This is a genomic window from Cyanobacterium sp., from assembly GCF_054166785.1.
Genome location: NZ_JBSZCP010000057.1, coordinates 1 through 97,467, shown reverse-complemented (window position 1 = coordinate 97,467; position 97,467 = coordinate 1). Strand labels below are relative to the sequence as shown.

98 protein-coding genes, 3 tRNA genes and 1 pseudogene are annotated in these 97,467 nt (G+C 37.3%); 45 read left to right on the top strand and 57 right to left on the bottom strand.

The features are described 5' to 3' along the window. Positions 1-442: 442 nt before the first annotated feature. The 3 genes from ACXITR_RS11935 to ACXITR_RS11925 all read left to right on the top strand — a co-directional run bounded on the left by ACXITR_RS11935 (position 443) and on the right by ACXITR_RS11925 (position 2,494). Positions 443-979, top strand: a complete 537-nt coding sequence (locus ACXITR_RS11935; RefSeq protein WP_457997441.1) for a late competence development ComFB family protein — start codon at positions 443-445, stop codon at positions 977-979. Positions 980-1,085: 106 nt separating this feature from the next. Next, complete coding sequence (locus ACXITR_RS11930) at positions 1,086-1,715, top strand: MotA/TolQ/ExbB proton channel family protein (RefSeq protein WP_457997440.1); 630 nt, start codon at positions 1,086-1,088, stop codon at positions 1,713-1,715. Between the two features lie 122 nt (positions 1,716-1,837). Then, entirely contained in the window at positions 1,838-2,494 is a 657-nt protein-coding gene (locus ACXITR_RS11925; RefSeq protein ID WP_457997439.1) for an ExbD/TolR family protein, read from the top strand. A gap of 56 nt (positions 2,495-2,550) precedes the next feature. Here the strand turns inward: ACXITR_RS11925 and ACXITR_RS11920 are convergent, their stop codons facing one another. Together ACXITR_RS11920 and ACXITR_RS11915 are read right to left on the bottom strand one after the other, a co-directional pair. Beyond that, on the bottom strand, positions 2,551-2,775 hold the full coding sequence (locus ACXITR_RS11920) for a hypothetical protein (protein ID WP_457997438.1): 225 nt from the start codon (positions 2,773-2,775) through the stop codon (positions 2,551-2,553). A 161-nt stretch (positions 2,776-2,936) separates the two neighbouring features. Continuing rightward, positions 2,937-4,415: a SulP family inorganic anion transporter gene (locus tag ACXITR_RS11915; protein WP_457997437.1), complete on the bottom strand. Its 1,479-nt coding sequence runs from the start codon at positions 4,413-4,415 to the stop codon at positions 2,937-2,939. Between the two features lie 167 nt (positions 4,416-4,582). Between ACXITR_RS11915 and hemC the strand changes: the two genes are divergently transcribed. From hemC to metH, 4 genes are all read left to right on the top strand, one after another. Then, positions 4,583-5,545 carry a hydroxymethylbilane synthase gene (gene hemC / locus ACXITR_RS11910; protein WP_457997436.1) on the top strand — a complete coding sequence of 321 codons (963 nt, stop codon included), beginning with the start codon at positions 4,583-4,585 and terminating at the stop codon, positions 5,543-5,545. Between the two features lie 169 nt (positions 5,546-5,714). Then, the gene (locus ACXITR_RS11905; protein ID WP_457997435.1) at positions 5,715-6,071 is read left to right on the top strand and encodes a type II toxin-antitoxin system Phd/YefM family antitoxin; all 357 of its coding nucleotides are present in this window, start codon (positions 5,715-5,717) and stop codon (positions 6,069-6,071) included. Further along, complete coding sequence (locus ACXITR_RS11900; protein WP_457997434.1) at positions 6,068-6,331, top strand: Txe/YoeB family addiction module toxin; 264 nt, start codon at positions 6,068-6,070, stop codon at positions 6,329-6,331. Before ACXITR_RS11905 ends, ACXITR_RS11900 begins: the two co-directional genes overlap by 4 nt. A 91-nt stretch (positions 6,332-6,422) precedes the next feature. Beyond that, the gene (gene metH / locus ACXITR_RS11895) at positions 6,423-9,974 is read left to right on the top strand and encodes a methionine synthase (RefSeq protein ID WP_457997433.1); all 3,552 of its coding nucleotides are present in this window, start codon (positions 6,423-6,425) and stop codon (positions 9,972-9,974) included. Between the two features lie 84 nt (positions 9,975-10,058). Here metH and ACXITR_RS11890 read toward each other — a convergent pair whose 3' ends face one another. Both ACXITR_RS11890 and ACXITR_RS11885 read right to left on the bottom strand, forming a co-directional pair. Then, on the bottom strand, positions 10,059-11,672 hold the full coding sequence (locus ACXITR_RS11890; RefSeq protein ID WP_457997432.1) for a B12-binding domain-containing radical SAM protein: 1,614 nt from the start codon (positions 11,670-11,672) through the stop codon (positions 10,059-10,061). A gap of 156 nt (positions 11,673-11,828) precedes the next feature. Further along, positions 11,829-12,494 (bottom strand): DUF2834 domain-containing protein, encoded by a 666-nt coding sequence (locus ACXITR_RS11885; RefSeq protein ID WP_457997431.1) that lies wholly within the window; start codon positions 12,492-12,494, stop codon positions 11,829-11,831. Positions 12,495-12,680: 186 nt separating this feature from the next. Here ACXITR_RS11885 and ACXITR_RS11880 point away from each other — a divergent pair, with 186 nt between their 5' ends. Next, the gene (locus ACXITR_RS11880; RefSeq protein WP_457997430.1) at positions 12,681-13,274 is read left to right on the top strand and encodes a DUF4340 domain-containing protein; all 594 of its coding nucleotides are present in this window, start codon (positions 12,681-12,683) and stop codon (positions 13,272-13,274) included. Positions 13,275-13,297: 23 nt separating this feature from the next. Further along, positions 13,298-14,758, top strand: coding sequence for a sodium/glutamate symporter (locus ACXITR_RS11875; RefSeq protein ID WP_457997429.1), 1,461 nt, complete (start codon positions 13,298-13,300; stop codon positions 14,756-14,758). Positions 14,759-14,852: 94 nt separating this feature from the next. Here ACXITR_RS11875 and ACXITR_RS11870 read toward each other — a convergent pair whose 3' ends face one another. Further along, on the bottom strand, positions 14,853-15,566 hold the full coding sequence (locus ACXITR_RS11870) for a cytochrome b/b6 domain-containing protein (RefSeq protein ID WP_457997428.1): 714 nt from the start codon (positions 15,564-15,566) through the stop codon (positions 14,853-14,855). 290 nt (positions 15,567-15,856) lie between these two features. Between ACXITR_RS11870 and ACXITR_RS11865 the strand changes: the two genes are divergently transcribed. Next, on the top strand, positions 15,857-17,353 hold the full coding sequence (locus ACXITR_RS11865; RefSeq protein ID WP_457997427.1) for an AAA family ATPase: 1,497 nt from the start codon (positions 15,857-15,859) through the stop codon (positions 17,351-17,353). A gap of 20 nt (positions 17,354-17,373) precedes the next feature. Here the strand turns inward: ACXITR_RS11865 and ACXITR_RS11860 are convergent. From ACXITR_RS11860 to ACXITR_RS11840, 5 genes and pseudogenes are all read right to left on the bottom strand, one after another. Further along, positions 17,374-17,811, bottom strand: a pseudogene (locus ACXITR_RS11860) (M23 family metallopeptidase); the annotation flags it as partial. A gap of 1,186 nt (positions 17,812-18,997) precedes the next feature. After that, the gene (locus ACXITR_RS11855) at positions 18,998-19,459 is read right to left on the bottom strand and encodes a tRNA (cytidine(34)-2'-O)-methyltransferase (protein WP_457997426.1); all 462 of its coding nucleotides are present in this window, start codon (positions 19,457-19,459) and stop codon (positions 18,998-19,000) included. 24 nt (positions 19,460-19,483) lie between these two features. Continuing rightward, a complete protein-coding gene (locus ACXITR_RS11850) occupies positions 19,484-19,732 on the bottom strand; it encodes a 2Fe-2S iron-sulfur cluster-binding protein (protein WP_457997425.1) in 249 nt (82 codons plus the stop codon). Position 19,733: 1 nt separating this feature from the next. Further along, positions 19,734-20,741, bottom strand: coding sequence for a hypothetical protein (locus ACXITR_RS11845; RefSeq protein ID WP_457997424.1), 1,008 nt, complete (start codon positions 20,739-20,741; stop codon positions 19,734-19,736). 31 nt (positions 20,742-20,772) lie between these two features. After that, positions 20,773-21,024 (bottom strand): hypothetical protein, encoded by a 252-nt coding sequence (locus ACXITR_RS11840; RefSeq protein WP_457997423.1) that lies wholly within the window; start codon positions 21,022-21,024, stop codon positions 20,773-20,775. 244 nt (positions 21,025-21,268) lie between these two features. Between ACXITR_RS11840 and ACXITR_RS11835 the strand changes: the two genes are divergently transcribed. Further along, positions 21,269-21,341, top strand: a tRNA-Ile gene (locus ACXITR_RS11835). Between the two features lie 8 nt (positions 21,342-21,349). On the opposite strand, the gene ACXITR_RS11830 is transcribed toward ACXITR_RS11835, so the two are convergent. Continuing rightward, positions 21,350-21,787: a hypothetical protein gene (locus ACXITR_RS11830; RefSeq protein WP_457997422.1), complete on the bottom strand. Its 438-nt coding sequence runs from the start codon at positions 21,785-21,787 to the stop codon at positions 21,350-21,352. 70 nt (positions 21,788-21,857) lie between these two features. Between ACXITR_RS11830 and pyrE the strand changes: the two genes are divergently transcribed. The 9 genes from pyrE (at position 21,858) to ACXITR_RS11785 (ending at position 33,489) form a co-directional block, all read left to right on the top strand. Continuing rightward, on the top strand, positions 21,858-22,427 hold the full coding sequence (gene pyrE / locus ACXITR_RS11825) for an orotate phosphoribosyltransferase (RefSeq protein WP_457997421.1): 570 nt from the start codon (positions 21,858-21,860) through the stop codon (positions 22,425-22,427). Positions 22,428-22,704: 277 nt separating this feature from the next. Further along, positions 22,705-23,118, top strand: coding sequence for an adenosylmethionine decarboxylase (gene speD / locus ACXITR_RS11820; RefSeq protein WP_457997420.1), 414 nt, complete (start codon positions 22,705-22,707; stop codon positions 23,116-23,118). Between the two features lie 368 nt (positions 23,119-23,486). Beyond that, the gene (locus ACXITR_RS11815; protein WP_457997419.1) at positions 23,487-25,589 is read left to right on the top strand and encodes an AAA family ATPase; all 2,103 of its coding nucleotides are present in this window, start codon (positions 23,487-23,489) and stop codon (positions 25,587-25,589) included. Positions 25,590-25,696: 107 nt separating this feature from the next. Then, positions 25,697-26,002: a hypothetical protein gene (locus ACXITR_RS11810; protein WP_457997418.1), complete on the top strand. Its 306-nt coding sequence runs from the start codon at positions 25,697-25,699 to the stop codon at positions 26,000-26,002. Between the two features lie 192 nt (positions 26,003-26,194). Further along, a complete protein-coding gene (locus ACXITR_RS11805; RefSeq protein WP_457997417.1) occupies positions 26,195-27,229 on the top strand; it encodes a DUF2357 domain-containing protein in 1,035 nt (344 codons plus the stop codon). Between the two features lie 118 nt (positions 27,230-27,347). Further along, the gene (locus ACXITR_RS11800) at positions 27,348-28,733 is read left to right on the top strand and encodes a DEAD/DEAH box helicase family protein (protein ID WP_457997416.1); all 1,386 of its coding nucleotides are present in this window, start codon (positions 27,348-27,350) and stop codon (positions 28,731-28,733) included. Positions 28,734-28,770: 37 nt separating this feature from the next. After that, complete coding sequence (locus ACXITR_RS11795) at positions 28,771-30,435, top strand: phospholipase D family protein (protein ID WP_457997415.1); 1,665 nt, start codon at positions 28,771-28,773, stop codon at positions 30,433-30,435. A gap of 102 nt (positions 30,436-30,537) precedes the next feature. After that, positions 30,538-32,958, top strand: coding sequence for a hypothetical protein (locus tag ACXITR_RS11790; protein WP_457997414.1), 2,421 nt, complete (start codon positions 30,538-30,540; stop codon positions 32,956-32,958). Positions 32,959-33,270: 312 nt separating this feature from the next. After that, positions 33,271-33,489 (top strand): DUF4327 family protein, encoded by a 219-nt coding sequence (locus tag ACXITR_RS11785; protein WP_457997413.1) that lies wholly within the window; start codon positions 33,271-33,273, stop codon positions 33,487-33,489. Positions 33,490-33,496: 7 nt separating this feature from the next. Here ACXITR_RS11785 and ACXITR_RS11780 read toward each other — a convergent pair whose 3' ends face one another. The 3 genes from ACXITR_RS11780 to hrcA form a co-directional block, all read right to left on the bottom strand. Then, a complete protein-coding gene (locus ACXITR_RS11780; RefSeq protein WP_457997412.1) occupies positions 33,497-34,639 on the bottom strand; it encodes an anhydro-N-acetylmuramic acid kinase in 1,143 nt (380 codons plus the stop codon). A gap of 73 nt (positions 34,640-34,712) precedes the next feature. Further along, a tRNA-Asn gene (locus ACXITR_RS11775) sits at positions 34,713-34,784 on the bottom strand. Positions 34,785-34,888: 104 nt separating this feature from the next. Next, positions 34,889-35,986 carry a heat-inducible transcriptional repressor HrcA gene (gene hrcA, locus ACXITR_RS11770; RefSeq protein WP_457997411.1) on the bottom strand — a complete coding sequence of 366 codons (1,098 nt, stop codon included), beginning with the start codon at positions 35,984-35,986 and terminating at the stop codon, positions 34,889-34,891. A gap of 183 nt (positions 35,987-36,169) precedes the next feature. Between hrcA and ndhL the strand changes: the two genes are divergently transcribed. From ndhL to trpA, 3 genes are all read left to right on the top strand, one after another. After that, positions 36,170-36,421, top strand: a complete 252-nt coding sequence (gene ndhL / locus ACXITR_RS11765; RefSeq protein WP_457997410.1) for an NAD(P)H-quinone oxidoreductase subunit L — start codon at positions 36,170-36,172, stop codon at positions 36,419-36,421. An 18-nt stretch (positions 36,422-36,439) separates the two neighbouring features. After that, the gene (locus tag ACXITR_RS11760; protein ID WP_457997409.1) at positions 36,440-36,730 is read left to right on the top strand and encodes a DUF3007 family protein; all 291 of its coding nucleotides are present in this window, start codon (positions 36,440-36,442) and stop codon (positions 36,728-36,730) included. Positions 36,731-36,798: 68 nt separating this feature from the next. After that, positions 36,799-37,593 (top strand): tryptophan synthase subunit alpha, encoded by a 795-nt coding sequence (trpA, locus tag ACXITR_RS11755; RefSeq protein ID WP_457997408.1) that lies wholly within the window; start codon positions 36,799-36,801, stop codon positions 37,591-37,593. Positions 37,594-37,671: 78 nt separating this feature from the next. Here trpA and aat read toward each other — a convergent pair whose 3' ends face one another. Beyond that, entirely contained in the window at positions 37,672-38,244 is a 573-nt protein-coding gene (aat, locus tag ACXITR_RS11750) for a leucyl/phenylalanyl-tRNA--protein transferase (RefSeq protein WP_457997407.1), read from the bottom strand. A gap of 59 nt (positions 38,245-38,303) precedes the next feature. Between aat and ACXITR_RS11745 the strand changes: the two genes are divergently transcribed. Next, positions 38,304-38,636, top strand: coding sequence for a hypothetical protein (locus tag ACXITR_RS11745; RefSeq protein WP_457997406.1), 333 nt, complete (start codon positions 38,304-38,306; stop codon positions 38,634-38,636). Positions 38,637-38,771: 135 nt separating this feature from the next. Here the strand turns inward: ACXITR_RS11745 and ACXITR_RS11740 are convergent, their stop codons facing one another. The 7 genes from ACXITR_RS11740 to ACXITR_RS11710 form a co-directional block, all read right to left on the bottom strand. Beyond that, positions 38,772-38,903: a hypothetical protein gene (locus ACXITR_RS11740; RefSeq protein WP_457997405.1), complete on the bottom strand. Its 132-nt coding sequence runs from the start codon at positions 38,901-38,903 to the stop codon at positions 38,772-38,774. A 78-nt stretch (positions 38,904-38,981) separates the two neighbouring features. Beyond that, complete coding sequence (locus tag ACXITR_RS11735; protein WP_457997444.1) at positions 38,982-40,358, bottom strand: restriction endonuclease subunit S; 1,377 nt, start codon at positions 40,356-40,358, stop codon at positions 38,982-38,984. Next, entirely contained in the window at positions 40,333-40,626 is a 294-nt protein-coding gene (locus ACXITR_RS11730) for a type II toxin-antitoxin system VapC family toxin (protein WP_457997404.1), read from the bottom strand. The genes ACXITR_RS11735 and ACXITR_RS11730 overlap by 26 nt, the downstream gene beginning before the upstream one ends. Further along, positions 40,616-40,870, bottom strand: a complete 255-nt coding sequence (locus ACXITR_RS11725) for a hypothetical protein (protein WP_457997403.1) — start codon at positions 40,868-40,870, stop codon at positions 40,616-40,618. Before ACXITR_RS11725 ends, ACXITR_RS11730 begins: the two co-directional genes overlap by 11 nt. Positions 40,871-41,046: 176 nt before the next feature. Next, positions 41,047-42,477 (bottom strand): type I restriction-modification system subunit M, encoded by a 1,431-nt coding sequence (locus ACXITR_RS11720; protein ID WP_457997402.1) that lies wholly within the window; start codon positions 42,475-42,477, stop codon positions 41,047-41,049. Positions 42,478-42,673: 196 nt separating this feature from the next. Next, a complete protein-coding gene (locus ACXITR_RS11715) occupies positions 42,674-43,039 on the bottom strand; it encodes a four helix bundle protein (RefSeq protein ID WP_457997401.1) in 366 nt (121 codons plus the stop codon). 103 nt (positions 43,040-43,142) lie between these two features. Further along, positions 43,143-46,394: a type I restriction-modification enzyme R subunit C-terminal domain-containing protein gene (locus ACXITR_RS11710; protein WP_457997400.1), complete on the bottom strand. Its 3,252-nt coding sequence runs from the start codon at positions 46,392-46,394 to the stop codon at positions 43,143-43,145. A gap of 209 nt (positions 46,395-46,603) precedes the next feature. On the opposite strand from ACXITR_RS11710, the gene ACXITR_RS11705 reads away from it, so the two are divergent. Continuing rightward, complete coding sequence (locus tag ACXITR_RS11705; RefSeq protein ID WP_457997399.1) at positions 46,604-46,942, top strand: hypothetical protein; 339 nt, start codon at positions 46,604-46,606, stop codon at positions 46,940-46,942. Between the two features lie 292 nt (positions 46,943-47,234). Here the strand turns inward: ACXITR_RS11705 and ACXITR_RS11700 are convergent. From ACXITR_RS11700 to ACXITR_RS11665, 8 genes are all read right to left on the bottom strand, one after another. Beyond that, positions 47,235-47,308 (bottom strand) — tRNA-Pro (locus ACXITR_RS11700). 39 nt (positions 47,309-47,347) lie between these two features. Beyond that, positions 47,348-47,740 (bottom strand): DUF948 domain-containing protein, encoded by a 393-nt coding sequence (locus ACXITR_RS11695; RefSeq protein ID WP_457997398.1) that lies wholly within the window; start codon positions 47,738-47,740, stop codon positions 47,348-47,350. 6 nt (positions 47,741-47,746) lie between these two features. Beyond that, positions 47,747-48,061, bottom strand: a complete 315-nt coding sequence (locus tag ACXITR_RS11690; protein ID WP_457997397.1) for a YtxH domain-containing protein — start codon at positions 48,059-48,061, stop codon at positions 47,747-47,749. Between the two features lie 124 nt (positions 48,062-48,185). Beyond that, positions 48,186-49,265 carry a class II fructose-bisphosphate aldolase gene (gene fba / locus ACXITR_RS11685; protein ID WP_457997396.1) on the bottom strand — a complete coding sequence of 360 codons (1,080 nt, stop codon included), beginning with the start codon at positions 49,263-49,265 and terminating at the stop codon, positions 48,186-48,188. Between the two features lie 157 nt (positions 49,266-49,422). Then, the gene (locus ACXITR_RS11680) at positions 49,423-49,725 is read right to left on the bottom strand and encodes a DUF2499 domain-containing protein (RefSeq protein ID WP_457997443.1); all 303 of its coding nucleotides are present in this window, start codon (positions 49,723-49,725) and stop codon (positions 49,423-49,425) included. A gap of 39 nt (positions 49,726-49,764) precedes the next feature. After that, positions 49,765-50,385, bottom strand: coding sequence for a serine O-acetyltransferase (locus tag ACXITR_RS11675; protein ID WP_457997395.1), 621 nt, complete (start codon positions 50,383-50,385; stop codon positions 49,765-49,767). A 140-nt stretch (positions 50,386-50,525) separates the two neighbouring features. Continuing rightward, complete coding sequence (locus ACXITR_RS11670) at positions 50,526-52,118, bottom strand: glucose-6-phosphate isomerase (RefSeq protein ID WP_457997394.1); 1,593 nt, start codon at positions 52,116-52,118, stop codon at positions 50,526-50,528. A gap of 141 nt (positions 52,119-52,259) precedes the next feature. After that, the gene (locus ACXITR_RS11665) at positions 52,260-52,415 is read right to left on the bottom strand and encodes a PCP reductase family protein (protein WP_457997393.1); all 156 of its coding nucleotides are present in this window, start codon (positions 52,413-52,415) and stop codon (positions 52,260-52,262) included. A 353-nt stretch (positions 52,416-52,768) separates the two neighbouring features. On the opposite strand from ACXITR_RS11665, the gene ACXITR_RS11660 reads away from it, so the two are divergent. Beyond that, entirely contained in the window at positions 52,769-53,647 is an 879-nt protein-coding gene (locus tag ACXITR_RS11660) for a pentapeptide repeat-containing protein (RefSeq protein ID WP_457997392.1), read from the top strand. Between the two features lie 46 nt (positions 53,648-53,693). On the opposite strand, the gene ACXITR_RS11655 is transcribed toward ACXITR_RS11660, so the two are convergent. From ACXITR_RS11655 to ACXITR_RS11635, 5 genes are read right to left on the bottom strand one after another with little or no spacing between them, the layout of a single operon-like run. Beyond that, positions 53,694-54,371: a potassium channel family protein gene (locus ACXITR_RS11655; protein WP_457997391.1), complete on the bottom strand. Its 678-nt coding sequence runs from the start codon at positions 54,369-54,371 to the stop codon at positions 53,694-53,696. A gap of 44 nt (positions 54,372-54,415) precedes the next feature. After that, a complete protein-coding gene (locus ACXITR_RS11650) occupies positions 54,416-55,438 on the bottom strand; it encodes a glycosyltransferase family 2 protein (protein WP_457997390.1) in 1,023 nt (340 codons plus the stop codon). A gap of 38 nt (positions 55,439-55,476) precedes the next feature. After that, on the bottom strand, positions 55,477-56,775 hold the full coding sequence (locus ACXITR_RS11645; protein ID WP_457997389.1) for an O-antigen ligase family protein: 1,299 nt from the start codon (positions 56,773-56,775) through the stop codon (positions 55,477-55,479). Continuing rightward, a complete protein-coding gene (locus tag ACXITR_RS11640; RefSeq protein ID WP_457997388.1) occupies positions 56,772-57,749 on the bottom strand; it encodes a glycosyltransferase family 4 protein in 978 nt (325 codons plus the stop codon). The genes ACXITR_RS11645 and ACXITR_RS11640 overlap by 4 nt, the downstream gene beginning before the upstream one ends. A 24-nt stretch (positions 57,750-57,773) precedes the next feature. Next, a complete protein-coding gene (locus tag ACXITR_RS11635) occupies positions 57,774-58,661 on the bottom strand; it encodes a sulfotransferase family protein (RefSeq protein WP_457997387.1) in 888 nt (295 codons plus the stop codon). A 202-nt stretch (positions 58,662-58,863) separates the two neighbouring features. On the opposite strand from ACXITR_RS11635, the gene ACXITR_RS11630 reads away from it, so the two are divergent. The 4 genes from ACXITR_RS11630 to ACXITR_RS11615 all read left to right on the top strand — a co-directional run bounded on the left by ACXITR_RS11630 (position 58,864) and on the right by ACXITR_RS11615 (position 61,983). Then, positions 58,864-59,916, top strand: a complete 1,053-nt coding sequence (locus tag ACXITR_RS11630; RefSeq protein ID WP_457997386.1) for a glycosyltransferase family 2 protein — start codon at positions 58,864-58,866, stop codon at positions 59,914-59,916. Further along, entirely contained in the window at positions 59,913-60,368 is a 456-nt protein-coding gene (pssD, locus tag ACXITR_RS11625; RefSeq protein WP_457997385.1) for a PssD/Cps14F family polysaccharide biosynthesis glycosyltransferase, read from the top strand. Before ACXITR_RS11630 ends, pssD begins: the two co-directional genes overlap by 4 nt. Further along, entirely contained in the window at positions 60,365-60,844 is a 480-nt protein-coding gene (locus ACXITR_RS11620; protein WP_457997384.1) for a glycosyltransferase, read from the top strand. The genes pssD and ACXITR_RS11620 overlap by 4 nt, the downstream gene beginning before the upstream one ends. Before the next feature lie 155 nt (positions 60,845-60,999). Continuing rightward, the gene (locus ACXITR_RS11615) at positions 61,000-61,983 is read left to right on the top strand and encodes a sugar transferase (RefSeq protein ID WP_457997383.1); all 984 of its coding nucleotides are present in this window, start codon (positions 61,000-61,002) and stop codon (positions 61,981-61,983) included. A 1-nt stretch (position 61,984) separates the two neighbouring features. On the opposite strand, the gene ACXITR_RS11610 is transcribed toward ACXITR_RS11615, so the two are convergent. Then, positions 61,985-62,458: an ATP-binding protein gene (locus ACXITR_RS11610; protein ID WP_457997382.1), complete on the bottom strand. Its 474-nt coding sequence runs from the start codon at positions 62,456-62,458 to the stop codon at positions 61,985-61,987. 293 nt (positions 62,459-62,751) lie between these two features. On the opposite strand from ACXITR_RS11610, the gene ACXITR_RS11605 reads away from it, so the two are divergent. The 3 genes from ACXITR_RS11605 to ACXITR_RS11595 are packed head-to-tail and all read left to right on the top strand — an operon-like array spanning position 62,752 to position 66,557. Then, positions 62,752-63,789, top strand: coding sequence for a polysaccharide biosynthesis/export family protein (locus ACXITR_RS11605; protein WP_457997381.1), 1,038 nt, complete (start codon positions 62,752-62,754; stop codon positions 63,787-63,789). 20 nt (positions 63,790-63,809) lie between these two features. Continuing rightward, the gene (locus ACXITR_RS11600; RefSeq protein ID WP_457997380.1) at positions 63,810-65,228 is read left to right on the top strand and encodes a GumC family protein; all 1,419 of its coding nucleotides are present in this window, start codon (positions 63,810-63,812) and stop codon (positions 65,226-65,228) included. A gap of 18 nt (positions 65,229-65,246) precedes the next feature. Beyond that, positions 65,247-66,557 carry a flippase gene (locus tag ACXITR_RS11595; protein ID WP_457997379.1) on the top strand — a complete coding sequence of 437 codons (1,311 nt, stop codon included), beginning with the start codon at positions 65,247-65,249 and terminating at the stop codon, positions 66,555-66,557. On the opposite strand, the gene ACXITR_RS11590 is transcribed toward ACXITR_RS11595, so the two are convergent. The 3 genes from ACXITR_RS11590 to tig all read right to left on the bottom strand — a co-directional run bounded on the left by ACXITR_RS11590 (position 66,541) and on the right by tig (position 69,061). Next, on the bottom strand, positions 66,541-67,131 hold the full coding sequence (locus ACXITR_RS11590; protein WP_457997378.1) for an alpha-ketoglutarate-dependent dioxygenase AlkB family protein: 591 nt from the start codon (positions 67,129-67,131) through the stop codon (positions 66,541-66,543). The genes ACXITR_RS11595 and ACXITR_RS11590 overlap by 17 nt on opposite strands. Before the next feature lie 45 nt (positions 67,132-67,176). Beyond that, positions 67,177-67,572 (bottom strand): preQ(1) synthase, encoded by a 396-nt coding sequence (gene queF, locus ACXITR_RS11585; protein WP_457997377.1) that lies wholly within the window; start codon positions 67,570-67,572, stop codon positions 67,177-67,179. A 106-nt stretch (positions 67,573-67,678) separates the two neighbouring features. Continuing rightward, complete coding sequence (tig, locus tag ACXITR_RS11580; protein WP_457997376.1) at positions 67,679-69,061, bottom strand: trigger factor; 1,383 nt, start codon at positions 69,059-69,061, stop codon at positions 67,679-67,681. A 246-nt stretch (positions 69,062-69,307) separates the two neighbouring features. Between tig and ACXITR_RS11575 the strand changes: the two genes are divergently transcribed. Beyond that, complete coding sequence (locus ACXITR_RS11575) at positions 69,308-69,877, top strand: DUF3611 family protein (protein WP_457997375.1); 570 nt, start codon at positions 69,308-69,310, stop codon at positions 69,875-69,877. Here ACXITR_RS11575 and ACXITR_RS11570 read toward each other — a convergent pair. Continuing rightward, on the bottom strand, positions 69,874-70,764 hold the full coding sequence (locus ACXITR_RS11570; RefSeq protein ID WP_457997374.1) for an alpha/beta fold hydrolase: 891 nt from the start codon (positions 70,762-70,764) through the stop codon (positions 69,874-69,876). The genes ACXITR_RS11575 and ACXITR_RS11570 overlap by 4 nt on opposite strands. 297 nt (positions 70,765-71,061) lie before the next feature. Between ACXITR_RS11570 and ACXITR_RS11565 the strand changes: the two genes are divergently transcribed. After that, the gene (locus ACXITR_RS11565) at positions 71,062-71,742 is read left to right on the top strand and encodes an ATP-dependent Zn protease (RefSeq protein ID WP_457997373.1); all 681 of its coding nucleotides are present in this window, start codon (positions 71,062-71,064) and stop codon (positions 71,740-71,742) included. Here the strand turns inward: ACXITR_RS11565 and mgsA are convergent, their stop codons facing one another. After that, complete coding sequence (mgsA, locus tag ACXITR_RS11560) at positions 71,743-73,032, bottom strand: methylglyoxal synthase (protein WP_457997372.1); 1,290 nt, start codon at positions 73,030-73,032, stop codon at positions 71,743-71,745. A gap of 214 nt (positions 73,033-73,246) precedes the next feature. After that, positions 73,247-74,287 carry a class 1 fructose-bisphosphatase gene (gene fbp, locus ACXITR_RS11555; RefSeq protein ID WP_457997371.1) on the bottom strand — a complete coding sequence of 347 codons (1,041 nt, stop codon included), beginning with the start codon at positions 74,285-74,287 and terminating at the stop codon, positions 73,247-73,249. 180 nt (positions 74,288-74,467) lie between these two features. Here fbp and ACXITR_RS11550 point away from each other — a divergent pair, with 180 nt between their 5' ends. Further along, on the top strand, positions 74,468-75,199 hold the full coding sequence (locus ACXITR_RS11550) for a WecB/TagA/CpsF family glycosyltransferase (protein ID WP_457997370.1): 732 nt from the start codon (positions 74,468-74,470) through the stop codon (positions 75,197-75,199). A gap of 10 nt (positions 75,200-75,209) precedes the next feature. Here the strand turns inward: ACXITR_RS11550 and ACXITR_RS11545 are convergent, their stop codons facing one another. From ACXITR_RS11545 to ACXITR_RS11530, 4 genes are all read right to left on the bottom strand, one after another. Then, positions 75,210-75,785, bottom strand: a complete 576-nt coding sequence (locus tag ACXITR_RS11545; protein WP_457997369.1) for an L-threonylcarbamoyladenylate synthase — start codon at positions 75,783-75,785, stop codon at positions 75,210-75,212. 313 nt (positions 75,786-76,098) lie between these two features. Then, the gene (glgA, locus tag ACXITR_RS11540; protein ID WP_457997368.1) at positions 76,099-77,523 is read right to left on the bottom strand and encodes a glycogen synthase GlgA; all 1,425 of its coding nucleotides are present in this window, start codon (positions 77,521-77,523) and stop codon (positions 76,099-76,101) included. Positions 77,524-77,764: 241 nt separating this feature from the next. After that, the gene (gene petG, locus ACXITR_RS11535) at positions 77,765-77,881 is read right to left on the bottom strand and encodes a cytochrome b6-f complex subunit V (protein WP_457997367.1); all 117 of its coding nucleotides are present in this window, start codon (positions 77,879-77,881) and stop codon (positions 77,765-77,767) included. A 92-nt stretch (positions 77,882-77,973) separates the two neighbouring features. Beyond that, positions 77,974-78,750 (bottom strand): metallophosphoesterase, encoded by a 777-nt coding sequence (locus tag ACXITR_RS11530; protein ID WP_457997366.1) that lies wholly within the window; start codon positions 78,748-78,750, stop codon positions 77,974-77,976. A gap of 67 nt (positions 78,751-78,817) precedes the next feature. Here ACXITR_RS11530 and ACXITR_RS11525 point away from each other — a divergent pair, with 67 nt between their 5' ends. From ACXITR_RS11525 to pgsA, 3 genes are all read left to right on the top strand, one after another. Beyond that, positions 78,818-80,395: a Na+/H+ antiporter gene (locus tag ACXITR_RS11525; protein WP_457997365.1), complete on the top strand. Its 1,578-nt coding sequence runs from the start codon at positions 78,818-78,820 to the stop codon at positions 80,393-80,395. A 240-nt stretch (positions 80,396-80,635) separates the two neighbouring features. Next, complete coding sequence (locus ACXITR_RS11520; protein WP_457997364.1) at positions 80,636-81,346, top strand: sugar transferase; 711 nt, start codon at positions 80,636-80,638, stop codon at positions 81,344-81,346. Between the two features lie 7 nt (positions 81,347-81,353). Further along, positions 81,354-81,872: a CDP-diacylglycerol--glycerol-3-phosphate 3-phosphatidyltransferase gene (gene pgsA / locus ACXITR_RS11515; protein ID WP_457997363.1), complete on the top strand. Its 519-nt coding sequence runs from the start codon at positions 81,354-81,356 to the stop codon at positions 81,870-81,872. Here the strand turns inward: pgsA and arsB are convergent. Beyond that, positions 81,869-83,029, bottom strand: coding sequence for an ACR3 family arsenite efflux transporter (arsB, locus tag ACXITR_RS11510; RefSeq protein WP_457997362.1), 1,161 nt, complete (start codon positions 83,027-83,029; stop codon positions 81,869-81,871). The genes pgsA and arsB overlap by 4 nt on opposite strands. Positions 83,030-83,222: 193 nt before the next feature. Then, a complete protein-coding gene (locus ACXITR_RS11505; RefSeq protein ID WP_457997361.1) occupies positions 83,223-83,546 on the bottom strand; it encodes an ArsR/SmtB family transcription factor in 324 nt (107 codons plus the stop codon). Positions 83,547-83,954: 408 nt separating this feature from the next. Between ACXITR_RS11505 and ACXITR_RS11500 the strand changes: the two genes are divergently transcribed. Then, entirely contained in the window at positions 83,955-85,985 is a 2,031-nt protein-coding gene (locus ACXITR_RS11500; protein ID WP_457997360.1) for a mechanosensitive ion channel family protein, read from the top strand. 36 nt (positions 85,986-86,021) lie between these two features. On the opposite strand, the gene ACXITR_RS11495 is transcribed toward ACXITR_RS11500, so the two are convergent. From ACXITR_RS11495 to ACXITR_RS11475, 5 genes are all read right to left on the bottom strand, one after another. After that, positions 86,022-87,032 (bottom strand): sulfate/molybdate ABC transporter ATP-binding protein, encoded by a 1,011-nt coding sequence (locus ACXITR_RS11495; RefSeq protein WP_457997359.1) that lies wholly within the window; start codon positions 87,030-87,032, stop codon positions 86,022-86,024. A gap of 128 nt (positions 87,033-87,160) precedes the next feature. Then, entirely contained in the window at positions 87,161-87,973 is an 813-nt protein-coding gene (gene cysW, locus ACXITR_RS11490; protein WP_457997358.1) for a sulfate ABC transporter permease subunit CysW, read from the bottom strand. Continuing rightward, positions 87,960-88,829 carry a sulfate ABC transporter permease subunit CysT gene (gene cysT, locus ACXITR_RS11485; RefSeq protein ID WP_457997357.1) on the bottom strand — a complete coding sequence of 290 codons (870 nt, stop codon included), beginning with the start codon at positions 88,827-88,829 and terminating at the stop codon, positions 87,960-87,962. Before cysT ends, cysW begins: the two co-directional genes overlap by 14 nt. A 30-nt stretch (positions 88,830-88,859) precedes the next feature. Beyond that, positions 88,860-89,177: an NIL domain-containing protein gene (locus tag ACXITR_RS11480; protein WP_457997356.1), complete on the bottom strand. Its 318-nt coding sequence runs from the start codon at positions 89,175-89,177 to the stop codon at positions 88,860-88,862. A 140-nt stretch (positions 89,178-89,317) separates the two neighbouring features. After that, on the bottom strand, positions 89,318-90,367 hold the full coding sequence (locus tag ACXITR_RS11475; RefSeq protein ID WP_457997355.1) for a sulfate ABC transporter substrate-binding protein: 1,050 nt from the start codon (positions 90,365-90,367) through the stop codon (positions 89,318-89,320). Between the two features lie 271 nt (positions 90,368-90,638). Here ACXITR_RS11475 and ACXITR_RS11470 point away from each other — a divergent pair, with 271 nt between their 5' ends. The 4 genes from ACXITR_RS11470 (at position 90,639) to ACXITR_RS11455 (ending at position 93,183) form a co-directional block, all read left to right on the top strand. After that, positions 90,639-91,394 carry a sulfite exporter TauE/SafE family protein gene (locus ACXITR_RS11470; RefSeq protein WP_457997354.1) on the top strand — a complete coding sequence of 252 codons (756 nt, stop codon included), beginning with the start codon at positions 90,639-90,641 and terminating at the stop codon, positions 91,392-91,394. Between the two features lie 93 nt (positions 91,395-91,487). Next, positions 91,488-92,276, top strand: coding sequence for a Crp/Fnr family transcriptional regulator (locus tag ACXITR_RS11465; RefSeq protein WP_457997353.1), 789 nt, complete (start codon positions 91,488-91,490; stop codon positions 92,274-92,276). 156 nt (positions 92,277-92,432) lie between these two features. Further along, positions 92,433-92,741 carry a carbon dioxide-concentrating mechanism protein CcmK gene (locus tag ACXITR_RS11460; RefSeq protein ID WP_457997352.1) on the top strand — a complete coding sequence of 103 codons (309 nt, stop codon included), beginning with the start codon at positions 92,433-92,435 and terminating at the stop codon, positions 92,739-92,741. Positions 92,742-92,826: 85 nt separating this feature from the next. Continuing rightward, the gene (locus tag ACXITR_RS11455; protein WP_457997351.1) at positions 92,827-93,183 is read left to right on the top strand and encodes a carbon dioxide-concentrating mechanism protein CcmK; all 357 of its coding nucleotides are present in this window, start codon (positions 92,827-92,829) and stop codon (positions 93,181-93,183) included. 46 nt (positions 93,184-93,229) lie between these two features. On the opposite strand, the gene ACXITR_RS11450 is transcribed toward ACXITR_RS11455, so the two are convergent. The 3 genes from ACXITR_RS11450 to ACXITR_RS11440 form a co-directional block, all read right to left on the bottom strand. Next, positions 93,230-93,481, bottom strand: a complete 252-nt coding sequence (locus ACXITR_RS11450; RefSeq protein ID WP_457997350.1) for a hypothetical protein — start codon at positions 93,479-93,481, stop codon at positions 93,230-93,232. Positions 93,482-93,560: 79 nt separating this feature from the next. Continuing rightward, complete coding sequence (locus tag ACXITR_RS11445) at positions 93,561-94,532, bottom strand: cysteine synthase A (protein ID WP_457997349.1); 972 nt, start codon at positions 94,530-94,532, stop codon at positions 93,561-93,563. A gap of 226 nt (positions 94,533-94,758) precedes the next feature. Next, the gene (locus tag ACXITR_RS11440) at positions 94,759-95,556 is read right to left on the bottom strand and encodes a creatininase family protein (protein ID WP_457997348.1); all 798 of its coding nucleotides are present in this window, start codon (positions 95,554-95,556) and stop codon (positions 94,759-94,761) included. Between the two features lie 88 nt (positions 95,557-95,644). On the opposite strand from ACXITR_RS11440, the gene ACXITR_RS11435 reads away from it, so the two are divergent. Next, entirely contained in the window at positions 95,645-96,115 is a 471-nt protein-coding gene (locus ACXITR_RS11435; protein WP_457997442.1) for an EVE domain-containing protein, read from the top strand. Positions 96,116-96,213: 98 nt separating this feature from the next. Here ACXITR_RS11435 and hemB read toward each other — a convergent pair whose 3' ends face one another. Next, positions 96,214-97,197: a porphobilinogen synthase gene (gene hemB / locus ACXITR_RS11430; protein ID WP_457997347.1), complete on the bottom strand. Its 984-nt coding sequence runs from the start codon at positions 97,195-97,197 to the stop codon at positions 96,214-96,216. Between the last annotated feature and the right edge of the window lie 270 nt (positions 97,198-97,467).

The following is a 97,467-nucleotide window of genomic DNA, read 5'->3' as shown; positions in this document are numbered from 1 at the left end:
TGTGAACAAACAGGGAGAAATCAAACAGAGGTAGTGAGAGATTTTATAAGGAGAATAAGATTAAAAGAGTAGGCTAATCGCCTTTTGTTTGTTCAAGTCCCCCTAAAAGGGCGAGGCTTTAGACCCATTATTTTTGGTAAATAAAGAGCTAAAAATCCCCAACAAAGACAACATTTTCATGAACTTAATTGGTTATATCGTAATAGTAAAAATTCATTTTGAATTCTAACATTTATTTTTTAAAGTTGTGTTTTACTGGTAATGACTTCGCTTTAGGTCGAGTTCACAGTATAATAGGGGGGTGAAATAAAACAAAAAAACTCCTTGTTGTAACATTACTAACCAGGCTCTCTGAACTTTGTTTGAATATTAGTAAATAAAGTTTTGTGTGTGCTGTACAAAAAAATAACTAATTCCAAGATTAAAATAACTGTCTCAAACCATGACGAAAGAAAAGCAGACCTATAAAAATGTGATGGAAATATTGGTTGATGAGGAAATAGAATATCAATTAGTTCACAACAAAACAATTAATCCAACGGTTAGAGAATATATTAACCCTTTGGAAGTAGCAACTTTCGCTCTCAATCGTCTCCCGAGTTTATACGCTTCTTCGACAGAAGGGATTCAAAAACAAAAAAGAAGAGCAATTATTAAATATAAAAAAGAAATACATCAGGCTGTGACTCAGGGATTTGCTGCCGTTGAACGAGATCCCCTCAGAAAATCAACACCCATAGCTAGTGATAGAGAAGATATTATTTCCGATGCTAGAAGAACTTTAACTAAATTTGATGAGGATGTACCTAAAGAGGAATTGTCTTTGATTGTGGAGTTTATGGAAAATTTTTTGAATAAGATACAGAATAAGGAAATTACCACTGCAGAGATAGTTAAACTTTACTATTTACTAGATTTTTATTGGGAAGAAGACGGTCAGGGATTGATGCAGAGTAAAAGTGTTCGTTGGTATGATTAAAATTTCCCCATTTTTTTCAATTCTGTGTGATCATTGATAATCGATAATAAATCATTAATAATTTAGTGATGTATTTTAAATTGTTAAAAAAGGAACTATATTAACGGTGACACTAGCAGAACTAATAGAAAAGGGTGGATTTTCCATTTGGCCTTTGTTATTCTTATCGATTCTCGCTTTAGGAACTATTGTGGAACGCATTTGGTTTTGGTCTAAGGTCTTAGTGAAGGAGGAACAAATTTTAAATTCGATTATGGATGCAGCAACAACAAATTGGGGCAAAGCTGGAGAGATTGCTTCCCGTTATCGTAATCATCCTTTAGGAAAATATCTCAATACTCCTTTGCAGTTGGACAATCCAGATCCTGAAGTATTTCACCTTGCCCTTGAAACGGGGGCGGATGATGAGCTTTCGCAAATGCGTAAGGGGGATAAAATTTTGGAAGGGGTAATTGCTTTATCTCCTCTTCTGGGTTTATTGGGTACGGTTTTGGGTTTAATTCGCTCTTTGGGTTCTATTTCTTTGAGTGATTTGGGGACTGCTTCGACTACGGGGGTAACTCTTGGTATTGGTGAGTCTTTGATTTCTACGGCGGTGGGTTTGGTGGTGGCTATTATTGCGGTGGTATTTTACCGACTTTTTCAGGCTTTTTGGGCTAATCAGGTCAGAATTTTTCGGAAGGCAGGAAGTGATTTGGAGTTAATTTATCGTCTAAAGTGGAGTTTGGATGAGTAGAGAGTGCTGTCACGGGCAATTAAATTTTGATGGTTTATAATTAGTGGCACATGTATGTGGTGGTGTAATACTGCTATTGGAACTGTTGTATTGAAAGTAAAGTTTTTACTATTTATATATTTATGGCACAAATACCTTTATCAAAGAGGGAAAAGAAGAATTCTTCTCAAAAGTATGCTCCTCGCCCTCTCAAGTTGTGGGGGGATATGAATACTCAGCAGGAGGTTAGAATTGAGATTGTCCCTATGATTGATGTCATTTTTTGTATTTTGACGTTTTTCATTTTGGCGGCGGTGGGTTTTTCTCGGCAACAGGCTATTAATTTGAATTTACCTAGGGCAACGACGGGCACGGCACAGATGCGGGAAATGTTGGTGGTAGCCCTTGATAATCAGGGACAGCTTTATTTGGAAAAGCAACCAGTGAGCCAAGTTCAGCTTTATAGTGCTATCAAAAATTATAATACGATTAATCCTTCAGGGCTAATGGTACTTCATGCTTCCGAGGATGTGCGTTATAGTCAGGTGGTTGAGGTTTTGGATATGTTGAAGGAGGTAGGGGGCGATCGCGTAGCGTTGGCTACTTTGGCGGGTAACTCCCAAATTCCTACGGAAAATCAAACTCCTACTCCGGGGGTGAATCCTTATCTTAATCCTGATAGTAATAATTTACTCCCTGATACTAATAATTTAGTACCTGATAGTGGTAATGGGGGGGGTGATATGCCTTCTTCTCCGATTCCTTTACCCCCTGCTCTTGATTCTCCTCCATCTTTTTAGGGTTCTGGAAATGGTTGATTGGTGGGTTTTTGAACTAAGGGGCGATCGCCAAGAAATCAATTTTGTCGATCACAACTCCATGCCCACCACACCTGCTCACATTCACAGGCATAAAATTCTTGCCATTTGCGTTCGTAGTTGTCCATAATCACGGGAGCATGACGGTTGAGCCATACTTTAGTGGCTTGTCGGGAAGATGCACCGCAACGGGGACAACAAAAACTGAGGGCGTGGGTGGCTTGATAAGTCCATTCTGGGGCGCTACGGGAAAAGGCTTCCATATTGGTTATAAGTTTTTTCTTTGTTTTCTTGATTTTACCGAAAACAAACAATTGACCGTTATCGGATGTTTTTTTAACGAAATGTTGACAAGAATTCCCCATTCTCTTTTAGGGTGGGGATGAATTTTCGACCAATAAAAACGATGAAGCCCTACCTTCAACTACCTAAGGGAGGGTAGTTCACAAGTACCAAGATTTTTGAGTAAGTTGGCACTAGCTTCATTTAAGCCGATTAACTCTACATCAGCACCATTACGACGAAATTTGATCATCACTTTGTCCAAAGCGGCGATCGCCCCTTGATCCCAAAGATGAGCATGGGTTAAATTAATAACTACCTTAGTCACCAAATCATCAAAATCGAACTTACTATAAAATTCTTCGATAGAAACAAAGAAAATTTGACCCGATACATTATAAGTACACAGGGAGTCTTCCTCATCCAATACCTTTTCCACAAATACCAACTCTGCAATTTGATTAGAAAAAAAGATAGTTCTTAAAATAATACCCGTAATCACCCCAAGGGCAAAATTGCTGGTAACTACCGTGACAATCATAGTAGTCAACATCACCACGGTTTCATTAGGGGGAGTACGTTTAATATTCTTAAAAGATGACCAACGAATAGTACCCACAGATACCATAATCATTACCGCCACCAAAGCCCCCATGGGCATTCTTTGCACCCATTGTTGTAATACCAAAATAGCAAATAAAAGAAACACCCCCGCTGAAAAGGTAGAAAGTCGGCCTCTACCTCCCGACTGCACATTAATGACGGACTGCCCAATCATGCCACATCCCGCCATCCCCCCAAAAAAGGAAGTAATAATATTGGCGATGCCTTGCCCCTTAGCTTCTTGGTTTTTATTACTGGGGGTATCGGTTAACTCATCCACCAAAGCAGCGGTGAGGAATGATGCTAGTAAACCCACCAATGCCATGGTTAAGGAGGTAGGTAAAATAATTTGTAGGGTTTCTAAATTGAAAGGAACATCAGGTAAACGGAAAAAGGGTAATGTAGCGGGTAATTCTCCCATGTCTCCTACTGTAGGCACTCCCAAGTTAACATCTAGGTCAAAAACCACGGTAACTATCGTAGCAACCAATAGGGCCACTAAAGGAGAGGGTACAACTTGAGTAAATCGGGGTAAGATGTAAATAATTAGCAATGAGCCAATGGTAATGGCATATACGGCGGAGGGTACGTCGATTAACTGGGGGAGTTGTGCTAAGAAAATGAGGATTCCGAGGGCATTAATGTAACCCATCATCACCGCCCTAGGTACGTACTTCATCTGTTTTCCTAGTTTTAGAATACCAAAGATAAGTTGGACAATTCCTGTGACTAAGGTGGCAGCAAAAAGATATTCGATACCATAATCTTTTACTAAGTTTACCGTTAAAAGGGCGATCGCCCCTGTGGCAGCAGAAATAGAACCAGGACGACCTCCCAAAAATGCGGTGGTTACTGCTATGATGAATGAAGCATATAAACCAACTTTAGGGTCAACCCCTGCTATGATAGAAAAGGCGATCGCCTCTGGAATCAAGGCTAGACCTACCACAGCACCGGCTAAGAGATCTTCTTTAACATTGGAAAACCATTCCCTTTGTAGGTTAAATGTGTTAATCATTTCCTCGTCTCTCTCTATTTTTGACACGGGGAAAGTTTAATCGTATCACAAAACTTTACACAAAAAACAACTATCATCATTAACCTACCGTAACAGTTAGGGGTTTTAGAACCTTTTTTCTGATAACCTAGATCGAGTCGTTAAAAATTTCTATAAAAACTGTTTATATGACCACATCTAATGATAGTGAACGTACTATAGTAATTGGTACTCGTAAAAGTAATTTGGCTTTGGTTCAAACCTACTGGGTAAAGAAAGAATTAGAAACCCATTTTCCTGAGGTGGATTTTGAGGTGGAAAAAATGAGTACCCAAGGGGATAAAATCCTTGATGTTGCCTTGGCAAAAATTGGTGATAAGGGTTTATTTACCAAGGAATTGGAATTGGGCATGATTAATAAAGAGGTTGATTTTGCTGTACATTCTTTAAAAGATTTACCTACCAATTTACCCGATGGCTTGATGTTGGGTTGTGTTACGAAAAGGGTAAACCCCGCTGATGCTTTAGTTGTCAATGAAAAACACAAGGATAAACAGTTAGATACCCTGCCCGAAGGCGCGGTGATTGGTACTTCTTCTTTACGTCGTCTTGCCCAATTACGCCACCACTACCCCCATCTTACTTTTAAGGATGTCCGTGGTAATGTAAATACCCGTTTAGCCAAGTTGGATGCGGGGGAATATGATGCTATTATTTTGGCCGTAGCAGGGTTAGAAAGGTTGGATATGGGCGATCGCATCCATCAGGTTATCCCTAGTGAAATCTCCCTCCATGCCGTGGGGCAAGGGGCTTTAGGTATCGAGTGTCGCACGGGGGATGAAGCTGTTTTAGAAATTATTAAAGCAATTCAAGATCAAGATACCCTTGATTGTACTCTCGCCGAGCGCTCTTTTTTACGGGTGTTAGAGGGGGGTTGTCAAGTGCCTATCGGAGTTAATACTTCCATTGAAGGGAATCAGTTAACCCTTGTGGGTATGGTAGCAAGTTTGGATGGTCAACAGTTACTTAAGGATAGTGTAACGGGCGATCGCACCAATGCTGAAAAAATAGGTCAAGAATTAGCTGAAAAACTAAAAAGTCAGGGTGCAGGGGAAATTTTAGCAGCTATCCTTGCGGAAATAGATCGTTAATTTTTATGTTGTAGGGGCGATTTCGTCTCTACATTCTTTTATGGTAACCTACGGCGAAAGGGCGATCGCTCTATACTAGTATTTGATGATTGTTATATCCATTCTGGATAAATTTATGATTAGGGTTAAGCTATCATTATCATAAATGAATTAACTCAACACTCTTAGAATGAAATACCAACAACTAACGGCAATTATTGAAAAAGAAGGAGATGGTTATGTCTCCCTTTGCCCTGAATTTGATATTGCTAGTCAAGGGGATAATATTGAAGAAGCTAGAAATAATCTTAAAGAAGCACTAGAACTGTTTTTCAAAACCGCATCTTCTCAGGAAATAGAAACAAGACAGCATAATGAAGTGTATATAACTCGTTTGGAGGTTGCCCTAGAAGATTACAATAGCATGGTAGAAACATTATATTTGTTAAGTAATCCAGTCAACGCAGAAAAATTACTACAAGCTGTGAATCGTACCCCAGACTTCGCTACCCCATGGCAACAGGTCAAAAATGAATTAATGGGATGAGAAATATTTTACTGGATATACAAGCCGTGGAAGATTTGAAATGGTGGATTCAACAAGATAAACGAATTGCTTTAAAAACTATGGAATTAATTGAAACATTGCCCGACAATCCTTTTACGGGAAAAGGAAAACCTGAGATGTTACGCCTTAATTTATCAGGTTTTTGGTCAAGACGTATTACTCAAGAACATCGTTTAGTTCAAGAAGTGAAAGACGACTATATCAGAGTGGTGAGTTGTCGTTATCACTATCGAAAATGAATCTACGTCTAATCTAATCATTGCCCTCAAATAAGCTAAAGTAGTTAATATACATAACTTATAGAAGCAATTATAAATAAATAACTACTCCATGAAAAGCCTATTCTTAGAAAGACTCCATAGCAGCGATCGCCCCGTGCTAGTATTTGATGGTGCCATGGGTACAAATCTGCAAGTACAAAACCTCAGCGCCGAAGACTTTGGAGGAGCAGAATATGAAGGATGTAACGAATATCTAGTCCATACCAAACCAGAAGCAGTAGAAACCGTCCATAGAGGATTTCTTGAAGCAGGGGCAGATGTCATCGAAACCGACACCTTTGGGGGTACACCCCTAGTATTAGCAGAATATGACCTCGCCGATCAATCCTATTACCTAAACAAAACCGCCACCGCATTAGCCAAACGAGTTGCCCAAGAATATTCCACCCCTGAAAAACCCCGTTTTGTGGCAGGAAGTATTGGCCCGGGGACAAAACTACCCACCCTCGGACACATCGACTATGATAGCCTTAAGGATGCCTATGTAACCCAAATTCAGGGGTTATACGATGGGGGTGCCGACTTGCTTCTTTTAGAAACCTGTCAAGACGTACTACAAATAAAAGCAGCCCTCAATGCCATCGAAGAAGTATTTAAAGAAAAAGGAGAAAGACTACCCCTGATGGTATCCGTCACCATGGAAACCATGGGTACCATGCTAGTAGGTACAGAAATCAGCGCAGCCCTTGCTATCCTTGAGCCTTATCCTATCGATATTTTAGGGCTAAACTGTGCCACTGGGCCTGATTTGATGAAACCCCACATCAAGTATTTAAGCGAAAATTCCCCCTTTATCGTCTCCTGTGTACCCAATGCAGGTTTACCCGAAAACGTAGGCGGACAAGCGCACTACAAACTTTCTCCCATCGAATTAAAAATGCACCTAATGCACTTTATTGAAGACTTGGGAGTACAAATTATTGGGGGTTGTTGTGGTACTCGTCCTGATCATATCAAAGCCTTGGCAGAAATTGCTAGTACCCTAAAACCTAAAAAGCGCCATTACAATTATGAGCCTTCCGCCGCCTCCATTTATGGTACTCAACCCTACCATCAAGATAACTCATTTTTGATTGTGGGAGAAAGACTTAACGCCAGTGGCTCGAAAAAATGCCGTGATATGCTCAATGCTGAAGATTGGGATGGTTTAGTCTCCCTTGCTAAAAGTCAAGTCAAAGAAGGGGCGCACATCCTCGATGTTAACGTGGATTATGTGGGGCGTGATGGGGAAAAAGATATGCACGAATTGGCTTCCCGTCTGGTTAACAATGTCACCCTTCCCCTCATGTTAGACTCCACGGAATGGCAAAAAATGGAGGCAGGGTTAAAGGTGGCAGGGGGTAAATGTATCCTCAACTCCACTAACTATGAGGATGGAGAGGAAAGATTTTTTAAGGTGTTGGAGTTAGCCAAGCAATACGGGGCTGGGGTAGTAATTGGTACTATCGATGAGGATGGGATGGCGCGCACGGCGGACAAAAAATATGAGATTGCTAAACGTGCTTATAATGATGCCCTTAAATTTGGTATTCCAGCCCATGAAATCTTTTTTGATACCCTTGCTTTGCCTATTTCTACGGGGATTGAGGAGGATAGGGAAAATGGTAAGGCTACCATCGAATCTATCAAGCGCATCCATGCAGATTTTCCCGAATGTCATTTTATGTTGGGGGTTTCTAATATTTCCTTTGGGTTGAATGCGGCGGCGCGTCAGGTTTTAAACTCGGTGTTTCTCCATGAGGCGATGCAGGTAGGGATGGATGGTGCGATCGTTTCTCCTAATAAAATACTACCATTAGCGAAAATAGATAAAGAAGTCTTAGAAATATGCCTAGACCTAATCTATGATAATAGAAAATTTGATGGGGATATTTGTAGCTATGACCCCCTAGGAAAATTAACCACTTTATTTCAGGGGAAAACCACGAAAAGCAACAAGAAAAATGTGGCTGATTTACCCATCGAAGAAAGACTTAAACAACATATTATTGAAGGGGAAAGAATTGGTTTAGAAGATGCTTTAAATATAGCCCTAGAAAAGTACCCTCCTTTAGATATTATCAACATTTATTTATTAGATGGCATGAAGGTTGTGGGGGAATTATTTGGTAGTGGACAAATGCAGTTACCCTTTGTTTTACAGTCTGCCCAAACCATGAAATCGGCGGTAGCTTTCCTTGAACCTTTTATGGATAAAGCGGATACAAATAGTAATGGAAAAGGTACATTTTTAATTGCCACCGTAAAAGGAGATGTTCATGATATTGGTAAAAATTTAGTAGATATTATTCTTTCTAATAATGGTTATAAAGTAGTTAATATTGGGATTAAACAACCCGTAGAAAATATTATTCAAGCCTATAGAGAATGTAATGCTGACTGTATTGCTATGAGTGGTTTGTTGGTAAAATCTACCGCTTTTATGAAAGATAATTTAGAAACATTTAACCAAGAGGGAATTAATGTTCCTGTTATCTTGGGTGGGGCTGCTTTAACTCCAAAATTTGTCTATGAAGACTGTCAAAATGTTTATAACGGTAAAGTTGTTTATGGTAAGGATGCTTTTGCTGATTTACATTTTATGGACAAATTAATGCCTGCTAAAAATAGTAAGCAATGGGATAATTTAGAAGGCTTTTTTGGCACATTTGAGGAGGAAAATAATCTCTTTAAAGGTCGTAATTTTGATGATTCGGGAGAGGTACAAAAAGAAGAGAAAAAAGAGCAGGAGAAGGAAGAAGTTAAGGTAATTGATACTCTCAGAAGTGAGGCTATTGATCCTAATATTGAACGTCCTACTCCTCCTTTTTGGGGTACAAAAATTATGTATCCTGATGAGTTTGATTTTGATGATCTTTTTTGGTATTTAGACTTACAAGCATTGTTCGCAGGGCAGTGGCAATTCCGCAAACCTCAAGGGCAACCAAGGGAGGAATATAATGAGTTTTTAGCTGAACAAGTTTATCCTATTTTGGAGGAATGGAAAGCAAAAATAAAACTAGAAAATCTTTTACATCCTACCCTAATTTATGGTTATTTTCCCTGTCAATCGGAGGGTAATACTTTATATATTTATAACCCTGAAAATCCAGAGGCTAGGGAAGAAATTGCTAAGTTTGAGTTTCCCCGTCAAAAGTCTGCTAAAAGGCTATGCATTGCCGACTTTTTCGCTTCTAAGGATTCGGACATAATCGATGTTTTCCCGATGCAGGCGGTAACGGTGGGTGAGATTGCCACGGAGTACGCCCAAAAACTTTTTGCCAAGGATGAATATACCAACTATCTCTATTACCATGGTATGGCGGTACAAACGGCAGAAGCCATGGCGGAATGGTGTCATGCAAGGATTCGTCGGGAGTTGGGTTTTGGGGATTTAGAGCCTGATAATATTCGGGAGATGTTTAAGCAACGTTATCAGGGTTCACGGTATAGTTTTGGTTATCCTGCTTGTCCTAATATGTTAGATCAATATGTGCAGTTAGATTTATTGGATACTAAGCGTATTGGTATGTATATGGATGAGTCTGAACAAATATACCCCGAACAGTCCACCAGTGCTATTATTTGTTATCATCCAGTGGCTAAGTATTTTAGTGCTTAGGTGGGTGAGATTTTGGTGGGCATTGCCCACCCTACGGGAAACAAATAATAATCTTACTCACTGTGAATTTTGTTTGGCCTAGCACTACTTTAATACCCCGTCGGGTAAAGACATCTGGAGATGTTTAATTAAAGTCTCATCGGGGAGGGCTGTTTTTAGGTGACTCCAGGGTAAAACTTGCTCTAATTCCCAATTATCATGGACATAGTAATCTAAACTAGGTAACTCCCCTTTTAATTCCTTAAATGCCCGTTTATAACTACCCAGAGTATCCCCATAAATACGAGTTAATAATAACAACTTACTTAAGCGCCGATCGCCCCTAGACATTAACCCTTGAATTACAGACCAATTATAACTCTCTGGACGAAAATCGACCCCTGCCTTTGCCAAATTTTTTTGTAAATACTGTAAACGCTTTTTCGACTGTTTATTTACCCCAAACCACTGGAAAGGAGTATGGGCTTTAGGAACAAACGTACTGCAACCGAGGGTAGTTTTTAACCGTGGGGAAGCCTTCTTAACCGCCCTCATCATCTCAACCGTGGCATCCAAATCACTATTATCCTCTTGGGGTAAACCCACCATGCCATAAAACTTAATGGCTTTCAAACCTCCCTTTTCCGCATTAATAGACGCTTGGATAATCTCCTCATTTTCCAACTTTTTATTAATAATTTGGCGAATTTTTGCCGAACCACTTTCAATGGCGATGGTAATAGACTTAGTATCCCTTTTAGTAAGGGTTTGGGCTAATTTTTCCGTCACCGTATTCGTCCGCACCGAGGCAATACTAAGGCGCACATCATCATATTTCGGTTTCATAATATAATTTAGTAACTCCTCAAACTCAGGATGCTGAGTAACCGAAGCCCCTAGTAAGCCCAAGCGATTTGTATATTGTAAACCCCTTTCAATGGCAGGAATTAACGAACCTTCCAAACTGGCGGTACGAAATGGTAAAGTAAGATAACTAGCCAAACAGAAACGACACATTTCAGGGCAACTACGCACCACTTCCACCATGAAAATATTTTCCCATGCCGCTTTTTCGGTGACGACAGTAGAAGCCGATAACACATTGCCTCGATAGGTTTGTTTTTCTACCACCGCAGGAATACGCTCATTAATAGGAGTAATAGATTTTATTTTTCCTGTAATATCTTCATACTCTACATGATACAAATTGGGGCAATAAATCCCGGGAGTTTGGGCTAAATGGATTAGTTTTTCTTCCCTATTACCGTTTCTAATTTCTTGGAAACTATCAATAAAGTTATCTATTAAATTTTCCCCATCTCCTAACAAAATTACATCAAAAAATTCGGCAAAGGGTTCAGGATTAGCGGTTAAAACAGGACCTCCGCCAAATATTAAAGGATGATTTTCAGTTCTATCTTTAGCATAAATAGGAATTTGTAATTTTTCTAATAAATCAAGAATATTAACATAATCTAATTCCCACGAAAAAGAAAATCCAACTATTTCGGGATGACGGGGTAATTTTTCTTCAATATCGGTAAATAAACGGGTTACTTCTACATCTTCACGGGTGGAAAAGTTTGCCCAGATTAATTGATAACCTAGGCTGGTAATTCCTACGGTATATTCATTGGGAAAGGCATAGACAAGGGAGATGGGATTATCATTTTTTGGGATGGGGGTAAAAAGTAGTTTTTCTGAGGAAAATAGATCCATGTTTTTTTAATTGATAATTGATAGTTGAGAATGGATAATGATAGTTAAATGAAGTTAGTTTTTTGTAGAGAAATTTTATGAAAATATAATTTTTTAGAGCAAGGGGTAACAAGTTTCAGGCAAGGGGCTTCAGCCCCTTGTTAAAAAGATAATTATTTATGCTAAGACTTTGGAATTATTAGGAGTTTCATCAATAGATAAAGAAGGGCGTAATATCATATAAATTAAAGTACCAAATAAGGGAATAAAGGCGATCGCCCTTAAAACAGGATTAGTAATATTACGTCTTGTCAAATCATCTTTAATAAGTACAGGAAAAAGTAAACATAAAGCACAAAAATCAAGGCTCATAATATGGATAAATTTACTATTTTGCCATTGATAAACAAAGTCTCCCCAATTACCATCTTTTATTCCTGATAGCACTAAGATGGTAGTGCCAATGATAAGGGCGATCGCAGTTAACCTACTCTCAATAATTTTAATAAATATAGTTTTCTCCCCTGTAAAAGTAGTATTAGATTCCCGTAACGCAAAATAAGGTAATAAAGAGAAAGCCCCGAGGAAAAAACTACCCACTAAAAAAGGAGTCGCCATCAACTTTTGCCCCCTACCATCAACCAAAAGTAAACAAGCATAAATCATCGGTAAAATACCCATCAGATTAAACAAACTGATAATATAAGGATTAATTCCTTCCCAATTTCCCGATGAAAGATTGATGATTAAATCCATAGTCTCAGGATTATCAGGGGGAGCGAATAAAAATCCATAACCAATAAATAAAATCCAAATAGTAAAAAAAATAACCTTATTAACCATAACAAAAAAATAAAATTAACATCAACTTGATTGATAAAATATAAGACTCTGTTTGCCAACTATTTATACAATAAAGACTTTAAACCTTTTGCCCTATTATATTAAAATGGCCATATCATTACTTTACTAAAATAGCTATATCATTACCTAAACCGAAAAATAAATCAAAATTCTGCAAGACAAAATATGAAATTTAATCGCAGTACCATATTACTAAGTATATTTGCTGTTAGCCTTGCCTCCATTATTTATATTGTAGAAATAGCTTCCCAATCTAATGTAACAAATAATCAAAATGAAAATTTAGTGCGTCAGGGTAATAGAATCTTTCCCTTTGACATAGACCAAATTAAAAGTTTAACCATTGACCCTCCCCAGAGCCTAGAAGATAGCCAAACCCTTATTTTTGAAAAAACAGAAGCAGAAATTCAACCATGGCAAATGGTCGAGCCAGAGCAGGGAAAAGCCAACGATGCTTCCATTTCATTTTTACTAAATCTTTTTCCCCAAGCCACCAAAGAGCAAGAAATTCCCATGGGGGAAGTATCCCTATCAGAATATGGTTTAGAATCACCTATCGCTACCATAACCGTAAATCTTGATAATGAAGAGACATATATAATTAACATAGGAGGGAGTAACTTTGACAATAGCCAAGTATATGGTTTGGTAAAATTTCCAGAATCATCCCCCCAATCAGAGGGAATATTTCTCCTGTCCAAAAGTTTCTTATTTTCCGTTGAAAGACCATACGAAGATTGGAAAGAGTTAGACAATTAACCCATATCATATATCCATTAACTATGTTTAACCTCAGAGACGCACTATTTGCCTTCGTTATTCTAGCCATCCTAATTTTAATCGCCAGATTTATAAAACAAAAAGCTCGTTGGATTCAACAACTATATTTACCCGAATCCGTGGTGGCAGGATTTCTAGCCTTACTATTGGGGCAAGAAGTATTAGGGGCAATCATCACCAATATGGGAGGAGAAACTGCCTTGTTTGCTGGAGGTTTATTTAATCAACCCATTCGCACCGTGTGGCAACAATCCCCCGGAGTTTTTATCAATATCGTGTTTGCCTCCCTTTTTCTCGGAGAATCAATACCCAAGCCCAAACAAATTTGGAAAAAAGCAGCACCCCAAGTAATTTTTGGTCAAAGTTTAGCATGGGGGCAATATGTGGTGGGAATTTTGCTTACCCTCCTAATTCTCGTACCCGTTTTTAATATGAATCCCCTGGTGGGCAGTCTGATTGAAATTGCGTTTGAGGGAGGGCATGGCACGGCAGCGGGAATGCAACAAACCTTTGTAGATTTAGATTTTCCCGAAGGGGCAGATTTAGCCCTAGGATTAGCTACCATAGGCATTGTTTCAGGAATTATTACAGGCACGTTACTAGCTAATTGGGGTAGAAGAAAAGGACACATCAAAACTTTTAATAGTCAAGGTCAAAAATTTTCTATCTATGAAGGTTTATCAGCAGAGGAAATAAAAGAAAAGGAGGAAACGGTTAAATTAAAAAGAATCAAATTAAATAAAAATTTACTAATTGATCCCCTTTCTTTAAACTTCGGTTTTGTCGGTTTAGCGATTGGAATTGGTTGGCTAATTTTAGAAGGATTAAAATTGATTGAATCAATGATGAGGGGACAAACAGGTTCAAATATTATGGATTATATTCCCCTTTTTCCTATTGCTTTAATTGGGGGTATTATTGTACAAATTAGTTTAGAAAAGTTCGGTTTAGCCGAATTAATAAATCGTCGTTTAATAAATAATTTAGCTGGGTTAGCCCTTGATATAGTTATAGTTACCGCATTAGCATCTATTTCTTTACAAGTATTGGGAACTAATATTATTCCTTTTATATTATTAAGTGCGGTGGGAATTATTTGGAATCTTTTTGCTTTTGTATTTATCGCCCCTAAAATTATTCCTAGTTATTGGTTTGAGCGTGGTATTTGTGATTTTGGTCAATCTATGGGGGTGACAGCGACGGGAATTTTATTATTAAGAATGGTTGACCCTGAAAATAAATCGGGTGCTTTTGAAAGTTTTGCGTACAAGCAATTATTTTTTGAACCGATTGTGGGAGGAGGGTTATTTACGGCTCTTGCCCCTGTTTTAATTAATGAGTTTGGTTCTTTATCTATTCTTTTATTAACTTCTTCATTATTAGTTATTTGGTTAGGATTAGGTTTTTTCTTTTTTGGAAAAGACTCTAAACAAGCACGTATTGCAGAGAAAATTAATGGATAAGTTTACAGTTAACTAAAATTAATTTTGCTGATTCGTCTCATTGTCATCAAATTTTATGGATTATTCCTGAAATTGATCTTTTATGGGATTTATTCTATTTCAAAAAAGAAAGCATCCAAGCAGTAATTATAGAGAATAAAATGACGATTTCTAATAACTTAAAATGGATAGATAATTTAGTCCATTCTTGAACTACTAAGGTTTTCCACTGACTAGAGTTTTTTGTAATATTTTCTTTCCACAATTTCCAATGATCCTTTTCTCTTATGTGTAGATTTACCATAGATAAAAGTAAAGGATAACCCCCTACTTTTATACTCATTAATAAATGTAGAGCTAAGGTTAAAGTTATTATTAATAGAGAAATTAAATGCAAATAGTACCAGATATGATTTAATTCCCCTTGGGGTAACCATTTTTCATCCATCATTTTTCCTGAAAAAATAGCAAAAACTAAACTAAAAATACTAAGGGTGTTAATAATACGATGAAGGGAATACCACCAAATAGGTTTATTAAATAGTTTTAGTTGACTAGATGTATTTTTTTGGACTAATTTTGTCTGTCCACGATGGATAATATAAATAGTAAACACAGGAAATAGTAATAAACTCCATAAACCAAAAGTTCCATGGATACCCTCAATGGCATTCCAGTCAGGAAGAATGCTTATTTTTCCCCATCTGTCATCGTAGGTGTTGTATGTCCAAAAAGCAGTAAACATCGCCAAGATAGTGAATATGGCTTGGAAATTATGGAATATTCTTAATAATAAAGGTTGATATAGTAATGATTTTTTCTTGTTCATAAAAAAACTATAATTATGTTGAATTTAATTATTAAATCAAGCCTGTTTAACTACTTACTATATTTATTGTATATAATCCATAAAAAATGGACATCTCAACCATGATAAGGTGTTGCTTATTTTTTTTGTATGAAACATCATTAAACTACAGTAAATATATAATACTAGAACTATTATTACCATTGCCCATTGCCGAACTAAACTAAAAATCATACCTTAATTCACCAACGCCCATGATAGATTAAGAAGAGTGCGAAGAATATTTAATCCAATATTGGTCAAAATCTGGAATGAAGGAATTTAACCGAGAATTTTCCCTATTATTAAGAGCTTGTTATCCTCTCATTTATATCTCTAGCAGTGAGGAAGAAAGGGTTGAAAAGGCGATCGCATCTATAACAGAAACCATGGGCAATCGTCATACTTATGTGTGGGATTTTGTAGAAGGTTATCAGGATAACCCTAATAATAGCAATTTTGGTAAACGAAACCCCCTCCAAGCCCTCGAATTTTTGGAAAAACTACCCTCCAATACAGGGGGAGTATTTATTTTGCGAGACTTTCAGAGATTTTTAGAAGATATATCCATATCCCGCAAACTACGTAACCTTGCCAAAAAACTTAAAGCCCAACCAAAAAATATAGTTATCATTGCCGATGAAGTTAACCTCCCAGCGGAATTACGGGAAGTTTTTACGGTGGTTGACTTTCCCCTTCCCCAAGCCACGGAAATTAAAGAAGAAATTGAGCGGTTAATGGTGGGGCAGTCCTTGGATGATGACCTTTTAACGGAATTGGTACGGGCAGCCCAAGGTTTATCCCTAGAACGCATTAGAAGGGTGCTGACAAGGGCGATCGCCCAAAATGGCAAATTAGAATCCGAAGACGTAGAACTCATCTTAGAAGAGAAAAAACAGACCATACGACAAACTCAAATCCTCGACTACTATCCTGCCCAAGAACAAATCTCCGACATCGGTGGCTTAGACAACCTCAAGGAATGGTTACTCAGGAGGGGAGGTTCTTTTTCTGAATCAGCAAGGGCCTATGGACTGCCCTATCCCAGAGGACTTCTATTGGTTGGTATCCAAGGCACAGGGAAATCTCTCACCGCAAAGGCGATCGCCCATCACTGGCATTTACCCCTTCTCAGGCTAGATGTGGGCAGACTTTTTGGGGGTTTAGTAGGGGAATCAGAATCCCGCACCCGTCAGATGATTAACCTAGCCGAAGCCCTTTCTCCCTGTATCCTCTGGATTGACGAAATCGACAAAGGATTTTCCGGGGCAGACGGACGGGGGGACTCAGGCACCACTAGCCGAGTATTTGGAACATTTATCACTTGGTTAGCCGAGAAAAAAAGCCCCGTTTTTGTGGTGGCCACCGCCAACAATATCCAAAACCTTCCCGCAGAAGTATTAAGAAAAGGAAGATTTGACGAAATTTTCTTTGTGGGATTACCTAGCCAAGACGAAAGAGAAGCCATTTTTGCGGTTCATCTCCACCGACTACGTCCCCAAAACCTCGAAAAATTTGACATTAAAAGACTGGCCTACGAAACCCCCGAATTTTCTGGAGCAGAAATAGAACAAACCATCATCGAAGCCATGCACCTAGGCTTTAGTCAAAATCGTGATTTTATTACCGATGACATTCTCATGGCGGCGAGTCAGATTATACCCCTAGCCCGTACTGCCCGAGAACAAATTGAATTTCTCGAACAATGGGCTGCTTCTGGGAAAGCCCGTTTAGCTTCCCGTAACTATCAGTTAAAAATTGACAACTAAGGTATTCTGAATCACTCAGACTATCTTCTAGCCAAGTGATTCATCGGATTAACCGCCTGTCCCCCACGGTGAATTTCAAAATGGAGGTGAGGTCCTGTACTAAATCCTGTACTACCCATGTCGGCGATTAACTGACCTTGTCTCACCCTTTGTCCCACCCGAACATGGTTACGACTGTGGTGGGCATACAGAGTAATAGAGCCATCACCATGTCTAATCCGTACCCAGTTACCATAACCCCCTGAATTCCAACCAGAGGTAATTACCTCTCCATCGGCTGCTGCCACAATGGGAGTACCCACAGGCCCGGCAATGTCTATGCCTCGGTGCATTCTACCCCAACGAGGTCCAAATCCAGAAGTGAAAACGCCCCTAGCTGGCCAAATGTAGCCATTAAAAGGTCTTTGGGCTTCGGGTAAAAACTGATCAGGGGAATTAAGCTGGGAGGGAAGATCGGGAGAGCCAATATCCGCTGGGGGGGGCATATTAGCAGGGTTGAAAAAGTCCACCTGAATGGGAACCGATGCCACCTCTGTGGAGGGAGTTACCTGAGTGGGATCATTATTACCTGATTCTCTACGACTGAAATTAGGGGTTTCCTGACTAGAAATTAGAGTAGGTTGATTGTTGGGAGTAAAACTCTGTACTTGAATGGGTACTACGGCAGTGTCCCTATATTCGGACTCATATTTTTGGATGAACTCCTCTCTGGGATTAGATGCGGTTTGAGAGGGATTTTCCGTAAAGGTGCCTTGGGTGTTAACTTCAAAATTTTGAGAAGGGGTATTCTCATTTAAAGTAAAGTCTGTGGCGGCGGGAATCAAAACGGGTTGATTCTGGGAAACATCTTGTGGTGTAGTCTCCGATGCGGGAATAATTACGGGAATGGGAATTCCTTGGCTCGATTCCTCTCTCACGGTTTCTACGGGGATGGCAATGGCTTCGGGGGAAGATTGAGCGATGGTGGTGATTTCTTGATTTTGACTAAAGTTTAATGAAGGTCTATTTTGCCTGTTGTTGCCCTGATAGGTATTTATGTGTTGGGGGGAGCTAATATCTTCTGCCTTTTGGTCATTACCTAATTCAAACACCGCAGACAATTCTGGCTGTTCATTGGCACTAAGTAGTTGTTTCAATCTACGGTTACTGGCAATGTCGAATTCTTGTCTTTGTAATGATTCAGGATTTTGATTAAATGCTTCTGTGTTTGTTATTTTTTCTCTATCTGGACTCAGGGAAGCTAGTTGCTCTGAATTACTGTTTAAAAGGGTGGGGCTACTAATGGATGACTCATTAATAACTACTGCGGATGCTGATTCTGGTATGGCAATAATTCCTAGGGCGATCGCAAATGCTCCTTTGTAAACATGGTTAGATGTTCGTTGAAAATTCATCGTTTTGTTCCTGTTACTTAATACTAATCAAAATAATAGACAGAAAACTACAAACAGAAATAAAAAAATTACTGTCAAGTCACCATCAAAGTCATTGAATCTTAAAATAATGTTAAAGGTTGTTTTCAATTTATCAGTAAATGTACATTTTGGATCAAAAAGATCAAATAACCATCAAACGAATAGTTAATAATAAAATGGTGATCTAATTAGTTCCGCTTATTTGTGACTCTCTAAAAGAGTTTTTGGTTCATATTTTTTTTCTTAATTGCCTACGGGTTTCAAACAAAACCACCGCAACACTAACGGACAGATTTAAACTGCGCACCGTACCTTCTTCCATGGAAATAAAACTGGTCAAATCACATTGTGCCAAAAGCTCTGGGGGCAATCCTTGGGTTTCACTACCAAATAATAACCAGTCATCCCCTAAATATTCACAATCTAAATAATCCTGTTTTCCCCTGACACTGTAGCCAATTAAACGTCCACCTCTTTTTCTTGCCACGGTCAAAAATTCTTCGATGTCGTTATGGTAAGACAATTTCACATGGGGCCAATAGTCTAACCCCGCTCGTTTCAAGTAGCGATCGCTAATTTCAAACCCTAAAGGCCCTACTAAATGAAGTTCTGTGGCTGTACCCGCACAGGTTCTGGCGATATTTCCCGTATTGGGGGGAATTTGAGGATGAACTAAAACAATCTTAGGCATAAAAAAATAATCTCCATCAAACTTTTACCAAACAGGATCAGAGTATACATTAATTATTAGCTCTTTTTGTCCCGCAGGTACGGCACTGATACAAGCACAAATCACATCTTCTTCCCCTTCTATACCTATTTCTACCTCACAAGCGTGACAAGACCCCATTAAACAACCAGTAGGGATAAATACCCCCGCACGGGATGCTACCTCTAGGATTGGTTCTCCTGCTTGGGCTTCGGCGGTCACATTATCTGGTAAAAATTTAATTTTAATGGTCATTTTACTCTGGTTTTTTCAACTGATTGATAATATTTTTGTATCTAAAGTATAAATCTTCCCCCGGAATTGCTTTTTCAAATTCGGCGGGATGGTCATATTCGGTGAGGGGGTAGTGGCTTCTAATATCTTTGGCGGTTTGATAAAAATTATTCCAGAGGGTTAATAATTCTAGTAATCTTTGGAATTGGACATAAATATCTTGATATTTTTTCTTGAGGGCTATGTACTGAAACATTCTAGCGAAATCCTCATCCCTAGTCTTTTCTGGAGGAATTTCAATAATGTTACTAAGTTTGATAAATTTTTCTCGGTTAGCTTGGATAAATAGGACGATTTCATCAAAATTTTGTAGATTTTTAGTTAACAGATAATCAATCATATCTGAAACTGTTTTTAGTAATGAAAAGTCTTCTAAATTATATTTTTTAAATAGGTATAGTAATTTTAAGGCTAATTCATCTTGACGGGCTATGGTTTCTAAGGTTTGTACATAGGAATTAACGGCAAATTTTCCTTCTTCGGTTTTGATGTCGGGTAAAATTAGTTCTTTTTCTGCGTTTAATTGTTTGATAAATTCTTCAGGTTTGAGTCTTTCTTCTAATTCTCTTAATACAAACTGATAAAGTTTTTGTTGTTTTGTACTACGGTGGGATAATTCAATTTGTTCAATTTTCAGGAAGGTATTTTGAGCTTCCACGGCTACTCGAAAAAGGGATACGTAGTTTCTAAGTCCTTGATATTCTCCGATTTCTTGGGCAAAAAGATTGGTGATATTAAAAAAAGTGACAAATTCTGGCTCAATAAATTTTGGGTTATCTAAGGCTCGACCAATGGGGGTTAAAATTTTCAATTCTGACATCACCTGTTCGTGATGTTCTACTACTTCTTGAGGTATTTTTTCTTGCTCTTGATGGATGATGGATTCTAGTTTTTCGACCATAGTGCGATCGCCCCATAACGGACGATTCCACCAAGGTTTTTCTATTTTTTTATCAGAATCACTATTCATTTATTATCTTTATAAAATAAGAATTAATGGACTATCTTCGAGAATTTTTGTGTCTTTGTTTAATTTCGTTAACTTCCTTTAAAAGTTCTTGTTCATTGATCAAAGAAAACTGTTGTCCAGAACTATTATTACGATCAATATATTGGGTAGTAGGATTTTCTTGGGGAGATGAAATCCCTGCCAAAGATTGATTTCCTAAATAATGGGCGATCGCCCCGGTGGCGACTCCAGCGGAAATACTACCAAAAATAACAACCAAAAAAGTAATTACACCTGCATTCATAATCAATAATTATAACAATATTTAATAACTAAAAAAAAGACGAAAAAAAATCCATCAATAAATAAAAAATGAGAATAAACTATATTAGTTAGCCTTGTTTCATACCTCATTAAATGGTTAACCGTAAAGAAAAATATTCTTCATCAACAAACAACTACAAAAAGATTAACCTAGATTGACACCAAAAAATAACCTTTAAGATTTGACAAAAGGGTACCATAATCTTTTATAATGGTGAAAGTGACCAGGGTTGGCCGAGCGGTTGAGGCAGCGAACTCATAATTCGCCCTAGACAGGTTCAACTCCTGTACCCTGGATTTTACCCCTAAGGGGCTAAGTAATCAGGATTAGTTCTCAAAGAATCCCGAAAAGGGCTATCCATATCCCTTGTGCGTACACGGGGAGAACCTTCTTGGAGTTGTTTAAAATAATCACTCATAATAACATTCAAAAGAAAACCATCCCGAACAATACTATTTTCAGGATAAGAACCTTGGGTACCATGTCTTAAACCTAACATAGAGTCGAGAAAGCCTGTAATGGAAGATTTCTCAAAGAAATCTCCGCTGTGATAGTGGAACACCTCATCGAGCAATTCAGGAAATGTGAGAGTAGCTTCCGATGTAACTACCTCCGTAGTATTGTGACGGCTTTGGGCTATCAAATCAACATCCGAGGCTTTCGCATCAGAGGGGGGATTAATGACGCAGGTAAGGGTAGTTAACGCTGCGATGGTGACAAAACGAGAAATTTTTGGGAACATAATTAATTGTTTGCTAAAATCATGTTTGCTCTAATTGTAACGAAAACTAGAATTAAATATCTTTAACATTATGGAAAATAACAGCTTATCTCTCAAACAACAACTATTAGATATGTTTGTAGAGTATGCCTATCAAGAGGGAGATTTTACCCTATCCTCTGGACAAAAAAGCAATTTTTACTTAAATGGCAAACAAGTTACTCTTAGGGCGCAGGGGGCTTTGACGGTGGGTAAATTAATTTATGAAATGCTCTCTGATAAAGTCCAAGCCGTTGCAGGGCTTACCCTGGGGGCTGATCCCATGGTGAGTGCCGTAAGTGTCGTTTCTGCCTATGAAAATAACCCCATTCCAGCCCTAATTATCCGCAAAGAAGCTAAGGGGCATGGTACTAAGGCTTACATTGAAGGGCCTAGTTTAGCCCAAGGGGCGATGGTTACCGTATTAGAAGATGTTGTCACCACGGGTAAATCTGCCATGGTGGCCGTAGAAAGACTAACCGATGCAGGATACAAAGTTGATAAAATTATATCCCTAGTGGATCGTCAAGCGGGCGGGGCTGAGTTTTATCAATCCCAAGGCTTAGAATTTGAAAGTATTTTCACCATTGCCGACATTCAAGCTAGAAACAAAGAAAAATAGATAAAAATTGTTGACAAATTAAACCTTTTTGTCTATGATTGTATATCACGTGAGATTAATAAATTTTCAAGCACTTCAAAGTTACAATCGTTACCCCTAGAGGAATCTAGTCAGCATTCCCGGTCAGGAAAATTAGAAAAAGGATTTTACCAATTACCAATATTTTCCTAAATATTCTTCTTATAGAAGAGTGGCGGTTAGTGCTGTAGTGCTAAAAAAAAAATTAAATTCTCGCCAATGCAAATTATCAAAGAGAGTATAGAGTGAGTTGACAAGAATGAATAAAGTGGGTACACACTTAGTGGTAGACGCTTGGGAAGCACCGGCAGATCTTTTAAACAGTCCTGAAAGAATCCGTCAAGCATTGTTAGATGCCATTAGTGCTGGTAAGGCGACATTGATTGATATGTGTGTACACCAATTTAGTCCCCATGGTGTAACAGCTACCGTTACCCTAGCGGAATCTCATATTGCTATTCATACATGGCCTGAACATGGTTACTTTGCCGCAGATTTATTTTTCTGTGGTGCTGGGCAACCAAAGGAAGCCATGAAGGTGTTACAAGTAGCCCTAGAAGCCAAAAAAGCCACCATGCGAGAAATCGACAGGGGTTTTGAACAACCAATTCATGAACAATTAACTGATGTTATCAGTGAAAATTTTGTTTCTGATTTACAGGCGGTAGGTTAAACTTTTCTTCGTAACATTGTCTAAAAAATCTCTCCTGATAATGTCAAAAAAAATCACTATCTAGCTAATAAATTTTTATGGCATTGACTTCAGGTAAAAACGAGATCTATTACTATGATGATTAGGCGTAAATTTACTTTTTTTAGTTTGGTTTATGCCTAATCTCTCGTTATATCTTTACTTTTAAACATCAAAGAAAATATTGTAATAATCAACACAATTACAATGATTTTCAGTAATTTTTTTTTGAACACTGTAAAAGCATTTAGTCAGAGGATTATAAACTTTTATATAATTATGTTGATATTAGGAATATTTCATCTATAATTTTAATAAATATTACCTAACATCTCAAGAAAATCAGCGTTATGAAAAAATTGTATCCTTCTATTCCTCAATTACTTCCAGCAATTACGGGTTTTGTGGTAGCAGGTATTATTAACGTTACTGGAGGTAATTTTTTACAAACATTTATGGGTTTGATGACAACTGCAATGGGAGGTTACGCTTCTAACGCCCTAATCAATAGTCGTCGGAGTATTGCCGCCCAAGAAAGAAATATATTGAGAGATGAAAATAATAGATTACACAAAGCACTAAAAATCAAAGCTGAGTTAGATTATTTAGAAGAAAAGCAAATATTATTAACTGGGACAATTGATGATTTACAATTAGAAGAAAAAGATTTAGAAAAAAGAATTGCGAGAATAAAAAAAGAAAACTATAATTTAGACGAGTTAGAAAAAAGAGAAGCACAAAGTAAATCTTTAAAGACAGAAATAAATGAACTTAATGGAGAATTAGCAACTATAAAAAAACAAATAGTACAAAGAGAAACTCAAAAAAATCTCTTGGCTAAAATTTCAGCAGATTATGTTGAGAAACAGACTAAGTTAGATGAGTTAAAAAAACAATTAGAGAGTTTAAATCAAAAAGTAGTGGAGTTAGAGATATTTAGAACTACTTATGATGCATTAAAACATGAGTATGAAATTTTAGAAAATCAACAAAAAAATTTATCTTTGGAAATACCTCGTTTACAAGCTGAGAGAGATAGAATCACTACAGAAATTCAAACCATTGAAACAAAAGCTCAACAAGCTGATTTACTCAGAAGAGAGTTAGAGGAATTAGAATCACAATGTCAAATTAAACGAAATAGCTTAACTAGCTTAAAGCGTCAAATGGAATTTCTAGATACGAACAGAGAAACTCTAGAGAATGAGATTCATCTTAAGGAGTTAGAAGGGGAAAGAAAGAGTAGAATTATTGGGAATTTAGAAGACGAAATCAAAAGATTAAAAGAAGATTTACAAGAAATAAAAAATAGTGTTAAATACGCTTTTGAAGCCTTAAATATTCCTGTAACAATAAAAGCTAATACACCAAAACAATATGATAATGAATTGCTATTTTTAACACAATTTAAAACATATTTGAGTGTAAAAGGGTTAACTTTTTCTGATAGGGTTGTTAATGCTTTTCATACTTCCTTAAAGGTGCAGGATATTTCTGCTTTAGTTATTTTGGCTGGGATTAGTGGTACAGGAAAAAGTGAATTGCCCCAAGCCTATGCAGAGTTTATTGGTGCACCTTTGGTAATGTTACCTGTGCAACCTCGTTGGGATTCTCCTCAAGATTTACAAGGGTTTTTTAATTATATTGAGAAAAAATACAAACCTACTGAGTTAATGCGTTATCTTTATCAGCACCAAAGGCAATCAGATTTGCACAATCGCATGGTTTTAGTGTTGTTAGATGAGATGAATTTGGCTAGGGTAGAGTATTATTTTAGTGACTTTTTATCTAAGTTGGAAACTAGAAGAAATAAAGATACTTTCTTAGAAATTGAGGCTGGTAGTTTAAAGTTATCGGAAGAGCAAAAAAGGGTTAAAATTCCTGAACAATTTTTGTTCGTGGGGACGATGAATGAGGATGAAACGACTCAATCTTTGTCTGACAAAGTATTAGATAGGGCAAATGTATTAACTTTTGGGAAACCCCCCCAGTTGAAGTTAAGAGGAATAAGGCAGAATGTTGAGATTCCGAAAGAGTATTTATCTTGGGAAACTTTTAATAGTTGGTGTCAGCAACCCCAAGAGGGTAGTAGCGTTTTGGAGGATGTAAAACACTATGTTAATCAAGTTAATGCCATTATGGAGGCCTTGGGAAGACCTTTTGCCCATCGGGTTTATCAGGCGATCGCATCTTACGTGATAAACTATCCTAATGCCTTACAGGATGAAAGTATTAGAAAAGAAGCTATAGCTGATCAATTTGGACAAAAATTGTTACCTAAATTAAGGGGGTTGATGGTTGAGGATAGCAATGTTAAACCCCATTTAGATAGGTTAAAAAATTTGGTTGACGAATTGGGGGATGAGTCTCTGAAACAGGCGTTTACAGTCGCTTGTAATGGGCAATACGGACAGTTTCAGTGGAAAGGTATGGTTTATCAAGAAAAAGCATAACCTCAAATTTTACATTTTATAAGCTACAAACAAGGGATTTAAGCCCTTTGCCAGTCTTTACCAAAACCTCTTTTTGCATACTTTAAATAGACTATTTTTGGATCAAAATGTTTTATTATTCCAGCATTGCTGATTATTTCAACAAAAAAAGTAATTCTTTTCACTCCGATTTTCCTGTTACTTTAATAAGCAAACATCGTCCTTTATTACAGTTAGTAGATAATGAAGAATTAAAATATGAATATAGTTTTTTAATTAGAAGAGATAAAAGTTTATTTGAAGTCGGATTTCCCTTGGTAAAAGTAACTGATTTTGACACTAATAAAAGATTAGCTCAATTAATTACTATTGAAACAAACCAAGGAGAATTTATTCATTTTTACCTAGAAGATGAGGTGTTAGATGAGACATAGTTAACGAATGATGAAGATTTAGCAAAAAGGTTAGCAGAACAGTTAGGACATAAGTTTGAGCGAACTACAGCAGAAACTATCAGTATTTTTATTGGTTTATTTGATAGCTTAACAAACCATCATCAAAAGAAAAACATCTCTCCATTAAAGATAGAAAATAGTTTAGAAAAGTTAAGCCAAGAAGATGCTCGTTTGCCCCTAGTTTTAGCCCTTAATAAAAGATATGAATTAAGGCATAAATTAGAATTAATTGCTCCTAAGTTACGTTCTCAGCTTAATCGTGTAGCTGAAATGATGCCGTTAAGTCATATTCAAGAAATGGATGCCTATTGTTTGAGAGATTATATTCGTCGTCCTGGCAAAAGTGCGATCGAAAAAGCAGGGGCAAGACAAGAATTGATGGGCATTCAACGCTATCAAAACTTTAATACTCCAGAAAATCGTTTTTTAAAAGGGTTTTGTGACTTACTACATTTGGAATGCCAAGACTACCGCAGTAGTTACCAAGAAGCTAAATCATTCGGGACAGCAATTGAGCGTTTTCGTCAAGAGCCAAGTGTCAAAGCAATTCCCCGTACAGCAGTATTTACAGGAAAACCAAATTATGTTTTACAACAAAATCCCATTTATCGTAGTTTTTATCAAGCCTACCAAGACTATTTACGAAGACGTACGGATAAAGAAAAATTTTGGGGATTTCGTCAATCTTTATTAGTAGATATTATAAAACTTTTATGGATAGAAGCATTATTAACATTAGAAGGAAGTTATATTGATTGTCAAACAAAAATAAATATTTTAGATATTCCCAAAGAAGGTAAGTTTTTAAACAACAAACAAGAATTAAAAATTTATTGTCTTCTAACTAATTCAGCATTCATTTTTAATATTAAAGAAACTAATGATATACAAAAAGGAGATTTTCAAGTAAATATTAGTATTCAAAAAATAACAGCAAGAGAACCAATAATATCTAACTTACAATGGGCAATTTGGATTTTTTGGTATAAGCCAAAAGCCAGAGTATTAGAGACAATACCAGAAAATTTTTCCGATAGTTTTTCTGTTTATTTCTATTTATATCCTTCCCCAGACAAAACAGAAGAAGAGACAGTTAATAATAATATTAATCTGATACAAATACCTCATCCATTAGAAGATAATTTAGAAACAGCAGTCAAGGTAATTAGAGAAAAAATTTGTTATTGGTTAAAAGAATATCAATAGTAAAGTGAGTATTCCCTACAATGGCTAGAACTTAAAGAGATATAACTATTAAATAATATTTATTATTACGCTCTTTATTATTACAAATAATTAAATATTCTAACAATATTGAAAAATCATGAATTTGCCCCTAGATATAATTGATAAAGTAACAAAAACTCCTGTAAGTTTTATTAATACAAGAATCCCATTAAATTTGCCCTGTTATCAAGAGAATTTTCCTTTTCGGACAAAACAAAAAGAAGCCATTGAGTTAGGATTATCTAACTTCCCTTTAGTGATAATTGCTGGAAATCCTGCTAGTGGAAAAACAGAAATAGCAAAAGCAATATTAAACACTGCTATCAAAAATCAAAACTCAACCCTAATCATTTCTTCTCACCAGAGTAGTTTAAATCAATATCAAAATCTTAGCCTAAAGTCATTACAGATAAATAATAAAAGTGAATATTATCAAACAGTAAAAAACTGGCTAAAGTCAAAAATACAAAATCCAGAAATTAACTTTACTCCTACTTATCTTTTACCAGATACTCTTTTAGATAACCTACAAACTAACACTCAAAAGTTATTAGGATTAGTCGCAGAAGGGAATAAAGAAAAACTAAAGGAAGAAATTAAGAAAATATTTCCTCATGTTTCTGATAACAGACGTATTTTATTGATGACAAAAATTGAGAGATTTTCTAACCTATTAAGTCAAAGAGAATATCTCAAACAAAACTATCAAAATATTGGGGAGAAAGATTTAGAAGAATTAACACAGTTAACCATCCATAGCGTTAATTTTCCCCAAACTTGTTTAGTCAATGATATGGAGTTAGTCTCGGAAAAGACTTTTGACATGGTTATTGTGGAAGATAGTCATTTATTAACTCAAACAATCATTGAAAAGATAACTCACTATAGTCAAAAATTAATCTTACTAGGAGAATTAGATAATGACAATTTTTTCCGAAGACTTTTTAATAATCTATCCCCTGCTTATCGTATAGAAATAAAAGAAAATCATCGCTTAACTATCGACTTAGCTAGAAAAAGTTTTCCTTTGTTTTATAATGATTATCCTTACACTCCCACTTCTAATTCTTATCCGTTGAAAAACTCAACTTCAGAAAGCAGTTTCATTTGGCGTGATATTGTTAATCATCAACAAATGATTTTAATCTTAAAGCAATATCTACTACAAAATCAAGAGTATAAAATATTAACCTTCTCAGAAAAAACATTCATTGTTATTCAACAACAATTAGACTCTAGTTTGAATAGACAGATTACAACATCAATAAATGACTGGCATGGAGAAGAAGCAGAAAACTTATTGATTATCCTTGATAAAAATAATAAAGATAAGCCAACCTTAAGAGAATTGAAATTAGCTTTCACAAGGGCAAAATATTCCCTAACAATTTTGGGAGATAAAACTTATTACGAAAATTCAAGTTTAAGGATTCTATTTGAACAAAATACCATAACCATTAAGCGAGATTTAGCTTTAACCTAAATAAACTTTTCTTTAAATTATTAACAATAAGACAAAAATGGAACTATATTGGAAAATTAAGGGCAAATACCAGAAAATCCCAAAAAAGAAAGATAGCGTTAAACGCACTTCATTAAAAACTATTATTAATGATATTCAAGCTATAGCCACGCAACAAAATATCTCTAATTTATCAACTTTTAATCAGTCTTTTGGCTTAAATTTTCTTCCGCCCAACATAGCTAACTATCTCTTAAAAAATAATTTAGATAAGTCAACTATCATAATCGATGACAAAATTAAATTCTCAAGAAAATCTAAAGATACTTTTCAACCCATACAATATGATTATCAATTTATTCCAGAAGAGTCTCAAGAAATTTCTGTTTTACGTTTAGCCTCTAATGATGAGCAAATTCCTGTTAATTTAATTGATATATGTGAAGGATTTTACCAACTTAAATTATCTGAACATGAAACTAACTCCATTATTAACCATAAGAAGCAAAATGCTTTAAATGAAGTTAATTTATTTTTTTTACAACAGCCTCTGACAATTATCAGTAACTTTCTTACTAATTCTAATTTAAACAGTTATTTTATTCCTCTTTTTAATGACTGCATAGCTTTCTTAAGAATAAAAGATTTACCTATCAATTTGCAGGAAGGTATCCAAATTTTAAAAGATAATCCTTTTTCTTCCTCTGATAATTTATTAGTAACTGCTTATCAACAAAAGTATTTAACACTTTCTCCTACAAATTTTATTTTTTCTTCATTAGATAACAACAATATAACTGGTAATAACCAAGTAATAATTAAAAAAGGAAAACATAGAGAATTACTATATAAATTAATTGATGAAGCTGAAAAGTTTTTATTAATTAGTAGTTATCGCCTTGAAGATGAAAATATTATTGATAGGATTGTAAAAAAATCCTCACAGTTACCTTTCGGAATTTGGATTGTAACGGATTTTAATGATAAGGTGCAAGATTTGGTGGATAGCAATATGGAAGAAGAAAGAGAAGATATTTTAGAATATTCTTCCTCCAATGAAAAGAAACAATCATGTTTACATTTATTAGCTAAAGCAGGAATTGGTTTTCGTAGTGGCAATTTTCATCTCAAAACTTATATTAGTGAAAAAATGGCGTACTTTGGTTCATGTAATTTAACGGGAGGTAGTTTAAGTAGGAATATAGAAGCTGGAATATTATTTTCTCATTCATCAGAATATCAATTTTTAGTGAAGTATTTTAGCTATCTTTGGGACAATAAAAGTGAAGCTCAGTTTTTCCCTACTATTAGAGGATTTGAAATACAAAATTTGATTCCTAAAAATGATACTATTAGTTTAGATAAATATTTTTTAAACCCCAGTCAATACGAAGAAGATTTAACTCGTAGTTTGCAACAGTTTAAGCAAAATCCTCAAGGAAAAATTGTTATCTATACTCGCAATTTTCAACCTAATGGGATACAAACTAACTTATTTAAAAAATTGCCTTGCAACATTTATTATTGTAATTTTAATTGTAGTGATTTACCTGCTAAAAAAATTCCTTATCTTCATAGTAAAGTGACGATTGTTGGCAATCAAGTTGCTTATATTAGTAGTCAAGATTTTGTTTTTGGTCATTATAACTTACATGATTTAACCTACAAAATTACTAAGCGAGAAAAGATAGAGAAAATTAAGCAGCAGTTAAAGGAATTATAAAATTCTAAAGAAGTTATGAAAAAATTTATTCTTTTTCTTAATTTATTTGAATCCAAGAAGCAATTTAACTCATTAAATTATTATTAATTAACGGTAAATATTATGAGCAGATTTTTTAACCTTGAATCCTATATCGAATATAGCCAATACACTCAAGTTTTTGGAGAGGAAGATAATATTTCTAATGATAAGCAAAATTTACTTTTAAACTATAAAGATTTGCTATATAGAAATAAAGACGAAGAGTTTTTAGATTTGCCAGTATTACCTTCTTGTTTATCTTCTCAGTTAATACCTATCAATCAGTCAAAATTGTCTAAGCAACAATTGGGATTTTTCATAGAAGATAATAGTGAAGAAGAAATTTTTATTATTCGTCCCGCTAATGCTTTTGGATTAAGTGCTTTACACGCATCTTATCTATTTTCACCTGTTTTTTATTACTGGAATTTTGCTCAACAAATAAATCAATTTTATAGTTTTGATAAACCTTTAATTATTTATAATTTTGATGATTTTACCCCTCCTCAAATTATTCCTCTAACTTTCGAGTCTCATCCTAAAATTAATTATCCCATTCCTATCATTGATACTCGTAATCTTAATGATTATCAAGCCTTAAAGTTATCTTTTAAATATGAAGAAAAGTGCGATCGCATTTTAACAAAAATAGCAGAAAATATTCTCAAACAACTTAAATTAGATGTTAATCTAAAAAATGAGCTTATTAAATATCTCAAAAAAATTAACATATTTAAGATAATAAATAATCAAAAGAATAACAATATTACATCTTTTCTTCTTCTGATTTATTTAGAAGATAAATTCTATCATCATAATTTAAATACAACAGAAATTACAAATATTATTGACCAAGAGTTTCCAATGCGAGAATTAACTAATATCATTAACAAAAATAATGATAAGTATAATTTCTTGGTAATTAGTAGCTATGAATTACGGTCAATTAATCCATCACTATCGACTAAAGCTATTATTGTTAAACCTGACATTTTTTCATTCTTTAAAGAGATTTGGTTAGATGCAAAAAATAATAATTTCCCCCTTTATGGACAGCATTTAGATAGAATTAGTTTCTATGTCAAAGGAAAAGAAAAGAATCAAGATATAGAAATAAATTTGCCAGAAAAAATTTGTTATCAAGGGCAAAAGGAAGAAAAAATTTATGGAGAATATTTTAGTCAAGTTGATAGCGAATATAAAACAGAATTTCAAATCTCAATTCCCTCTGTTTATTTACCTTTTACCATTAATGGAGAATCTTTGATTGACGAGGAAACATCTCAAGAAAAAATGTTTAAAGTTGAAAATCAATATTACGATGAAAAAAAAGATAATAATTTGTTAATAAAAATATGTTTTATTCTTCAACCTGGTAAACCTCCTAAATTAGAAGTTATTGATCAGTATAATCGTATTTTAAATAATTTTTTAGAAATTCCCCCTGAGTTAGATAATTTAGGTTATATTTCTTCAAATAATATCTATAATATTCGACAAGATTTATCTAATGCAGGTAAGGTAAAATTATTAGGCACTTTTTTACAAATTAAACAACAATTAACACAAATAACAGAAGAATTAACCATAATACAACCTCTTATAGTTACACATAATAGAGGTAAAACAATTATAAATCATGCTCAAAATATAAGAAGATTAAGATTAGAAATCAATAGTAGTTTACCGACAATATTAGACTATATATCAACAAATAATTCCCTATATATTTTTGATCAGGTGCTTAATTTATATAGTGAATTAGAAGAAGTAGTAAAAAAAATACTAGATCAATTAAGTCAAACAAATATCAATTGCATAAATCAACCTGAAAGATCACATATAGTTAATTTATACAATGACATTTTGTTAGTGCTAGGTAAAAGTTATCGGTTAACGCAGAGTATGTCTTTAAACTACTTATTTGAGGAAAATCAATTAACAGCAAGAGCGACTCAAATACAAATCAGAAATTATTATACTGTTAATTTCAAGGAATATATAAGAAATATAGCGAGACTAGGTTGTAATTTATCAAGACAAAAAAAGTATTTTAAATTATTTTTGAATAATTCACCTCAGGAAGATAAATATTTTTATCAAACCGAACCTTATTTGTGGGGATATGCTAGGATTTTACTATGGTATATTAATTTTGATAACTCAAGTAAATGGTTAAATTATCAACATCATTTCTTTAGTATTTCTAACCATTGTTTAAGTCTTGATTTGGGAGATAATAAGAGTAAAGATTATTTGCAGAATGCTTTAATCTCACTAATTTATTTATTAACTTTTAGAGAAATAGATTATGATTTCGTATCCATTAATTCTTCTAGTTACAAATTAGCTAAATTATTGATTAATAAACTTAAAAATTATCAGATAAGAGCTAATTTAGTTCGTATAGAGAATAATAATACTAGCTTAAATGAATTATTTGCTAAATTGTTGGATGGTAAAGGTAGTAATAAATCTATTCCTAGAATAACTATCGATTAGAAGTTGTATTGAAAAAAACTATGATGATTGAAAATTTTTAGCCAAAGACAAAACTAATTTAAGTATTTAATGACTAAGTCAATTATTATCTTCTTTTGACAACCTTAGAAAATATTGTAATAATCGATGCCATTGCAATACTTATTAGTTTCAGAAAATTCTCTAGGGTTGCCAACTGTAATAAAATATGCTAATAATGGAATAGGAAGACTAAAAATTACTCCCTAAGCAAAATATATAGTTTTCCTTGGTTCGATAGATTACTCAACAATCAAATCACTTTTATCGTTTTAGTAAAGTATTAGAAATTTTATGCCCCATAAGCAAGTAATTCATCCCATGGTGAAGTTGCAACAAAAAGTCGTATCATTGGTAAATTCCCAGATTATTAAGCCTGATGATAGTATCGGCAAGATTGCACTTTTATTTGGTGATCAATGGTCATTTTTTAGGTCGGAATTAGTTTCTTACGGCTTTTCGATGCAAGACCCTGTGAGTGATATTCTGGTAGTAGAAACTTGGGATGACTAATTTTTTTTCATGGGCAGGGGTAATGAATCTCTCCGAGGAGGGTTTCTTTTTTCGCCCCTGTAACTACGGGTAAGTTGCCCGCAAAGGAGTTGACACGCCAATAAGCTAAGATGGCAAAGGCGATCGCCTCTTTAAACTCTGTGCTAACGTTAAAGTCATCGGTGGTTAAGAGGTTTACGGTGGGTAAATTTGCCTGTAGTCGCTCTTTTAAGTAACTATTACTACTGCCTCCTCCCCCTAAAATTAAATCGTGGGGTAAGTGGGGTAAAAACTTGTCATAGTTGTAAGCAATGGAAGAAGCGGTTAATTCTGTGAGGGTAGCTAAAAAGTCTGCCTCGGATAACTCCAAGGGTTGGGCATCTTTTAAACATTGCTCTAAATATAAATGTCCAAATAATTCTCTCCCCGTAGATTTAGGAGGTTTTTGGCTAAAGAAATCTTGTTTTAACCATGTTTTAACTAAGGGCATACAGGGTTTTCCTTGCCGACTCCATTCCCCATTAAAATCATAGGTTTTTTGATTATTACTAAATTTTTGTACTGCTAAGTCAATTAAAGCATTCCCCGGGCCTGTATCCCAACCCATAATAGATTGTTGCCACTGGGCTTGGTGGGTGGGGGGAAGATAGGTAACATTGCCGATACCCCCAATGTTTTGTAAACAGCGGTGATGTTTGGGGTGGGAAAAAAGACACAAATCAATTTTTGAAACTAGGGGCGCCCCATGCCCTCCCATGGCAATATCCGCTTGACGGAAGTTACTGACGGTTTTTATTTTGGTGAGGTGGGCAATTAAATCTCCCCTGCCTAGTTGCAGACTATAACCAAGGTGATGATGGTGGGCTGGTTGATGGAATACGGTTTGCCCGTGGGAGCCAATTAGTTCTACCTTGACATTTTCTGGGATAACATTAATGGTAGCATCGGCAAAGCAAGAGGCGATCGCACTGTCTAATGTAGCTAACTCCTCCATGGATATACTAGCGCCCTCACACACCGATAAAATTTGAGAACGCAAATCATCAGGATAAGGAAAAGTTTGTCCTGCCAATAAATGCACATCTAAATCCAAACCATCACCCTTGATTTCCACTACCCCCGCATCAATGCCATCGACGGAAGTACCACTCATTAAACCAACAACAATCATCAAAAAAACCTATAACAACTATTCTCAGGTTATTATAGGCTCTTGGAGTAACTTCTGATATTTTTTTATTAAACTCCCCGAGTAGGATTCGAACCTACGACCAATCGGTTAACAGCCGACCGCTCTACCACTGAGCTATCGAGGATTGCTCTTCACAGTTATTTATTATAACTACTGATTAAAAAAAAAGCAAGGGAAAAATAATTTTTTTTGAAAATGCCTTTAAATCCTTCTCAGCCTCAATTTCCATCAATTATCCATGGATTTGCTAAGATTTTGGGAAATATAATCGGCAGTAGATTCCACCAAGGCGATGGCATCTTCATAGGCAATGCGAGTAGGGCCAATAATACCCACACTACCCACGGGGTAACTCCCCTGATAATAGTTAGAAGATATTAAACTACAGTAGTGCATCGATTGGAGGGGGTTTTCTGAGCCGATGGTTATTTTTACCTTGGAAAAAGATTGTTGTTGCTCATCTAAATTAAATACCACAGGAAAAAGTTGCTCCTGCTCTTCCTCTAACAATTGTAAAAGAATTTGTAAATGTTCGATATGGGCAAACTCTGGTTGACGAATCATCTTGGCAATACCCTGGACCATAATGGGGCTATGGCTAGCGATACGATAATTTTCGGTAATTTTTTCCAGAAGTTGATTAATAAAATGGGCATACTGCTTAAACCCTTGTTCTAATTCACTCCAATCTAAATCATCTATGTCAAAGAGCGATCGCCCCTTAAGTTTATGATTAAGAAAGTTAGATAACATCTGTAACTGTTGGTCAACGACCTCCCCTGTATGGCTATCATGATCTAAATTGAAATCGTGATGATCAAATAACACCGACTCAGTTTGGTAATTATCAATCACCATCACCAACATTATTTTCTGTTCTGCAATTCTAAGTAACTGTAAATGATAGATAATATTGCTAGTGGTTTGAGGTAAAGTAACCAAAGCGATACAACCGCTCAAATCCGATAAAACCTGAGTAATTTTTTTGAAAAGAATCTCATAATTATTTTGTATCGAACCAACCTTATTACTTAAACTCTTTGCCAAGGACTTTTTAAGAGGTTTTTGGGAAGGTAAAAGCCTATCTACATAAATACGATAACCAGAGTCAGAAGGAATACGCCCCGCAGAAGTATAAGGTTGATATAAAAAACCAGCCTTTTCCAACTTGCCCATGACATTACGGACAGTGGCAGAACTTACACTGAAATCATATTCTTGAATTAAAGTTTTTGAGCCAACAGGTTCGGCAGTGGCGATATAATGTTTAACGGTTGCCTGTAATATTCTTTGATGGCGTTCACTAAGGTTAACTTGAACAGTCATCTTGTAAACATTGATTTATGGTGAACAAAACTAATTTTAAGAAAATATTCATATTCTGTTAGTATAGCGTTTCTACTTTCTTTTTAGATCAAGCAATTGTCCATGGTTTGTGTCAGTTTGTTTTATAATGAGGTCAGCCGTGACCTACGGTAAGTAATTTTATTTATTATTTAAAATTTAGTGATGGAAAATCTGTTAAGTATTGAAAATATTGACCTAGAAACTATTATCACGGCGGCTTTATATCTTAGTCTCAGTGGTTTATACTTGTTGATTCTTCCTGCTGGAGTCTATTTTTATTTAAATAAACGTTGGTATGTGGCTAGTTCTTTTGAAAGGGCATTTATGTATTTTTTAGTGTTCTTTTCTTTTCCAGGAATGCTCTTATTTAGTCCTTTCCTCAATTTTCGTCCCCGTCCTCGGGAGTTAAATTAATCACAATTTTTTATTACCATGAGAAGAATTGACGCTATTTTAGTCGCCTTCGGAGTATTTTTGGCTGGGGGCGTGATTTACTTTGTATTCCAAGTATTGGGTTTGGATGCTGCCGATGCTGGTATCTGGAGTCAGGTGGTATTGGTGTTGGGTTTAATTGGTTGGGTATCTACCTATGTTATTCGGGTATTCACCAATGATATGACCTATCATAAGCAGGTGAAGGATTATGATGATGCTTTTTTTGCGAAACAGTTGGAAAAATTATCCCCCGAAGAGGTTGAGAAGTTGATGGGTGATAAGCAATAAATCTCTAAAGGCAACTCAGGTTAATGTATGATTTTAATGCTAAGAAAATTTTTATATTAATAGTTTAAATGAGTTCTGTTTCTCAATGTTTTGCTGACCTCAAACAAAGGGGTGAATGTGCCTTAATTCCTTTTATTACGGCGGGGGATCCTGATTTGGCTACCACGGAAAGGGCGATCGCCCTTTTGGCGGAAAATGGTGCTGATATGATCGAGTTAGGAGTACCTTATTCAGATCCTTTGGCGGATGGCCCTGTGATTCAAGCGGCGGCTACCCGTGCATTACAAAAGGGGGTTAATCTTGATCAGGTTTTAGATTTAGTAAAAAGGGTGGTAACGAAGGTATCTACTCCCATCATTTTATTTACCTATTACAATCCCATTTTTTATCGTGGTGCCGAACAGTTTTTGAGTCAAATTGCTGAGGCTGGGGTTAAGGGTTTGGTGGTACCTGATTTACCCCTTGAGGAGGCGGAAAATTTCTTACAACTAGCGGAGGCTAATGGGGTTGAGGTTACTTTGTTGGTTGCCCCCACAAGCCCCATGGAAAGGATAAAGGCGATCGCCCTTAAATCCCAAGGATTTATCTATCTAGTTAGTGTGACGGGGGTTACGGGTATGAGAAATGAAATCCAAACGAGGGTAAAGGATTTGATTGCCCAGTTGAATAGCGCCACCGATAAGCCCATTGGGGTCGGTTTTGGTATTTCTGAACCGAGTCAAGCCACCCAAATCAGGGAATGGGGTGCTGATGGGGTAATTGTGGGTAGTGCTTTTGTGAAACGATTGGCAAATCAAGACCCTGAAGATGGTTTAAGGGCGATTGGCGAATTTTGTGCCGAGTTAAAACAAGCTATCAAATAACCCCGTAGGGTGGGCATTGCCCACCACACAATAACTTTTTTCCATAAAGAATTTAATCTCCGAAACCGACACCTAATTTTAATCAAATTGACAACTACAATCCAAAGCTCTGTTTAATAACCTAATGTAATCATTATTTTCGATAACATAAGAGCCAAATCGAGCAAGATGGGGATTCTGCATTTGGGCATCAAACAACACAAAATGACGATTTCGTAAATGCTCCACTAATTTCACCATGGCTACCTTAGAAGCATCGGGAATATTAAAAAACATCGATTCCCCAATAAAAGCCCCTTTAATAACGATACCTAAAATACCTCCCGCTAGTTTATCCCCTTGCCAAGTCTCAAAGCTGTAAGCCCATCCCGCTTGATGGAGTTTAAGATATATTTTCATTAGATCATCAGAAATCCAAGTGGTTTCCCGATCCGCACATCCTAAACATACCCCCATAAAATCTTTGTTTATGGCTACAGAAAATTTATTTTGATTTAAAACTCGTCGCAAAGACTTTGGATAGCGAAAACGTTCATCTAAGGGGATTAGGGTGCGCTCGTTGCTAGAATACCAACCCAAGTTATCGTAATCATCAGCCATTAAAAAATTACCATGGGCATATCCTTGAATAATGGAGGCAATATCTATCATAAGGATGGAAAATCTTTATATAATCGTTATTAAGAGAACGCATATAGTAATATTTAATCATGTCTCAACCCATTCCTCCCATTGTTTTACCCCCCCTTGAAAATGTAGAGCTAGAAGCCAATTGGTTACGGCATAATCTTCACCAGTGGTTAAATGAGGAATTTTTGCCCGAAGCTATTAATGAAACTATTGCTTATCGAGCTTCCCAAATTTTTATTCGTCATCGTCTTGAGGGGGAAAATGATTTAGGCTCTTTGGTAATTGCCATTGTTACTGAGATGCAGTCTTTTGATTTTCAGAAAAGTTTTTATAGTGAATTTGCGATCGCCAATGCGGTCAGTGATTTAATTCTCAGAAGTTTAGGTATTGATACTTGTTGCGGAAATAATTAATTTGGGGATGATGTTGAGTAGAGGAGAGGGCTAATGTACAGTGCCATATTATGGTGAATCCCCTTATCATGGCATTGAATGGCAATATAAGTCTAGTTGGAGGTGCGCGCTGCACAGCAGATCCCGAAGGTATCGCTATGATTTAAAGCTATTGTCTAAATGTCCGAGTTGTGGAGCTAGGTTTAAAATTCCTTCTCTCTGGGAGTTTGGTAAGTGCGATCGGTGTGGGCTGGATTTTTCGGCTATGAGAAGATAAGTTAATGTCATGCTGACGATAGAAAGTATCTGGGAGATTCTTCGTTTCACTCAGAATGACAAAAAGGGGGAAAATGAATGACAAGGCGGTTAAGTGGTTTTGCGTTTGCTTGTCTTTTTCCCTTTCTTTGATTTTTCGGTTAAGGCTTTTTCTTCTCTAATCCTCTCTAATAATATCTCTGCTGGTTCATCGTTGGGATCTTGCGGTACTAATTCCCCTCGAAAGGCTTTGGCTAAGATTGATTGAGTTAGTTTATCGGTGTAGGTTTTGGCTTTTAAGTATCTTTGTTCGATTAGGTCACATTTTCTGAATAATGCTTCTACTCTTTTCACGATCTCTTTTTGTTCTTCAAGAGGTGGAATCGTTATTGTATATTTTTTAACATCTCCTACATTCAAATGCGGTGAAGCAGTACCAGTAATTAAATTTCTAACTTGAGAAAGCACTATTTCTGAATTTAAAAGAATTGTCATATATCTATCATCAAACAATTCAGAAGAACAACGAATCAGCATCATTCTTTGACCTAAACATATTTCAGTATCTTTTGGTATCTGACAAGCAATTCCTAGTATTCCACCTTCTCTACTATAAAGTATGTCTCCTTCTTGAGGTTTAAGTCTTGAAATTCTATCAAGATAAGTTTCATAACTAACATATTTAACATCTTCTAAATTTAACTTAAAAGGTAGAAAATTAGTTGTCCTAACGCAGATTAAACCATTATTAGACCATTTAGGGGTACTATGAGGACAATCTACAATATTAACGGCAACAGACTCTAATGTTGTTATTTTCCAAGTATCGACATCATAATCTACTATTTCACTTGATTTAGGGGATGGAGGTTTTCTTCTTCCTTCTGCCTTTGCTTTGGCACATTCTTCCTCATAGCTTTTTATTCTCTCCTCTTGAATACGTTTTAATAACTCCTCAGCAGGTTCAATGTCTGGATGTGATTTTCTCCAATCAGCAGTTAAACGCCCTGAACAAGCGGAAGCTAGGATGGATTGACGGAATCTTTTGAGGATGCTTGGTATTCTGGAAAGGCGATCGCAACTATCATTCACCTTTGCTAACAACTTCTCTAATTTCGCTACTATTCGTTTTTGTTCATTTAAAGGGGCGATCGGAACACTAAATTCCGTTATATTACCTAACCTAATATAATTGGTTGCTGATCCATATTGTTTATCTATCAAGCTATTTTTCCAGTTAGCCAGAAAGTAGAAATATAAATACTTTCCATTGATGAAAAAATTTGTTAAAGCATAAGTTCTCTGATAAAGATCAAATTTACCATTGTAGTAAAGCACTAAACCTACATTTGCTCCATTACCCGGTAACAAAATCGATTCTCCATCAAATATATAATCATCACTCCTTAATGGTTCAGATGCACAAGTAAAAAAATAGTATTTTCCATTGGGATTTCCCTGATTAACGTCTTTTTTCCCTGTTTGAATGTGACATAATTCTTTGATAATCAGAGGATGTTAAATGTTCACAAATAAATACACCTTTTTCCAAAGCCCATAAAAATTCATTTTGTACTTTAATTGCAGGTGCAAGTAACCACATTACCTCAGTGACACAAGCAACGCTAGTAAGTAAATGACTACGACACTCCGAAAAAAAATTGATAACTTGATCATGGTATTGATCATTAAGGTTATAAAAAGCAACTAATATTCCCGTATCTATTAATATTTGTGGATAATATTTATTGCACATATTTTTGTTTAAGTTTATCGGCTATTATTCGTTTACGAATATCACGATCTGACAAATTTTCTTCTCCATTTAATAAATGTTTTGGTATTCCATCAAGACGCTCTAAAATGGTTTCCGATGATGTCAATTGTGACCAATAATTGCGTAATAGACGTTTAATTAATTCATCGCTATTAGTATTTTCTTTACTGATAATATCAACTAAATATTTTTCTGATTCTTGATCCAAATTAATATTTAACATAGTTTTTTACTTTATCTAAGAGTTTTTATATCATTCCGAGTCTTTATGATTGTCATTGTAAGTTAAATAAATAATCTCGGAAAGATGCTTCTTTCCGTCACCATGACATAGGTTTTTCTGTCATTCCGAGTGAAACGAGGAATCTTCGAGAGATGCTTCCTATCGTCAGCATGACATTAACTTATCTTCCCTCTGCCTTCTGCCTTCGCACTTCCGCCCTCAATCAACTCTAAAACCTCCCTAAGACTGTCAACCACTGCCTCTAACTCCGTAATCGCCTCACTAGCCAAAAAATCAGGCTCAGGTAAATCGTCCGCATCCTCCAAACTTTCATCCTTAAGCCAAGTAATATCGAGCTTATAATCCCTAGCCTTAATCTCATCCAGAGAAAAGCATCTAAACCGCCCCTCAATGCCTAAATCCGTCCGTTTTGCCCTACCGTTGGGATCATCTCCATAACATTGCTCAAATTCTTCAAAATATGCCTTAGTTAAGGGGCGTTCCTTTTTCGTTACCGTTGGTACATTTGAACGAGCATCGAATATCCAGACATTCTCGGTGGGTAAACCCTTCTGTAAAAAAATGACATTCGCCTTAACCCCTTGAGAATAGGGCGTAAAAGTACCCCTGGGCAGTCTTAACACCGTATGAATATTACAATCCTCCATCAAAATCTTAAACACCTCCCCAGCCTTATCTTCAAATAAACAGTTATCAGGAAGAACAATCGCAGCTCTACCACCTCGTTTTAAGATGGTGAGGATATGTTGAATAAAATTAAGTTGTTTGTTACTGGTTTCAATAGTAAAATCATCTCGGATTGGTAACTGATTCGCTCCCTTAGTACCAAAAGGGGGGTTAGATAAAATACAGTCGAAGCGGTCGCCACTATCAGGCTCATAGATAGCATCCCCCAGATAGATAGTCGGCTCTAATCCTTGTAAAAAAAGATTCATCAAAGCCAGACGGCGAGGACGAGGTACTAAATCTTGTCCGTAATAGGTTTGATTTTTAATACGTTTAATCTCTTTCCTGTCAAATACTCCCCCCGTTTCATCTAATAACCATTGATAAGCAGAAACCAAGAAACCACCAGTACCACAGGCAGGATCGCAAACCTTGAAGTCTTTGCTCTCTCTAGGATCGGGCTTCATAAGACGGACAATAGACTGAATCAAAACCCTAGGGGTAAAATACTGCCCAGCGCCCTTCTTACCTTCACTTGCCGCTTTTTCTAGCAATCCCTCGAAGGCTTCCGCTTTTACATCCACCCCTAAACTTGTCCATTCAATCTCATCAATAATATTAATTACTTTTTTTAAATTGACAGGATTATTAAAACGAGGCATGGCTTGGTTAAAGATGTCACCCAACAAACCCGACTGTTTTTGTAGGGTACGAAGTAGATTGAGATAATGTTCCGTTAATTCCTCTCCTGACTTGGATTTAAGAGTTTGCCAATCACAATCGGGGGGAACGTCAATGGCTTTTTCATCTGCCATTTTGAGGAATAACAGATAGGTTAACTGTTCGATATAATCACCATAATCAATTCCATCATGTCGCAGGGTATTGCATAAACCCCATAATTTGCTTACTACGTCCATAAATTTCTGGTGTTAAATAATAAATTGTTTGTTTTGATAAGGTAGAGGTACGAAGTACGAGGGCAGAAGGTTGGTGGAAAAGCAGAAGTACGAAGTACGAGGGCAGAAGTTTTTGCGGAAAGTTGGAAGTGCGAAGTACGAGGGCAGAAGTTTTGATGCAAATACGTTAATAATTTAACATCTGCTTTCTGCCTTCTTATCTCCTGCCTTCTTTCGTCTTGATTTTGTTAATCGCAGATACTAATATACTCTGCATTTCTTCAACTTCTTGTAGTGTTTCTCCCATTAATGAACTATCACTTAAATTGACCTGTTTGGCTATTATTAACTGTGTATCAAGTTCTCTTAAAGAACCTAAAGCAATATGTAAAAATTGTATATATTCTGATTTATATTGTCTCCCATAACCTTCAGCGATATTAGAAGCAACGGAAACAGAACTACGCCTTATTTGACTTGTTAAACCATATAATTCAGACTTAGGAAACGTTTGAGTGAGTTGATAACACTTCACGGATAAATTAACCGCCCTTTGCCAAATAAACTGACTCTTATAACTCATTTCACCTTACCTCCTTTTCAATTTGTTTTAACTTTATAATATTTACCCATACTTATACCCTTTTGAACTTCTGCCTTCTGCCTTCGCACTTCTGCCTTTTTCCTCAAGCCGCGATCGCACTGTTTAAATCACGGATAAGATTATTAAAATCAGTACCAAAAACTTTTTTAGCCTTTCCTTTTCCCCCATGCAATTCAAAGACAGGGGCATATTCAAAATCATCTAAATTGATACTTAGATTTTGGATCAGATGCTGTTTTATATAACCTAACCACTGCAATTGTTCATCTGTAAATTGTTTACCATCAGTCACAAAGGCGATCGCCCTTTCCACCCTTTCCTCAGCAGTAAAAACAGGATAAGAATGATCAAACGCAGAACGAATCAAAGAAATTAGATCCGCTAAAGCCTTTTGATGGACTAACTTATAAGCCCTTTGTAAATTTTCCTCTGTAAAGCGATTTTCCTTTAATTTACTTCTCAACTCCTCTAGGGCATTCACTCCCCAATCTTGGGGGCGTTGACGCAGGATTTGTAAGGCTTCAATCTGATCACTATTTTCCTCCACAAAGCGATAAAAACCATCTAAATAACTCTCAGGAGGTTGCCCTTGTATTACGATTTCCGAACTAACGGTATCCTCTACCTCCTCTGCAACTAAAAAAGTAGCCCGACGACGGGGATAGTTTTCCAGAAAGTCGATAAATTCTTGATCCTGTAAAAGGGCGATCGCCTCTTCTGGTTTTTCCTCAAATAAGTCTTGAAAAGTTCTAGCTAAACCTTTATAACTAGCACCAGATAAGTATAAGTCCGATTGTTCCTTCCCTTCGAGGGTAATACTACGATCAATTCTATGTAACCGTCGATTTAATAAATCTAAGTGACGTTCTCGATCAACATCATAAATAATATTACCCACTACCTGAGAAAAAGGCATACTCTGTTGACGGGGAGGCACAAAGCGAAAATCAGTAGAGTCCGCAAAGTATTCCACCAAAGAGCCATTAAAGCAGTCAAACACCTTAAAATGAGTCTTATTGATGTCTTGACATAGTCTTGTCCCCCGTCCCAACATTTGTACCCAGAGAATACGAGATTTTACAAATCGCATAAATACCACAAATTCAATGGCAGGTATATCAATCCCCGTAGTTAACAAATCTACGGTAACGGCGATGGCAGGGTTAGGACGATTACGAAACTCTCTGATTTTTTGTAAAGGGCGATCGACTTTCCCTGTAATTTTCTGGACAAAGTCATCTCCTCGGTTAAATACTTCTTTACAAATAGTCACCACATGATTAGCGTGGGAAGTATGATCCAAATCATTACAGGCAAAGATTAGGATTTTAGGAAAACGCCCTGTTTCCTCTTCATGGTTCAAGGCATATTTACCAATTTCTTGAATAATTTTACGGGTGCGATCGGGTACTGTTATTTTACGTTCTATATCAGTAGCATTAAATTCCCGTTCGTCTTCTAAATGATCATACAATTTTTCTCCTGTTTTGCGATCAATTCTAGCTACCATTTCCCCTTGTCTGAGAAAAGTACCATTAATAGTTACGTCCGAGTTAATATTAACCTGCTCATAGTCCACTAAATAACCATCTGCGATCGCCTGTTCAGTGCTATAACGAAAGACAACATCTCGGAAAAGATTAAGGGTATGAATAGCAGGAGTGGCAGTTAAACCAATCTTAATGGCATCAAAATGATCCAAAACCTTTCGCCAAGAACCATTTTCAGTGGCAGTATAGCCTCGATGACATTCATCAGAGATGATTAAATCAAAGGCATGGATAGGAATAGGTAAAGTTTCTGCCCCATCTTCAAATTCATAATCTCCATTATCATCTGTCATTCCCAGTTTATTGAGGAATCCCTCAGATTCTTCACTATCGTTCAAAATGACACTATCATTCTCATTTGTCATTCCGAGCTTGTCGAGGAATCTCCCAGAGTTTTGAGTATCCCCCACAGTGACATTGTTTTTCTTCCCAAACAAATTACCATCCATCCTTTGAATGGTGGAAACATACACAAAAGTATGAATTTCTGAAGGTTCAGTTAAGTATTTATTAGGTAATACTTTAGAGTTAAACTTATCTTCTTCCCCGTACTCTTCTTGTTTGAATTGTTGACTATATACCTCATATTCTTGATCAAACTTCTTACCATTGGGAGTAGAAAAGGAAGCAAATGCCCTGACTGCTTGTGCAGCTAATGCTCTGCGGTCAACTAAAAATAATACTCGCTTTACCCTTTTAGAAGCCAAAAGGCGATAAATAGAAGAAACAATAGTAAAAGTTTTACCAGTACCCGTTGCCATCGCCACTAATAATTCTCGTTTACCTTGTTCTATGGCGTTTTCAATAGATGCGATCGCCTCTACTTGGTATGACCTTAAATATTCGTTTTGTTCGATAGGGTTATTTCTTAACCAATCATCAGCAATGTTGTCGCTACGATTCAATAACTCCAGTAACCCTGAAGGAGTATGAAAAGAAGATACAGGACGAGTCAAGTTTTGCTCTTTTCTAATATCAAGAAAATAAATCGATTCCCCATTAGTTGAATAGAGAAAGGGAATCCTATACCCTCGCCAGTCACCAACACCATCAAAAGCCCCCCTTGAATAGCGTTTTGCTTGTTCCATGGCCGACAAAGGATCGCTGGATACTTTTTTGGCTTCAATGGCTCCTACTAACAACCCATTTACCACCAAAACATAATCTGCCCTACCTGTTGCTAATGGATATTCTTCCACCCAATAGCCATTTAATTGACTAATTTCTAAATTATCATCATACTTACACCCTTTCCACCCCAATCCTCGTAAAAGATTATCAATGCGTGATTCTCTGGTTTTTTGTTCAGACTCTTCAATTCCTTTACCATTGCTATCTCGTGAATCCTTCTGCATTTTTAACCCCTTTAACTTTTGCTCCAACTCGTCATAAATTTTATCTAGTAATAAAGGAATAAAAGTATGCCCCCACTTGAGACTTTCCTTAATACTTTCAACCTCAAACTCCACAATCTTTATGCTGTCATTTTCTGAGTCGAGAATAATCAAATAGCGACCATCAATTTTCCCATCATCAGAAAAATCCACATTCTTCTCTTGTAAAAAAGTCAATACATTACAAGCCTTTTGATAATCTAAGCCCGTATTGAGAAGTTTGATCATTATGATGACAGCCACAATATCGACCTTTTCATAAAGAACACTTTTTCCCTTCCCCGGAGCATTTAGTACAGGAATAATAACATTTTGTTCACGCCAATACTGTAACTGTCTCAGGCTACATCCTGTTATCTTTGATACCTGCTTACTCGTTAAATACGGCAATGTTTTTTATGGTTGTGCGTTAAGTGAGATTATCATAATCATTTTAAATCATCTTGATCCATCAAGAAACGCTGATATAACACATTGAGCGTTTATAGATTGCATATAAAAACATTCATGTGTTAATATATAAACAGTTCTAAAATAAAAAAAAACTCTGAGGAGAAATATCAAAATCCTTATAACTTCTTGCTAATTCCTTTATCTTTATGACTGTAATCACTATTCATTGCCGACTAATTGCTCCTGAGTCCCATCGTCGCCAAGTTTGGGACTTAATGGCATTGAAAAATACTCCTATGATTAATGAGATTCTGAAACAATTATATGAAAATGAAGAAATAGAAAACTGGCATAAAAAAGGCAACTTACCAAAAGGCTTAGTAAGAAATATCTGTCAAGAATTAAAAAGTCAACTACCTTTCAACAATCAACCCGCTCGTTTCTATCAAAGCCTTATTAGCTTGATTGAGTATATGTACAAATCTTACCTAGCCATCCAAAAAAAACTAAGGTTTCGATTACAGAGAATAAGTATTTCCCTCTAGGTTCTCAGGGGCATTCTCAAAATAATCTACTTCGTAGTCCTCCTCTTTGAACAAAGAATCCAATACGATATAATCATGTAAGGATAGATTGAAAGGCGCACTTCGTTCGGGATGATGTTAAACATCGCAACTAATTATATTAATAGAATGAATATTGATTTCCAGAAGAAAGACGACAATAATTTGTCACTGGCAGTTCAACGACAAGAATTAGTCATCACGACACCTAATGTGGCATCACGACAAGAATCTGTCACCGATGACAAATAATTTGGCACTGTACACTAACATATCGGGATGACAGGATTTGAACCTGCGGCCCCTTCGTCCCGAACGAAGTGCGCTACCAAGCTGCGCCACATCCCGCTAACAATACAATATAATAACATTTTTCGCCATCCTTGGCTAGGAGTCTTGGTCTTCTGGCAGGGATGGATAATTTTTCCATGTTTTTAGTCCTATTTTTAATCCTGTCCACAAACTTCGGCTTTTTACTTGTACATTTTTAGCTTGTTTTTTTGCTTGGGTAAGATTATTATCTATTTGCTTTGTGACGGATGAAACACTTTTTACCCCTTGTTTTACTTCCCCTGCTAATTCTGTGATTTCGTAGTTGGTAGCTTTAAGGGATTCGAGGGTATCGGGAAATTCTTTGTTGATGGTATCTAGCAGTTTTTCAGCACTACGGGCGGTATTACTTAATTGTTGAGCGAGGGGAATAAGGGCAACCAAAACGCCACAGAGGCTAATGGCAACGAGGGCAAAGGATAATCCTAACCAGATGATGGGATTACTCATAGGCATTTATTTTTGTTCTTCTTTTTCTTCTTGATTGGTCTTTTCTTCACTGGCTTCAATGCCAGCGGCGATCGCCACTTTTAACCGAGTAAGAGTATTTTCCCAACCATCAAGGGCCGAGGCTGATAGACGACTACTATTAATTTTGAGGGTAGAAGATAAATCCTCCGCCATTTCAGGCAGGGCTTGGGCGGTTTTTTTCAAGATTTGACGATTTTCCTTCCCACTTCTAGGAGCTAAAAAGATAGAGGCGATCGCACCTATACTTCCCCCTAACAATAAACCACCAATAAAAGCCGTTTTATTTTTCTCTTCGCTCATTATCTAAATTAATCAACTAATCATTAACCTCTCTATTAGTTTAACGGAGATTGTGAAAGGTGAATATAATGCACAAAAAAGGAGCGAAAATAATTCGCCCCTCTTGCCTCAAACCATAGGGAGATTATACAGCTACAGTTTTCTTGGTGGTAGCACTTAACTCACCCTTAGCATACTTAGCAGCAAAATCATCTAAGCTAACTTGCTTGATTTTACTAGCATTACCAGCAGTCCAGAACTGCTCATAACGATCCAAACAAACTTGTTTCATGTACTTCATAGAAGGTTTCAAGAAGTGACGAGGATCGAAGTTAGAAGGATCTTTGGCGGCAGCTTCACGGATAGCCGCAGTAATAGCTAAACGGTTGTCAGTGTCAATATTTACCTTACGAACACCACTCTTAATACCTTTTTGGATTTCCTCTACAGGTACACCATAGGTTTCAGGAATTTTACCACCGTATTCATTGATCATATCTAACCACTCTTGGGGTACAGAAGAAGAACCGTGCATTACTAAGTGGGTATTAGGTAACTTAGCGTGGATTTCTTCGATACGGCTGATGGCAAGGATTTCACCAGTGGGCTTACGGGTAAATTTGTAAGCACCGTGGCTAGTACCGATCGCAACGGCTAAAGCATCTACTTGGGTACGCTCTACGAATTCTACTGCTTCTTCAGGATCGGTTAACAGTTGAGAATGGTCTAATTTTCCTTCAAAACCGTGACCATCTTCCGCTTCACCCATACCAGTTTCGAGAGAACCTAAACAGCCCAATTCTCCTTCCACACTAGCACCCACCGAGTGAGCTACCTTAACAACTTCTGCGGTTACATTTACGTTATACTCGAAAGTTGCGGGGGTTTTAGCATCTTCTTGTAAAGAACCATCCATCATTACACTGGTAAAACCATTACGGATTGCAGAATAACAGGTTGCAGGGCTGTTACCATGGTCTTGGTGCATTGCCACGGGGATATGAGGATAGGTTTCTACTGCCGCTAAAATGAGGTGACGAAGGAAGTTTTCTCCTGCATAGGTACGAGCGCCACGGGAAGCCTGTAAAATAACAGGACTATCAGCTTCATTAGCTGCTTCCATGATAGAAAGAATCTGCTCAAGGTTATTTACGTTAAACGCAGGGATACCATAACCATTTTCTGCTGCATGGTCAAGCAGAAGTCTCATAGGAACTAAAGCCATAAATTGCCTCCGTTAAATTTTTTTTATAGTAATTTAAGATTTTCTATGTTAAGGATCTTAACTCATTATGGTTGGATCTTCAGATATTTTTCAGATTTTTCTCTTATCTTTTGTGTAATGTCTCGGTTATTTCTTTCAGCTTCAAAGGGACTACTTTTTATTCTTCTTTGGTGGCAAAACTCCAAATTTTCCAAGCCCCTAAACAAAGGGTACTGTTACCGATAACGGTAGTTAAGGCCTGAATAGTGACTAACCATTCTAAACTAGGGAGATTATCATAAAAATGCCAAGTACAAGCACACATAGCACTAATCAATGCTGGTAACATTCCCCATGCTAACCAACGCCAACTATCTTCTCCTGTTACTTCTGCGTAACGCCAGATAAACCAAATGGCAACAATCCATTCGATGACGCTAGACACATGGACTATCCAAGTAGGAATTGATAATGCGTGCATAATTTCGGTTTCAAAATAACTACTCATGGCTGATTATTTTTATCTTAGCTCTTGTCTTACTTTTTCCCCATCTCTTTTGATAATGTAAGCGGGTATTCCTACCACCACACAGTTGGGGGGTACATTTTTGGTAACTACGGCATTGGCACCGACTACTACGTTATCACCGATTTCGATATTTCCCAATACTTTTGCGCCTGCGGTAATTCTGACATTGTTACCAATTTTTGGTCTTCCTGTTTTATCTTTATAACCGATGGTTACTTGTTGGTTTATCCAGCAATTTTCGCCGATGTCTGCCATGATGATGGTACTAAATCCATGCTGAATGAATAAGCCGCCGCCAATATTACAGGATTCATCGAGGAAAAAATAACCGCAGGGGCGATAGATTATCTTTAAAAGATACATGACTATCTTGGGGATAAAGTTCCCTTTTGATAGGCGAAAATAGTATAGGTTACGATATTCGGGGGCTTGTTGTAATAGTTTAATCAGTTGAGTGGTTTGGCTATATTTTTCTATGGATAAGCATTCTACCCATTTATTTATGTCTTTATTTATTACTATTTTTTCCGTGGTTAAATAGTAGGGAATTATTAGTGGAGAAAAGATAATAATTTTAAGATATAGCCATATTTTTTTGATGATTTTTTTCATCTATTTAATATTAAAAGTAGTGATGAGCTAATATTATTAGTCCCCCCTAAGCCCTTTAAGAAGGGGGAATTATCCCCTTGGTATTTTTTTCAGAGTCGGGTTTATATTCCTCGATAGAGAGGGATTAAGCTGAGGTAGTCCTATGGGTTATAGTTTACGATTAGCTGACTGGGGAAAGTGCGATCGCCCTTAAAACTTACTCCCCGATTATTAGTCTCTAAATGACGTAAAATTTTATAAATAGCCTCTATTTCTTGGGGATCAATTTTACTGGCAATATCAGTAATTGTTAGGGAATTATTGGCATTTTTTAATACTTCTAAAACTTTCTTTTGTAAATCTAAGATGGAAGCCGCTGCCTTTTTACCTGCCTCAACCCCGGGTTGATGGTAAGCATTAACATTGATAAGATAAGCGTAAATGCTAACAGCCCTTTCATAGAGTGCAATTAAAGCACCGACAATTTTGGGGGTAACTTCATTCACCGTTACCGTAACCGAATCCCTACCATTATCATAGAGGGCTTTTCTTGTACCTTGCAATAAACCAGATAGATAATCCCCGCTAGTGGTATTACTTTCCACCTCGAAAGAATTGTCCTCTCTATCCTTCAAGACTTCAATAAAAGTCGCAAAGAAATTGGCAACCCCTTCCCTCAACTGTTGCACATAGGCGTGTTGATCCGTTGAACCTTTGTTACCATATACCGCAATACCCTGATAAACCTTATTACCATCCAAGTCTTCTTCTTTACCCAAAGACTCCATTACTAACTGTTGTAAGTAGCGACTGAACAGCAATAAACTATCTTTATAGGGTAAAATTACCATGTCTTTTTCCCCTTTACCATTTCCTGCATAGTACCAACTAAGGGCAAGGAGGGCGGCAGGATTTTTCTTGACATCAGAGATACGGGTAGCTATGTCCATTTCCTTGGCACCGTCTAGCATGGCTTGAATATCTATGCCTTCAAGGGCAGCAGGTAATAATCCTACGGCGGATAATTCTGAGGTACGCCCCCCCACCCAGTCAAACATGGCGAAACAGTCTAGCCATTTTTCCTCCTGAACAACTTTGTATAGTTTACTGCTATCATCCATCATGGTAATGGCTACGGCATAGTCAGGGAAATTTAAGCCCTTATTTTCATAGGCTTTTTTGGCTTCTAGCATTCCGTTACGGGTTTCGGGGGTGCCTCCTGATTTACTAATTACTAACACAAGGGTAGTTTTTAGCTTGTCTCCGATTTGGGCTAAGGTGCGATCGATTCCCGCAGGATCTGTGTTATCAATAAAGTGAATCTTTAGAGGGGGGTTAGTATCTGTAAGGGCAGAAGATACAAATTGAGGGCCTAAAGCTGAACCTCCAATACCGATAGATAGTAAATCCGTAAATTTTTCTCCGTCAGGAGTGGTAATCTTGCCTGAGTGAATGTCTGTGGTAAATGCTTTTATTTTTGCTAGACTATCGTTAATTTCTTTTTTGATTTCTTGATTAGGGGCTATATCTGCATTGCGTAACCAATAATGCCCCACCATTCTTTTCTCGTCAGGATTGGCGATCGCACCTTGTTCTAATTTTTGTACCGCATCAAAAGCATCAACAAATTTGGGTTGCAGACTATCATAAAAATTATCATCAAAACCCATGCGACTTATATCAACATAAAGCCCTAAACCTTCGTGATAATAAAGCCAATCTTGATAACGTTGCCACAATTGTAAATTATCCATACATCTTTTATTTAATCTGATTCTGTCCTTATTATGATCGACAATCCCTAAAAAACAACCTCATTTTTATCTAAAGTTGTCTATTCCCCTTCAATATATTTCATTCATAAATAACTGAATCAACCTTCAGAGGAGTAACACCTAATTAAACTTTGCCTTTGCCCGTTGATAAACGTCCACCGTAATAGTCGTCTCACCATTTTCTTGGGCAAACTTCTCAATCTTTTTCCTTGCCGCAGGGCGCACAAAAAAAGGTATCTCCTTCAACTTTGCCTCCGCTTCTGATGTCCATTCCATAAAATTTTACTTGCTTTTCTAATTATTTTCGTAAGGCAATTGTACCCTGAAAAGCAAACAAGGCAATAATCAAAGTTATTACTTTTTTTCCTCTTTACCCTAACAAAATTAAATTATTTGTGAAATAATAGCCTGATTGTATTATCGATGTTACTATTTTTGTAAATTTATTCGGCATATCAATCCATCACATATTACACAAGATTTACATTAATCTTACACTTTTATTGTATTACATAAAAGTTATTTTACAATAAATATTAAGGTTTTTAGGTGAAATGTATTCGCTACTACAAACAATGCTAATAAAAAAGTTTTAATATATGTTGAAGCCTTAAAAAAATATTAAAAAGATGACTAATCCTGCAACTCTTCTTACCTCTAACAGTGTATTTGAATGGAATCAATGGAGAAAAGAAAATCCTGATATTATTCCTAATTTGAGTGGCATTGATTTAACAAAACAAGACTTAAGAAATATTAATCTTAGTTGGGCTATTCTAGTAAATGCTAACTTGACTGGGGTTAATTTGAGTAATGCCAATTGTCGAAATGCTAATTTTCAGGGAGCAAACTTAACAGAAACAATCATTGACAACAGTAATTTTAGTAAGGCTAATATGGTCAATACAAAACTAGCCAAAAGTTACATCAATAAAACAGATTTTAGTGGAGCAGATTTGAGTCAGAGTAATCTTAGTAGGGCAAATTTGATAGAGTGCTATTTAATTAAAGCAAACTTAAAATTAGGAATTTTAACAGAAAGTAATCTAAGTAATTCCTATTTAATTCAGGCTAATTTAATGGATGCAAAGTTAGTCAACAGTAATTTAAATAATGTAGATTTGAGTAATGCGAATGCGATAGGAACAGACTTTATGAAAGCTGATTTAACAGGGGTAACCATTGAAGATTGGGTAGTTGATAGAACCACCAAACTTGATCAAGTTTATTGCAATTATTTTTATTGTGAACTAAGGCAAAAGATAACCAACAACGAGTCTAGTTTAGTTAACTTTGAAACTTTAATTAATAAAATAAATAGGGAAAACATTGTAGAAACAGAAAAAAACATTCCTGATGATAGTGCTACTCCTGCTTTATTGAATAGAAATATACCCTATACTCAGAAAAAAAATGAGCAGGTTAACAGTAAACAACAATATTTAGCTTCATCCATTAAAAGATTGCAGAGTAGATGGACAAACTCTAATAACTCTTTTAGTGCTTAACTATTTTATTTTTTGATCTTGATCTTAATTGATTAGTAATTGATGGCTATTCGCACATGGAAATAAAATCAATTACTTTTCTAACTAAGTCAGGTTTAGTAACAGCAAGAATGGTTGAACCCCTTTCCAGAATAGTATTTCCGTTGGGGATGGTTAAATCTTCGTGGGGATGGGCTTGATAACCGATAATAAGTGTACCAACTGGAAAACGTGGATCTTGAGCTAATTCGGCAAGGCTACGACCAACAATATAACATTGATCAGGTATGGAAAGTTTTATGACCTCTACTTGTCCTTGTTCAAAGTGCATCATAGCATCGACTTGGGGATATTCGATCGCATTTACCATTCTATTAATAGCTAGTTGAGTGGTACTGATAATATGGGTTGCCCCAGCTAAAAGATAAGGCTCATAAAAATCACGATCATTCATTCTAACCACTATTTGGGGTACTCCGTAATGTTTAGAAAGAGTCACCATGGCTAAATTAAGGGCATCTTCTCGCAGGGCGGCAATGACGGAGGTTGCTTTACGAATACCCGCTTCCATGAGGAGAGTAGTATTAACGGCACTACCTTCAAAAGCCATTACCCCAATTTTTTCCCTAGCATATTGACAGGCAAGAGGATCAGCGTCTATAACTGCTACGGTATGATTTATGTCTAATAGGGCTTGGGCTAACTCTAAACCCATCATTCCTGCACCACCGATTAAGATATACATTTTTTCCTCTGTTTCTCGATACTCTCCGCTATGATAACTTAGTGTTATTTGTTTTTCCTTCGTTGGATGGCATTGTTTTGTATATATCCATTTAGTTTGAGTCCCCAAGATTCGAGAAGATTGTACACAGGGGAAGGTAAAAAATAAAGTAAATAACCAGCTATTAAAGTCAAAACCGTAACACGGGTATTGGTAAACAAAATTTTATTATAGGTAGAAAATGCTTGATTAATTAATTGCAGTGCGGTTTTACCATCTTTAAATTTAATGGCTTGACGGGCTAAATAGAGTAGTTGATGAGCTTTGGCCGGTTTTTCGCAGTGGGCAATCAAATCAGGGGCATATAAGCGAGTTTTATTGATTACTTGCTCCCAAGAAGCTAATTGTTTAAAGACGTTAGCTGAAAGCCCTTCTTGATTGACTCGGTAGAGGGTTAAAGTGTCAGAAAAACCTTCTATTTTCCACGAAGTTTGTAATACAATTCTTAGCCAACACTCCAAGTCTTCTGAGCGCCGAAAATCCTCGTCAAAATAAAAATTTTCTTTTTCCCCATGACGATTATCTTGAAAACAAATCTCCTCAAAGACTTCTTTGCGAATGACGGGGGCTGAACCATTGCCGATGGAATTTTCATATAATAAATGTTCTGCGGTAATATTTTCTAATTGGGGCATCTGATATGTACCCAATAATTGATCCTGATTATCAATAAATGCGGAGCGACAAAAACTGACACCGACTTGAGGATGAGTTTTTAAATGTTCAACGTGTTTTAACAATTTATCTGGTTTCCACATATCATCCCCATCTAAAAAAGCTAAATACTCCCCCTGACTATGGCGAATTCCTGTGTTTCTTGCTCCTGCTAATCCTCTATTTTTTTGGGAAATAATTCTGATACGTGAATCCTTAAACTGCCGACAAATATCGATGGTGCGATCGCTCCCTTCATCATCAATAATTAACAATTCAAAATGAGTATAAGTTTGACTCAAAACAGACCCAATGGCTTGGGCAATATAGGCTTCAACGTTATAAACAGGAACAATTACAGATACAAGTTTCATAAGCAGTTAGTTTATGGAGCGAAGTAAGTTCATCTCGACTACCCTCGATGAGTGGATGAATTGATGTTTTTTTTGTTTTTAAAAGCTATTCCCATAATAATTAACCCGGGCCAATAAAGATAAGCGAGAATGTCCAAATTTTCCCCGAAGGTATAAAGGAATAAAATAAACAAAATTCCTAAACCAGCCTTAGCCACTTCGTCAGTTTGTGCCTTAATTAGCAACACCAATAAACTTAAAATCATCGGTACTGCCAAAGCCACAAATCCCACTATTCCCCTCATAAATAGTAATCCATACCAAGTATGATGAGAACCAATGGGCATATACTCCACCACATGAGGACCTGGTTCCACTACTCCATGCCCCCAGATAGGGGCTTCGGTGCGCCAACGATAGGCGGCAATTTCCTTTAAAACCCGTCTGACTCGGCTAGAATCTGCCCTGGCCTCTGTAAATCTTTGTTGAAAAGTATCTAGTGCCATAAAGATTAGGGGGGATAAAATACCTGCAATGGTTGAACTAATACCCATGAAAATTAAAATAATCGGACGGGTTAATCGAGAGCAGAAAAAAGTAAATAGAGGAGTTAAAACGATCGCAATTAGAGCTAAACGAGATTTACAAATATTTGCCATAAAAATTGCTCCGATAATCCCAAACCAACGCCATTTTTTATTTTTCTCTTTGAGGGCAAGGATAAAGTAAACATTAGCCACAAATCCTAAAGCAGGTCCCCAAGGGGTAAATAATCGCTGACGAATAGAGCCATCGAAATCAATTTCATAGAGTGACACATCAAAAAAGGTTGTACCAGGTCCCCCGACGGCTTTGAGGGGAGATACATATAAAATTTCTGGCAGATGAAGGATAGGAGCAATAATGAGAAGGGGGGAAATGAGCAGGGTATGAAAACAAATAATACACACGGCACGGTAAATAATTTCAGGGCGTATTTTTAAACATCCTGCGAGGGGATATAGGGCAAATCCCGCCCAGCCTTTTGCCCAACCAATGGTCGATTTGATTAACATTCCTGTGCCTAAGTTATAGTTCAAATGACCGACTATTAAGGCCACCTCCATCACCAACATTCCTATCACCCATACCCAAGTAATTAAAGGTACTGAAATTCTATCTTCTGGGGGGGTTTCTTCCGTTTCTAGCCACCATTGCACTGCTACACAGAAGCCCAGTATGACTCCTAAGACTGAACCAACAACATAGGTTGCTCCCATTAGATAAAAACCATAGGTCCAAATCATTCCGTACCATACTAATTTTTCGGGTAGATTTTCTGGTTTGATAATATTTTTAGTGGATTTATTTAAGTTCATTTTTCTAAGGTTGTTTCCCATGTTTGAAGACAATTTTGCCAACTATTAATGACGGAGTTTCTGCCTTTGATGCCCCATTGGGTAATGGGTTTTGTGGATAGGGATACAATTGCTTCTCCTAATGCTGAAACATCGTTGGGGGCAATCAGTACACCGCAGTTTTCAATTTGTTCGACTAAACCATCTACCCTAAAGGCAACAACGGCACGGGCGCTGGCTTTGGCTTCGAGGGCGACGAGGCCCCAACCTTCCCAACGGGAGGGAATAATAATTACATCACAATCGCTCAAGAATTGGTCGATATGGGCGATCGCACCTAGTAATTTCACATGGGGTAATCCTTTGGCTAAAGAAGTAATTAATTGCTCATCTTGTCCATAACCTCCTAAACGTAGTTCAAAGTTTTCCCACTGGGGAGAGGTACTAATTTCTTTAATGGCAGTTAACAATAAATCAAAACCTTTTTGGGGAGCAAAGCGTCCATAAGCACCTAAAATAATTTTTTCTTGGGTGGTTTTGGGGGGAATCTTTAAGAGGGATTCTAAAGGGGAAGCAGGAGTGATGACGGTGATTTTTTCTGGTTTAACTAATTTATTCTTGATCATCCATTGTCGTTGTGCTTGGGAAATGGAGATGATGCGATCGCCCATACCATAAGATAGTTTTAACATAGCATGAAAACGAAATGTTGAGGATACCTGATGTTGTTGAAAACCTTGACAATAATGATGGTCACAAATATAGATAGGACAGTATTTTTTTAATCGTTTTAAAGGTAATAAATATCGCCAAGCACAGGGATAATGAAAGATAATTAAATCAGGTTTTTCTTTGTTTAATTGTGTCTCTAACTCCTCTAGTCTAACCATTTTAAAATCGAATTTATGCCCTAGAGATGTTATTAAATTCTTAACAAGATAGTTTGACCCTCCTGCTCTTTTATCACCGATTAAATGCCATATTTTACGTTTCATTTTTAACTAAAATAATTTGTTAATTTACGATAACCAAGAAGAAAGATCTCGATTAATTAATTTCTGACAAGCTAAAATATCTGAGCGATAAATTTGGATTAATTGTTCTTTAATTTCAGGACTTAGAACAGGAGTAGTTAAATTTTGATGTTGAATTTTTTGCCGAAAGGAAGCAGGTAATAAAGGTTTAACTAAACTTTTGAGGGGATTTGGCTTGGTTAAAAACCGATGTAAAAATTCATTTTTAGGCATTCCTGATTTATTCGGACGAATTGTCATATCAGGCTCAAAGTTTATTTCTACTTCTAAAAAAGCAAAAATATTTTTAATTAATTTAAGGGCATCCTCTCTTAAATCTTCATATAAATAAACACGGATTTGATCTGAGTTAAATCGCTGATAATATCTTTCTAATTGATGATGATAAAAACCAAGTTGAGTATAGTGCCAAAACCATTCCCAATTATTTGCAATGCGATCGCACTCTACATCTAGGGCTTTACCAAAGTCTTTTTCAGGCTCTCGATCATCCCTAATTAAATGCAAAAAATTAGCATAGGCTCGATCAACGGGATTTCTTAAAATGACAATGAGTTTGGCATTAGGAATATAGTGATAAATTCTCTCAACGGCTTTTTCACTATAAAGATATAGTGGACAGGCTTCCCCAATGGCTTTTTCCTGTTTTATGCCCATAAATTCTTGCTCATAGATCGCTAAATCGGTAATAGAAAATTTTTCAATGGCGCGATCGCCAATACCATTAAACTTTAAAGTTTCCCCTTCAAAAGCGAAAAAATTAGTTTCTTTCTTGGGAGTCATATAAATTTGGGGATGTTGTTTTAAATAGGAATCTAAAGCCGTTGTACCTGCTTTCGCTGCACCGATAATCAAGAAGTTAGGTAGTGTCATAAATAAAAGTTTGAGTTCTTCTAGGATTAATGATAAATGGAATTAAGGGGCTAAAATAGCCAAATTCTTTTTTTTAAAGTAACAAAAATTTAATAATAATTTTCTTTAACAAAAAATCAAGATAAAATTCAGAAAAGAGGATAAAAATATTCGTTTTTAAAAATAAACAATATTTGATGCCTTGTCATCAATTTGTATAATTATGACGAAAGTATCAGTCATTATTCCCGTTTATAACTCAGAAACTACCGTCGAGCAAACTTTAGAGTCGGTCTTAAACCAAACTTACCCAGATTTTGAAGTGATTATTGTGGATGATGGTAGTGGCGATCGCAGTATAGAACTGTGTCAAAAGTTACTTAATAAAAATAAGCAAAAATTTCAAGGACAAGTTAAATTTGTCCACCAAAAAAATAGAGGATTAGCGGGGGCTAGAAACACTGGAATTCGTAATAGTCAAGGAGACTATTTAGCTTTCATTGATGCCGATGATCTTTGGCTATCTGAAAAATTAGCTTACCATGTTCAACATTTAGATCACAATCCCACCGTAGGAGTAAGTTTTTCTCGCTCTCAATTTATTGATGTAGAAGGTAAGGCTTTGGGTATTTATCAAATTCCCCAACTAACCAACATTACCCCTGATTATCTATTTTGTCGTAACCCCATTAGTAATGGTTCGGCGGTGGTAATTCGTCGAGAAACCCTAGAAGGAATCAAATTTCAAGAAAATCTTTATGGAGAAGTAGAAGATTTTTATTTTGATGATACCTTTCGACAATCAGAAGACATTGAATGTTGGTTACGCATTGCCTTACAAACTAATTGGCACATTGAAGGTATCCCCAATTCCCTCACTCTTTATCGAGTCAATGAACAGGGATTATCAGCCAATGTTACATCACAATATGAAGCATGGCAACGAATCCTCTCTAAAACTGCAACCTATAATCCTGAATTTATTAAGCAATGGGGTAATAAAGCCAGAGCTTATCAATTAAGGTACTTAGCTAGAAGAGCAGTTAGGTTGCGATCGCCCCAAATTGCTCTAAAATTATTTTTTAAAGCGATAAAATATCATTGGCGTATAATTATCGAAGAGCCTCGAAGAACAATAATTACCTTTGTGGCAGTTCTTTTACTGTGGTTATTTCCTACATTTGTATATCAAGCCCTAGAAAATTTCATGATGAAAATAACAGGGGCCAGTCAAAAAAAACGTATTCAAAAAGAAGAAGAGGCAAAATTTTTATGAAATTATTATTAGTTTGTTCTTCAGGAGGGCATTTTAAAGCCCTACAACAACTGCAACCATTTTGGGAAAAACATCCTCGCAAGTGGGTAACATTTGCCACTCCTACCACGCAAAGCGCCCTACAAGAGGAAAAAGTATATTACGCCTATAGCCCTACCAATCGTAATATACCCAACCTAATCAGAAATTTATTTTTAGCTTGGCGAGTAATTCGTAAAAATAAACCAGATCTCATTATCTCCACTGGTGCGGGGGTTGCAGTTCCCTTTTTAATTTTGGGGAAACTATTGGGAAGTAAAACTGTTTTCGTTGAGTCTATCACCCGTATCGAAACCTTAAGTTTATCAGCAAAATTGCTCCTACCCTTTCTGAGTGTACTTTATGTACAGTGGCCTCAACTACAAACTCGTTATCCTCAAGCTGAATTAGTTATTCCTCTCAAAAACATATGATTTTTGTCACCGTTGGTACAGAACAATTCCCCTTTAATCGCCTGATGCACTGGATTGAGGTATTGCTAGAGTCGGGGATGATTGATGAAGAAATCATCGTACAATATGGCAACTGTACCTTTTTACCCGCCGGGGCGAAAGTTTACCGTTTTGTCAAAGAAGATAAATTTCGGAAATTTATTGATGAAGCCCGTTTAATTATTAGTCATTGTGGGGAAGGTACTTTATTGTTATTAGATTCCCTTGATAAGCCTTATATTTTGGTGTCTCGCTCTCAAAAATTTAAAGAACACGTTGATGATCATCAAATTGAATTGGCCATGGCTATGGAACAAATGAATATTCCTGTGGCATGGTGTCCGGGGGATTTAGTCCGTTTTCTCTCGAATCCTCGTAAGCTATCTATTACCGATGTTACTTCCCAAAGTGCGATCGCCCTTTGTCATAGTTTAGATCAACGTTTTGCTTTCATGTAATCAAAAATACTTTAGATCAAAGAGTACTTTTTGAAAAGCTATCATCAGGCTAAAATCTTCAATATATAAGTATTTTGCTCGGTTGGTGAGCGTAGTTGAATCATTACCCTTGCCTACCGCCCATGAAACAACTTCTCTAGTAACCCCTAAATTATATGACCAATTCACAATTCCTTCTTACTCCGATCAGCAATACTTTATTAGTTCAAATGCCCCCTAAATTAACCGTCATAGAGGCAATAGCTTTAAAAAAAGAATATCGTCAATGGACAGAAGTAGGACAAATAGAAAAAATTATTTTAGATTTTGGTCAAACTAAATTTATTGATAGTAGCGGTATTGGCTCTTTAGTTAGCATAATAAAATTCACCAAAGAAAAAAATATTGCCTTGGAAATATGGAGTCTTATGCCCCAAGTACAAGAAGTATTTTCCCTCGTCAGCATGGATCAAGTATTGACGATTATTCCTGACACAGAACCCACTATACCCATCACTAACTCCACATTAACAGATTTACCCTCCGTCACCCATCCTTCTGTACGCTCAAAAACCAAGCGTTTGATCGACATTTTTGGAGCATTAATTGGTTTAGGAGTCGTGGCAATCCTATTTATTCCCGTTGCCATTGCCATAAAATTAGATAGTCCAGGTCCGGTTTTATTTCGTCAAACCCGTTGTGGTTGGATGGGTAAAAGATTTAAAATTTGGAAATTTCGCTCCATGGTGACGAATGCTGAAGCCCTCAAAGCTAATATTGATAATCAGGCACAAGGCGCGTTTTTTAAAAATAAAAATGATCCTCGCATTACCCGTGTCGGTCGTTTTTTACGTAAAACCAGTTTAGATGAATTTCCCCAGTTTTGGAATGTGCTTAAAGGAGATATGAGTTTAATTGGCACTCGTCCCCCAACCCCCGATGAGGTGGGATGCTATGAAGTTCCTAATTGGCAAAGGTTGGATGTGCGCCCCGGATTAAGTGGTGAATGGCAGGTAAATGGTCGATCGCAAATTCGTAATTTTGAAGATGTAATTCAACTTGATTTACGTTATCAGGAAAATTGGAGTTTAATGTACGATTTCAAGTTAATCCTCAAAACTATTATGGTGATTTTTTCTAAGGATTCGGGAGCTGCTTAAATTAAAAATCGGGCGATCGCACCTTCAAACAATTACCTTGCTCTAACTCATTGATATAGTCAATACTCCAACCGAATTCATCCCTTAATTTGAGAAAAAAAATAAAACCCCATTGAGACTCCCTTTCAAATAAATTAAGATCATCGGATGCTAATTTTACTTGTAAGTTTTGTAAAGCAGAAGCTAAATCAAAAAATAAACCTTGATCCCAAATTTTGATTTGTAAATGATGGGGATAAATTTCTAGCTCTAAACTAATTAAGGTGTCCTCGTCTTCATGTTTATGGGCATGACGCACCCCATTACTAAATCCTTCAATCAGCAATGTTTGAGCTTGTAACCAAATATTAGTGGGAATATGAGATTGATAGTGTTTTTCAAACCAATTTAATAAATTTTCCACCTCATCGAGATTACTTAAAATTTGTAAACGCAAATGATGGTCAGAGTCGGAATTATTAACCTTTTCAAACATGGAACAATATAAGTTTTTTTTATATAAACTACAAAGATAAGTTCATCGATTATACTGATAATTAGTGAGCAAAAAAGCAAAATTAAAAATAAAGTATTGCTTAATCATGGTATAAGGTATGGCTGAATTATGTAAATAAATCAGTATTTGAGACACTCTCACTATTCCCCATGGTTCTCGTTCGAAGTCGAGATGCCCCACCTAAATGAGAAATCCTATCTAAAATCAGCAACGCCAAAATGGAGAACTCCCTTGTTAGCAAGACCAAAAGAATCATTCAGATATTGACATTCTTGTTAACTTCTTCCTTAATGATTCCCCCCTCCCACAGTTTACCCCTATCCAAGGGCGATCGACTGCAAATTTCTATACCCAACGAAAAATATTTTGCAGGAGTTTATCAAGTTAATCAAAATGGAGCATTAGAAATTCCTTTCCTAGGCTCAGTTTCTGTGTCTGGGTTAGAACCCGATCAAATACAACAAAAATTATCAGATTTACTAATAGAAAGAGGCTTTTTCCCAGAAGGAAGATTACAACTAACCATCGAAATCTTAAAATGGTCTCCCGTACAAGTGAGTATTAGTGGAGAAGTTTATCAGCCCGGGCTAATTCTGATTAATAACCAAAACGAACTCATGGCCGATGCTAATATTTCTAGGGAAGACCAACAAATAACAGGAGACTTTCCCCTAGGTCGTTTTTTAACCAACGCCATTCGAGGAGCAGGGGGAGTTTTACCCACAGCCAATGTACACCAAATTTTGCTCAGAAGAGGAGATCAAGAAACCGTAGTAGATCTTTCTGGGGTATTTACTGGGGAAGCCGTGGAAGATATACCTCTAATATCGGGCGATCGCATTGTCGTCCTCCCCACAGGATATGTTCAACCCCAACTAATTCGCCCCTCCGCCATCACCCCCCCCGGCATCAAAGTTTTTATTTCCAATCTCACCACCCCCGCCAGTAGTAATGCCAATGCCGCCATCGGTAATCAACAAGAAGGAATCAGCTTCCCCTACGGAGCTCGTTTTAGCCAAGCCGTTATCGCCGCTAACTGTGCAGGAGGTATTCCCGATACCAACGCCTCTCGCATTGCCCTTTTAGCCCGAGTTGATTCTTTGACAGGAGAAACATCCATCATAGAAAGAAAAGTTGAAGACCTACTCAGACACAGTCACAATGATGACCATAACCCATTTTTAATGGCAAGAGATGGAGTGGTCTGTTATGATTCAAGAGTAACAAGCACCAGAGATGTTTTTAGAACCATTACTGATATACTTAGTCCTCTCAACCCCCTTCTAATGTTCAGAAATCTTTTTCGTTAACTTGAAGATCATCAAATTTTATGGTCAAAGCCATACCATCAAATAAAGTTAAAACCACAGAAAACAAGCGCACTGCGGGTCGTTTTTTGCGTTATTTAGGAGTAGCGGCCCTAGGAAACGGAATGTTATGGGCATTATCCCTATATTATTTAAAAAATACCCCCCCCACTTATACCAGCGAACTCATTTTGAATGTGGCAGGAAGCGGACAAGGGGTTAACGTCAACCTACCTGACATCGGACAAGCCGTGACATCCACCACGTCAGCTTTTGGTAGTTCCTCAGATCCCCGAGAAAATTATAAACTCATCGCTTCTAATAATACAGTCTTACAAAAAGCATCCGACTCATTAGAGTTACCCCTAGAAGATTTTGGTAAACCCAAGATACAAATTATTAATAATACAACTACCTTCAAAATAGAAATAACAGGCAACAGTCCAGAAAAAGCTCAACAAAAAGCCCAAGCCATTTACATCGCCCTAGCCAACAGATTAGATTCCCTACGCTCAGAAGAGCTAAACACCAGAAATGATGCCATTCAATCTGCGGTAAATGAAGCAGAATCAAAACTAACCAACGCTCAAAACCGTCTCTCAGACTATAAAATACAATCGGGTTTAAGTTCCTCCGATCAAGTAGGATATTTGATCAACACCATCGAACAACTACGAAAACAAAGGGCAGAATTAGTCACTCAAACCCGACAATCTGAAGCCACCCTACAACAACTATCTAATACCTTACAAACATCCTCCGCACAAGCATCCGACTCTCTCACCCTACAAAGTGATCAAGAATTTCAAAATAGCTTCAAAGAATATACCCAAATTACCCTCGAACTAAATACCCTCAGAGAAAGTAGAGGAGAAAATTATCCAGATATGGTGGAGCTAAAAAATAAACAACAGATAGCCCTGAACACTTTTTTAAGACGAGGAGAATCATTACTAGGTAAATCTTTAGACCAAAATAGCTTACAAAATCTGAACCTAGATAATACCAGTGGTTTAGGTATTAAGCGAGGGGAACTATATAAACAAATTGTCACCTTAGAATCAGAATATCAAGGCTCCGTGGGGCAATTGGAGGCTTTCAATGAACAAATACAAGAGCTAGAATCACGACTCACCATGTTGGTTGGTAAATCTCGAACCTTAGACTCTCTAATCAAAGAAGTACAAATTGCCGAAGCCATCTTTACTTCCACCCTTGCAAAAGTTGATCTGGGAAAAAGTGATCCCTTTGGTTCATTTCCTTTACTACAATTAATAGAAGAAGCTAGTCTTCCCGAAGATCCCACCTCTCCAAAAACTAAACTTGTTATTTTAGGCTCGGCATTAGGCTCAGTTTTAGTTACCTTTGGTTTGACTATTCTTTGGTGGAGAGCTCCTTTACAGGTGGTAGCCAAAAAGATGATTAAAAATATCCTTGAATAAAATTGACTTAAAAATGGGATGAATCACAAAATTATTGCTCAAAAATTAAAACTCCTAAAAAATAATCCAGAGTTATTTAAAATACTTGGTAATACTGGATGGCTTTTTGCCGATCGCATCTTAAGAATGGGTCTGGGTCTATTTGTGGGAGTATGGATAGCCCGTTATTTAGGAGTAGAGCAGTATGGTATTTTTAACTATGCCTTAGCTTTTGTCATTTTATTTGTCAGTATCTCAACCCTTGGCTTACCGTCTATTGTGGTGAGAACTATTACTGAATCACCCGAAGAAAAAGAAACCATCCTCGGCACAACTTTTTTGTTGCAACTAGGAGGGGGTACTCTCTCTTTAATTATCAGTGTTGTGATCATTGCCATACTCCAACCCAATGATCCTTTGATGACTTCTTTAGTGGCTATTTTCGGGTCTATGGGCATTTTTAGAGCCTTTGAAACTATTGATATTTGGTTTCAATCTCAGGTGCAATCAAAATATACGGTTTTAGCGAAAAATACTGCTTTTATTTTAGTTTCCATCGCTAAAATCATTCTTATACGACTGAATGCTTCACTAATTGCCTTTGCTTGGGCTAGTTTAGCGGAGTTTATCCTTGCGGCCATCGGTTTAGTGATTGTTTATCAATATCAAGGTTATTCTCTGAAACTATGGGGATGGAGTCTATCGTTAGCGAAAAAATTACTCAAGGAAAGTTGGCCGGTGGTATTGTCTGGACTAACGGTGATGGTTTATATGAAGATGGATCAAATTATGCTTGGTTCAATGATTGATGCTAATGCAGTGGGGTTATATTCTTCTGCGACTAAAATATCAGAGGCTTGGTACTTTATTCCGACAGCCATTGTTTCTTCTGTATCTCCTAGTATTTATCAAGCAAAAAAAGATGGTGATGAATCACTTTATTATCAAAAAATTAGTAAATTATTAAGAATTTTAAATATCATTGCTATTTCCATCGCCTTACCCATGACTCTTTTATCACAACCATTGATGTCACTGCTATTTGGTCAAGAGTTTATTGAGGCTGGAACTATTCTAGCTATACATATTTGGACTTCTTTATTTGTATTTATGGGACAAGGTACTTTTCCTTGGTTTATCGCTGAAGGTTTAAACAATTTATCTTTTCGTCGCACTTTTTTGGGAGCTATAAGTAATATATTACTAAATCTTCTTTTAATTCCTCTCTATGCTGGGGTTGGAGCTGCGATCGCCACGATTATTTCCCAAGCTATTGCCTCTTTTTTGAGTAATGCTACCCATCCTAAAACCCGAAAAATATTTAAAATACAACTCAAGTCTTTGTTTTAATCCGTCGAAAAGTGAGGTTAATGCGAGGTTGAACAACTTTAGAAGTTTTTGGAATCTGATGTAACCAATAATGTTGAGTTTCACCGCCCATCACCAACAAACTACCATGGCTAAGAGAAATTTCTGACTTGAGAGGGTTTTTCTTATCCCGAGGTTTCAACATAAAACGTCTTTCTCCCCCAAAGCTAACCGAAGCGATGAGGGGGTTTTCTCCCAATTCTGGTTCATTGTCACTGTGCCATCCCATACTATGCTTCCCGTGGCGATAGTAGTTGAGTAAGACACTGTTAAACTGAACTTCTAAGAAAGAATCTATCTTATCTTTTATCTGAGTTAAACAATCAATCCAAGGATGGGGATACATGGTGAGGTTAGAGTAAGTATAGGTCAACCCCTCGTCAGCGTACCAAGCGCTTAGGCGCGGCTGTAGATGAGTTTTACCAAACACCGTAATATGATCCTGTTGCCACTTAATTTCTTTGTCCAACTGGGTAAATAAAACATCACTGGTGGTGGGATCAAAAAAGTTTGGGTAGTAATATATTTCGCTGTGGGGTAGTTCTATTTTCGCCATGATTTTTTAAGAGGATAGGTGGGCATAGCCCACTTTAAAACCCAGTTATTGCTGATTCTGACGGTGTTCTACTTCAATGACAGTATGGACATTACCCCTAGGATAAAAGTCACCTTTAACGGACATATAAAGGGGATCACAGGCTTCTACAAAGTCATCTAAAATTTGATTAATACATTCCTCATGGGATATGTAGCGATCGCGATAGTTGTTAATATAAAGTTTAATGGCTTTTAATTCCACCACTTTTTGATCAGGACAATAATTAATATAAATGGTGGCAAAATCGGGATAACCAGAAAAAGGACACTTACAAGTAAACTCGGGTAAAGTCACACTAATGTTGAAAGTCCTACCCGGACGGGGATTGGGAAATGTAATTAACGAACCCTCGGCGATCGCCCTTTCCCCATACATCATTTCTTTCTTATCTTCAGCCATAACATTAATCAAAATAAAACAATAACAATAATTTTAATAAAAAAGATGCCCCTCCCCCTCCAATAAAAAGGGTTTGGGGTCAAAGACAAAAAATAATCCTTAAGAATTATTCCGCACTAACCTCGGCAACTTCACCCTCAGAGGTTTCTTCTGCTTCCTCCGTAGCCAAACTACCTTCAGCGACTAACTCAACCTCATTTTTTTCCTGTAAGAAAGTCAAAACCTTTTCAGACAAAAGATCATTTTTCACAAACTTTTGTAACTTGTTTTGGTCAATCTCACTAGGGTTCATATCCTTAGTAATCTCAGCAATCCTTTCATTAACTTCCTCATCGGTTAAACTGATAGACTCCTGCTCGGCAATCTTTTCAATAATGAGGTTAGTATGCAAGTTTTTACTAGCTTCAGGACGGGCAGTTTCGCGCATTTTACCCACCATCTCTCTGGTAAAGAATTGATTAACATCAACCCCCATACGCTGAATTTCATTGGCAGTTTGCATCAAGAGGTTTTGGACTTCCTCTTCCATCAAGGTTTCAGGAATTTCGATGGTAGTGTGCTTAAGAAGCTCATCCACCAAAGCCTGTTGAATATTTAACTTAGTATCATTTTCCGCCTTTTCTTGATACTGCTTTTCTAAAGACTCTCTTAGTTCGGCAACGGTTTCAAACTCGCTAACCTCTTTCACAAACTCGTCATCAACTTCAGGTAATTCTTTCTCTTTCAAATCCTTAAGGGTGATGGAGAAAATCACAGGTTGACTAGCCAATTCTTTTTGAGGATAATCTTCAGGGAAAACAAGATCAAGTTTTTTGCTCTCGTCAATATTCATGCCCACGATGCCTTCTACAAACCCGGGGATGAATTTACCCTCAGCCAATTCCACTTGGAATTCCTCAGCCTTAGTTCCCTCAATTAATTCCCCCTCTTCCCCTTCATTTTCCGCAGGTTTACGACCTTCAAAATCAACGATGGCATTATCACCCATCTGAGCCGCTCTACCTTCTACGGGTACAAGGGTTGCTAAACGCTCTCTTTGCTCTTCGATGAGCTTATCTACCGCTTCAGGAGAATATTTAATTTCCTCGGCTTGAACTTTTAAGCCCTGATATTGACCTAAATTTACTTCGGGGGGAACATCAACCGCCGCCTTAAATACGAAAGCATCACCAGGTTGATAGTTTTTAACTAAATCTTCAAACTCAGAGCGCAAAGAATAGTTACCGATAGAGTTGATAGACTCTTGTTCGATAGCTGATTTTAGGCTATCTTGAATTAACTCCTCCAATACCGCCGCCTTAATTCTATCGTGACCTAAACGTTGTAGCAAAATAGGACGAGGAACTTTACCCTGACGGAAACCGGGGATATTGGTAGTTCTGGCAATTTGTGTAATTACTTTCTCATAGGTTTTTTTGGAGGTTTCTGCTGGAATTTCGATTTCTAAACCGATTTGACTAGCAGGAAGTTTTTCCTGAGTAATTTTCATAAAAATTAATGTTGTTATTCTTTATAGATTCGCTCTAACAATAATAAGTATATTCGGTGACTATATGCAACTTGTACTCAACCTTACGAGTTTATCATAATTCCGTTCTTTGAAGCCACCGTCAAAATTGGTCGGGAAATGTCTTCGGGGAGATAAATTTCTGCTCTAGGCTATACTAGAAGTTGAGACAATCATCTTTTTCTAAAAAAGTAACATCTGCACTAATTCTAAGAGCCTCCAGAAAGTATGACAAGAAATACGGAATTAAGCCAACCTCTGCCCCCCGTGGTACAAAAAGTCTCTAGTAACCTCAAAAGATGGGGTTTTTGGGGTTTTTGGACTCAATTAGTTTTGGGGGTTGTTTCTACAGTTACTCTCTTATTTGCGACTCCTGCGCTGTTTCAGGGTAGTCGGGCTTTACAGTCTGAGCAATTTGGTCTTTTTTCTGCGTTTGTATCCATTGTTTTGTTGGCCGCTGCCCTTGTCATTGCCTATCGTTACGGAAAAATAGGTAAAAGGGTAGAAAATCGAGATCCTGCCATGCGTCCTAAAAAGTCGGATACTTTAAATTTAATTCGGGTGGGTTTGGTTTTAAATTTGGTGGGAATGTTGTTTGGGATAATCGGGGCGCAGACTTTGGTAGGAATAAGTTTAGCTAAATTATTAACCCTTTCTCCTCAGTTGATTGGACCTAATCCAGAACAGTTTATTAATTCCCTGGATATGTTAATTATTCAGGCTAATACCAACACCATCGGCGCCCATTTTGCAGGTATTGCTACTTCTTTATTTTTGCTTAATCGTATTAGTAACTAGCTTTGTGACAAAAAGTCTAAAATATGTTGGGCGGTAATGTCGGCTTTTTCTAGGTGAGGAACATGACCACATTGATCGATCCAAATCAGTTTACTATGGGGTATCATCTGCTCAAATTTATGGGCTGGTTTTGTACCTAAGATTTTGTCGTTTTTTCCCCAAATAATTAAACTCTCGGCTTTAATCTCCCCCAAACGAGAGGCAAATGAGCCGTAACCTCCGCTCTTGGTGAATGATATTAGGGCTTTATTCCAGTTTTCACATTCTAGGTGCAGTGCTGCACAAATTAGCGCATCTTCGTTGGCATAGGTGCGATCGCAATAAGCCGTTTCACTAATACTCTGCCTCACCTTCAAATTACGCAAAAACTCCGTCGCCAAAAAACCCAAAGGAGGAAACAAAAACTTACTCATAATAGGCTTTTTCGTCAAACCACCACTATCAAGGAGAATCAACTTCTCCACCGCATCAGGATAAGTCAAACAAAAATCAATAGCCGTTGCCCCTCCCATGGAAGCCCCTACCAAAATCATCGGCTTATCAATCATCTGTGACCAAAAATTATACAAATATGTTTTAATACCACTAGGGGAAAAAGATGACAAATCCTTTCTTTCGGTAAAACCAAACCCCAACAAATCCAAAGCCCACACCTGATATTTTTCCGTCAAAAGAGGAAATAAACGGCGGTATTCTAGCAACGAACTATCAAAACCATGGAGTAAGACTATGGGAGTATCACTTTCTCCCTCCACCACATAACTGCCCACAATTTCTTGGTTAGGTATTCCCGAGGGCAAACTAACAAATTGAATTTTATTAAATAGTTTGATGGAAGATGGTTCGCTTAACTTTTTTGCCGATTGATTGATAGTTGTAGAAAACATTAAAACTTTATTATAACTAGAAAGAACACTAAATTTTTACCTATATTTATTATAAATAATAAGTATAAATAATTACAATAATATTGTATAGCATATCCTATAACTTATTTGCGATCGCTATATAGTAAAAACACTAAGTTTCTATCTTAAAATATTCAATGTATTAAAACAAAAATTAAAAAGAAGCAATAATTATTTTTTTGATGAATAATAATTAATCCCAAATACTTAAACTATCCACAACCCATTAAACTAAAAACACTGTTAAAATAGAAATAAATATATATATTATTTAGTATGCAACAAACAGGATTAAATATCTTAGCCATCGGCATTTTTACCATAACATTATCCGTACTACTAGGACCCCTTTTAAATATCTCTCCCTACATCCCCGCAGGGGGAACATTTATCATTCTAAGTTTAATTACCGTAGATACCTTAAGCTGGGAAAATAGAGGAATTAACCTATTAATTAATATTTTTGCTTCCGCCGAACAAAAAGAAAGAATCATCTATCACGAAGCAGGACATTTCTTAACCGCCCATTTATTTAATATCCCCATAAAAGACTATACATTAACAGCATGGGAAACGTTGAAAAAAAGAAGCGGAGGCAGTGGGGGAGTTATATTTGATACCCACTTCTTAGAAAAGAACGATAAAGATATAAGAGAACTTAATTTAATGATTGAACGTTTTGGGGTGGTTTTAATGGGAGGAATTGCCGCAGAAAAATTACAATATAAAAGTAGTGAAGGGGGACAAGAAGACCTATTTAAATTTACAGAAATTCATGCCCCCATTACCCTGACAAACTCTAATTTAGAGATGCGCAAAAGATTGGCAATATTACAAGCCACTACCATGATTGAAACCCACAACGAGGCTTATCTGAAATTAGTTGAATTTATGCGTCAAAGAAAATCAGTGGCCCAATGTCAGACTCTCTTAAACGAAACCATTGCCAGAGCCTGATTATTTATTTTCAATAGGAACAAATATACTCAAACTATTGGGAACACATTTAATTTCAATGGGGGTATTACCAATAATTTCCCCATCAACTACCACCCTCTGCTCAGGTTCAGTTTTTACTTTAATGCTTTTTGCTTGGAAATAAGCCACATGATCATTATTGCTAGGATTTTTGACTAATCCAGACGTAAATAAACTGGTAATTACCCCGATACCTTGTAAGGTGCTTTCATTACTAGCGATGGTAATATCTAATAGTCCATCGTTAAAATCAACCTTTCCTGCCCCCTGTGCCAACACGGAAGTAGGGGGAGCAGCATTAGCAATGGTAATGGCACTGGCTTCTATGGTATTAACCTCTGAGTCAATTTCTATTTCCACATCAAATAACTGTTGCTCTTTTGCCTGCTGAATTCCTGCAAAAATGTAAGCCATTACCCCCAAACGGTCTTTCATTTCTCGGTTTGCCTTGGCTACGGTTTCAGCTTCAAAACCCACCCCGGCTAACAATAACATGGGTATATCATTACATACCGCAGTATCCACAACTCGGGAAACCCCTCGGCAAATAGTATTACAAGCCCCTTGAATATCCGATGGAATGCCTAGGGCTGCACAAAAAGCATTCGCTGTACCTCTGGGGATTACTCCTAGGGGAATTCCTGTGTTAATTAGAGCCGCCGCCACCTCTGAGACGGTACCATCGCCCCCAGAAGCAATGATAAAATGATCATCTGTTTGCTCTTGTTTTTTGATTTTGGCAACGATTTCTTTGGCTTGTTGGGTTATATCCACATCAGGTTTTGTAAAAACAATATTAAGATGTACCTCTGAGCGTAGTAGTTTTTTAATTTGGTCTAATTGTTGATCTGGATTTCCTTGCCCTGCAACGGGATTAAAGATTAAGTGAGCAATTCTTACTTTTCCTAGGGATTGAATAATAGCGGTGGCGGTGGCTAAATTAGTGGCGAGGGGTACGTTATAAACTTCACAAATTCTTAAAAGCGCTTTGATGTCTGGTTCGTGGGGTTGGGCGTAGAGGGGATCTATTAAAAAGATAACGGCGGCGATGTCATCTTCAACGATTCGAGCAGATATTTGTACGTCTCCCCCGAGCGCCCCTGATGCCATTTTTTCTACTTCTAACTGAGTTTCTTGTTCTATTCTTTCTCCTGTGGTACCTGTGGCGATGAGCTGATAACGAGAGAAAAAGTTTTTATGTTGTTGAACAAAGTTGATTAAATCATTCTTTTTGTTGTCATGGGCTATTAAAGCAATATTATTAGACATCGTAGGACTTTTAGATTAAAGAGATTTTTTATTTGTCTATTTTAATCCTGATTTTTCATAAGTTAACATCAAATATTCTAAATATAGAAAAAGTAAACAAGAAAAAATTGGGGCAAGGGGGTTAAGCCCCTTGTTAAATGACCATGGGAATATTAGGGCATTTTGAGATTCTCACTTTGGGGGTTTGTAATATCCTGCGTCGGTTTAAAAACAGTTATTTTTCATTCTTATCATTAATAAAAGATAAAACTAATTCCACGTCTTTTTTACTACCTAAGATTGCTGGGGTGCGCTGGTGTAGTTTGGATGGAATATAATCCATAATTCTCTGTTTCCCTGTGGAGCCTTTACCCCCTGCTTGTTCCATAATCATGGCTAGGGGGGCTGTTTCATATAACAATCTTAGTTTACCGTCTGGATTATCTATACTACCAGGATAAAGGAAGACTCCTCCCTGCATTAAAATGCGGTGAATATCACCCACTAAGGCTCCACTGTAGCGCCCTGTATAACCTTCGTGGCGGTGGACATAGCGGATATAGTCCCTAATTTGCTCTTCCCATTGCCAAAAGTTACCTTCGTTGGCACTATATACTGAACCTTGGGGGGGCATTTGGATATTTTCTTGGGCAAGAATAAATTCCCCTAAACTAGGATCGAGAAAAAAGGAATGAACTCCTTTACCCATGGTATATACAAGCACCGTAGCCGGCCCATAGAGGATGTAACCTGCGGCTATTTGTTTGGAGCCATCGGTGAGTAAGTCTTTGGCTTGTTCGTCGAGGTCTTCTCCTTGTTGTTGACGGATGGCAAAAATAGAGCCTACATTTAAGTTTATGTCAACGTTGGATGAACCATCAATGGGGTCATATAAGAGGGTGTATCGTCCTACGGGGCAATTTTCAGGGATGTAGTAGGGGTTTTCCATTTCTTCGGAGGCAAGACGGCAAACTAATCCGCTTTGCTTGAATACGGAAATAAATACTTCGTTGGCGTAGATGTCCATTTTTTTGACGGATTCACCCTGTACGTTGGTATCTCCTGTTAGTCCTAATGCTCCTGTGACTAATCCTGCTCTACTGAGGCGACGGGCGATGAGTTTTCCTGCTAGGGCGATGCGATTCATGATGGAGCTTAAATCTTGGGCATCGGGGGAAAAACTTTGTAGTTGTTGTAATACATGGCGGGATAGGGTGGTGCAATCTCGGTCTAGGCTATGCTCTGGAATGGTTAGTTTTGGCTCGGTAAAGGTCATAAGATATTTAGTATGAGGATTACGATTTTATCTTAGCTTCTTATTCTTAAATTATCAGGGGGGAAATTTTCACTTTGATTTATTTTTGTTTTTGATTATGGGAAAAAATATTTTTTATTTGATGATCTAATTTTGCGATAATATTTTTGGGTTTGCTGATCTTTTTTTTTTGTTAATTTAATGAAAACTTTTTCTGTTTTTGATTTACCTATTCATCTGAGTGATGATTATGAGGGGTGGCTGTGCGATCGCACTTACCGTAATATCGGTACCCATGTTGTGACGATGAATTCAGAAATGGTGATGATGGCACAAAAGGATGATGCCCTGAAGGGTTACATTGAAAGTGCTGATTTAGTAGTACCTGATGGCTCTGGGGTGATATTGTATTTGGCCCAAAGGGGAAAAAAACAGAAAAGAGTGGCGGGTATTGAGTTGGCGGAGTCTTTGGTAAAACGTCTAGGAAAGGAGGGTAAAAATTGCCCCATATGCTTCTATGGTGCTTCCCCCGGGGTGACGGATGAGGCGGTAAAAAAATTTCAGGCGGTAGTACCTGATATACACATAATCAATAATCATGGTTTTTTGAAAGAACCAGATTTGTCGGCATGGTATGAAACAATTAAGCAAGTGCAACCAAAATTAATTTTGGTGGGGTTGGGGGTACCCCGTCAAGAGGAATGGATTGCGAAGTATCGTCACCTTGCCCCTAATGCGGTTTGGATTGGGGTGGGTGGTAGTTTTGATATTTGGGGGGGAGTGAAGAAAAGGGCTCCTAAGTTTTTCTGTGATAATAATTTAGAGTGGTTATATCGTCTTTATCAAGAGCCTTGGCGCTGGAAGCGAATGATGGTACTACCCCATTTTTTCATCAAGTCTGTGTGGGATAGGGGAATGGGCAACGGGGAGTAGGAAGAAAAGGTTATTTAATCACTATTTTTCCTTGTCTTAGTATTTGCCAATTTTTTCCTGTCCATTTAATAACGGTGGAGGGCATGGCTTGGGCAATATTATTTTGATAGTCTAGCACTGCTACTGATGGAAATTTAAGGGCGATCGCCCCCATATCCGTTAAAGCATCCTCCCCTGATAAATTGGCGCTGGTGGTAGCCAAGGCACCCGTTTTACGTAAAATATTCCGTGCCACATCATGATTTGGTACCCTTACCCCAATACTGGTAGGATTTAGAGGATTCATGGTAACAGGCACTTTTGAGGAAGCGGGTAATACCATCGTTAAGGCCCCGGGGAGATATTTATGAGCCATTTCTTGCCATATTTTTAACTCATCATCACTACCCTGCACATATTGCCATATATCTTCCATATCCCCCGTCATCAAGATGAGGGGCTTTTCTTGGGAGCGTTGCTTAAGTTCAAAAATTAAGTCTGCCCGATGGGGGACCACCGCCAAAGCTGGTACCGTATCCGTCGGAAAACTGACCACATAATGGGCGATCGCACTTTGTACTAAATCAGATTGGGAAACAAGAGCCATGGGAAAGTAATTGATAATTGATAATTGAAAATGGATAATGATATAAATAAGAGTTGTTGCGAAATAGGTTTTTTGGAAAATTTAACCCTTATTTAATGAGGGTTTGAGATACGCATATATTTAATTCACAACAAGTTTAATAAGACATTTTGCTAATTTTGAGATTAAGAAGTAGGAAAAGATGGTTAGACTATCGATTTACAACTATAAACGATCAAAAACCATTCCCTACTCCCTATTCCCCATTCCCTGCCCTAACCAGAAAATTTTAGAATCAATAACCCCTATCCCAATTCTGGGGGATGAAGAAAAACTACTTGATCTTTTGAGCAATAATTTTTTGCTCTTTTGCAGTCAACTCAGGGGATTCACCGATAACCTCCCGATACATTTTAATATAATCCTCCGAAGAACGATACCAGCTAAAATCTTGACTCATCGCCCTAATCTGTAATTTTTGCCAAGCATCCTTAAAACGGAAACCCTCATAAGCCCTAATCATAGAAGTATATAAATCCAAAGGTTCGTAACGATCAAAACAATAGCCCAAACCTTGGTCATTAGCAGGTTCAAAAAATGGCACCGTATCCACCAAACCCCCCGTTTTACGAACAATCGGAATGGCACCATAACGCATGGCCAACATCTGACTGATACCGCAAGGCTCAAAACGAGAGGGCATCAAAAACGCATCGATTCCACTATAGACTCGACGGGAAATCGTTTCATTATGGAGTAGTTGCACCGAAATCCTACCCCGATGACGAGCAGAAATTTCCCATAATTGAGTTTCGTAAAAGCGATCGCCCGTACCTAGTATAATTAACTGAGCATCAGTATAAGCCAAAAACCGCTCCAAAGTTTGTAAAACCAAGTCAATCCCCTTTTGCTCTACCAAACGAGTCACCATGCCGATTAAAAAAGCATTACGGTTAATTTCTAACCCCGACTCCTCCTGTAACCTCACCTTATTGAGACGACGCTTTTCGATGGTTTCAGGGGTAAAATTTTGAGCAATTAATCTATCCGTGGCAGGATTATATTTTTCCGTATCGATACCATTAATAATTCCCCTCGTCTTACCACTAATCCAAGACAATAAACCATGTAAATTTTCCCCATACTCAGGAGTCTTAATCTGCGCAGCATAGGTAGGAGAAACCGTATTAACCACATCGGCAAACTGCAACCCCGCCGCCATCGCATTATCCCCCTGCATATGCCATGGACACCAAGTAATTTTCTCAAGCATCTCCCGTCCAGGCCCTTGATAAGCTAAATTATGGATAGTAAACACAGTGCTAATATCAGGAGAATCACTCATCCACACAGGAATCATTCCCGTATGCCAATCATGACAGTGGATAATTTGAGGTTTCCAATAATTCCAAGCAAACTCCGCCGCCCCATTCGCAAAGAAAGTAAAACGCCAATACTCATCATCACCACCATAAACATTACGCCCAGAAAAACAAGGATGTCCAAATAAGTAGAGAGGAACATCTGTTTCAGGTAACACGGTTTCATAGATAGCAAACTTTTGAAACATCGCATCACCCCACCACACAGGCTCAATGGGAATGTCCACCTTATCGGGTAAAAAGCCATAGTAAGGCATAATTATCCTGACATCATGACCTAACTTTCTTAATATCTTGGGTAATGCTCCCACAACATCCCCCATACCCCCAACCTTTGCTATGGGTGACGCTTCCGCTGCCACAAATAAAATTCGCATAGTGATTCAGACTAGATGTGCTTTCTTGATTGACTAGGGTGATTGTGACACAATCTTTGCACCTATGCCAAATTATTTTTTGGGGTTGCTTATTTGGGGTATGAAACATTATTAAACTACAGCAGATATATAATACTAAAACTATTATTACTATTGCCGAACTAAACTAAAAATTACACCTTAATTCACCAACGCCTATGTTTTTATGCCTGAAACCTAACACTTAAAACCCTTTGCCTAATTATTCAACCCCAATTTCATTGGTACGTTTGTATTGACGGTACGCCGCAAAAAATAATCCTAATAAAGTAACGGGAATTAGTCCAATTACAATACCTAATAATAAGGGTTCAATCATTGTTTTCTCCTGGTTTGTTAATTTTTTTTAACTATATGTATTACTATATCACTCCCATAGAAAAGAATTGTACTATGGCTCGCATCCCTATCTTAATAATCATCCGTCAAACGCTCTACCTCAGTCTGATAACTACCATTTTCCCATAACTTGATGACACGAAAACCCGGTAAATCAGAGTCAATGGTCGGTTGCATTGGTGTCACCTGAGAAAAAGTCGAAGGACATCCAAAAAAGTCCAGACTACCACCTACCCCATTATTAATTGAGCGATGATGGAGGGCGTGATGAATATGTCCAAACACCACCAACTCCACCTGAGAAAATGATTCTAATAAACTTACTAACTCATGCCCATTTTCTACCCCAATTTGATCTACCCAATCGATACCTGTGGCAATAGGATGATGATGAAGGGCAATAATGGTAGGTTGATCAGCAAATTGCGTTAATTCCTTCTTTAACCAATCTAGCTGAGTGTTTTCTATATAACCCCCTCCAAATTCTGCTCCCGTCAGCACAGAATCGAGTAATAACAATCGCCATTCCCCTAAATCAATACTTCGATAACCCAAAGAGTCATCATGGGGTAACATTTCCCCTAAAAGATTAACATCATCATGATTACCATGTAGCCAATAAATAGGGCAACTAAACTCTCCCATGGCTTTCAGTAAATATTCATAGGCAACTTTATTACCACCATCCGCCAAATCACCAGTTAATAAAAGTCCATCAGGGTTTATCGATTTCACCCGTTTTAAAATGGCTTGTAAATTTTCCCAAGGATTTTGTCCTCGTAAAAATTCTTCGGGATTATCTAGCAAATGGGTATCTGTAACTTGAATCAGTGTGAGGCTTTTTGTCATATCAAGGTTAAATTAATAAAATTAAGATTTGGCACTATTATGAAGTGGATAAAAGTTAATATATACTATGAGTTTAGAATTACTAACCTTTGCAGAAATATCCATCGAAAAAAACCTCGAGCAATTTCTGATCGTTTTATCAGTTTCCTTGGCTGTGGCAACCATATCTAGGGTTTTTATTTGGTTTAAACAAATTCCTTATACCCTTCTATTGGTAATAGTTGGACTGGGTTTAGCCTTAGTAGATATTAGGTTGGTTAACCTTTCCCCAGAGTTAATCCTCGAAATATTTTTACCCCCGTTACTATTTGAGGCGGCCTGGAATATTCGTTGGAAAGATTTGAAAAACAATCTTACTCCTATCATTCTTTTAGCCATCGTAGGGGTGATTATATCTGTTGCTAGTGTCTCTTTTGCTCTGAGTTATTTTACCACCATCTCTTTGGGGGCAGCATTACTTGTAGGGGCTAGTTTATCAGCTAGTGACCCTGTTTCAGTGATTGCTTTGTTTCGAGAGTTAGGTACGGGCAAAAAACTGACTACCATCATGGAGGGGGAAAGTTTATTTAATGATGGGGTAGCGGTAGTGGCTTTTGTGCTATTGGTAGGTATTCCCCTAGGTAATGAGAGCATTTCCATTACTCAATCCATTGTTCAATTTGGAACATTTGTAGGAGTGGGGGTTGCCGTTGGTTTTATGATTGGTTTTGGTATTTCTTATTTAACCCAGCGCTTTGATTTACCCCTTGTAGAGCAGTCTTTAACCCTTGTTTCGGCTTATGGTGCCTATTTAATTACGGAAAGTTTGGGGGGTTCGGGGGTTATTGGAGTGGTTACGGTGGGCTTGATTTTGGGAAATTTTGGCTCAAGAATCGGCATGAATCCTCGTACTCGGCTCAGTGTTTCTGAATTTTGGGAGTTTTTAGCGTTTTTTGTTAATTCTATTGTTTTTTTATTAATAGGGGATCAGATCGATTTTCCTGTTTTGTTAAATAGTTGGAAACTAATTTTAGTTGCTATTGTTTCTCTTATTGGCAGTCGTTTGGTGGCGGTATTTTTACTATGTGCTATTAGTAATTTAATCACTAAGGAAAAGGTCAGTTGGCGGGAGCAATTAATTCTTTGGTGGGGTGGTTTACGAGGTTCGGTTTCTGTGGCTCTAGCCCTCAGTGTTCCTGTGGTATTGAGCGATCGCCAAGAGGTAATTGGTACGGTATTTGGAGTAGTGTTATTTACCCTTTTGGTACAAGGATTAACGACAAAAACTTTCTTGCAAAAACTTAATTTAATAGGTAATCAAAATATTAAACAAGAATATACTGAATTACTGGCTAGAAGAACGGCTTTAAACAAAGTTTTGGACTACATGAGTGCTATTCCTATTAATACGATGCCTGAAATTGAGCCTGATTTTTATAATTATGAAAAAAATTTAATTCAAGGGCAACTAAATTCAATTCAAGAAAAGCTGACAGAATTGCAAAACCTTAATCCTGAGTTTAAAAATGTGTCGATGCAAAAGCTCAGGGATAATTTAATTTCTGTAGAGGCTGATACCTACGCAGATTTAATTTTATCTGGGGAGTTAAATGAAAATTTATCTCCTATGGTTCAAGAAATAATTGCTACACAAAAGGGAGAATAAAGACTTGAGCATTAATAATGGGTCTTAATATTATCCCATTGTTTTCCTAATTTTAGATTCTGAGGCAAGGGGTTTGGACTCCTTGTCTTGTGATCACAGTAATATCACTTAAATACTTCTTGATGTTTTACTAAGTATGGGACTATGGTATTGAAAAAAAATTAATATAAGTAGGTACATTTTTCAAAAAATTGGGTATGATAAGAACAATACTTAAGTACACACGTTGAGATAACGCCCATGATGCTAATAAATCCCAAAAATTTTAGCAAGTCTCCCTTCCGATTGAGAAAACAATTTCACATCGAACACTTAAGGGATCAGTATGTTCAGTTTGGAGAACAACATCCTTCCATTAACAATATTTGGAAACGTTTAATCGATATTCTTGGGGCTTTGGTTGGTCTAACCGTTACTGCTATTATTTTTATTCCTCTTGCTATTTTTATCTATACTGACAATCCAGGCCCTATTCTTTATTCTCAAGTTAGATGTGGCTTGAATGGGAAAAAATTCACCATTTGGAAATTTCGCTCCATGACGGTGGGTGCGGACAAAAAGCAACATTTAGTGAAAAATCATGCCGATGGTTTTATTTTTAAAAATCCGCAGGATCCTCGCATCACAAAAATTGGTAAAATTTTGAGATCTACTAGCTTAGATGAGTTTCCTCAGTTTTGGAATGTTTTAATGGGAAATATGAGTTTAGTGGGTACTCGTCCTCCTACTCCTAATGAGGTAGTTAAGTATAATGATTATCACCTATTACGTTTAGCTGTAAAGCCCGGTTTGACTGGGGAATGGCAGGTCAAAGGACGCTCTAAGTGCCTTAATTTTAATGAAGTGGTGGGAATGGATTTGGCTTACCAGAAAAAATGGACAGTGTGGTATGATTTATATTTGATTTTTAAAACCATCGAGGTGGTTGTTAAGCGTGAGGGCGCCTGTTAATCATTGAATGAATCTTCCCAATAGTGTTACTTTTAGTCGCATCATTTTAATAATTCCTATTCTCTGGTGTTTGTACCAGCCAATAGAGATTTATCAATGGTGGGCTTGGGGATTATTTTTGGTTGCTTCTTTGACGGATTGGCTAGACGGTTATTTAGCTAGGCGTTTAAATCAGGTTACGGACTTAGGTAAGTTTTTAGATCCTTTAACGGATAAAATTTTGATCATTGCTCCTTTATTGGTTTTAGTCGAGCGTCAGATTATTCCTGCTTGGGGGGTATTTTTAATTTTATTGCGGGAAATTGCGATCGCCGGTTGGCGGGTAAATCCTCAACAAAAGACGGTGTCGGGGGCTAATGTTTGGGGTAAGTTTAAGACTGTGAGCCAGATAAGTGCGATCGCCCTTTTACTGTTACCTGAACATACTTGGGCATTATCCATGGGGATAATTATATTTTGGGTGTCGGTAATACTAACCATGGTTTCAGGGTTAATATACCTTATACCTTCAGCGGAAACCGCCTAATACTCTTCCCTTGTTTTCAAGGTTTCGATACATCTTGGATCAATTAAAGTTGCCTTTTCTGGCTCTCGGGGAAACCAAGGAGCAGTTTTTTTGCAAAATTCTACTAAAATTAACATCACAGGTACTTCAATTAATACTCCCACCACCGTAGCCAAGGCAGCCCCAGAGTTTAACCCAAATAACATTACCGCCGTTGCGATCGCCACTTCAAAATGATTACTCGCCCCAATCAAAGAAGCAGGGGCCGCATCCTCATAGGATAAATTCATCTTCAAAGCAATGACATAAGTAATCAAGAAAATAAAATTAGTCTGCACAAACAAAGGAATCGCAATCAAAAGAATATGTAGAGGATTATTAACAATCAACTCCCCCTTAAAAGCAAACAACAACACCAACGTTAGCAACAAAGCAATGGTTGCCACAGGAGAAAGATAATGTAGAAACCGAGACTCAAACCAAGCCCTACCCTTATGCTTAAAAATCCAATATCTACTAAAAATCCCTGTAATTAAAGGTAAACCCACATATATCAACACAGAAAAAACAATGGTTTCCCAAGGCACACTCAAATTATTAGCCGATAATAACCATTGCCCCAAAGGTGCATATAAAAATAACATCGCCAAAGAATTAACCGCCACCATCACCAAAGTAATCCCCTGATTACTATAGGAAAGATAACCCCACATCAACACCATCGCCGTACAAGGGGCAATACCCAACAGGATACACCCAGCAATATAGGAATCAGCCAAAGAAATCTCTGCCCCCCTAATTATCTCCGTCTCCGATAATATCCCCGAAAAAAGATACCCTAGAAAAAATTGGGCAAAAATAACCATAGAAAAAGGTTTAACCAACCAATTAACCGCTAAAGTTAAAAAAACAGGCTTAGGAGTCTTAACCGCTTTTATAGCTTGAGAAAAATCTATCTTAACCATGATGGGGTACATCATGAAAAATAAACAAATAGCAATGGGAATCGAAACATTATAAACACTAATACTATCCAAAGTTTGGGCAATATCAGGAAAAATTCGCCCCAAACCAATGCCAATAATGATACAGATAACAACCCAAACGGTTAGATACTTTTCAAAAAAACTTAAACTACTTCCCGCTTTTATTGCCTTGGGATTTATATTTACAGCCATATTAAAACAAATTTTATTGGTATATTTAAGGAAAAGTAGAGCCACAGCAAATCATCGTCAAGATATTAGTAAAACTTTTTGTAACAAAGACTTTCTATTTTTAACAAGGAATTTTTGTACCAACAAATTTCACTTTAAGCCAGAACTCACAAGATAATTATAACAGTAAAACTTGGTATGTTCATGTTTCCCATCAATCACAACATTTTCGAGAAGGCACCAGAGAAACCATGAGACGAAAATCCGCCAAATATTGTTCTAAAACCACCAACTGAGATAAATTCAAACTATAGTAAACCCATCTTCCTTCCTGACGAGTACGCACTAACCCCGCTTCCTTTAGGGTTTTGAGGTGAAATGATAACTTAGATTGACTAATATTTAAAACCTCCAATAACTCACATACGCACAACTCTTGATTGCGTAACAAATTTAATACTTCAATGCGAATTGAGTCAGATAGTGCATGGAATCCTTTTTTGATGTTGGTTTTGTTTTCTAATTCTGCAATGCTCATTAAAATTATGGGGGTTGCTGATTTTAGATATGATTTATCATTTAGGCCGGGAACAGGGAACGGGGAACAGGCAATAGTGATAATATTTTGATGTCTTAGTTTTTAGCATCATTCAATTATATTTCATACCATGATTAAGCAATGCCAAATTATGATATTAAGGTACAAAATTTAACCTTGACATTTATCCCCAACCCATTGTCACTATTTGCACAAGAGATAAGTATTTAGGCTATTTTTTTGTTTTTTGCATTCCCATTACCGAGGACCTTAAGATCCATTGTACATCTTCCGATCCCGACCATCAAGGACTGTTAACGGTTAGCCAAAATCTGGGTATGGATCAACAATTTTGGTTTGGTGTACTAATATGATAACTGTCCTTTTCAAAAAGATATAGTTGAGTAAATGCGTAAACTAATTACCAAATACCTGAGTATTTTTACCCTCAGTTTGATTTTTATTGTTAATTTTACTCCCCAAGTCCTTGCCCAATTTCCCTTTTTTCATTTACCAACCAGCAGTGTGGTAGATTTTCCAGAAACCCCAGACTGGGATTTAAACAAAGCTCGTCCATGCGGAAAATATTGGTGTAGTGATGTTTATTTGTTTGGTAACTCAGAAATCATGCAAGAACAATTAACCCTCGCTTTACCAAGAGAAGCAGAAAAAACTTCCGCCGAAATTGCGATCGATGTTGAACAAAGAGCTAAATTTGTACAAAACATTTTTGAGGGAATTTTCCAAAGTATCATTCGTTCAGAATCCTTTGAATTCTTAGAAGAAAGACAGCCTTTAAGTTTTTGGTTTTTAAATAGAGAAAAACCCCGACACCCTTCCACTCCCATCGTAGAAGTAGGAACAGAAAATAATCAAACCGTGGTATTTGTACCCCGTCAACCAGATCTCGGTTTATCATCCCAAGCCCTTATCACCATAACTGAAATAGATGCCAGTGCCAACACTTCTACCATCGAAGAATTAGCACAGGAATGGAGAGCAGATGTAGCTAACTCCATCAGTGATGCTCTTTGGGGTATTGAAATGAATCATCAACAACCCCTGCTAAGATTCCAAATATCAGTGATTGTTATCATAATCACCCTTATCTTCTTGATTTTAGTAGATAAGTTCAAGAGATTTATCAAAAAAATTGCCAAAATACTCCGACAAGAATTACAAGATATAAAACACACCCTCACAGTTGATCCTGAAGCTCACAAAAGAGATGACGAAACAACCCAAGTCAATTCAGAAGCACCATCTCAAAACTATACTCAGCCGTTATCGGGGAGAATACCAACTCAGGCTCAACCCATTCCTAAAAAAATCGAGAAATTTAGAAAATTATTAGGTAGATTATTCAATCAAAGTATTAGTAGTGGTATTCAAGTTATCTCCGAGGGGTTACAAATTCCCACAAAGATATTGCCGACGGTTTATCAACAAACCCAAAATGTAATCAAACAACAATTAAATCTCATTCAGTTAGTCCTTAGAGTCTGTTTATTAGGACAAATTATGGTAATTCTAGTGAGCATAGGTACCATTGTTATTACCTACAGGGAAACCCGTTATCTATTTAACTTGTTTTTCTCCCAAGCAATTTTGATTCCTATAATTTGGATTTGTATTGTTTTGATTGATAAGATAGGAGACTTTTGGATTGATTCGGCACTCAATAGATGGGCAAGGGAAAGACAGGAAATTTTTCCTAATTCTAATCGTCCAACTCTTCGGGTTAATACCTACTCTCCTGCTCTTCAAGGTGCTACTACTTTTCTTTTTACCGTTATCGGTCTCTCTTTAACCTTTGCTTTTACGGGGTTAAATCCTACGGTAATTGCTGGGGCTGGGGCTGCTGCCGTAGTTTTTGCTTTTCTTTCCCGTAATCTGTTGGAGGATATGCTCAATGGTATTTTAATCTTATATACTGATCGTTTTGCCGTGGGGGATGTGGTCGAAATTAATGGTTTTGCGGGTTGTGTGGAAAGTATGAACCTTTACGCCACCGCTTTACGCAACCTTGATGGACAGTTAATCGTAATCCCCAATGGTCACATTTCCACGGTGGTTAATATGACTAAAAACTGGTCTAGGGTTAACTTTACCATTGAAATTGCTTGGGATCAGGATATAAAAACCGCTACTAATCTAATTCAGGAGGTAGCGCAAACCCTCTGTGATGAGGAAGAATGGCAAGAAAAAATCCTCGAACCTGCTGATATTCTAGGCATTGAAAAGGTTTCCCATGATGGTATTATGATTAGGCTTTTGATTAAAACTTTACCTGCCGAGCAATGGGCTGTGGGTAGGGAGTTACGATTAAGGGTTAAAGAGGCTTTTGATGGGGCTGGAATTTCTTTGGGTATTCCTCAAAGGGAAATTTGGCATCGTGAGCCTAATCAGGCTAATGGATTTACCATTGAAGCAAATTAGGTGTTAGGTATTTTTGTGGCTACATCAAGATAACTGTTAAGCAAAAGTTTTAATACGATGGGGCTTAATAAAGACTACCTGATTATTTTTGAGGTTCAAAGAGGTAAATTGTTGTCTAGTGAGGTGAGCAATTATCGGTAAATTATTCTCCAAAACTAACTCAATTTGTACCTCTGCCCCTAGATGAGTAATTCTTTTAATGGTGGTTTTTGTACTTTCATGATCATCATTGGTTAGTAAAATGTCAACCTCGTGGGGACGCACAAACACTTCAGGATGAGAAGAATAATGATCGTGGTTAACGTTAACAAATAAGGGAGTATGACTGGGTAAAATGTTTACCTCCCCGATAAATTTCATCACAAAAGGTGAGGCAGGATGATCATAAATTTGGGCTGGAGTGCCGATTTGCTCAATAACTCCGTGATTCATTACGACAATTTCATCGGCTACTTCCATGGCTTCTTCTTGGTCATGGGTAACAAAAACGCTGGTAATATGGACTTCATCATGGAGTCTTCTTAACCACGCCCTCAAATCCTTCCGCACTTTAGCATCTAATGCCCCAAAAGGTTCGTCTAATAACAATACTTGGGGTTGTACCGCTAAAGCACGAGCGAGGGCTACCCTTTGCCTTTGTCCTCCTGATAGTTGGGATGGGTAGCGATCGCCCAAACCCTCTAATTGAATCAAATCGAGCAATTCAGCCACTTTATGTTTAACTTGATTTTTCGGTGTTTTACGAATGCGCAAACCAAAAGCAATATTTTCTCTGATGGTTAAATGTTTAAAAAGAGCATAATGTTGGAAAACAAAACCAATATTACGTTGACGAATATCAAGATGGGTGGTGTCTTTACCATTAATAATTACTTGACCATTATCGGGAGTTTCTAACCCTGCAATTACCCTCAAAAGGGTTGATTTTCCTGAACCAGATGGGCCGAGTAAAGCAACTAAAGTATTTGGTTTTACCTCTAAATTAATGTCTTTTAGAGCTTGAAAATTACCGAAATTTTTATTGACTTGATTAATAATAATACTCATTTTTTTATGTATATAGTTTTATGAAAAAGTGAATTAGTGAAACTAGGGAACGGGGAACAGGGAACGGGGAATAGGCAATGGTTTTTTTTTTCATTATTTCCCCCCTTATTAAGGGGGGTTAGGGGGGATCAAATCTTGGTGAAATGTTCCAAAATTTCCTTAGCAATAAGAGTTACTACCGCCAACAAAACCAATACCACCGCTGCCGCAAAAGCCGATTGAGTTTGATAGTTTTTGTAAGCTAATTCCACGAAAATAGGTAAAGATGCTGTTTTACCGATGACATTGCCAGAAACAACGGCGATCGCACCATATTCCCCCATCGCCCTAGCATTAGTCAGCAAAACCCCATAGAGTAAGCCCCAACGAATACTAGGCAGAGTTACTCGCCAAAATACCTGCAAATCATTCGCCCCCAAACTTCTAGCCGCATCCTCCTGCTCCGTACCAATTTCCTCCAACACAGGGATTACCTCCCTTGCCACAAAAGGCATCGTCACAAAAATTGTCGCCAACACCATGCCGGGTAAAGCAAAAACAATTCTCACATCAAGATATTCCACCAACCAATTTAACCAACCATTACGCCCATACAAAAGCACCATCATTAATCCAGCCACCACAGGCGAAATCGAAAAAGGCAAATCGATAATACTCATCAAAAACGCCTTACCTCGAAAATTATTCCTCGCAATCACCCACGCCGCACACAAACCAAACACCGTATTGAGAGGCACACTAAACACCGACAACAGCACCGTTAACCATACCGCCTGAATAAATTCCCGTTGTTGAATAGCCTGTAAAAAAGTGGGAATCCCCTCCTTAAACGCCTCATAAAACACCGAAACAGCAGGAATTAGTAAAATCAATCCCAAATAGGCAAATACAACGAAAATTAGCCAATTTTTGCCCGTATTTAGCTTTTTAATTGTCTGCATAACGTTTGCCCCACTGCTGTAACAGATTAATAATCAATAACAAAACCAAAGAAATAAACAATAATACTGTCCCGATAACCGTCGCCCCCACATAGTCGTATTGTTCCAGTTTTTGCAGTACCAACACAGGGGGAATCAAATCCCTAAAAGGAATGTTAGAAGCAATAATGACAATAGTTCCATAAGAGCCTACAGCCCTCGAAAAACCCAACGCCACCCCAGCCGAGATAGCAGGAAGTAAAGGCGGTAAGATAACTAGGCGAAAAGTTTGCCAATCCGATGCCCCCAACGACCAAGCCGCTTCCTCAATTTCCGCTCCCATTTCTTGTAATACTGGCTGTAAACTGCGAACGACAAAAGGTAAGGCAATAAATAACATTGCCACAAATACCCCCAAAGGTGAAAACGTAATCTGAATACCAAAAGGAGTAAAAAACTGACCAATCCAACCATCCTCGCCATATACCGTTGCCAAGACTAAACCCGCCACCGTAGTGGGTAAAGCAAAAGGAACATCAATGGTGGCATCAATGATTTTTTTACCCCAAAAGTCATAACGCACCAATACCCAAGCCGTTAAAGTTCCCATCACAGCGTTAATCAAAGAAGCGATTAGGGCAGTGGCAAAAGTAAAAATATAAGATGCAATAGCAACCTCAGCGGTGGCCTCCTGCCAAAAATTTGCCCATCCTAAACTGGCGGATTCTGCCACCAAAGCAGCCATGGGAATGATTAAAATGACCGCAAGAAAAATGATTGTTACTGCCCAAGGGATGAAAAATTTACGAAAAATATTTTTAATGACTTCTCGATAGTTGACAGGAATTTTTGGTGGTGGATTTAACGAACTAATCATAATTTTATTTTCTTAATGAGTATTTACCTTTTAATGCCTGATTTCCCACTCTCCTAAGCCCCAAGAATCTTTAACAATTTGTTGACCGTTTCCCGTTTGACTCCAAACTTCTATTTGTAAATCGGATAAATAATTTAAAGCCTCTTGAATGGAGGTTTTTTCTCCCGACAAAATAAGATTAAACCAACCATCTTTGTCAGAATATTCACCTAACATGGCAGAGGTGATATTGACTTCTAAATTGTGCTTAGAAGCGAGATCAACAATAATGGGTTTATCGTGATGGCGAGGGGGGATATGGATAGAAATTTTGATGGATTGTTTATCTTGAATTTCTTGAGTTGTCATAATTGATTCTCCATAGCTGTGATGAAATTTTTAATTATTCCCCCCTTGTTAAGGGGGGCTAGGGGGGATCAAATTCCGAGTATTGGGGGAATTCAATTAATTTATTGTTACTGAACCTGAATATAAAAAAAGGTTTATTACTATCTTCTCGAAATGGCCTGATCAAAAATCGCTCCATCATTGAAAAAATCGGGTTGTGCTTGATTCCAACCGCCAAAATCTTCGATGGTAAAGAGATTTTCCACCACGGGAAACCTGTCACTAAATTCCGCAAAAACTTCCTCATTGACAGGACGAAAACCAGCCTCAGCAAATGCTCTTTGGGCTTCTACCGTATAGAGAAACTCCACAAAAGCCTCGGCAACTTCCCTAGTACCTCTCCTATCTACATATCCATCCACCACTGCCACGGGCCCTTCGATGGAAATGTTGTAATCAGTAGGGATAACGTAAGGTTGAACTCTGCCTTGGGATTCTGCAAGTAATAACTCATTTTCGTAGTTCATTAATACATCCCCCTGGTTTCTGCTGTAGAACACATCAGAGGCTTCCCTTGCATCTCGGGGAAGGGTGGCAACACTGCTGTAAACTTGTCCTACAAATTCTTTTGCTTGTTCTACGGTGCCTCCTGCTTGGGTGACACTACCCCAAAGGGCGAGGAAATTCCAACGAGCGCCCCCGGAGGTTTTAGGATTGGCGGTAATTACGCTAATATCTGGATCTGCTAAGTCTTGCCAGTTTTCAACCTTTTCTCCTCCTTCTCTACTGACAAGGGCAACTACGGAGCGAGTAATAATACCATTTTGCCCCGATACGGCGTTTTCCCACCCCGGTTCAATTAATCCTGCTTCTTGGAGAGCATAGGTATCGGAAGAAAGGGCAAGGGCTACGATGTCCGCTTCTAAACCGTCTATTACCGCCCTAGTTTGAGATCCTGAGCCACCATAGCTTTGGTCAATGGTTACTTTTTGTCCTGTTTCTGCTTCCCAGTATTCGACAAATTGAGGAACGATTTTTTCATAAGCTGCTTGGGTTACCGCATAACTAACCAGAGTTAGGGTTACTTCTTCTTGGTTTACTTCTCCTCCTGTGGCGTTTCCTGTGGTGGTGGGGGAGGCACAACTGGCGATTACTCCACTAACGGTTAATCCTAACAAAAACTTCCCGAATAATCTTCTTTGCAATTTCATCGCTCATGTTCTACAAATTGTGTTGACTACTATCATAATAAGTTTTTAAATAATTTTCAATACATTTTGAAAATATTCTTACGTTAAAAAGTGATTCTTTTGAAAAATAGTAAACAGAATGTAGATGATGGCTATACCAAAAATGACTACTACGAAACTAAACAAAATATGGATATACTAATCTAATCGACATACTAAAAGTTTATTTTTATTGCCTTGGGTGTAATGAAAAACATTTAAAGCACATTTTCAAGATTTTATCGGAACTGAAATGATATTCTCAGAGTTATTTTTTTTAATTGCTATTTTTTTTGTTACTAGCATGGTTGGAGTAGTAACGGGAGGAACTTCTCTGATTACTGTCTCTACAATGTTGGAGTTTAATATTGAACCAGCAAGGGCGATCGCCACTAATATGTTTGCCTTAATATTTATGAGTATCGGGGGTACTATTCCTTTTTTAAAAAGTGACGTGCTGAAACGTCCAGATTTACCTTTATTGTCGGTTTTAACAGTTATTGGCTCAATTTTGGGGGCTTTACTGGTAATTGTTATCCCTGCTGATACCATGCCGTTGTTAATATCTATCTTCATGATTGCCGTAACGGTTTTTTCAGTAATTAACAAAAATAAAGGCATCGAAAAAAAAGAAAAATCAAGCCCTACAGCTTTAAAAATCGGCTACGGTTTAACTTTTGGTTTAGGTATTTATGGGGGGTTTTTTAGTGGTGGTTATGTAACAACTTTAACGGCTTGTTTTATCGGCTTTTTGAATATGACATTTTTGGAAGCCGTAGCCATAACCAAGGTTTTAAATATCTTTTCTTCCATAATTGCAACCCTAATTTTTATGACTCAAGGTTTAGTTGATTATCAGTTGGGTATCATTTTGGGAGTAACGATGTTTTTTGGGGCATTACTGGGGGCGAAAGTCGTTACAAAGATGAGTAACCTATGGTTGCGGAGAATTTTTCTGGTGGTGGTAATTTTCTTGGCGGTGCGCAATTTGTGGCAATGGATGAATTAAAGTTTATTTTAAGATTAATTGAAATTTAACGGTAAATATTCTGTAACTGTGGGAAAATATGCCTAGAAGACTAAATCAAGTTATCGGGCAACAATGACAAGAAAAAATCCTAGTGAATCTAACATTATTACTTTTTTAATTAATCACTCCTATTTGTTTAAGGGTTTAGATGAAAAAGAATTAAGCTCTTTTTTGCCTTCTGATAGTCTCACTAGGGAAAAATTATTTTCTAATCGCCCCGTTTTCACTGCCTTTTCCCCCGATGAAGATTTAGATAGTTTATATGTTGTTTTAGAGGGTGGCCCTATAATATTACGGAGTAATCCCCTCGATCGCATTTTATCTTTAACCTATAGTGGTGGTTGTTTTGGAATGCGTAGTTTACCCTTTAGCCATGGTTTGGCTAGTAAAGGTTTTCCTAGTCTGGTGGAGGCTTATAAAACTACCTATGTAACCAAAATTCCCCTTGATGCTCTCAAACAAATATACGATCATTTTGAGGTAGTGGGCGATCGCTATGCTAAACTTTTTGAACTAAGGGAAAAATTTACCTATCACCTCCTCAACTGTAGCAGTTACCCCCCCCAAGCAGTGGCATCCTTATTAAGGGCGTTAATTTATCAAGAAAGAGAATTAAATAATCAACCCAATGATAAAGGGATTTATATCCTTGATTTGGCGGTGGAAGTAATAGCAAAAGCCTGTCAATTAAATCAGCGCACCGTAGAACAAGTTTTAAAAGGAATGCAAAAAGAAGGGCTAATTAAACTAGATAAAAATAACAGCACTTCCGATGATGTGATACATATTTTACAACCAGAAGAATTAAAAGAAGTTTATAGTGCAACCAGAGATAAAGTTTCTTGGTGGCCTTTAAAATAATAAGACATTTTCCGAATGTGCAAAAAAGAGTCGTTTTGATAATTAATACTTATTCTTGGATTATGATTTCTAAATTCTAATTAACCATAGAGATCTATCTATTAAGGGAAATTTGTGGGATAATTGTGAGGTTTAAGTAAAAAAGTATAGTTATCCATGCCTGAAGCAGTAGGAGTTATTCAAACTTTGGGTTTTCCCTCTATCTTGGCGGCTGCCGATGCGATGGTAAAAAGCGCCCGAGTTACCCTTGTTTATTTTGATAAGGCAGAAAGTGGTCAATTTGCGATCGCCATTAGGGGTGCAGTATCCGAAGTAAACCGAGCCATGGAGGAGGGGTTAATCAAGGCGGAGGAAGTGTTTGGCGGTGAAGTGATGACCCATTACATTGTGCCAAATCCCCCTCCCAATGTGGTAGATGTATTACCCATTGCCCATAATGAAGTTTCTAATCCTTATCGGATGTAAACCTTGTTGTTAGTTTAATACAGTTATTTAATTTTTAAAATTAAGTTTTTATATTTTCATAAAATTATAGGAGTATATATAGATTATGCCTTCACAATCAGCCATTGGCTCTATTGAAACAAAAGGATTTCCCGGGATTTTAGCCGCCGCCGATGCCATGGTAAAAGCTGGTAGAGTTACCCTTGTGGGATATATCAGGGTTGGTAGCGCCCGTTTTACAGTGAATATTCGTGGGGATGTTTCAGAAGTGAAAACCGCCATGGCCGCAGGAATCGAAGCGGTGAAAAAAGCAGAAGGTGCAACCCTCGAATCTTGGGTCATTATCCCCCGTCCTCATCAAAACGTATGTGCGGTTTTACCCATTGATTATACTGATGAAGTGGAAACCTATCGTCAGGCAGTGGAAGGAAATACTGCTCCCTATCTTCCTTCTCAATCATAAATAATTTTAAAGGGTTGAATAATGTTCAACCCCTACAGATAATCATTTAATTTTTAGCGTCCGTATAATTGGCGATCGCACTTATATAAATAAAATGTGTCAAGAGAATAACAGCCCAAATACCTGTTAACCAAGTAATCCAAGACCATTGGGCGTGTTGTAGGTTGTGGAAAAACCACGCTCCTGAATTTACAGCAGTAAATGCAGCAACATGAACAGCGAAATTCATGCGATCGTCTAATTTTCTATATTTTAGATCATTTTCTCGATCTGGTTCTCTGGGCCAACGTGGAGGCATAATTTCTCTTCGATACTAACTTCAATTTCTAATCTATTTTATCTTAACCTTAATGGGATGGCTATGGAATAGCTTTAAGTTAAACCTTCAATCCTTTAGATGCCAACCACTCAGGATTATAAAGCCGAGATTGATAACGACCACCACCATCACATAATACCGTAACAATACGATGACCCGGTCCTAGTTTTTTGGCTACCGCTACCGCCGCCGCCACATTAATGCCCACAGAGCCACCCATAAACAAACCTTCTTTGTATAATAGTTGATAGATAACCCGAACAGCTTCTTGGTCATCTATTCTCACCGCATCATCAATGGGTACCCCTGTCATATTAGCCGTGATGCGACTATTGCCAATGCCCTCGGTGATGGAATTGCCCTCCGCTCTTATTTCTCCCGTTTTCACATAACTATATAAACCACTGCCCATGGGATCCGCCAAAATACATTTGATATTGGGGTTTTGATCCTTCAAAAATAAAGAAACTCCAGCAAAAGTTCCCCCTGTGCCTGTGGCCGCTACCCAAGCATCTATTTTATGATCTGTTTGTTCCCAAATTTCTTTGCCCGTAGTTTCGTAGTGGGCTTGACGGTTGGCAAGGTTATCAAATTGATTTGCCCAGATGGCGTTATCCATTTCCTCCGCAATTCTGCCAGACAGTTTTACATAGTTGTTCGGATCTCTGTAAGGCACCGCAGGAACGGCTCTTACCTCTGCTCCAAGGGTGCGGAGGGTATCCATTTTTTCTTGGGATTGGGTTTCAGGAATAACAATAATACATTTGTATCCCTTAGCATTGCATATATGAGCTAAGCCGATGCCCGTATTCCCCGCAGTACCTTCTACCACTGTGCCACCTGGTTTTAATAGACCCTTTTCCTCTGCTTCTTTGATAATATACAAGGCGGCTCTATCTTTCACCGAACCCCCGGGGTTAAGAAATTCGGCTTTACCTAATATCTCGCATCCTGTTTCTTCGCTAAAGCTATGTAAACGAATGAGGGGAGTATTACCAATGGTGCCGACGAAGCCTTGTTTTATATCCATTATGATGTACGTTGCTTTTATCTTTTTCTTTTGTAATTTTTCTATCTTACCGAAAAATGAAGACCCTAAATTAGCAATTGATAATTGACCATGGATAATTGAGAATTAATAATAAATCCTTCAGGATACTAATGTAACGAACAATAGGCAATGGGCAATGGTAATAATAGTTCTAGTGTTATATGTTTGCTAATGTTTAATACCCCTAACCCTTGCAATCTAAAATCTAGGATTGTTGATATTTATATATATCTTCTATCAGTTCGATCCAGCCTGTGGTAAGGGATGCTAAGATGCGATCGCCCTTATCCTTCGTTGCCACCGTGGCATCACCGATTACACCACTCTTGCTTAACTCCTTCGTCACCCACGGAAAAGGTAAACGCCCCTCAAGGGATAACAAACTATCCTTACCCAAATCCTTCCCATATTCTTTTACAGCCAAATCCATCTTTACCTGATGGGGCAAAAGAGACAACATTAAACTCGTTTCCGCATCCCCTGCGTGGATTCCTTCCTTACCTTCTTTTTCCGTCATCAAATCTTTAGTAATGTGAGGCACACGCCAAGTAAAAAAAGGAAACACCAAAAAATCATGATGCTCTTGGTGCAAATCACGGCTAATAATATCTAATATCTGGGGTTGCCCTCCGTGGGAATTCATCAAAACCAACTTACGAAACCCAGCCCGATAAATACTTTCTGCCGTTTCCCTTAATACCCTTAATAAAGTTTCCGCTGATAGGCTAATGGTGCCTGGAAAGTCTAAATGTTCGTTAGATTTACCATAATACAGAGTTGGTAAAGCATAGGCTGGGATGTTAGGGGATAAACCCTCCAAAGCCTTACCCAATACCCCCTGACTGATAGCTGAATCTACCACCAAAGGCAGATGATGTCCATGTTGCTCAATCGCCCCTATGGGTTGAATTATAACGACATTTTCTTTATCGGGCATCTGCTCAATTTCTTGCCATGTAAGATAGGCAAAAAAACGCTCTGGAGGGATAAAACCGTGAATCATAATATTATTAGGGAATAGGAAATGGGCAATGGTTTTTTCTACTATAATTATCCATTATCCATTATCCATTATCCATTCTCAATTATCAATTATTATTGTGAACTATTGGTTAATGAAATCTGAGCCTAGGGCTTATAGTATTGACGATTTACAACAAGATGAAACTACCATCTGGGATGGGGTTAGAAATTATCAGGCTCGGAATATTCTTAAACAAATGAATAAAGGGGATTTAGCCTTTTTTTATCATTCTAATTGTAAACCCCCTGCCATCGTTGGTTTAATGGAAGTGGTTGAAACTAATGTCGTTGATCCTACCCAGTGCGATCGCACTTCACCCTATTTTGATAGTAAAGCAACCCCAGAAAAACCCCGTTGGCATACGGTGAGGGTAAAATTTAAAGAAAAATTTGCTCAACCATTATCCCTCGATACCCTCAAAAACACTTTTAATCCCGATGATTTTTTGGTGGTTAAAAAAGGTAATCGATTATCGGTAATACCCGTAAATGATGCCGTTGCACAAGAAATATTAAGGTTAATTAGGGGTAATGAGTAATGAGTAATGAGTAATGAGTAATGAGTAATGGGTAATGAGTAATGAGTAATGGGTAATGGGAATTTACTGCCCACTGCCCACTTCCCACTATCCACTACCTACTTCAACATCAAAGCCACTTGCTTGGCAAAATAAGTTAAAATCAAGTCTGCCCCTGCTCTTTTCATGCTGGTAAGGGTTTCAATGACAATTTTCTTCTCATCAATCCATCCCTTTTCTGCGGCAGCTTTAATCATGGCATATTCACCACTGACGTTATAGGCAACCACAGGAATGTTAGTATAATCTCTGATTTGACGGACAATATCAAGATAAGCAAGGGCTGGTTTTATCATGACCATATCTGCCCCCTCCGTAATGTCTAACTCTACTTCGGTAATGGCTTCACGGGAGTTGGCAATGTCCATTTGATAGGTTTTTTTGTCGCCAAATTTAGGTGCTGACTCAAGGGCATCACGGAAAGGACCATAATAAGCAGAGGCATATTTGGCAGAGTAGGCGATGATACCCACATGGGTAAACCCTGCTTCGTCAAGGGCTTCACGAATTACCCCAATTCTACCGTCCATCATATCGGAGGGGGCAACCATATCTGCGCCAGCTTGGGCTTGGGATACGGCCATTTTGGCTAATACTGCCACGGTTTCATCATTAAGGATTTCCCCATCTACTACGATACCATCATGACCGTAGGGGGAATAAGGATCAAGGGCTACATCGGTGATAATGGTAATTTCGGGTACTTCTGCTTTGATGGCTTTGATGGTGCGCTGTACTAATCCATCGGGATTATAGCTTTCGGTGCCTTCGTTATCTTTTTTGTCGTCTGTTACTAGGGGAAAAAGGGCGATCGCCTTTATACCTAATTCATAGCATTCTTTTACTTCTTTGATCAACAAATCAAGACTATAACGATAACAGTCTGGCATGGAAACAATCTCTTGTTTAAGATTTTCCCCCTCCATGACAAACACAGGATAAATTAAATCATTAACCGTTAATTGGGTTTCTTGTACCAGCGCCCGTAGTGCTGAAGTGCGACGCAAACGGCGAGGACGATTTGTAAGGTTATATAAGGGCATTTCTAATAAAATTTTTTCATGAAAACATGGGCAACATACTATTATACGGGAGTTTCGGTTTTTCCCCCTCCCTCGTTAAATAAATTAATATTTTGAGAAGTAGGAAGTGGGTAGTAGGCAGTAAATTCCCATTACTCATTACTCATTACTCATTACTCATTACTCATTACTCATTACTCATTACTCATTACTCATTACTCATTACTCATTACTCATTACTCATTACTCATTACTCATTACTCATTACTCATTACTCATTACTCATTACCC

Excerpts from the sequence above, each read along its gene's own strand:
- ACXITR_RS11935 (WP_457997441.1), top strand. The coding sequence starts at position 443 with ATGACGAAAGAAAAGCAGACCTATAAAAATGTGATGGAAATATTGGTT.
- ACXITR_RS11925 (WP_457997439.1), top strand. The coding sequence starts at position 1,838 with ATGGCACAAATACCTTTATCAAAGAGGGAAAAGAAGAATTCTTCTCAA.
- ACXITR_RS11920 (WP_457997438.1), bottom strand. The coding sequence starts at position 2,775 with ATGGAAGCCTTTTCCCGTAGCGCCCCAGAATGGACTTATCAAGCCACC.
- ACXITR_RS11915 (WP_457997437.1), bottom strand. The coding sequence starts at position 4,415 with ATGATTAACACATTTAACCTACAAAGGGAATGGTTTTCCAATGTTAAA.
- hemC (WP_457997436.1), top strand. The coding sequence starts at position 4,583 with ATGACCACATCTAATGATAGTGAACGTACTATAGTAATTGGTACTCGT.
- ACXITR_RS11905 (WP_457997435.1), top strand. The coding sequence starts at position 5,715 with ATGAAATACCAACAACTAACGGCAATTATTGAAAAAGAAGGAGATGGT.
- ACXITR_RS11900 (WP_457997434.1), top strand. The coding sequence starts at position 6,068 with ATGAGAAATATTTTACTGGATATACAAGCCGTGGAAGATTTGAAATGG.
- metH (WP_457997433.1), top strand. The coding sequence starts at position 6,423 with ATGAAAAGCCTATTCTTAGAAAGACTCCATAGCAGCGATCGCCCCGTG.
- ACXITR_RS11890 (WP_457997432.1), bottom strand. The coding sequence starts at position 11,672 with ATGGATCTATTTTCCTCAGAAAAACTACTTTTTACCCCCATCCCAAAA.
- ACXITR_RS11885 (WP_457997431.1), bottom strand. The coding sequence starts at position 12,494 with ATGGTTAATAAGGTTATTTTTTTTACTATTTGGATTTTATTTATTGGT.
- ACXITR_RS11880 (WP_457997430.1), top strand. The coding sequence starts at position 12,681 with ATGAAATTTAATCGCAGTACCATATTACTAAGTATATTTGCTGTTAGC.
- ACXITR_RS11875 (WP_457997429.1), top strand. The coding sequence starts at position 13,298 with ATGTTTAACCTCAGAGACGCACTATTTGCCTTCGTTATTCTAGCCATC.
- ACXITR_RS11870 (WP_457997428.1), bottom strand. The coding sequence starts at position 15,566 with ATGAACAAGAAAAAATCATTACTATATCAACCTTTATTATTAAGAATA.
- ACXITR_RS11865 (WP_457997427.1), top strand. The coding sequence starts at position 15,857 with ATGAAGGAATTTAACCGAGAATTTTCCCTATTATTAAGAGCTTGTTAT.
- ACXITR_RS11855 (WP_457997426.1), bottom strand. The coding sequence starts at position 19,459 with ATGCCTAAGATTGTTTTAGTTCATCCTCAAATTCCCCCCAATACGGGA.
- ACXITR_RS11850 (WP_457997425.1), bottom strand. The coding sequence starts at position 19,732 with ATGACCATTAAAATTAAATTTTTACCAGATAATGTGACCGCCGAAGCC.
- ACXITR_RS11845 (WP_457997424.1), bottom strand. The coding sequence starts at position 20,741 with ATGAATAGTGATTCTGATAAAAAAATAGAAAAACCTTGGTGGAATCGT.
- ACXITR_RS11840 (WP_457997423.1), bottom strand. The coding sequence starts at position 21,024 with ATGAATGCAGGTGTAATTACTTTTTTGGTTGTTATTTTTGGTAGTATT.
- ACXITR_RS11830 (WP_457997422.1), bottom strand. The coding sequence starts at position 21,787 with ATGTTCCCAAAAATTTCTCGTTTTGTCACCATCGCAGCGTTAACTACC.
- pyrE (WP_457997421.1), top strand. The coding sequence starts at position 21,858 with ATGGAAAATAACAGCTTATCTCTCAAACAACAACTATTAGATATGTTT.
- speD (WP_457997420.1), top strand. The coding sequence starts at position 22,705 with ATGAATAAAGTGGGTACACACTTAGTGGTAGACGCTTGGGAAGCACCG.
- ACXITR_RS11815 (WP_457997419.1), top strand. The coding sequence starts at position 23,487 with ATGAAAAAATTGTATCCTTCTATTCCTCAATTACTTCCAGCAATTACG.
- ACXITR_RS11810 (WP_457997418.1), top strand. The coding sequence starts at position 25,697 with ATGTTTTATTATTCCAGCATTGCTGATTATTTCAACAAAAAAAGTAAT.
- ACXITR_RS11800 (WP_457997416.1), top strand. The coding sequence starts at position 27,348 with ATGAATTTGCCCCTAGATATAATTGATAAAGTAACAAAAACTCCTGTA.
- ACXITR_RS11795 (WP_457997415.1), top strand. The coding sequence starts at position 28,771 with ATGGAACTATATTGGAAAATTAAGGGCAAATACCAGAAAATCCCAAAA.
- ACXITR_RS11790 (WP_457997414.1), top strand. The coding sequence starts at position 30,538 with ATGAGCAGATTTTTTAACCTTGAATCCTATATCGAATATAGCCAATAC.
- ACXITR_RS11785 (WP_457997413.1), top strand. The coding sequence starts at position 33,271 with ATGCCCCATAAGCAAGTAATTCATCCCATGGTGAAGTTGCAACAAAAA.
- ACXITR_RS11780 (WP_457997412.1), bottom strand. The coding sequence starts at position 34,639 with ATGATTGTTGTTGGTTTAATGAGTGGTACTTCCGTCGATGGCATTGAT.
- hrcA (WP_457997411.1), bottom strand. The coding sequence starts at position 35,986 with ATGACTGTTCAAGTTAACCTTAGTGAACGCCATCAAAGAATATTACAG.
- ndhL (WP_457997410.1), top strand. The coding sequence starts at position 36,170 with ATGGAAAATCTGTTAAGTATTGAAAATATTGACCTAGAAACTATTATC.
- ACXITR_RS11760 (WP_457997409.1), top strand. The coding sequence starts at position 36,440 with ATGAGAAGAATTGACGCTATTTTAGTCGCCTTCGGAGTATTTTTGGCT.
- trpA (WP_457997408.1), top strand. The coding sequence starts at position 36,799 with ATGAGTTCTGTTTCTCAATGTTTTGCTGACCTCAAACAAAGGGGTGAA.
- aat (WP_457997407.1), bottom strand. The coding sequence starts at position 38,244 with ATGATAGATATTGCCTCCATTATTCAAGGATATGCCCATGGTAATTTT.
- ACXITR_RS11745 (WP_457997406.1), top strand. The coding sequence starts at position 38,304 with ATGTCTCAACCCATTCCTCCCATTGTTTTACCCCCCCTTGAAAATGTA.
- ACXITR_RS11740 (WP_457997405.1), bottom strand. The coding sequence starts at position 38,903 with ATGACATTAACTTATCTTCTCATAGCCGAAAAATCCAGCCCACACCGA.
- ACXITR_RS11730 (WP_457997404.1), bottom strand. The coding sequence starts at position 40,626 with ATGTGCAATAAATATTATCCACAAATATTAATAGATACGGGAATATTA.
- ACXITR_RS11725 (WP_457997403.1), bottom strand. The coding sequence starts at position 40,870 with ATGTTAAATATTAATTTGGATCAAGAATCAGAAAAATATTTAGTTGAT.
- ACXITR_RS11720 (WP_457997402.1), bottom strand. The coding sequence starts at position 42,477 with ATGGACGTAGTAAGCAAATTATGGGGTTTATGCAATACCCTGCGACAT.
- ACXITR_RS11715 (WP_457997401.1), bottom strand. The coding sequence starts at position 43,039 with ATGAGTTATAAGAGTCAGTTTATTTGGCAAAGGGCGGTTAATTTATCC.
- ACXITR_RS11705 (WP_457997399.1), top strand. The coding sequence starts at position 46,604 with ATGACTGTAATCACTATTCATTGCCGACTAATTGCTCCTGAGTCCCAT.
- ACXITR_RS11695 (WP_457997398.1), bottom strand. The coding sequence starts at position 47,740 with ATGAGTAATCCCATCATCTGGTTAGGATTATCCTTTGCCCTCGTTGCC.
- ACXITR_RS11690 (WP_457997397.1), bottom strand. The coding sequence starts at position 48,061 with ATGAGCGAAGAGAAAAATAAAACGGCTTTTATTGGTGGTTTATTGTTA.
- fba (WP_457997396.1), bottom strand. The coding sequence starts at position 49,265 with ATGGCTTTAGTTCCTATGAGACTTCTGCTTGACCATGCAGCAGAAAAT.
- ACXITR_RS11680 (WP_457997443.1), bottom strand. The coding sequence starts at position 49,725 with ATGCACGCATTATCAATTCCTACTTGGATAGTCCATGTGTCTAGCGTC.
- ACXITR_RS11675 (WP_457997395.1), bottom strand. The coding sequence starts at position 50,385 with ATGAAAAAAATCATCAAAAAAATATGGCTATATCTTAAAATTATTATC.
- ACXITR_RS11670 (WP_457997394.1), bottom strand. The coding sequence starts at position 52,118 with ATGGATAATTTACAATTGTGGCAACGTTATCAAGATTGGCTTTATTAT.
- ACXITR_RS11665 (WP_457997393.1), bottom strand. The coding sequence starts at position 52,415 with ATGGAATGGACATCAGAAGCGGAGGCAAAGTTGAAGGAGATACCTTTT.
- ACXITR_RS11660 (WP_457997392.1), top strand. The coding sequence starts at position 52,769 with ATGACTAATCCTGCAACTCTTCTTACCTCTAACAGTGTATTTGAATGG.
- ACXITR_RS11655 (WP_457997391.1), bottom strand. The coding sequence starts at position 54,371 with ATGTATATCTTAATCGGTGGTGCAGGAATGATGGGTTTAGAGTTAGCC.
- ACXITR_RS11650 (WP_457997390.1), bottom strand. The coding sequence starts at position 55,438 with ATGAAACTTGTATCTGTAATTGTTCCTGTTTATAACGTTGAAGCCTAT.
- ACXITR_RS11645 (WP_457997389.1), bottom strand. The coding sequence starts at position 56,775 with ATGAACTTAAATAAATCCACTAAAAATATTATCAAACCAGAAAATCTA.
- ACXITR_RS11640 (WP_457997388.1), bottom strand. The coding sequence starts at position 57,749 with ATGAAACGTAAAATATGGCATTTAATCGGTGATAAAAGAGCAGGAGGG.
- ACXITR_RS11635 (WP_457997387.1), bottom strand. The coding sequence starts at position 58,661 with ATGACACTACCTAACTTCTTGATTATCGGTGCAGCGAAAGCAGGTACA.
- ACXITR_RS11630 (WP_457997386.1), top strand. The coding sequence starts at position 58,864 with ATGACGAAAGTATCAGTCATTATTCCCGTTTATAACTCAGAAACTACC.
- pssD (WP_457997385.1), top strand. The coding sequence starts at position 59,913 with ATGAAATTATTATTAGTTTGTTCTTCAGGAGGGCATTTTAAAGCCCTA.
- ACXITR_RS11620 (WP_457997384.1), top strand. The coding sequence starts at position 60,365 with ATGATTTTTGTCACCGTTGGTACAGAACAATTCCCCTTTAATCGCCTG.
- ACXITR_RS11615 (WP_457997383.1), top strand. The coding sequence starts at position 61,000 with ATGACCAATTCACAATTCCTTCTTACTCCGATCAGCAATACTTTATTA.
- ACXITR_RS11610 (WP_457997382.1), bottom strand. The coding sequence starts at position 62,458 with ATGTTTGAAAAGGTTAATAATTCCGACTCTGACCATCATTTGCGTTTA.
- ACXITR_RS11600 (WP_457997380.1), top strand. The coding sequence starts at position 63,810 with ATGGTCAAAGCCATACCATCAAATAAAGTTAAAACCACAGAAAACAAG.
- ACXITR_RS11595 (WP_457997379.1), top strand. The coding sequence starts at position 65,247 with ATGAATCACAAAATTATTGCTCAAAAATTAAAACTCCTAAAAAATAAT.
- ACXITR_RS11590 (WP_457997378.1), bottom strand. The coding sequence starts at position 67,131 with ATGGCGAAAATAGAACTACCCCACAGCGAAATATATTACTACCCAAAC.
- queF (WP_457997377.1), bottom strand. The coding sequence starts at position 67,572 with ATGGCTGAAGATAAGAAAGAAATGATGTATGGGGAAAGGGCGATCGCC.
- tig (WP_457997376.1), bottom strand. The coding sequence starts at position 69,061 with ATGAAAATTACTCAGGAAAAACTTCCTGCTAGTCAAATCGGTTTAGAA.
- ACXITR_RS11575 (WP_457997375.1), top strand. The coding sequence starts at position 69,308 with ATGACAAGAAATACGGAATTAAGCCAACCTCTGCCCCCCGTGGTACAA.
- ACXITR_RS11570 (WP_457997374.1), bottom strand. The coding sequence starts at position 70,764 with ATGTTTTCTACAACTATCAATCAATCGGCAAAAAAGTTAAGCGAACCA.
- ACXITR_RS11565 (WP_457997373.1), top strand. The coding sequence starts at position 71,062 with ATGCAACAAACAGGATTAAATATCTTAGCCATCGGCATTTTTACCATA.
- mgsA (WP_457997372.1), bottom strand. The coding sequence starts at position 73,032 with ATGTCTAATAATATTGCTTTAATAGCCCATGACAACAAAAAGAATGAT.
- fbp (WP_457997371.1), bottom strand. The coding sequence starts at position 74,287 with ATGACCTTTACCGAGCCAAAACTAACCATTCCAGAGCATAGCCTAGAC.
- ACXITR_RS11550 (WP_457997370.1), top strand. The coding sequence starts at position 74,468 with ATGAAAACTTTTTCTGTTTTTGATTTACCTATTCATCTGAGTGATGAT.
- ACXITR_RS11545 (WP_457997369.1), bottom strand. The coding sequence starts at position 75,785 with ATGGCTCTTGTTTCCCAATCTGATTTAGTACAAAGTGCGATCGCCCAT.
- glgA (WP_457997368.1), bottom strand. The coding sequence starts at position 77,523 with ATGCGAATTTTATTTGTGGCAGCGGAAGCGTCACCCATAGCAAAGGTT.
- petG (WP_457997367.1), bottom strand. The coding sequence starts at position 77,881 with ATGATTGAACCCTTATTATTAGGTATTGTAATTGGACTAATTCCCGTT.
- ACXITR_RS11530 (WP_457997366.1), bottom strand. The coding sequence starts at position 78,750 with ATGACAAAAAGCCTCACACTGATTCAAGTTACAGATACCCATTTGCTA.
- ACXITR_RS11525 (WP_457997365.1), top strand. The coding sequence starts at position 78,818 with ATGAGTTTAGAATTACTAACCTTTGCAGAAATATCCATCGAAAAAAAC.
- ACXITR_RS11520 (WP_457997364.1), top strand. The coding sequence starts at position 80,636 with ATGATGCTAATAAATCCCAAAAATTTTAGCAAGTCTCCCTTCCGATTG.
- pgsA (WP_457997363.1), top strand. The coding sequence starts at position 81,354 with ATGAATCTTCCCAATAGTGTTACTTTTAGTCGCATCATTTTAATAATT.
- arsB (WP_457997362.1), bottom strand. The coding sequence starts at position 83,029 with ATGGCTGTAAATATAAATCCCAAGGCAATAAAAGCGGGAAGTAGTTTA.
- ACXITR_RS11505 (WP_457997361.1), bottom strand. The coding sequence starts at position 83,546 with ATGAGCATTGCAGAATTAGAAAACAAAACCAACATCAAAAAAGGATTC.
- ACXITR_RS11500 (WP_457997360.1), top strand. The coding sequence starts at position 83,955 with ATGCGTAAACTAATTACCAAATACCTGAGTATTTTTACCCTCAGTTTG.
- ACXITR_RS11495 (WP_457997359.1), bottom strand. The coding sequence starts at position 87,032 with ATGAGTATTATTATTAATCAAGTCAATAAAAATTTCGGTAATTTTCAA.
- cysW (WP_457997358.1), bottom strand. The coding sequence starts at position 87,973 with ATGCAGACAATTAAAAAGCTAAATACGGGCAAAAATTGGCTAATTTTC.
- cysT (WP_457997357.1), bottom strand. The coding sequence starts at position 88,829 with ATGATTAGTTCGTTAAATCCACCACCAAAAATTCCTGTCAACTATCGA.
- ACXITR_RS11480 (WP_457997356.1), bottom strand. The coding sequence starts at position 89,177 with ATGACAACTCAAGAAATTCAAGATAAACAATCCATCAAAATTTCTATC.
- ACXITR_RS11475 (WP_457997355.1), bottom strand. The coding sequence starts at position 90,367 with ATGAAATTGCAAAGAAGATTATTCGGGAAGTTTTTGTTAGGATTAACC.
- ACXITR_RS11470 (WP_457997354.1), top strand. The coding sequence starts at position 90,639 with ATGATATTCTCAGAGTTATTTTTTTTAATTGCTATTTTTTTTGTTACT.
- ACXITR_RS11465 (WP_457997353.1), top strand. The coding sequence starts at position 91,488 with ATGACAAGAAAAAATCCTAGTGAATCTAACATTATTACTTTTTTAATT.
- ACXITR_RS11460 (WP_457997352.1), top strand. The coding sequence starts at position 92,433 with ATGCCTGAAGCAGTAGGAGTTATTCAAACTTTGGGTTTTCCCTCTATC.
- ACXITR_RS11455 (WP_457997351.1), top strand. The coding sequence starts at position 92,827 with ATGCCTTCACAATCAGCCATTGGCTCTATTGAAACAAAAGGATTTCCC.
- ACXITR_RS11450 (WP_457997350.1), bottom strand. The coding sequence starts at position 93,481 with ATGCCTCCACGTTGGCCCAGAGAACCAGATCGAGAAAATGATCTAAAA.
- ACXITR_RS11445 (WP_457997349.1), bottom strand. The coding sequence starts at position 94,532 with ATGGATATAAAACAAGGCTTCGTCGGCACCATTGGTAATACTCCCCTC.
- ACXITR_RS11440 (WP_457997348.1), bottom strand. The coding sequence starts at position 95,556 with ATGATTCACGGTTTTATCCCTCCAGAGCGTTTTTTTGCCTATCTTACA.
- hemB (WP_457997347.1), bottom strand. The coding sequence starts at position 97,197 with ATGCCCTTATATAACCTTACAAATCGTCCTCGCCGTTTGCGTCGCACT.